The organism is Flexivirga sp., assembly GCF_051955415.1.
Lineage (GTDB): Bacteria > Actinomycetota > Actinomycetes > Actinomycetales > Dermatophilaceae > Flexivirga.
In genome coordinates this window covers 1-113810 of record NZ_JBQCGS010000102.1, presented here as the reverse complement: position 1 = coordinate 113810, position 113810 = coordinate 1, and the positions used below count along the sequence as shown (strand labels likewise).

103 protein-coding genes and 1 tRNA gene (1 of these 104 running past the window's edge) are annotated in these 113810 nt (G+C 68.8%); 43 read left to right on the top strand and 61 right to left on the bottom strand.

The features are described from left to right. Both ACTHL4_RS16610 and menE read right to left on the bottom strand, forming a co-directional pair. Nucleotides 1–805, bottom strand: the 5' portion of a protein-coding gene (locus ACTHL4_RS16610) for a 1,4-dihydroxy-2-naphthoate polyprenyltransferase (RefSeq protein WP_440283874.1). 71 nt of this gene lie to the left of the window's left edge; only the first 805 of its 876 coding nucleotides appear in the window; the start codon lies at nt 803–805; its stop codon lies off the left edge, out of view. A 36-nt stretch (nt 806–841) separates the two neighbouring features. Beyond that, nucleotides 842–1996 carry an o-succinylbenzoate--CoA ligase gene (gene menE / locus ACTHL4_RS16605; RefSeq protein WP_440283873.1) on the bottom strand — a complete coding sequence of 385 codons (1155 nt, stop codon included), beginning with the start codon at nt 1994–1996 and terminating at the stop codon, nt 842–844. A 101-nt stretch (nt 1997–2097) separates the two neighbouring features. Between menE and ACTHL4_RS16600 the strand changes: the two genes are divergently transcribed. After that, on the top strand, nt 2098–2841 hold the full coding sequence (locus tag ACTHL4_RS16600) for an SDR family NAD(P)-dependent oxidoreductase (RefSeq protein WP_440283872.1): 744 nt from the start codon (nt 2098–2100) through the stop codon (nt 2839–2841). A gap of 177 nt (nt 2842–3018) precedes the next feature. Next, on the top strand, nt 3019–3798 hold the full coding sequence (locus ACTHL4_RS16595) for an inositol monophosphatase family protein (RefSeq protein WP_440283871.1): 780 nt from the start codon (nt 3019–3021) through the stop codon (nt 3796–3798). Nucleotides 3799–3809: 11 nt separating this feature from the next. On the opposite strand, the gene ACTHL4_RS16590 is transcribed toward ACTHL4_RS16595, so the two are convergent. Further along, a complete protein-coding gene (locus ACTHL4_RS16590) occupies nt 3810–4247 on the bottom strand; it encodes a cytidine deaminase (RefSeq protein WP_440283870.1) in 438 nt (145 codons plus the stop codon). A 203-nt stretch (nt 4248–4450) separates the two neighbouring features. Continuing rightward, nucleotides 4451–5449 carry an o-succinylbenzoate synthase gene (locus tag ACTHL4_RS16585; protein WP_440283869.1) on the bottom strand — a complete coding sequence of 333 codons (999 nt, stop codon included), beginning with the start codon at nt 5447–5449 and terminating at the stop codon, nt 4451–4453. A 31-nt stretch (nt 5450–5480) separates the two neighbouring features. On the opposite strand from ACTHL4_RS16585, the gene ACTHL4_RS16580 reads away from it, so the two are divergent. Next, nucleotides 5481–6419, top strand: a complete 939-nt coding sequence (locus ACTHL4_RS16580; protein ID WP_440283868.1) for a 1,4-dihydroxy-2-naphthoyl-CoA synthase — start codon at nt 5481–5483, stop codon at nt 6417–6419. A gap of 165 nt (nt 6420–6584) precedes the next feature. Here ACTHL4_RS16580 and ACTHL4_RS16575 read toward each other — a convergent pair whose 3' ends face one another. Then, a complete protein-coding gene (locus ACTHL4_RS16575) occupies nt 6585–7097 on the bottom strand; it encodes a MarR family winged helix-turn-helix transcriptional regulator (protein ID WP_440283867.1) in 513 nt (170 codons plus the stop codon). An 84-nt stretch (nt 7098–7181) separates the two neighbouring features. Between ACTHL4_RS16575 and ACTHL4_RS16570 the strand changes: the two genes are divergently transcribed. The 7 genes from ACTHL4_RS16570 (at nt 7182) to ACTHL4_RS16540 (ending at nt 13751) form a co-directional block, all read left to right on the top strand. Beyond that, nucleotides 7182–9110 (top strand): ABC transporter ATP-binding protein, encoded by a 1929-nt coding sequence (locus tag ACTHL4_RS16570; protein WP_440283866.1) that lies wholly within the window; start codon nt 7182–7184, stop codon nt 9108–9110. A gap of 37 nt (nt 9111–9147) precedes the next feature. Beyond that, complete coding sequence (locus ACTHL4_RS16565; RefSeq protein ID WP_440283865.1) at nt 9148–9867, top strand: hypothetical protein; 720 nt, start codon at nt 9148–9150, stop codon at nt 9865–9867. Then, nucleotides 9864–10544, top strand: a complete 681-nt coding sequence (locus ACTHL4_RS16560) for a hypothetical protein (RefSeq protein WP_440283864.1) — start codon at nt 9864–9866, stop codon at nt 10542–10544. The genes ACTHL4_RS16565 and ACTHL4_RS16560 overlap by 4 nt, the downstream gene beginning before the upstream one ends. Before the next feature lie 19 nt (nt 10545–10563). Next, nucleotides 10564–11199, top strand: coding sequence for an HAD family hydrolase (locus tag ACTHL4_RS16555; RefSeq protein ID WP_440283863.1), 636 nt, complete (start codon nt 10564–10566; stop codon nt 11197–11199). 131 nt (nt 11200–11330) lie between these two features. Continuing rightward, nucleotides 11331–11714, top strand: coding sequence for a cold-shock protein (locus ACTHL4_RS16550; RefSeq protein WP_440283862.1), 384 nt, complete (start codon nt 11331–11333; stop codon nt 11712–11714). A gap of 3 nt (nt 11715–11717) precedes the next feature. Beyond that, a complete protein-coding gene (locus ACTHL4_RS16545) occupies nt 11718–12497 on the top strand; it encodes a DUF3027 domain-containing protein (protein ID WP_440283861.1) in 780 nt (259 codons plus the stop codon). Between the two features lie 288 nt (nt 12498–12785). After that, nucleotides 12786–13751 carry a hypothetical protein gene (locus ACTHL4_RS16540; protein WP_440283860.1) on the top strand — a complete coding sequence of 322 codons (966 nt, stop codon included), beginning with the start codon at nt 12786–12788 and terminating at the stop codon, nt 13749–13751. A 361-nt stretch (nt 13752–14112) separates the two neighbouring features. On the opposite strand, the gene zwf is transcribed toward ACTHL4_RS16540, so the two are convergent. Next, nucleotides 14113–15552 (bottom strand): glucose-6-phosphate dehydrogenase, encoded by a 1440-nt coding sequence (zwf, locus tag ACTHL4_RS16535; protein ID WP_440283859.1) that lies wholly within the window; start codon nt 15550–15552, stop codon nt 14113–14115. Between the two features lie 48 nt (nt 15553–15600). Next, nucleotides 15601–15855 carry a DUF2530 domain-containing protein gene (locus tag ACTHL4_RS16530; protein ID WP_440283858.1) on the bottom strand — a complete coding sequence of 85 codons (255 nt, stop codon included), beginning with the start codon at nt 15853–15855 and terminating at the stop codon, nt 15601–15603. A gap of 65 nt (nt 15856–15920) precedes the next feature. On the opposite strand from ACTHL4_RS16530, the gene ACTHL4_RS16525 reads away from it, so the two are divergent. The 3 genes from ACTHL4_RS16525 to ACTHL4_RS16515 all read left to right on the top strand — a co-directional run bounded on the left by ACTHL4_RS16525 (nt 15921) and on the right by ACTHL4_RS16515 (nt 19497). Beyond that, on the top strand, nt 15921–17387 hold the full coding sequence (locus ACTHL4_RS16525; protein WP_440283857.1) for an NCS2 family permease: 1467 nt from the start codon (nt 15921–15923) through the stop codon (nt 17385–17387). 141 nt (nt 17388–17528) lie between these two features. Next, a complete protein-coding gene (locus ACTHL4_RS16520) occupies nt 17529–18851 on the top strand; it encodes a sensor histidine kinase (RefSeq protein ID WP_440283856.1) in 1323 nt (440 codons plus the stop codon). A gap of 4 nt (nt 18852–18855) precedes the next feature. After that, a complete protein-coding gene (locus ACTHL4_RS16515) occupies nt 18856–19497 on the top strand; it encodes a response regulator (RefSeq protein ID WP_440283855.1) in 642 nt (213 codons plus the stop codon). 29 nt (nt 19498–19526) lie between these two features. On the opposite strand, the gene ACTHL4_RS16510 is transcribed toward ACTHL4_RS16515, so the two are convergent. Together ACTHL4_RS16510 and ACTHL4_RS16505 are read right to left on the bottom strand one after the other, a co-directional pair. After that, nucleotides 19527–21173, bottom strand: a complete 1647-nt coding sequence (locus ACTHL4_RS16510) for a DNA repair helicase XPB (protein ID WP_440283854.1) — start codon at nt 21171–21173, stop codon at nt 19527–19529. Nucleotides 21174–21278: 105 nt separating this feature from the next. Further along, nucleotides 21279–21851, bottom strand: coding sequence for a TetR/AcrR family transcriptional regulator (locus ACTHL4_RS16505; RefSeq protein WP_440283853.1), 573 nt, complete (start codon nt 21849–21851; stop codon nt 21279–21281). A 119-nt stretch (nt 21852–21970) separates the two neighbouring features. Between ACTHL4_RS16505 and ACTHL4_RS16500 the strand changes: the two genes are divergently transcribed. From ACTHL4_RS16500 to betT, 3 genes are read left to right on the top strand one after another with little or no spacing between them, the layout of a single operon-like run. Then, a complete protein-coding gene (locus tag ACTHL4_RS16500) occupies nt 21971–23458 on the top strand; it encodes an aldehyde dehydrogenase family protein (RefSeq protein WP_440283904.1) in 1488 nt (495 codons plus the stop codon). Nucleotides 23459–23475: 17 nt separating this feature from the next. Beyond that, nucleotides 23476–25218 (top strand): choline dehydrogenase, encoded by a 1743-nt coding sequence (gene betA, locus ACTHL4_RS16495; RefSeq protein WP_440283852.1) that lies wholly within the window; start codon nt 23476–23478, stop codon nt 25216–25218. Further along, the gene (gene betT / locus ACTHL4_RS16490; RefSeq protein ID WP_440283851.1) at nt 25215–27269 is read left to right on the top strand and encodes a choline BCCT transporter BetT; all 2055 of its coding nucleotides are present in this window, start codon (nt 25215–25217) and stop codon (nt 27267–27269) included. Before betA ends, betT begins: the two co-directional genes overlap by 4 nt. A 615-nt stretch (nt 27270–27884) precedes the next feature. On the opposite strand, the gene ACTHL4_RS16485 is transcribed toward betT, so the two are convergent. From ACTHL4_RS16485 to ACTHL4_RS16475, 3 genes are all read right to left on the bottom strand, one after another. Beyond that, the gene (locus tag ACTHL4_RS16485) at nt 27885–28424 is read right to left on the bottom strand and encodes a YbaK/EbsC family protein (protein WP_440283850.1); all 540 of its coding nucleotides are present in this window, start codon (nt 28422–28424) and stop codon (nt 27885–27887) included. A 43-nt stretch (nt 28425–28467) separates the two neighbouring features. Further along, nucleotides 28468–29004: a putative immunity protein gene (locus tag ACTHL4_RS16480; protein WP_440283849.1), complete on the bottom strand. Its 537-nt coding sequence runs from the start codon at nt 29002–29004 to the stop codon at nt 28468–28470. A 125-nt stretch (nt 29005–29129) separates the two neighbouring features. Continuing rightward, nucleotides 29130–30689 (bottom strand): M20/M25/M40 family metallo-hydrolase, encoded by a 1560-nt coding sequence (locus ACTHL4_RS16475; protein WP_440283848.1) that lies wholly within the window; start codon nt 30687–30689, stop codon nt 29130–29132. 218 nt (nt 30690–30907) lie between these two features. Between ACTHL4_RS16475 and ACTHL4_RS16470 the strand changes: the two genes are divergently transcribed. Together ACTHL4_RS16470 and ACTHL4_RS16465 are read left to right on the top strand one after the other, a co-directional pair. Continuing rightward, the gene (locus ACTHL4_RS16470) at nt 30908–31837 is read left to right on the top strand and encodes a hydroxymethylglutaryl-CoA lyase (RefSeq protein WP_440283847.1); all 930 of its coding nucleotides are present in this window, start codon (nt 30908–30910) and stop codon (nt 31835–31837) included. Nucleotides 31838–31940: 103 nt separating this feature from the next. Continuing rightward, nucleotides 31941–33887, top strand: a complete 1947-nt coding sequence (locus ACTHL4_RS16465; protein WP_440283846.1) for a M13 family metallopeptidase — start codon at nt 31941–31943, stop codon at nt 33885–33887. 177 nt (nt 33888–34064) lie between these two features. Here the strand turns inward: ACTHL4_RS16465 and ACTHL4_RS16460 are convergent, their stop codons facing one another. Next, nucleotides 34065–36128 carry a putative Ig domain-containing protein gene (locus tag ACTHL4_RS16460; protein ID WP_440283845.1) on the bottom strand — a complete coding sequence of 688 codons (2064 nt, stop codon included), beginning with the start codon at nt 36126–36128 and terminating at the stop codon, nt 34065–34067. Between the two features lie 154 nt (nt 36129–36282). Here ACTHL4_RS16460 and ACTHL4_RS16455 point away from each other — a divergent pair, with 154 nt between their 5' ends. Continuing rightward, nucleotides 36283–37116: a TrmB family transcriptional regulator gene (locus tag ACTHL4_RS16455; protein WP_440283844.1), complete on the top strand. Its 834-nt coding sequence runs from the start codon at nt 36283–36285 to the stop codon at nt 37114–37116. A gap of 127 nt (nt 37117–37243) precedes the next feature. Here the strand turns inward: ACTHL4_RS16455 and ACTHL4_RS16450 are convergent, their stop codons facing one another. After that, complete coding sequence (locus ACTHL4_RS16450; RefSeq protein ID WP_440283843.1) at nt 37244–39445, bottom strand: helicase-associated domain-containing protein; 2202 nt, start codon at nt 39443–39445, stop codon at nt 37244–37246. A gap of 157 nt (nt 39446–39602) precedes the next feature. Between ACTHL4_RS16450 and ACTHL4_RS16445 the strand changes: the two genes are divergently transcribed. Both ACTHL4_RS16445 and ACTHL4_RS16440 read left to right on the top strand, forming a co-directional pair. Then, nucleotides 39603–41240, top strand: coding sequence for an AMP-binding protein (locus ACTHL4_RS16445; RefSeq protein WP_440283842.1), 1638 nt, complete (start codon nt 39603–39605; stop codon nt 41238–41240). Further along, nucleotides 41233–42162: an aldose 1-epimerase family protein gene (locus ACTHL4_RS16440; protein ID WP_440283841.1), complete on the top strand. Its 930-nt coding sequence runs from the start codon at nt 41233–41235 to the stop codon at nt 42160–42162. Before ACTHL4_RS16445 ends, ACTHL4_RS16440 begins: the two co-directional genes overlap by 8 nt. A 181-nt stretch (nt 42163–42343) precedes the next feature. Here ACTHL4_RS16440 and menD read toward each other — a convergent pair whose 3' ends face one another. The 6 genes from menD to ACTHL4_RS16410 form a co-directional block, all read right to left on the bottom strand. Beyond that, nucleotides 42344–44110 (bottom strand): 2-succinyl-5-enolpyruvyl-6-hydroxy-3-cyclohexene-1-carboxylic-acid synthase, encoded by a 1767-nt coding sequence (menD, locus tag ACTHL4_RS16435; protein ID WP_440283840.1) that lies wholly within the window; start codon nt 44108–44110, stop codon nt 42344–42346. Between the two features lie 43 nt (nt 44111–44153). Further along, complete coding sequence (locus ACTHL4_RS16430) at nt 44154–45500, bottom strand: MFS transporter (protein ID WP_440283839.1); 1347 nt, start codon at nt 45498–45500, stop codon at nt 44154–44156. A 46-nt stretch (nt 45501–45546) separates the two neighbouring features. Beyond that, the gene (gene treZ / locus ACTHL4_RS16425) at nt 45547–47253 is read right to left on the bottom strand and encodes a malto-oligosyltrehalose trehalohydrolase (RefSeq protein WP_440283838.1); all 1707 of its coding nucleotides are present in this window, start codon (nt 47251–47253) and stop codon (nt 45547–45549) included. Then, nucleotides 47250–49661 carry a malto-oligosyltrehalose synthase gene (gene treY, locus ACTHL4_RS16420; RefSeq protein WP_440283837.1) on the bottom strand — a complete coding sequence of 804 codons (2412 nt, stop codon included), beginning with the start codon at nt 49659–49661 and terminating at the stop codon, nt 47250–47252. The genes treZ and treY overlap by 4 nt, the downstream gene beginning before the upstream one ends. Nucleotides 49662–49764: 103 nt before the next feature. Next, entirely contained in the window at nt 49765–50367 is a 603-nt protein-coding gene (locus tag ACTHL4_RS16415) for an NAD(P)H-dependent oxidoreductase (RefSeq protein ID WP_440283903.1), read from the bottom strand. Nucleotides 50368–50418: 51 nt separating this feature from the next. Beyond that, nucleotides 50419–50550, bottom strand: coding sequence for a hypothetical protein (locus ACTHL4_RS16410; RefSeq protein WP_440283836.1), 132 nt, complete (start codon nt 50548–50550; stop codon nt 50419–50421). Between the two features lie 83 nt (nt 50551–50633). On the opposite strand from ACTHL4_RS16410, the gene ACTHL4_RS16405 reads away from it, so the two are divergent. Further along, on the top strand, nt 50634–50987 hold the full coding sequence (locus ACTHL4_RS16405; protein WP_440283835.1) for a winged helix-turn-helix transcriptional regulator: 354 nt from the start codon (nt 50634–50636) through the stop codon (nt 50985–50987). A gap of 3 nt (nt 50988–50990) precedes the next feature. On the opposite strand, the gene ACTHL4_RS16400 is transcribed toward ACTHL4_RS16405, so the two are convergent. The 3 genes from ACTHL4_RS16400 to ACTHL4_RS16390 all read right to left on the bottom strand — a co-directional run bounded on the left by ACTHL4_RS16400 (nt 50991) and on the right by ACTHL4_RS16390 (nt 53537). Continuing rightward, nucleotides 50991–52016, bottom strand: a complete 1026-nt coding sequence (locus ACTHL4_RS16400; protein WP_440283834.1) for a GNAT family N-acetyltransferase — start codon at nt 52014–52016, stop codon at nt 50991–50993. Continuing rightward, entirely contained in the window at nt 52013–52426 is a 414-nt protein-coding gene (locus tag ACTHL4_RS16395) for a VOC family protein (RefSeq protein WP_440283833.1), read from the bottom strand. The genes ACTHL4_RS16400 and ACTHL4_RS16395 overlap by 4 nt, the downstream gene beginning before the upstream one ends. Nucleotides 52427–52520: 94 nt before the next feature. Further along, nucleotides 52521–53537, bottom strand: a complete 1017-nt coding sequence (locus tag ACTHL4_RS16390) for a CapA family protein (RefSeq protein ID WP_440283832.1) — start codon at nt 53535–53537, stop codon at nt 52521–52523. 377 nt (nt 53538–53914) lie between these two features. Between ACTHL4_RS16390 and ACTHL4_RS16385 the strand changes: the two genes are divergently transcribed. Then, nucleotides 53915–54334 (top strand): hypothetical protein, encoded by a 420-nt coding sequence (locus tag ACTHL4_RS16385; protein WP_440283831.1) that lies wholly within the window; start codon nt 53915–53917, stop codon nt 54332–54334. 162 nt (nt 54335–54496) lie between these two features. On the opposite strand, the gene katG is transcribed toward ACTHL4_RS16385, so the two are convergent. Next, nucleotides 54497–56707, bottom strand: coding sequence for a catalase/peroxidase HPI (gene katG, locus ACTHL4_RS16380; RefSeq protein WP_440283830.1), 2211 nt, complete (start codon nt 56705–56707; stop codon nt 54497–54499). A 24-nt stretch (nt 56708–56731) separates the two neighbouring features. Then, nucleotides 56732–57169 (bottom strand): Fur family transcriptional regulator, encoded by a 438-nt coding sequence (locus tag ACTHL4_RS16375; RefSeq protein ID WP_440283829.1) that lies wholly within the window; start codon nt 57167–57169, stop codon nt 56732–56734. Between the two features lie 184 nt (nt 57170–57353). On the opposite strand from ACTHL4_RS16375, the gene ACTHL4_RS16370 reads away from it, so the two are divergent. The 3 genes from ACTHL4_RS16370 to ACTHL4_RS16360 are packed head-to-tail and all read left to right on the top strand — an operon-like array spanning nt 57354 to nt 61386. After that, nucleotides 57354–59933 carry an FtsX-like permease family protein gene (locus ACTHL4_RS16370; protein ID WP_440283828.1) on the top strand — a complete coding sequence of 860 codons (2580 nt, stop codon included), beginning with the start codon at nt 57354–57356 and terminating at the stop codon, nt 59931–59933. Nucleotides 59934–59938: 5 nt separating this feature from the next. Beyond that, a complete protein-coding gene (locus ACTHL4_RS16365) occupies nt 59939–60793 on the top strand; it encodes an ABC transporter ATP-binding protein (RefSeq protein ID WP_440283827.1) in 855 nt (284 codons plus the stop codon). Continuing rightward, complete coding sequence (locus tag ACTHL4_RS16360; RefSeq protein ID WP_440283826.1) at nt 60790–61386, top strand: ATP-binding cassette domain-containing protein; 597 nt, start codon at nt 60790–60792, stop codon at nt 61384–61386. The genes ACTHL4_RS16365 and ACTHL4_RS16360 overlap by 4 nt, the downstream gene beginning before the upstream one ends. A gap of 44 nt (nt 61387–61430) precedes the next feature. Here ACTHL4_RS16360 and ACTHL4_RS16355 read toward each other — a convergent pair whose 3' ends face one another. Then, complete coding sequence (locus tag ACTHL4_RS16355; protein WP_440283825.1) at nt 61431–63035, bottom strand: diacylglycerol kinase family protein; 1605 nt, start codon at nt 63033–63035, stop codon at nt 61431–61433. Between the two features lie 58 nt (nt 63036–63093). Here ACTHL4_RS16355 and ACTHL4_RS16350 point away from each other — a divergent pair, with 58 nt between their 5' ends. Next, nucleotides 63094–63777, top strand: a complete 684-nt coding sequence (locus tag ACTHL4_RS16350) for a Pr6Pr family membrane protein (RefSeq protein WP_440283824.1) — start codon at nt 63094–63096, stop codon at nt 63775–63777. 22 nt (nt 63778–63799) lie between these two features. Here ACTHL4_RS16350 and ACTHL4_RS16345 read toward each other — a convergent pair whose 3' ends face one another. Further along, nucleotides 63800–64276, bottom strand: a complete 477-nt coding sequence (locus ACTHL4_RS16345; RefSeq protein ID WP_440283823.1) for a hypothetical protein — start codon at nt 64274–64276, stop codon at nt 63800–63802. A 153-nt stretch (nt 64277–64429) separates the two neighbouring features. On the opposite strand from ACTHL4_RS16345, the gene ACTHL4_RS16340 reads away from it, so the two are divergent. Together ACTHL4_RS16340 and ACTHL4_RS16335 are read left to right on the top strand one after the other, a co-directional pair. Then, nucleotides 64430–64804, top strand: coding sequence for a VOC family protein (locus tag ACTHL4_RS16340; protein WP_440283822.1), 375 nt, complete (start codon nt 64430–64432; stop codon nt 64802–64804). 124 nt (nt 64805–64928) lie between these two features. After that, nucleotides 64929–65102 carry a CsbD family protein gene (locus ACTHL4_RS16335; RefSeq protein WP_440283821.1) on the top strand — a complete coding sequence of 58 codons (174 nt, stop codon included), beginning with the start codon at nt 64929–64931 and terminating at the stop codon, nt 65100–65102. Between the two features lie 66 nt (nt 65103–65168). On the opposite strand, the gene ACTHL4_RS16330 is transcribed toward ACTHL4_RS16335, so the two are convergent. Further along, nucleotides 65169–65241 (bottom strand) — tRNA-Lys (locus ACTHL4_RS16330). Between the two features lie 207 nt (nt 65242–65448). On the opposite strand from ACTHL4_RS16330, the gene ACTHL4_RS16325 reads away from it, so the two are divergent. From ACTHL4_RS16325 to ACTHL4_RS16315, 3 genes are all read left to right on the top strand, one after another. After that, nucleotides 65449–66621: an alpha/beta hydrolase gene (locus ACTHL4_RS16325; protein WP_440283820.1), complete on the top strand. Its 1173-nt coding sequence runs from the start codon at nt 65449–65451 to the stop codon at nt 66619–66621. Between the two features lie 51 nt (nt 66622–66672). After that, nucleotides 66673–69225, top strand: a complete 2553-nt coding sequence (locus tag ACTHL4_RS16320; RefSeq protein ID WP_440283819.1) for a DEAD/DEAH box helicase — start codon at nt 66673–66675, stop codon at nt 69223–69225. 61 nt (nt 69226–69286) lie between these two features. Next, nucleotides 69287–69931 (top strand): hypothetical protein, encoded by a 645-nt coding sequence (locus ACTHL4_RS16315; protein ID WP_440283818.1) that lies wholly within the window; start codon nt 69287–69289, stop codon nt 69929–69931. 157 nt (nt 69932–70088) lie between these two features. Here ACTHL4_RS16315 and ACTHL4_RS16310 read toward each other — a convergent pair whose 3' ends face one another. The 21 genes from ACTHL4_RS16310 to ACTHL4_RS16210 form a co-directional block, all read right to left on the bottom strand. Continuing rightward, the gene (locus tag ACTHL4_RS16310) at nt 70089–70385 is read right to left on the bottom strand and encodes a hypothetical protein (protein ID WP_440283817.1); all 297 of its coding nucleotides are present in this window, start codon (nt 70383–70385) and stop codon (nt 70089–70091) included. Nucleotides 70386–70531: 146 nt separating this feature from the next. Next, the gene (gene pstB / locus ACTHL4_RS16305; protein WP_440283816.1) at nt 70532–71308 is read right to left on the bottom strand and encodes a phosphate ABC transporter ATP-binding protein PstB; all 777 of its coding nucleotides are present in this window, start codon (nt 71306–71308) and stop codon (nt 70532–70534) included. Nucleotides 71309–71345: 37 nt separating this feature from the next. Further along, a complete protein-coding gene (gene pstA / locus ACTHL4_RS16300; protein WP_440283815.1) occupies nt 71346–72275 on the bottom strand; it encodes a phosphate ABC transporter permease PstA in 930 nt (309 codons plus the stop codon). After that, a complete protein-coding gene (gene pstC, locus ACTHL4_RS16295; RefSeq protein ID WP_440283814.1) occupies nt 72272–73279 on the bottom strand; it encodes a phosphate ABC transporter permease subunit PstC in 1008 nt (335 codons plus the stop codon). The genes pstA and pstC overlap by 4 nt, the downstream gene beginning before the upstream one ends. A 121-nt stretch (nt 73280–73400) precedes the next feature. Next, a complete protein-coding gene (gene pstS, locus ACTHL4_RS16290; RefSeq protein ID WP_440283813.1) occupies nt 73401–74528 on the bottom strand; it encodes a phosphate ABC transporter substrate-binding protein PstS in 1128 nt (375 codons plus the stop codon). A gap of 164 nt (nt 74529–74692) precedes the next feature. Next, nucleotides 74693–75646 carry an NUDIX hydrolase gene (locus tag ACTHL4_RS16285; RefSeq protein WP_440283812.1) on the bottom strand — a complete coding sequence of 318 codons (954 nt, stop codon included), beginning with the start codon at nt 75644–75646 and terminating at the stop codon, nt 74693–74695. Continuing rightward, entirely contained in the window at nt 75643–77922 is a 2280-nt protein-coding gene (locus ACTHL4_RS16280; RefSeq protein WP_440283811.1) for an RNA degradosome polyphosphate kinase, read from the bottom strand. Before ACTHL4_RS16280 ends, ACTHL4_RS16285 begins: the two co-directional genes overlap by 4 nt. 326 nt (nt 77923–78248) lie before the next feature. Beyond that, nucleotides 78249–79088: a mycothiol synthase gene (mshD, locus tag ACTHL4_RS16275; protein WP_440283810.1), complete on the bottom strand. Its 840-nt coding sequence runs from the start codon at nt 79086–79088 to the stop codon at nt 78249–78251. Continuing rightward, nucleotides 79085–80008, bottom strand: a complete 924-nt coding sequence (locus tag ACTHL4_RS16270) for a glycosyltransferase family 87 protein (RefSeq protein ID WP_440283809.1) — start codon at nt 80006–80008, stop codon at nt 79085–79087. The genes mshD and ACTHL4_RS16270 overlap by 4 nt, the downstream gene beginning before the upstream one ends. Next, nucleotides 80005–81246, bottom strand: a complete 1242-nt coding sequence (locus ACTHL4_RS16265) for a glycosyltransferase family 87 protein (RefSeq protein ID WP_440283808.1) — start codon at nt 81244–81246, stop codon at nt 80005–80007. Before ACTHL4_RS16265 ends, ACTHL4_RS16270 begins: the two co-directional genes overlap by 4 nt. A gap of 61 nt (nt 81247–81307) precedes the next feature. After that, a complete protein-coding gene (locus tag ACTHL4_RS16260; RefSeq protein ID WP_440283807.1) occupies nt 81308–82753 on the bottom strand; it encodes a hypothetical protein in 1446 nt (481 codons plus the stop codon). Next, a complete protein-coding gene (locus ACTHL4_RS16255; protein ID WP_440283806.1) occupies nt 82740–83654 on the bottom strand; it encodes a type II secretion system F family protein in 915 nt (304 codons plus the stop codon). The genes ACTHL4_RS16260 and ACTHL4_RS16255 overlap by 14 nt, the downstream gene beginning before the upstream one ends. Before the next feature lies 1 nt (nt 83655). Then, on the bottom strand, nt 83656–85617 hold the full coding sequence (locus ACTHL4_RS16250; RefSeq protein WP_440283805.1) for a type II secretion system F family protein: 1962 nt from the start codon (nt 85615–85617) through the stop codon (nt 83656–83658). Next, the gene (locus ACTHL4_RS16245; protein WP_440283902.1) at nt 85614–86936 is read right to left on the bottom strand and encodes a CpaF family protein; all 1323 of its coding nucleotides are present in this window, start codon (nt 86934–86936) and stop codon (nt 85614–85616) included. Before ACTHL4_RS16245 ends, ACTHL4_RS16250 begins: the two co-directional genes overlap by 4 nt. 47 nt (nt 86937–86983) lie before the next feature. Continuing rightward, complete coding sequence (locus tag ACTHL4_RS16240; RefSeq protein ID WP_440283804.1) at nt 86984–88150, bottom strand: AAA family ATPase; 1167 nt, start codon at nt 88148–88150, stop codon at nt 86984–86986. Next, the gene (cpaB, locus tag ACTHL4_RS16235; protein ID WP_440283803.1) at nt 88147–88971 is read right to left on the bottom strand and encodes a Flp pilus assembly protein CpaB; all 825 of its coding nucleotides are present in this window, start codon (nt 88969–88971) and stop codon (nt 88147–88149) included. The genes ACTHL4_RS16240 and cpaB overlap by 4 nt, the downstream gene beginning before the upstream one ends. An 18-nt stretch (nt 88972–88989) precedes the next feature. Further along, nucleotides 88990–90222 carry a pilus assembly protein TadG-related protein gene (locus ACTHL4_RS16230; RefSeq protein WP_440283802.1) on the bottom strand — a complete coding sequence of 411 codons (1233 nt, stop codon included), beginning with the start codon at nt 90220–90222 and terminating at the stop codon, nt 88990–88992. Further along, entirely contained in the window at nt 90210–90632 is a 423-nt protein-coding gene (locus tag ACTHL4_RS16225; RefSeq protein WP_440283801.1) for a TadE/TadG family type IV pilus assembly protein, read from the bottom strand. The genes ACTHL4_RS16230 and ACTHL4_RS16225 overlap by 13 nt, the downstream gene beginning before the upstream one ends. A gap of 86 nt (nt 90633–90718) precedes the next feature. Continuing rightward, entirely contained in the window at nt 90719–90907 is a 189-nt protein-coding gene (locus tag ACTHL4_RS16220; protein ID WP_440283800.1) for a Flp family type IVb pilin, read from the bottom strand. A 77-nt stretch (nt 90908–90984) separates the two neighbouring features. Beyond that, nucleotides 90985–91173: a Flp family type IVb pilin gene (locus ACTHL4_RS16215; protein WP_440283799.1), complete on the bottom strand. Its 189-nt coding sequence runs from the start codon at nt 91171–91173 to the stop codon at nt 90985–90987. Between the two features lie 581 nt (nt 91174–91754). After that, nucleotides 91755–92459 (bottom strand): response regulator transcription factor, encoded by a 705-nt coding sequence (locus ACTHL4_RS16210; protein ID WP_440283798.1) that lies wholly within the window; start codon nt 92457–92459, stop codon nt 91755–91757. Nucleotides 92460–92546: 87 nt separating this feature from the next. On the opposite strand from ACTHL4_RS16210, the gene ACTHL4_RS16205 reads away from it, so the two are divergent. Both ACTHL4_RS16205 and ACTHL4_RS16200 read left to right on the top strand, forming a co-directional pair. Beyond that, the gene (locus tag ACTHL4_RS16205; RefSeq protein ID WP_440283797.1) at nt 92547–92786 is read left to right on the top strand and encodes a MoaD/ThiS family protein; all 240 of its coding nucleotides are present in this window, start codon (nt 92547–92549) and stop codon (nt 92784–92786) included. A gap of 16 nt (nt 92787–92802) precedes the next feature. Next, nucleotides 92803–93585: a hypothetical protein gene (locus ACTHL4_RS16200; protein WP_440283796.1), complete on the top strand. Its 783-nt coding sequence runs from the start codon at nt 92803–92805 to the stop codon at nt 93583–93585. A 15-nt stretch (nt 93586–93600) separates the two neighbouring features. On the opposite strand, the gene ACTHL4_RS16195 is transcribed toward ACTHL4_RS16200, so the two are convergent. The 7 genes from ACTHL4_RS16195 to ACTHL4_RS16165 all read right to left on the bottom strand — a co-directional run bounded on the left by ACTHL4_RS16195 (nt 93601) and on the right by ACTHL4_RS16165 (nt 101227). Beyond that, nucleotides 93601–94806 (bottom strand): alpha/beta hydrolase, encoded by a 1206-nt coding sequence (locus ACTHL4_RS16195; RefSeq protein WP_440283795.1) that lies wholly within the window; start codon nt 94804–94806, stop codon nt 93601–93603. A 26-nt stretch (nt 94807–94832) separates the two neighbouring features. Beyond that, nucleotides 94833–96095 (bottom strand): alpha/beta hydrolase, encoded by a 1263-nt coding sequence (locus tag ACTHL4_RS16190; protein ID WP_440283794.1) that lies wholly within the window; start codon nt 96093–96095, stop codon nt 94833–94835. Between the two features lie 123 nt (nt 96096–96218). Then, nucleotides 96219–97739, bottom strand: coding sequence for a DUF6020 family protein (locus tag ACTHL4_RS16185; protein ID WP_440283793.1), 1521 nt, complete (start codon nt 97737–97739; stop codon nt 96219–96221). After that, complete coding sequence (locus ACTHL4_RS16180) at nt 97736–98137, bottom strand: DUF2304 domain-containing protein (protein WP_440283792.1); 402 nt, start codon at nt 98135–98137, stop codon at nt 97736–97738. The genes ACTHL4_RS16185 and ACTHL4_RS16180 overlap by 4 nt, the downstream gene beginning before the upstream one ends. Continuing rightward, nucleotides 98134–98907, bottom strand: a complete 774-nt coding sequence (locus ACTHL4_RS16175) for a glycosyltransferase family 2 protein (protein WP_440283791.1) — start codon at nt 98905–98907, stop codon at nt 98134–98136. The genes ACTHL4_RS16180 and ACTHL4_RS16175 overlap by 4 nt, the downstream gene beginning before the upstream one ends. After that, the gene (locus tag ACTHL4_RS16170) at nt 98898–99911 is read right to left on the bottom strand and encodes a glycosyltransferase family 2 protein (RefSeq protein WP_440283790.1); all 1014 of its coding nucleotides are present in this window, start codon (nt 99909–99911) and stop codon (nt 98898–98900) included. Before ACTHL4_RS16170 ends, ACTHL4_RS16175 begins: the two co-directional genes overlap by 10 nt. Next, on the bottom strand, nt 99908–101227 hold the full coding sequence (locus tag ACTHL4_RS16165) for a lipopolysaccharide biosynthesis protein (RefSeq protein ID WP_440283789.1): 1320 nt from the start codon (nt 101225–101227) through the stop codon (nt 99908–99910). The genes ACTHL4_RS16170 and ACTHL4_RS16165 overlap by 4 nt, the downstream gene beginning before the upstream one ends. An 89-nt stretch (nt 101228–101316) precedes the next feature. On the opposite strand from ACTHL4_RS16165, the gene ACTHL4_RS16160 reads away from it, so the two are divergent. Then, entirely contained in the window at nt 101317–102387 is a 1071-nt protein-coding gene (locus ACTHL4_RS16160) for an alpha/beta hydrolase (RefSeq protein WP_440283901.1), read from the top strand. 32 nt (nt 102388–102419) lie between these two features. Here ACTHL4_RS16160 and ACTHL4_RS16155 read toward each other — a convergent pair whose 3' ends face one another. Continuing rightward, the gene (locus ACTHL4_RS16155; RefSeq protein WP_440283788.1) at nt 102420–103037 is read right to left on the bottom strand and encodes a methyltransferase domain-containing protein; all 618 of its coding nucleotides are present in this window, start codon (nt 103035–103037) and stop codon (nt 102420–102422) included. A 189-nt stretch (nt 103038–103226) separates the two neighbouring features. Here ACTHL4_RS16155 and ACTHL4_RS16150 point away from each other — a divergent pair, with 189 nt between their 5' ends. Then, on the top strand, nt 103227–104141 hold the full coding sequence (locus tag ACTHL4_RS16150) for a hypothetical protein (protein WP_440283787.1): 915 nt from the start codon (nt 103227–103229) through the stop codon (nt 104139–104141). A 70-nt stretch (nt 104142–104211) separates the two neighbouring features. Here ACTHL4_RS16150 and ACTHL4_RS16145 read toward each other — a convergent pair whose 3' ends face one another. The 4 genes from ACTHL4_RS16145 to ACTHL4_RS16130 all read right to left on the bottom strand — a co-directional run bounded on the left by ACTHL4_RS16145 (nt 104212) and on the right by ACTHL4_RS16130 (nt 108273). Further along, nucleotides 104212–105597, bottom strand: a complete 1386-nt coding sequence (locus ACTHL4_RS16145) for a sensor histidine kinase (protein ID WP_440283786.1) — start codon at nt 105595–105597, stop codon at nt 104212–104214. Continuing rightward, complete coding sequence (locus ACTHL4_RS16140) at nt 105587–106264, bottom strand: response regulator transcription factor (RefSeq protein WP_440283785.1); 678 nt, start codon at nt 106262–106264, stop codon at nt 105587–105589. The genes ACTHL4_RS16145 and ACTHL4_RS16140 overlap by 11 nt, the downstream gene beginning before the upstream one ends. Before the next feature lie 123 nt (nt 106265–106387). Then, nucleotides 106388–106921 carry an FABP family protein gene (locus tag ACTHL4_RS16135; RefSeq protein WP_440283784.1) on the bottom strand — a complete coding sequence of 178 codons (534 nt, stop codon included), beginning with the start codon at nt 106919–106921 and terminating at the stop codon, nt 106388–106390. Nucleotides 106922–107106: 185 nt separating this feature from the next. After that, a complete protein-coding gene (locus tag ACTHL4_RS16130) occupies nt 107107–108273 on the bottom strand; it encodes an LCP family protein (RefSeq protein WP_440283783.1) in 1167 nt (388 codons plus the stop codon). 64 nt (nt 108274–108337) lie between these two features. Between ACTHL4_RS16130 and ygfZ the strand changes: the two genes are divergently transcribed. From ygfZ to ACTHL4_RS16095, 7 genes are all read left to right on the top strand, one after another. Further along, on the top strand, nt 108338–109384 hold the full coding sequence (ygfZ, locus tag ACTHL4_RS16125) for a CAF17-like 4Fe-4S cluster assembly/insertion protein YgfZ (RefSeq protein WP_440283782.1): 1047 nt from the start codon (nt 108338–108340) through the stop codon (nt 109382–109384). A 189-nt stretch (nt 109385–109573) separates the two neighbouring features. Then, nucleotides 109574–109918 carry a helix-turn-helix domain-containing protein gene (locus tag ACTHL4_RS16120; RefSeq protein WP_440283781.1) on the top strand — a complete coding sequence of 115 codons (345 nt, stop codon included), beginning with the start codon at nt 109574–109576 and terminating at the stop codon, nt 109916–109918. A gap of 72 nt (nt 109919–109990) precedes the next feature. After that, entirely contained in the window at nt 109991–110767 is a 777-nt protein-coding gene (locus ACTHL4_RS16115; RefSeq protein ID WP_440283780.1) for a hypothetical protein, read from the top strand. 126 nt (nt 110768–110893) lie between these two features. Further along, complete coding sequence (locus ACTHL4_RS16110) at nt 110894–111865, top strand: asparaginase (protein WP_440283779.1); 972 nt, start codon at nt 110894–110896, stop codon at nt 111863–111865. A gap of 40 nt (nt 111866–111905) precedes the next feature. Then, complete coding sequence (locus ACTHL4_RS16105; protein WP_440283778.1) at nt 111906–112232, top strand: DUF2516 family protein; 327 nt, start codon at nt 111906–111908, stop codon at nt 112230–112232. 34 nt (nt 112233–112266) lie between these two features. Continuing rightward, a complete protein-coding gene (manA, locus tag ACTHL4_RS16100; RefSeq protein WP_440283777.1) occupies nt 112267–113424 on the top strand; it encodes a mannose-6-phosphate isomerase, class I in 1158 nt (385 codons plus the stop codon). Nucleotides 113425–113588: 164 nt separating this feature from the next. Next, a partial coding sequence (locus tag ACTHL4_RS16095) for a peptidase inhibitor family I36 protein (protein ID WP_440283776.1) occupies nt 113589–113810 on the top strand: 222 nt, incomplete at its 3' end.

The following is a 113810-nucleotide window of genomic DNA, read 5'->3' as shown; positions in this document are numbered from 1 at the left end:
GCGGCGGGATCAGGTCGCGACCGGTGGCGCCCTGGTTGACCGTGCGCACCGACCGTGCCGACAGTGCGAGGCCGATCAGCGCGATGATCGCCCACGGGTGCTGCACGGCCGAGACCACGACCGCGACCAGCGCGACCGCGAACATCCCGGTGAACAGCTTGCGGGTGGCGGCGTCACCGATCCGGACCGCCAGGGTGCGCTTGCCGGACACGGTGTCGCCGGGTATGTCGCGCAGGTTGTTGACCACCAGGATCGCGCAGGCGATCGCACCGATCCCGACGGCGGCGGCGACGGCACTCAGATCGACCGATCCGGCCTGGGTGTACGTGGTGCCGAGCGTCGCGACCAGCCCGAAGAAGACGAAGACGAAGACCTCGCCGAGTCCCATGTAGCCGTACGGGTGTTCGCCGCCGGTGTATTTCCAGGCCGCCACGATCGCGAGCGCTCCGGCGACCAGCAGCCACCAGGTGCCGGACAGCGCCACGAGCGCCAGACCGCACACCGCAGCTGCGGCGAAGCAGGCGAACGCGGCCGACTTGACGCTGGCGGGGGTCGCCAGGCCCTGTCCGACCAGCCGCACCGGGCCGACCCGGGCGTCGTCGGTGCCCCGGATGCCATCGGAGTAGTCGTTGGCGAAGTTAACGCCGATCTGCAGCAACAGCGACACCAGCAGGGCGAGCAGCGCGTGTGCCGGGTTGCCGTCACCCAGCGCGTAGGCGGCACCCGTGCCGGCCGCGACCGGTGCGACGGCGACGGGAAGCGTGCGAGGGCGGGATCCGGCGATCCATTCGTTGAGCGTGGCCATGGGCGTGCGTGATGACTTTCGGGTGAGGGGCGGCCGTCAGTCGGCCTGCTGATGAGCAGTCAGAGTCTGCCATCCGGGCGCCGCGGCCAGCGCCGTGCGGTCCGGCTTGCCCGGCCCGCGCAACGGGATCTCGTCGACCAGCAGCAGCCGCTTGGGCAGCGCATACGACGGCAGGTGCTCGCGCAGGTGATCGCGGATCTCCTGCAGGGACAACGGCGTCCGAGCTCGTATGGCGAGACCGACGGCTTGCCCCCAGTCGTCGTCGGGCAGGCCGAGCGCGACCGCCTCCAGGACATCGGGGTGGGTTGAGGCGGCAGTTTCCACGATGCGTGGTGCGACCTTGACCCCGCCGGTGTTGATCAGGTCGTCGATGCGCCCGATGACCTGGAGTGTGCCCTCGCGCCATACGCCCAGATCGTCGGTGCGGAACGTGCGGGTGCCGTCTGCCAGATGCCCGAACGTCGTGGCGGTCAGGTCCGGTCGCCCCAGGTAACCCGCGGCGATGGTGGTGCCGCACAGCGTGATCCGGCCGTCGTCGGCCAGCTCGACGGTGGTGCCGCTGAGTGGAACGCCGCAGTAGACGCAGCCGCCGGAGGTCTCGCTGGAGCCGTAGGTGGTCAGCACCGTGGCGCCGAGACGCGCAGCGTCGTCGAGCAGGGCCGGGTCGGACGCGGCGCCGCCGAGCAGGATGCCGTCGAACGCGGCGACCGCCGATCGCGCTGCATCGCCACCGTCCAGCAGGCGGCGCAACTGGGTGGGGACGAGGGCGGTGTAACGGCGGTCATGGGCGAGTCGGGTTGCCGCGGCGACGAACTCGGCGACCCCGAAGTACTCCATCGTCACCGGCGTGGTGCCGGCCCGCACACTGCGGATCAGCACCTGGGTGCCGGCGATGTGTTGCGCCGGCATCGGCAGCAGCCACTGCCCGGGACCGCCGAGGCGTTCGTGGGTGGCGTCGGCGCTCGCGGTCAACGCCTGCCGGGTGAGCATCGCGGCCTTGGGAGTGCCTGTCGAGCCGGAGGTGCTGACCACCAGGGCGAGATCGTCCGGCAGCGCGGCGGAGACGTCGAGGCCGGGGACGCGACCCGCGGCATACGGCGCCAGGGCCGGACCGCTGCCGTCGAGCGCTGCGGCGAGGGCGGTGCGGTAGGCGGTGAGGTCACCGACGGCGAACGGTTGCAGATCCGGCACCCGCCCAGCGTAGGTCCCCGGACCACCGCTCTCTCGTGAGCGTCGGACGTCGCGGTGACCGGCCGCGCCGCCGCGTGAGCCGTCGACGAAGGAGAAGTGCGATGACCCGTCCGATCGCAGTCGTGACCGGAGCCAGCAGCGGCATCGGCCGCGCGACCGCGCGCACATTGGCGACCGAGGGCTTCGAGGTCGTCTGCGCCGCGCGCCGCACCGACCGGATCGAAGCGCTCGCGGCCGAGATCGACGGTCGCGCGGTCACCTGTGACGTGACGAAGTCCGAGGACGTCGCGGCACTCGCCGAGGCGGCGGGCGAGCGGATCGCGGTGCTGGTGGCCAACGCCGGCGGCGCGCTCGGGACCGATCACATCGCGGACGCCGACTTCGAGGACTGGCGGATCATGTTCGATACCAACGTGATCGGCTCCGCCGCGACGATCCAGGCCTGCCTGCCGGCCCTGTGCGCCGGGCGCGGCGTGATCGTCACCGTCGGCTCCACCGCGGGGCTGGTGTCTTATGAGGGCGCCGCCGGCTACTGCGGTGCCAAGGCCGCCGAACACGCGATGATGATGTCGTTGCGGCTGGAACTGGTCGAGCAACCGGTGCGGGTCTGCGAGGTCCTGCCCGGCCTGGTCGAGTCCGACGAGTTCTCCCTGGTCCGTTTCCGCGGCGACACCGACAAGGCTGCCAAGGTGTATGCCGGAGTGCGCAATCCCTTGACCCAGGAAGACGTGGCGAGCTGCATCGCCTTCGCCGCGACCTGCCCCGAACACGTGAACATCGACCAGCTGGTCGTCCGCCCACGCGTGCAGGCCGCAGCACACAAGCTGCTCCGCGAGGACGCCTGACTCCGCGCGATCATGCCTGCCCCCCGTCCCGCGGCGGAGAAGTCGATACTGTCGTGACTTTCTCGCCTGAAATGGCCGTTTGAGGCGCGTGGGTGGCGACTGTCGTTACTTTCTCGCCGCGCCACGACACGGGGCCTGCGTGACCGGTGGGTTCGTCGGCCCGGCATAGTGGAGCACGTGCAGACTGACGAGGTCCTGACCCTGCTGCAAGACGTCGCCGCGACGGTGATCGAGCCCCGCTTCCGGGCTCTCGCCGACGCCGAGGTGATGGAGAAGAAGCCCGGCGACCTGGTCACGGTGGCCGACCGGGAGGCCGAGGTGGAGATCACCAAGGCGCTGCGCGCGGCATACCCCGACGCGCTGATGGTGGGGGAGGAAGCTGTCTCCGCCGACGCCAGCGCACTGAGCGCCGCCGCTGACGCGGACCACTGGTTCACGATCGACCCGGTCGACGGCACCCGCAACTTCGTGCACGGTTCGCAGGACTACGCGGTGATGGTGGCCGAGCTGCGTGGCCGCGCCGTCGTCCGCAGCTGGATCTGGCAGCCCGAGCACCGGCTGGCGTATGTCGCCGAACGCGGTGCCGGCGCCTGGTGCGGCGCCCGGCGGCTGGAGGTGCCGTCCCGCGACGGGCAGAACCCGCGCGGCCGCACGTCACGCCGGTCACTGGTCGGCACTGCGCTCGCGGATCTCGCACCATTGGAGCTGACCTGGGCGAGCTGCGGCATCGATTACCCCAAGCTCGCCGAAAATGCCTGTGATTACGTGCTTTACAACTCCGTGATGCCCTGGGACCACGCCCCTGGTTCGCTGCTGGTCGCCGAGGCCGGGGGTGTGACGACGTATGACGACGGGGCGCCATACGATCCGACCAGCACCCGGTCGCCCCTGATCGCCGCCGGCACTGAGGACATCGCCGTGGCGGTGCAGACCGCCCTGAACGGCTCCACGGTCTGATCGTTCGGCCTTCAGCCGAGCCAGCCGGCGTCGACCTCGTCGGGGAAGACGGTCATCCAGTAGTCGGGCAGCACGTCCTTCAGGGCCTTCCAGACGATCTCGCTCGCATCGGTCCGGTCAGCGACCGCGACCAGAACGTCCGAGCCGTGGACGGCGAGCCGCTCGCGGCATACACCGCACGGGCTGAGCACGATGGTGCGGCCGCCGGACTGCCGGTGCAGGCAAACGGACGCGACGACCGGCTGCCCGAGCCGGAACGCCGCGCAGTAGGGCTCGATCTCATGGCAGACCTCCACCGACGGGTTGACCGCGTCGGGTGCGGTGCCGGTGAGGATCGTGCCGTCGGCGAGCAGCAATGCCGCGGCGCCCCGGTCCTCGCCGCCGGGGAAGCGGGTGTCGATCAGGGCCTTGCAGGCGGCGGCGGTCGCGTCCAGCAGCTGTGGGTCCACGCGGCCAGCGTAGGCAACTGGTGTCGCGTCCGCCGCTGAATTATCCTGCGGATGTCACACCGCTCATATACCTGCACGCTGATCGAGTAGCGGCCGAGGTACGAGCGTCGTCCTGAGTAGCCCGGAGCTTGCGGAGGGCCTATCGAAGGGGACGCGTATCGAGATCAAGTGCCTTGGCGTGGTCTCGATACGCTCGTGCCTCGCTACCCGACCGACGCGAGGTGGCGGTGACAGGCGGTCACGCGGTCGCGCCACCACTGCTGCCGGCCGTCCGGCGCGCGGTGTCGTTCCAGCAGGTCGGAGTCCGGCGCGGGTCGTCGTACGGCGAGTGAACCGTCTTGCGGGACAAGGGAATTGCGCACCACGTCGCCGGCCATCAGTTCCAGCGTGCCGAGCCCACACGCGTGCGGCAGCTCCGGCAGGGCGGCGGCCAGCGCGACGCCGGCGGCGATGCCCACCGAGGAGTCGATCGCGCTCGACACCACCGTCGGCAGCCCGGCATCCGTGGCGATCCGCAGCGCGGCGGCGACACCACCGAGCGGCGCCACCTTCACCACCGCCACGTCCGCCGCGCCCAGCCGGGCCACCCGCAGTGGGTCCTCGGCCTTGCGGATCGACTCGTCGGCGGCGATGCGCACGTCGATGCCGTTGCGCGCCAGCAACTTCCGCAGGTCGACGAGTTCCTCCACGGTGGCACACGGCTGCTCGACATACTCCAGTCCGTATGGCGCGAGCGCCGCGATCGCCGACCCCGCATCATCCACCGACCAGCCGCCGTTGGCGTCCACCCGCACGAACGCGCCGGCCCCCATGACATCGCGGGCCGCCGCCACGCGGGACACGTCATCGGAGAGCGACTGACCGGACTCGGCGACCTTCACCTTGGCGGTGCGGCAGCCGTCATACCGGGCCAGCACGTCGGCCACCTCGGATGCCTCGACCGCCGGCACGGTCGCGTTGACCGGCACCGAGGAGCGCACTGCCACCGGCCACGATCCCCAGGCCGCGTCGATGGCGGCGCCGAGCCAGCGGGCGGCCTCCGGGGCGGCATACTCCTGGAAGGGCGAGAACTCGCCCCACCCGGAAGGGCCTGAGAACAGGGCGATCTCGCGATGCATGACGCCGCGGAAGCGCACCTGCATCGGGATGCTGACGACGTGCATGGTGGCGAGGAGCTCGTCCAGCGGCGGTGTGGCGGTCACGGCGTACGACGGTAGTCATACCCTTGACCGGGTGAGTGAGCAGAGCCAGGTCAGCGAGATCTTCGACGAGAGTGCGTGGCAGCCGGTCGAGGGCTTCGACTTCACCGACATCACCTACCACCGGTGCGTGCGACCCGGCCCGGAGCAGGGCACGGTGCGGATCGCGTTCGACCGTCCCGAGGTGCGCAACGCGTTCCGGCCGCACACCGTCGACGAGCTCTACCGGGCGCTCGATCACGCGCGGATGACGCCGGACGTCGGTGTCGTGCTGCTCACCGGCAACGGCCCGAGCGCCAAGGACGGCGGCTGGGCGTTCTGCTCCGGCGGCGATCAGCGCATCCGTGGCCGGTCGGGCTATCAGTATGCCGAGGGCGAGACCGCCGACACCGTCGACGCCGCCCGCGTCAAGGCGCAGGGCGGCCGGTTGCACATCCTGGAGGTGCAGCGGCTGATCCGCACCATGCCGAAGGTCGTCGTCGCCGTGGTGAACGGCTGGGCGGCCGGCGGCGGGCACAGCCTGCACGTGGTGTGCGACCTGACGATCGCCAGCCGCGAACACGCCCGCTTCAAGCAGACCGACGCCGACGTCGGGTCGTTCGACGCCGGCTACGGCTCGGCATACCTGGCGAAGATGGTGGGGCAGAAGAACGCCCGCGAGATCTTCTTCCTGGGCCGCACCTATGACGCCGAGACCATGCAGCGGATGGGCGCGGTCAACATCGTGGCCGACCACGCGTCGCTGGAGGACGAGGCGCTGCAGGTGGCGGCCGAGATCAACGGCAAGAGTCCGACGGCGCAACGGATGCTGAAGTTCGCGTTCAACCTGACCGACGACGGGCTGATGGGGCAGCAGGTATTCGCCGGCGAGGCGACCCGGCTGGCGTACATGACCGACGAGGCCGTCGAGGGTCGTGACTCGTTCCTGGAGAAACGCGACCCCGACTGGTCGCCGTTCCCCTGGTATTTCTGAGTTCTTCCGGTCGCGCTACTTCGCGGAAGAGCGCGAGTGGGGGCTCTTCTCCTCCACCTGGCGCACAGGTCGCGTCCCCTGACCGAGAGGAGTACCGACCGACCGACAGGAGTACGGATTTCGCTCGATTCCGTACTCCTCTCGGTCACGGGGTACTCCGCTCGGTCATGAGGGCGGGCGGTGGTGGGGGGCCAAGGCGGCGCCGAGGAGGGCGGCCAGCTCCGCGCGCTGTGACTCGCTGAGGTGTCCGAAGAACTTGTCGCCCTGCGCCGCCCGCACGCGTGCGATCCGCCGGCGCAGCGAACGGCCCTCGTCGGTCAGCGCGATCGTCACCGCGCGCCGGTCCGTGGGATCGGGGGACCGGCGCACCAGTCCGCGCTGCTCCAGGTGATCCACCACCTCCGTCGCCGACCGCGGCGCGATGTCCAGCCGGGCGGCGACGTCGCTCAGGCGCGGCGGCTGCGCGCCATACCGCTCGATCACCCCCAGCGCGCGGGACTGGCTGGGCGTCAGCCCGAAGGGTTCGAGCTCGCTGCGGGTCGCCCTGCGCAGCGCGCGCGCCGTGTGCATCACCAGCTGTGACAGCGACTGCTGTGTCGGGTCCGAGGCATCGGGACGCGGCTGGCCCCGCTGCGCTCCTCCACCCGCTACTCGCCCCGCGTGGTGTGAACTCTGCATCCGGGAATTGTATGGCGATCTTCGCGGTTACAGCAATGTGAGGTAACCTCACCAATAGCTTCGACCGAAAGGCAGGTGCTGCCTGTGACAGCCACCACCACACTTCCCGGTTCGCCGGGCGTCCGCCCGCGCAGTGGCGCGCCAGACGGTCACGAGTCCGGCCACGGCCGCGGCGGACCCCGCCGCAAGAGTGCCGCCGACGTCGCCCAACTCGAGCAACATCCCGTCCCCCTGCGCCGGATCGCGGCGCTGTTCCGGCCGCACCGGCGCCCGCTCGCGATCGTCAGCGCCATCATCGTGCTCAGCTCGCTCATCGGTCTGGTCACTCCGTTCCTGACCAAGCGCCTCATCGATGACGCCATCCCGCACCAGAACGTCCGGTTGCTGCTGATGCTGGTGGGCGGCATGCTCGCCATCACCGTCACCACGCAGGCCCTCGGCGTCGTCCAGACCTGGTTGTCGACGAAGATCGGCCAACAGGTCATGCACGGCCTGCGGACCGACCTGTTCGCCCACCTGCAGCGGCTACCGCTCGGCTTCTTCACCCGCACCCGCGGTGGCGAGGTGCAGTCCCGGCTGACCAACGACGTCAACGCCATGCAGGGCGTCGTCACCAACTCCGCGACCTCGGTCGCCACCAACATCACCACCGCCGTCGGCACCGCGGCCGCCATGGTCGTGCTGTCCTGGCGGCTCTCGCTGCTCAGCCTGCTGGTGCTGCCGCCCGCGATCTGGCTGACCCGCCGCGTCGCTCGGCTGCGCCGCACCATCCAGTCCCGCGCGCAGCGGGCGCTCGCCGACATGCAGACCCAGATCGAGGAGTCGCTGTCGATCAGCGGCGTGCTGCTCGCCAAGACCGTCGGTTCCGGACCCGCCCTCTCCCAACGCTTCCGCGAAACCTCGCGCGAACTCACCGAACTCGAGCTCCAATCGCAGATGGCCGGCCGCTGGCGGATGGGCACCATGGCGATCGTGTTCTCCGCCATACCCGCGCTGATCTACCTCGCGGCAGGGCTGCCGGCAACCGGCGGCGGTATGACGATCGGCACGCTCGTCGCGTTCACGGCGCTGCAGTCCGCGCTCTTCCGGCCGATGCTCGGCGTGCTCAACGTCGGCGCCGAGGTCGTCACGTCGATGGCCCTGTTCAGCCGGGTCTTCGAATTCCTCGACGCGCCCGTCACCATCGACGACCCCGAAAAGCCCACAGCCGTCGACCCCGTCACCGCGCGCGGCGAGGTCACCCTGACCGACGTCACGTTCCGGTATGACGGGGCCGACCGCGACGCACTTCACCACATCGAGCTGGAGCTGCCCGCCGGCAAACAGGTCGCCCTGGTCGGTGCGACCGGCTCGGGCAAGTCGACCCTCGCCGGGCTCGTCTCCCGACTGCACGATCCGAGCAGCGGCACAGTCGCGATCGACGGCGTCGACCTGCGGGACATGACTCTGCAGAACGTCTCGGACCTGGTCGGCGTCGTCTCCCAGCAGAGCTACCTGCTGCACACCACCATCCGGGAGAACCTGCGCTACGCGCGGCCGGACGCGACCGACGAGCAGATCGAGGCCGCCGCCCGCGCCGCCCAGGTGCATGACCTCATCGAGGCGTTGCCCGACGGTTACGACACCCTGGTCGGCGCTCGCGGGCACCGCTTCTCCGGTGGAGAGCAGCAGCGGATCGCACTGGCCCGCACCATCCTGCGCGATCCGGCCGTGCTGGTGCTCGACGAGGCGACCAGTGCCCTGGACAACACCACCGAACGCGCCGTACAACTCGCGCTGGACGAGGTGAGCCGGGGCCGGACGACACTGACCATCGCGCACCGACTGTCGACGGTCCAGGGCGCCGACCTGATCGTCGTCCTCGACGGCGGACGCATCGCCGAGCGCGGCACCCACGAGGAGCTCCTCGCCCGCGGCGGCCGATACGCCGGCCTGTGGAACGCGCAGGCCGCGGGCTCCGTCGGTGCTGAGGCGGCCGACCGGGTGGACGCGGCCGACGGCCACATGGTCTGATCACCGCACCGTCACCGCAGTCGCTCGGAGTCCCGTCATGAATCTGCCCGCTCGCCGCGGCATAGCCCTGACCGTCATCGGTCCGATCCTGATGCTGATCTTCGCTCCGGCAGCGCTCGGGATCGGGGTCTGGCGTGGAGTCGTAGCCTCCGACGCTCGGCTCGACGCATACCCGTGGGTGAGAGGCGCGCAGTCGATCTGGGTGGACGACACTGCCGCTAGGTCGATCCTGGTGTCCGACGACACGATGGAAGACATCTCGTGGGTGGACTGTGTCGTGAGCGGCCCCTCCGGCGAGGCGGATCTTGATGTCAGTGTCGACGGAGGGCCTATCGCGAGTTCGTACGTCGAGTTCGGGGTGTTCCACCCGGACACACCCGGAAGCTACGAACTCGACTGCGCGAACGAGCAGGTCAAGGTCGTCCCGACCACAGCGGTGGACGACGCCGACGAAGCCTTCGGGCTGCGATTTCTGGTCGGCCTCGTCGCAGCCGTCGTGTTGTTCCTCATCGGCGGGACGTTGCTGATCGTCGGCATCGTCAAGCTGGTTCGTTCGTCCCAGGAGCGGCAGCGGGCGCTGCTCGCCCGGGCAGGGTATGGCTACGGCCCGTACCAGGGGCCGTACCAGGGGCCGTACCAGGGGCCAACGTACGGTGTCCCGCCGTTGGCGCCATACCAGAATGGTCGCCGGGAGCAGCTGCCCGCAATGGGGGACCCGAAGGATCCCTTCGCCCCGCCGACGGAGAGGACGCCATGAACGTGCCGAAGCGCAGAGGTCTCGCGCTGACCATCATCGGCGCGGTGCTGATGCTCGTGATCGCGCCCACCGCAGCCGGCATCGGCATCTGGAAGGGCGTCTCGCGTGGCATGAGCGTCGTGAGCGACACGCGCTGGGTCGCGCCCGGCGGCACCGTGCAGGTGACCGGTGCCGAGGACCAGACGATCCTGGTCGAGGGTCGCTACGACTCGACGTCACCACTGCCGACCTGCCGGGTCACCGGCCCGGACGGCCGACCGATCAACGTCGACCAGGGCAACGCGCGGTTGTCGATGGACTGGGGCGGCACGGCATACACCCGGGCGGGCACCTTCCACAGCTCCGGCACCGGTGACTACACGATCGACTGCACCGGGCTGCGCACCAAGGTGCTCACCTCCCAGGTCGCCAACGACGTCGCCCGGCGGGTGCTCGTGCCGCTCGGCATCGGTCTCGGCATCGGGGTGATCGCGTTCCTGGCCGGGGTGGTGCTGCTCGTGGTCGGCATCGTCAAGCTGGTCCGGTCCGGTCAGGAGCGGGCCCACGCGCGGGCCGCAGCGGCCGGCTGGCCGGGTCAGCACGGGCCGGGAGCCCCGCCGTACGGCCCGCCGCCGGGGTATGGCGCGCCGCAGCCGCCATACCGTCCGGACGACCCCGAGGACCCCTACCGGCGCTGACCGGCCTATCGTTCCCGACGTGTATGACGCTGGGCGCCTCGTCGTCGGATTCGACCTCGACATGACACTGGTGGACTCCCGCCAGGGGATCGTCGACTGCATGCAACGCGTGCTGGAGGCGCGCGGCGTCACCGCGACCGAGGACGAGCTGTGGCCGCTGATCGGCGCACCGCTGCTGGACAACCTGGCGCTGTTCCTGCCCGACGACCAGGTGCACGGCGCGGCCGCGGACTACCGGGCGGCATACCTGCTGCACGCGATCGAAGTGACCGTGCTGCTGCCAGGGGCGCGCGACCTGGTCGACGCCATCCACGAGGCCGGGGGCACCGTGCTGGTGGTGAGCGCCAAGAACCCGACCGCGGTCCAGGCGGTGCTGGAGCACGTCGGCATCGTCCCGGACGTGGTCGTCGGTAACCTCTTCGCCCACGACAAGGCGGGCCCGCTGCGCGAGCACGGGGCCACGGCATACGTCGGCGACCATCGCGGTGACATGCAGGCCGCGCGGGCGGCGGGCGTGCGTGGGATCGGTGTCGCGACGGGGCCGATCGACCCCGACGGGCTGCGGGAAGCCGGCGCCGACATCGTCGTCGACGAGCTGGCCGAACTCATCCCGCGACTGGACGAGCTGAGCGCCGGCGCGACCGCCGCGCACTGACCTGGTCCACGGGCCAAACGATTCGATCGAATCGGCGCCGACGGGTTAATCTTGCGCCGCAAGCATCGCGTGACGCATGCGTCGCCGGCGCTTCCCGACCAGCAACCCCGCAACAATCAAGTAGGTGTCACGTGCCTTCCGGCAAGGTCAAGTTCTTCGACTCGGACAAGGGCTTCGGGTTCGTCTCCGGCGACGACGGGCAGGACGTCTTCCTGCCGGCCAGTGCGCTGCCGGCCGGTGTGACGTCGGTCAAGAGCGGCACCCGCATCGACTATTCGGTCGCGGAGGGTCGTCGTGGTGCACAAGCGCTGAGCGTGACCCTGCGTGACGCGTCCCCGTCGCTCGCGGCCCGGCATCGCAAGCCGGCCGACGACATGGCCGTCATCGTCGAAGATCTCATCAAGTTGCTGGACGACCTGGGCAACGGCCTGCGCCGCGGCCGCTACCCCGACAAGCGCCACGCCGACAAGGTCGTCACCGTGCTGCGCGCCGTCGCCGACGATCTCGAGGCCTGAGCGATGCCGACCGACAAGCCGACCAAGAAGGCGACCAGCAAGAAGGACGCCAAGCCCAAGGCCGACAAGGTGCTGCTGGCGGCGACCGACCTCGCCCACCAGGCGGCCGTCGACATCGCCGAACCGGGCACGGTCGGTGAGCACGTCGGAGCCGTCATGCTCGGTGACCGGCTGGCCATGCACTACTTCGAATGCACGTCGCCGGGCTATGTCGGGTGGCATTGGGCGATCTCGGTGGCCCGGGCGCCGCGGCAGAAGTACGCGACCGTGTGCGAGACCAACCTGCTGCCGACCGATGCCGCCGTGTTGTCCCCGGATTGGGTCCCGTATGTCGAGCGCCTCGCACCCGGCGACATCGGCGCCGGCGACGAACGGCCCTATGTCGAGGACGACCCCTACCTCGAGCCCGGCTTCGAGGCCACCGGCGAGGAGGACGTCGACCAGGTCGGCCTCTTCGAGCTCGGTCTCGGCCGCCCGCGGGTGCTGTCCGCCGAGGGCCGGGACGCCGCGGCGCAGCGATGGTACGACGGCGACGGTGGGCCGCACTCCGACGTCGCACAGCAGGCCAAGGCGCACTGCTCCACCTGCGGTTTCTTCGTGCCGATGCCGGGTGCGCTGCGTCAGGTCTTCGGCGTCTGCGCCGGCGAGTGGTCCCCGTCCGACGGCAAGGTCGTGTCGCTGGACCATGGGTGCGGCGCACACAGCGAGACGCATGCCCCGGCGACCGCGCCGGAGACGGTTGACGCCCCGGTCCTCGACGAGTTGGCGCTCGACTTCTCCTGAGCTGAGGGCCTTTCCGGATTCCGGCTTCCGGCTTCCGGCTTCCGGCAACCCTGGGAGTATGCCGATCGCGTGGAATAGGCCGCGCTTGGCATTGCGGCGATTCCGGCGTCTCTGGGAGTATGCCGATCGCGTGGAATGGGCCGCGCTTGGCATGGTGGCGATTCCGGCACTGCGAGTATGCCGATCGCGTGACCGGCAGCCGCGCGCGATCGGCATAATCGCCGCTGCGTCTCCCGGTTGTCCACAGGCCCGCTGCAGACATTCCCTGCAGGGGCCAGGATCGTGCGGATGACAGAGCAGTCCACTGTGGCCAAGCACCTCGTGGTCGGTCGGCCCAAGCTGTATGGCGCCGACCGGCGTCCCATCGCCCGCGATCTCGCCGCCGAGCATGACGGCGTCGTCCACCGCCTCATCCTCGCCCAGCACGGGATCGACCGGCATAGCATCCGGACCGAGATCGACGCCGGCCGGTGGTTCCGGGCGGGCCGTCACACGGTGGCGATCGGATCACCCGAGTTGAGCGCCATCGCGAAGCGGTGGCAGGCGGTCTGGGAGAGCGGTTCCGGTGCTCGGCTGGACGGCTCGAGCTCCTTGGTTGCCGGCGGTATGACAGGGTTCACTCCGCCCGTGATCGACGTGTCGCTCCCCGCACGCAACCGGCACCACGTCGTGGAAGGGGTGCGACTCCACCGGCCGCAGCATCCCTCCGCGGTAGTCGGTGCCGGCATACCTCGGGTGTCGACCGAAGTCGGAACGCTGCACGCCGCCGCGTGGGCCGTCAGCGACCGGCAGGCCGCGCTGTTGATCTGTCTGCCTGTGCAGCAGCGCATGACGACGGCCGCACGGCTCGGCCTGGCCTGGCGCGGAGTGACCCGGTCGCCGCGCCGTGCCTTCCTCGACGCGGTGATCGCCGATGTGACCGACGGCGCGCACTCCTTGGGCGAACTCGACTTCACCCGGATGGCGCGCGAGGTCGGTTTGCCCGCTCCGACGCGTCAAGCGGTGCACACCGGTCCGAACGGACGGGTCTACCTCGACGTGCGCTGGGACGAGGTCGGTCTCGTGGTCGAGATCGACGGCGGTCATCACGCGCTGGCGCTCCACCCCATCGACGATGCGCTCCGGCAGAACGAGCGAGTACTGGCAGGTGACAAGATGCTCCGCATCCCGGTCATCGGCCTACGGCTGACACCGAGGGAGTTCCTCATCCAGGTGCGTCGGTTGTATGACGCCCTCTTTGCCGCCCGCAGCTGATCGACCGATCCCAGGGTTATGCCGATCGCGTGGAATCAACCGCGCTTGGCATACTGCGGAATTCGGCCGATCCCAGGGCTATGCCGATCGCGTGGAATCAACCGCGCTTGGCATGCTGCGGAATGCGACCGATCCCAGGGATATGCCGATCGCGTCGAATCAACCGCGCTTGGCATGCGGAGGAATTCGACCGATCTCAGAGTTATGCCGATCGCGTGGAATCAACCGCGCTTGGCATACTGCGGAATTCGACCGATCCCGGGAGTATGCCGATCGCGGGGTATCAACCGCGATCGGCATACTGCTGCGCGATTCAACCGCGATCGGCATACCCGGAACCGACCGGAGTGCGGCAGACGAATCAGCCCTTCTCGCGCCACTTGCGCTCGAACGGCAGCCGCCACGCGTTCGGCGCGATGAGCTGGTGGATCTGGTTCGGACCCCACGACCCCGGGGCGTAGGGACGCACCGGCGGCGGATTGTCCAGCAACGGCTGGCTGATCTCCCACAGGCGCTCGATGCCATCGGCCGTCGTGAAGAGGGTGTGGTCGCCGCGGACGGCGTCGTAGATGAGCCGCTCATAGGCCTCCAGCACGGACCCGGACCAGTCGGTGTCCTGCACCGCGAACTGCATGGAGACCTTGTCCATCCGGAAGCCGGGGCCCGGCCGCTTCCCGTAGAACGACAAGGACACGCGGGCTTCGTCGGCGAGGTCGAAGGTCAGGTGGTCCGGTCCCTGCTGGCCGACGCCGGACCCGGACGGGAACATCGACTTCGGCGGCTCCTTGAACGCGATGGAGATGATCCGCTGCCCCTCGGCGAGCTTCTTGCCGGTGCGCAGGTAGAACGGCACGCCGGCCCAGCGCCAGTTGTCGATGCGGCATTTCAGCGCCACGAAAGTCTCGGTCTCCGACTCCGGGTCGACACCCTGCTCGTCCCGGTAGCCCTGGTACTGGCCGCGGACCACTTCGGTCGGCTCCAGTTGCACCATGGAGCGGAAGACCTTGTTCTTCTCCTCGGTGATGGACACCGGATCCAGGGAGGTGGGCGGCTCCATCGCGGTGAACGCCAGCACCTGGAACAGGTGGGTCACCACCATGTCGCGGTAGGCACCGGTGCCTTCGTAGAACGCTGCGCGGCCCTCCAGGCCCAATGCCTCGGGCACGTCGATCTGGACGTGGTCGATGAAGTTGCGGTGCCAGATCGGCTCGAAGAGCCCGTTGGCGAAACGGAACGCCAGGATGTTGAGCGCGGCCTCCTTGCCGAGGAAGTGGTCGATGCGGTAGATCTGCGACTCGTCGAACACCTCGTGCACTGCGGCGTTCAGCTTGACCGCGCTGGCCAGGTCGGTGCCGAACGGCTTCTCCATGATCACCCGGGACCCCTCGACCAGACCGGCGGCCTCGAGGGTCTTGATGACGTCGAGCGCGGCCTTGGGCGGCACGCTCAGGTAGTGCAGGTGCTGGATCGGCGGCGCCATGTCCTTCTCCGCCTCGGTGACGCAATTACGCAGTGCCGCAGGCCCTTCGGAGCCGGGCACGTAGTGCAGCCGCCGGGCGAAGGCGTTCCACACCTTCGGCTCCACCGGGTGCTTGCTGAACTCGTGGACCGCCTTCTTGGCGAACTCGATGAACTCCTCGCGGGACATCCCCTCCAGCGAGGTGCCGATCACCCGGAGGTCGGCGAGCAGATGGGTGTCGAAAAGGTGGAACAACCCGGGAAGCAGCTTGCGCCGGGACAGGTCACCGGTCGCACCGAAGAGGACGAATGTGGTCGAATCCTGCATGGCGTCTGGCGTCATACCCCCAACCTTCCACCTTGAGCCGTCGTGGCGGAAGCCGGGTGAGGATTACGCCGCGCTGGCGTTGCCCCGGCCGCGCTTGAGGTAGGCCCAGCCCAGCGCACCCAGCGCCGCGCCGGCGACGCAGGTCCACGGCCACCAGCCGCGGCCGTTGTCGTGCAGCGCCGGTATGACGAGGGTCGCCACCAGCGCGACGACCCACATCGCGACGCCGATCTCCACGACGCGCAGCACATCGACCTTCACCGGCAGCAGGTCGTCGGCGGACAACGCAGCGGCTTCCTCGGACGCGGAATCGTTCACGCACGCAAGCCTAGGGCACCCCACCGCTCGGCCGGACCGACCGCATTGGCCCTACCCTTCTGCCCATGAGCTCACCCGCCCTCGCGCCGAACGCGTTGGACCGCTTCTTCAAGATCACCGAGCGTGGCTCGACGCTCAGCCGGGAGATCCGTGGTGGTCTCGTCACCTTCTTCGCGATGGCCTACATCATCGTGCTCAACCCGCTGATCATCGGCACCGTCCGGGACGACGGCGGCCATGGGCAGGTGCTGGGTGGCGGCACGGACCCGCACTTCGCCAAGATCGCCGCCGCGACCTCGCTGGTCGCGGGCGTCATGACGATCCTGATGGGAACGATCGCCAACTACCCGATGGCGATCGCAACGGGCCTGGGGCTCAACGCTTTCGTGACCTTCTCGATCGCCGCGCTGCCGGACATGACGTGGGCCGACGCGATGGGGCTGGTCGTCCTCGAGGGCATCGTGATGCTGGTGCTGGTGCTGTCCGGCTTCCGCGTCGCGGCGTTCAAGGCGTTGCCGCCGCCGATGAAGACCGCCATCAGCGTCGGCATCGGCCTGTTCATCACCTTCGTGGCGTTCTTCGACTCCGGCTTCATCCGGGCCGGCGCCGGCACCCCGGTGCAGCTGGGTGTCAACGGTCAGCTGAACGGCTGGCCGTTGCTGGTCTTCTGCATCGGGTTGATCGCGGTGATCGCGTTGTACGTGCGAAAGGTCAAGGGCGCCATACTGATTGCGATCCTGGGGACCACAGTGCTGGCGGTCATCGTGCAGGCGATCTGGCAGCCCGGCGCCAACCCGGACGGCAAGAACCCGACCGGCTGGGGGCTCAACGTGCCCAAGCTGCCGACCGACTGGATCGCCACCCCGGACTTCAGCCTGGTCGGTCATTTCAGCCTCTTCGGCTCCTTCACCAAGATCAGCGTCATCACCGCGTTGCTGCTGATCTTCTCGCTGGTGCTGGCCGACTTCTTCGACACCATGGGCACGATGGTGGCGATCGGCAGCAAGGGCGACCTGCTGGACGAGACCGGGACGCCGGCCGACGCACAGAAGATCCTGGTCGTCGACTCCGTCGCCGCCGCGGCCGGCGGTATGGCGTCGGTGAGTTCCAACACCGGTTACATCGAGTCGTCCGCGGGTGTCAGCGAGGGCGCCCGCACCGGCCTGGCTGCTGTGGTCACCGGCGTGCTCTTCCTGTTGGCGACGTTCCTGTCGCCGGTGGTCGAGGTCGTGCCGTACGAGGCGGCCACGCCGGCGCTGGTGCTGGTCGGCTTCCTGATGATGCAGCAGGTCGGCGGGATCGACTGGCACGACTGGGACATCGCCATCCCGGCATTCCTCACCATCGTGCTGATGCCGTTCTCCTACTCGATCACCGTCGGCATCGGCGCCGGGTGCATCGCCTTCGTCGTGGTGAAGCTGGCACGCGGCCGGGTGCGGCAGGTGCCGCCGCTGATGTGGCTGATCGCCGGGCTCTTCGTCATCTACTTCGCCATCGCACCGGTGCAGGACGTTCTCGACCGGATCTTCTGATCCCTCTGCTGCGGCTCCTCGCGAGGCGTGCGATCAGCTGATCGTGGTCACGACCCTCCACCTGCGGGTCGGGTTAGCCCGACAGAGAACTGACCGGTTCACGGGATCGGCAGCAGGACGCGCGATTCCTAGCCTCGAGACATGGCATATTCACTGGTGATGAGTGGCGACGCGCAGCCCGGGTCCGGACCGATCGGCAGTCTCGGCGGCCGGCGGCGGGGAGTCGTCGACCGCACGCTGCGCAGCACGCTCTACCTGCTGGTCGCGTGGCCCTTCCATCTGGCCATCTTCCTGGTCGACATCGTCCTGCTCTCGACGGCGCTGTCGGTGGTGCTGGCGCCGGTGGCGGTCCCGTTGGCGATCGTCTGCGCATCCGGGGCGGCCGCGCTGGAGCGCCGACTGCTCAACACCCTGGTCGACGCCGACGCGCCATCGACCCCGCGCGCGCCGGCGATGCGGCCCCTGGCCCGAGCGCCACGGGAGCGGTGGATCGACTACATCGGCCGGATCCTGGCCAGCCCGCGGACCTGGCTGGAGATCGTGTGGACGCAGGTGGCATGGCTGGTCTCGACCGTCACCTGGACGCTGACGATCGGCTGGTGGTCGGTCGCCATCGGCGCGACGGCCTGGCCGGCCTACGGCTGGTCGATCCACGGCCGGAGCGGCAACCAGGATCTGGCGGACCTGATCGGTCTGCATTCGTATGCCGCTGCCGCCGCGACGTATGTCGTCGTCGGTCTGTTCTTCTTCGCGACCCTGCCGTTGTTGATGATCGGGCTCGCTCGAGGTCAAGGGTTGCTGTCCACTGCGCTGCTCAGCCGGGCGCAGCAGGAGGCCAAGATCGCCGAGCTGACCCAGTCGCGGGACGCGGCGAGGGTCGCTGAGTCGGCGCAGCTGTCCCGCCTGGAGCGCGACATCCACGACGGACCGCAGCAGCGTCTGGTCCGGCTGAAGATGGATCTGGCGCGGATGGAGCGGCAGGTCGGCGAGGACAGCCACGCGATCCTGGGTCTGCGGGCCGCCATCGCGTCGACCCAGGAGACCCTCGACGAGTTGCGTGCGCTCTCCAAGGGCATCGCGCCGCCGGTGCTGGCCGACCGTGGCCTGGTCGCCGCGGTGCGTGAAGCAGCCGGGCGTGCCACGATCCCGGTCACGGTGGATGCCGAGTTGCGCGAGGTGATCCTGCCGCCGCACCTGGAGCAGGCGGCATACTTCGTGGTGTCGGAGGCACTGACCAATGTGGCCAAGCACAGCGCCGCGCGGTCGGGACTGGTTTCCATGCAAGTCAACGGAATCGAGCTGATGGTGTCGGTCACCGATGACGGTCAGGGTGGCGCGCACCTCTCCAAGGGCAGCGGGCTGCTCGGCCTGCAGAACCGCGTGCGATCGGTCGGTGGCACGCTGGCGGTCGAGTCACCGGTCGGCGGACCGACCACGGTGCTGGCGGTGCTTCCTCTAACCTGACCACATGCGCATCGTGGTGGCCGACGACTCGACGCTGCTACGAGAGGGAGTCCAGCTCATCCTCGGCGACGCCGGACACCAGGTGGTGGCCGGCGTCGGCGACGGAACGGCGCTGATCGAGGCAGCGCTGCGCGAGCGACCCGACCTGATCATCACCGATGTGCGGATGCCACCGAGCGGCACGGACGAAGGGCTTCGGGCGGCGGTGCGGATCAGGGCGGAGTGGCCAAACGCGCCCATCTTGGTGCTGTCGCAGTATGTCGTCGAGGCGTATGCCGACGAGTTGCTCGCCGCCGGCACCGGATCCATCGGATATCTGCTCAAGGACCGGGTGGGTGACATCGACGAGTTCCTCGCCGCGGTCGAATCGGTCGCCGGTGGCGGCACTGTCCTCGACCCACAGGTCATCGCGCAGTTGATGACCAGGCGCCGGGATCCGTTGGCAACATTGACACCTCGTGAGCGGGAGGTGCTGTCGCTGATGGCGCAGGGCCTGTCCAACGCCGCGATCGCCGGACGGCTGGTCGTGACGTCCGGAGCGGTCGAGAAGCACACCCAGCGCATCTTCGCCAAGCTGCAACTGTCCCCGGAGGACACCGCCGGTCACCGCCGGGTGCTCGCGGTGCTGGCGTTCCTGCGCGACTGACACTGGCGTCGGTCGAGTGCCGGACACCTTCAGTCGGCGGCGGGTATGTCGTCCGCGTCGACGATCCGGTAGGCGTAACCCTGCTCGGCGAGGAAGCGCTGCCGGTGTGCGGCGAACTCGGCGTCGACGGTGTCCCGGGTGACCACGGTGTAGAAGTGCGCGGTCCGGCCGTCGCCCTTGGGGCGTAGCACCCGGCCGAGCCGTTGCGCCTCCTCCTGACGCGAGCCGAACGTGCCGGAGACCTGGATCGCCACGCTCGCCTCGGGCAGGTCGATCGAGAAGTTGGCGACCTTGCTGACCACCAGCTTGTTGATCTCACCGTCCCGGAACTGCTGGAAGAGCTTCTGTCGCTGCGCGACCCGCGTCTCGCCGGTGATCAGGTCGGCGCCGAGACGCGCGGCGAGCGACTCCAGTTGGTCCAGGTACTGCCCGATGACGAGCGTCGGCTGGCCGTCGTGCTGCCGGACCAGCTCCTGCACCACCGACTCCTTCACCGGTGCGCAGGACGCGAAGCGGTAGCGGTCGTCGGGTTCGGTTGTCGCGTACGCCATGCGGTCACTGTCCGACAGCGTCACCCGGACCTCGACGCAGTCCGCGGGGGCGATGTACCCCTGTGTCTCGATGTCCTTCCACGGGGCGTCATACCGCTTGGGGCCGATGAGGGAGAAGACATCGGACTCGCGGCCGTCCTCGCGCACCAGCGTCGCGGTGAGCCCGAGCCGGCGGCGCGCCTGCAGGTCGGCGGTCATCCGGAAGATCGGCGCCGGGAGCAGGTGCACCTCGTCATACAGGATGAGGCCCCAGTCGCGCGCGTCCAGCAGTTCCAGGTGCGGGAAGACGCCCTTCCGCTTGTGCGTCAGCACCTGGTAGGTCGCGATGGTGACCGGGCGGATCTCCTTGCGGGCACCGGAGTATTCGCCGATCTCGTCCTCGGTCAGCGAGGTGCGCGCCAGCAGTTCGTCGCGCCACTGCCGCGCGGAGACAGTGTTGGTGACCAGGATCAGCGTGGTCGCCTTGGCCTGCGCCATCGCGCCGGCGCCGACGAGTGTCTTGCCGGCGCCGCAGGGGAGTACGACGACGCCGGAGCCGCCGTGCCAGAAGCCGTCGACGGCCTGCTGCTGGTAGGGCCGCAGTGACCAGCCGTCCTCGGTCAGGTCGATGCGGTGCGCTTCGCCGTCGACATACCCGGCGTCGTCCTCGGCCGGCCAGCCCACCTTGATCAGCTGCTGCTTGATGGCGCCGCGCTCGGAGGGATGCACCAGCACGCTGGAGTCGTCGAGGCGGTCGCCGACCATCGGCGCGATCTTCTTGTGTCGCAGCACCTCGGCCAGCACCGCGGTGTCGGTCGTCGTGAGGACGAGGCGGCCCTCATCGTCCTTGCGCAACAGCAGCCGCCCGTAGCGGTCCATCGTCTCGGCGATGTCGATCAGCAGCGGATTGGGCACCGGGTAACGGCTGTAGCGGATCAGCGCGTCGACGACCTGCTCGGCGTCGTGCCCGGCGGCGCGGGCGTTCCACAGCCCGAGTGGCGTGACCCGGTAGGTGTGCATGTGCTCAGGTGCGCGCTCCAGCTCCGCGAACGGTGCGATCGCTCGCCGGGCTTCGGTCGCCAGAGGATGATCGACCTCCAGCAGCACGGTCTTGTCGCTCTGGACGATCAGCGGTCCGTCGGTCACGCGGGTGTTCCCTTCGAGAAGTTGCCGATTAACCGTAACGACCGGAGCCGGCCAGTTCTTCCGCCACTGCGGCGCTCTCGCCTCGCGCGCACCCCGTCCGCGTGGTCAGAGGGCGGTCGGGTAGCCGGCGAGCAACGCCCTCGCGCACGCCTCGCCCTCGTCGATCGCGACGTGATACTCCTCGCGCAGCATGGTGGCCATCGTGCCGGTGTAGGCGATGAACAGCGCACTCGCCAGCGATCGTGCCCGGCGTCCGGCGATCGGGCGGGAGTGCTCCAGCAGCCGGTCGCGCAGCAACTGGGTCTCCTCGGCGAGCACCGCGGTCAACCGTTCGCTCGGGTGCGGTATGGCGGCAGCCGCGCCGCTGAACGCGCACCAGCGCTCGGTCAGGTGGTCGCGCTGGTAGACCCGCAGGGCCGGCCAGAGTGCGAGCAGTCGCTGCGCATCGGTGGTCGCGCGGGAGATCTGCTCGTCCCACACCCGGGTCCACACCTGCAGGCGTCGCTGCAGTGCCGCGGTGACCAGCCCTTCCTTGTTGCCGAAGTGCGAGTAGAGGCTCGGCGGTGAGGCGCCGGCCCGCCGCAGGATCACGTCGACCGGTGTGGAGACGGAACCATCCATGAAGAGGACCTCGTCGGCCGCATCCAGCAGCCGATCGCGCACGGGAGCTGTTCTCACCCCGCGAGTATAACGCTCGTTATGATATAACGGTCGTTATCGAGTCGCCGGGTGGCTGCACGACCGGGTCGCGCGACGAGACCACGCAGCCAGAACCATGGAGGACACCTGTGCCGAGCATGTTCATCGACGGACAGTGGTGCGACGCCGCATCGGGTCGCGAACGCCAGATCATCTGCCCCGCCGATGGATCCGTCGTGGCGACAGTGCCCGAGGGTGACGCGGCGGACGCGGCACGTGCCGTGCGGGCCGCCCGGCAGGCCTTCGACCGCGGCGAGTGGACCGGCACCGGCTCGACCGATCGTGCTCGTCTGCTCTTCCGGCTGGCCGACCGGCTGGAGCAGCAGAAGGACCAGGTCGCCCGGCTCGAATCGCTCGACACCGGCAAACGGCTGGTGGAGTCTCGCATCGACATGGACGACATCGTCGCTGTGTTCCGGCACTTCGCCTCGCTCGCCCAGGCGCAGGCCGGCCGCGTCGTCGACACGGGCATGGCCGATGTGTCCAGCCGGGTGATCACCGAGCCGGTCGGGGTGTGCGCGCTGATCACGCCGTGGAACTATCCGCTGCTGCAGACGGCCTGGAAGGTGGCGCCCGCGCTGGCGGCCGGCAACACCTTCGTGCTCAAGCCGAGCGAGCTGACCCCTCAGACTGCGGCCTGGCTGATGGGCGCGCTGGCTGACCTCGGCCTGCCGGCCGGGGTGGCCAACCTGGTGCTCGGCAGCGGCGCCACGGTCGGGGCGGAGCTGACCACGTCGCCGCTGGTCGACCTGGTGTCCTTCACCGGCGGCGTCGAGACCGGACGGACGATCATGGCGGCCGCGGCCGGCACGGTGAAGCGCGTGGCCCTCGAACTCGGCGGCAAGAACCCCAATGTCGTCTTCGCCGACGCCGATCTGCCCGCCGCGATCGACAACGCGGTGACTGCCGTCTTCCTCGACTCCGGACAGGTCTGCTCGGCGGGCGCCCGGCTGGTGGTGGAGGAGGAGATCCACGACCAGGTCGTCGAGGAGATCGTCCGTCGTGCCCGGCACATTCGGCTCGGCGGGCCGTTCGACGAGAATGCCGAGACCGGCCCGCTGATCAGCGAGGACCACCTGCGCAAGGTGGCGTCATACGTCGAGACCGCCGTGCAGCAGGGCGCCCGGCTACGCTGCGGGGGCGTGCGCGCCGGCGGCGAGCTCGCGCACGGCTCCTACTACCTGCCGACCGTGCTGGACGACTGCACCAGCGCGATGGACTGCGTGCACGACGAGTCCTTCGGCCCGGTGCTCACCGTCGAGACCTTCTCGGGTGACACCCGCGACGAGGCCGAGGACGCTGCCGCCCGCATCGCCAACGACACCGTCTACGGCCTGGCCGGTGCGGTCTGGACCGACGACGCCGGACGCGCGGAGCGTATGGCGCGCCGCTTGCGTCACGGCACGGTGTGGATCAACGACTACCACCCCTACGTGCCGCAGGCCGAGTGGGGCGGCATGAAGCAGTCGGGCATCGGCCGGGAGCTCGGCATCGCCGGCCTGGCCGAATACCAGGAGACCAAACACATCTGGCACAACACCCGGCCCGCCCCGGCCGGCTGGTTCGCCATACCCGAGGACGACTGAACGCAGAGGAAGACGAGATGAAACAGAGTTATGACTACGTCATCGTCGGCGGTGGATCCGCCGGCTCCGCGCTGGCGAACCGGCTCAGCGCCGATGCATCGACCTCGGTGCTGGTGCTGGAAGCAGGACGTTCGGACTTCGCCCTCGATCCGCTGATCCACATGCCGGCCGCGCTGATGTTCCCGGCGGGAAACCCGCTCTACGACTGGGCCTACGAGACCGAGCCGGAGCCGTTCATGAACGGTCGGCGGGTCGCCCACGCGCGCGGCAAGGTGCTCGGTGGCTCCAGCTCGATCAACGGGATGATCTTCCAGCGCGGCAACCCGGGCGACTACGACAAGTGGGCCACCTTCGACGGGATGGAGCAGTGGGACTACGCGCACTGCCTGCCCTACTTCAAGCGCATGGAGTCCTGTATGGCGGGGGCGGACACCTGGCGCGGCGGCTCCGGCCCGCTGCGGATGGAGCGCGGCCCGGCCAGCAGCCCGCTCTTCCAGGCGTTCTTCGAGGCGACCCAGCAGGCGGGATATCCGCGCACCGACGACGTGAACGGTTACCGCCAGGAAGGCTTCGCACCGTTCGACCGCAACGTGTTCCACGGCAGCCGGCAGAGTGCATCCCGGTCTTACCTGTGGCCCGTCCGCGGCCGCACCAATCTCGACATCGCCACGCTCGCGACGGTCACCGGGCTGCGTTGGGAGGGCGATCGCGTCACCGGTGTCGACTTCCTGCGCGCCGGACGTCGGCGCCATACGGTGCAGGCCGGCGAGGTCATCCTGTGCGGTGGTGCGTTCAACTCGCCGCAGCTGTTGCAGTTGGCCGGGGTCGGTGATCCCGAGACGCTGCGCGCGGCGGGCGTGACGCCGCGGATCGAGCTGCCGGGCGTGGGCGAGAACCTGCAGGACCACCTCGAGGTCTATCTGCAGCACAGCTGCCTGCAACCGGTGTCGATCGCACCGTGGCTGAAGAAGTGGAAGGCGCCATACATCGGGGCCCAGTGGCTGCTGTTCAACCGCGGCGTCGGCGCGACCAACCACTTCGAGGGAGGCGGCTTCATCCGCACCAACGACCAGGTCGCCTACCCGAACCTGATGTTCCACTTCCTGCCAATCGCAGTGCGGTATGACGGCACCGCCGCCGAGGGCGGTCACGGCTACCAGGTGCACGTCGGACCGATGAACTCCGACGTGCGCGGCCACGTGCGCATCAAGGACGCCGACCCGCGGCACAAGCCGGCCATCCGGTTCAACTACCTGTCGACCGAGCGGGACCGGCGCGAGTGGGTCGAGGTGATCCGTGCCGCCCGGCACATCCTCGATCAGCCGGCCTTCGCCACCTTCGACGGTGGCGAGATCTCGCCCGGACCGTCGGTGCAGACCGACCAGGAGATCATCGACTGGGTGGCCAAGGATGCGGAAACCGCCCTGCATCCGTCGTGTTCGGCGAAGATGGGCACCGACGAGATGGCGGTGGTGGACCCGGCGTCGATGCGGGTGCACGGCACCGAGGGGCTGCGCGTCGTCGACGCATCGGTCTTCCCGACCATCACCAACGGCAACATCTTCGCGCCGGTGATGATGGTCGCCGAGAAGGCCGCCGACCTGATCGCCGGCAACACCCCGCTGGCCGCTGAGCACGCACCGGTCTACCGCGCCGGCGCGGGCATGCCGATCCACCCGCAGGGTGATCCGCGCAACGACGCCTGGGACGCGCCATCGACGGTGCCGAGCGCCGAGCAGGCCATGGGGGTGGGCCAGTGAGCATCACCGAAACCTCGTCCGAACCAGCGGCACAGGAGCCGACGCCCGAGAAGCAGGGCGCGCAGCCGACCACCAAGTGGACCGTGCTGATCGTCACCGGCGTCTTCATCGCCGGGGTCGCCGGCTGGGCGATGCTGGACACCGACTCCGCCGCCACGGCGCTCGGTGATGCCGTGAGCGCCATCGCCGGCGGCTTCGGCTGGTTCTACATCGCGCTGGCCACCGCCGTGCTGGTCTTCGTGGTGTATGTCGGACTGCGTTACCCCAGAGTGCGATTGGGCAAGGACACCGATCGTCCGGAGTTCTCGACGTTCTCGTGGGCGTGCATGCTCTTCGCCGCCGGCATCGGCACCGACGTGATGTTCTTCGCGGTGGCCGAGCCCGCCACGCAGTACCTGCATCCGCCGCAGGGCAAGGGCGGCACGCTGGACGCCGCGCGTGAGTCGACCGTGTGGACGCTGTTCCACTACGGCATCACCGGCTGGGCGATGTACACGATGATGGGCATCGCGCTGGGCTACTTCGCACACCGCAAGGGTTTGCCGCTCGCGGTCCGCTCCGCGCTCTATCCGGTGCTGGGCAAGCGGATTCGCGGTCGCTGGGGCGACGCGGTAGATATCGCCACCGTGCTGGGCACGATCTTCGGGGTGGCGACCTCGCTGGGCATCGGGGTGGTGATGCTCAATGTCGGCCTCGACGTGCTCTTCGGCATCGACCAGGGCCTGCCGGCGCAGATCGGGCTGGTGGCGCTGGCGGTGATCATGGCCACCGTCTCGGCAATCTCGGGCGTGGACAAGGGGATTCGCTTCCTGTCCCAGCTGAACGTGCTGCTGGCCATCGGCCTCGCCCTCTGGGTGCTGGTCACCGGCAGCACCGGTTTCCTGCTGCGCGCGCTGGTCATGAACGTCGGCGACTTCGTGTCGATGTTCCCGGGTATGACGATGGACACGATGGCCTACGACCACCCCAGCGACTGGATGAGCGCGTGGACGTTGTTCTTCTGGGCCTGGTGGATCGCGTGGGCGTCCTTCGTCGGGATGTTCCTCGCCCGGATCTCCAAGGGCCGCACCATCGGTCAGTTCGTCTTCGGGACGCTGACGATCCCCTTCCTCTACATCATCATGTGGGTGTCGATCTTCGGCAACAGCGCCGTCAAACGGATCCGCGACGGGGACACGACGTTCGGCCAGCACGCGGTCGATTCACCGGAGCAGGGCTTCTTCGATTTGCTGCAGCACTACCCGCTGCCGCTGTTCCTGGTCGGTCTGGCGACGTTCGTCGGCCTGCTGTTCTACGTCACCAGTGCCGATTCGGGTGCGCTGGTGATGGCCAACCTGTCCTCCGATCTGCCCGACTCCGAGGTGGACGCGCGGCCGTGGCTGCGGATCCTGTGGGCGGCCGCGACCGGAGTGCTGACCGTGGCGATGCTGATGGTGGGCGGCATACCGGCGCTGCAGAACGCCACCATCATCATGGGATTGCCCTTCGCGGTGGTGATGATCCTGGTGATGCTCGGTCTGCACCGAGCACTGGAGGCCGAACGCTTGCAGGCGAGCGCGTTCCGAACATCGTTGCCCGCCACCGCGATCGGCGGACCGGAGCTACGGCGCGCAAGCGGCTGGCGGAGCCGGCTGAGCCGATCCCTCGGCGCGGTGAGCATCCGGCAGGCGGCGCGCCGGATGGACACCGTGGTCCTACCCGCGTTGCGTGAGGTGGCCGAGGAGTTGAGTGAGCGAGGCGTGGAGGCACGCATCGTCACCGAGGACGACGTGCGTGCACCGATCGTCCGGGCGGTGGCGTTGGAGGTGCCTGGCAGCGAGGCCGGCGCATCCTTCACCTACTCGGTGCGCATCCGCCGCGCGAAGGCCCCGTCCTACGGGTCCCGGATGATCGAGGCGGACGACACGACGGCATCGCTGGAGGTGGTGTTGCCCGGCGGCGGCACGTACGACGTGCTGGACTACTCGGCCGACCGGATCGGCCACGACGTGTTGGACCACTACCAGTGGTGGGCGTCGTCGCAGGCCGCCGTGGCCGACGCGCTGGCCTGATCGGTCCGGCTCCCCGTGCCGTTTCCGCCGGAGACGACTACCTCGAGAGGTCAATGGATGTCGCGAGTTTCGTCTCTCGCGACATCCGTTGACCTCTCACCGGCGACGAGCATCGCTCTCGCTCGGAGGTCATCCAATACGCGCTGCGCACGCACTTCGGTGAGTCGGTCTACGTGCCGTCCGACGCGGAGCGTCGTGCCCTTGTCGAGGACCTCGACGAGTTCGACCAGCACCCCGGCGCGCGACGCGAGTGGGACGACGTCCGTCGTGAGCTGTGGCCGAACAAGTGACTGTTGTCCTCGGCGAGCTCGCGGTCGAGGATCTGCGGCGTGCCCGGGACCACTACGCGCGGATCGATCCCGCGTTGAGCCAGAACTTCGCCGACGCGTCCGACACCGTGATCTCTCGCATCGGGGCCTTTCCGCACGGCGCGCCACCAGTCGAGGGGTTCCCCGGCCTGCGGCGGGCTCGAATGCAGCGATTCCCGTACCGCGTTTCTACAGTGACACGCCCGATCAGGATCCCGTCATCCTCGTCGTCCGTGCTGCCCAGCTCCCGCGACACCGGCCGACAGCTCGATGACTAACGGCGGTGGGGACGAGCAGCGGCCGCCCCTCAGCCCGCGAAGGTGCCGACCTCGGCGGCGGGAAGCGCAGTCAGCTCACCGGGTGGGACCAGGCACTTGCTGCGGCGCAGACCGGAGCCGATGACGACCGATGCCGGAGCGTTCGCGACCCGCTCGTCGACCAGCACCGGCCAGTCAGCGGACAACCCGATGGGGGTGATCCCGCCATACTCCATGCCACTCAGCTGCACTGCGTCGTCCATGGGCGCGAAGGAGCACTTGCGCACGTCGAGGAATTTGCGCACCGCCTTGTTCACGTCGGCGCGCGTGGTGGCGAGTATGACGACGGCGGCATACCGGGTGATCTCGCCGCGACGCCCGGCGACGACGACACAGTTGGCCGACAGCTCCGGCGCGGATCGGTAGCGCTCGCAGAATGCCGCGGTGTCCGCGAGTTCGGCGTCGATCTCGGCGACCTCGAGACCCGGCACGGCCTCGACCTGTGCGGCGACCGGATCGCCGAGCAGGTCGAGGCGCTCCGCTGCGGGATGCCAGGTGAGGGTGCCGCGTCCGTCGAATGCGTCAGACATGCCGCCACGATAATGACGACGGACGGCCGCACACGACCGGCGGTCAGTCGGTGTGCAGCGCCGCCTGGATCGTGCGGATGTTCGAGCCGAGCACACCGGTGGCCAGCAGTCCCGCACCGAGTGGGCCGGCCGGGTCCGTCCCGAGTCGGGGGAGCTGTTGCAGTGCCGACCTGGCGGCGGCGTCCAGGTGCCCGATCTGCCACTGGATCTCGTCGGTCGTGCCCGTCGACTCGTCGGCAGCCGCCAGGCCGGCGGCTTTGGCGGCGTATGCCGCGGCGCCGAGCGCGTGAGCACCCATGTGCGCGACGCCGGACGCCTGCGCTGCAGCGCGAGCGGCGGCAACCGCTGCCGGGTCGTGCACGGCACTCGCCGCACGTCCGGCCACGAATCGACGCTTGATCTCGCCGGCGGCGTCGAGTTCACCGCGGGCGAACGCGCGCGCCCGGGCGATGGCGTCGCGGGGCCGGCCGTCCGTCGGCGCCTCGTCCTCGAAGATCGCCAGCACACGTTCGGCACAGTCCGCCGCCCACGCCGCGACGACACGGCGATCGGCTTCGCTCAGTGACTGCGGGGAGGGCATGCCATCACCTTCGCACGGCGTCGTGTCGGGCCGATAGCCCGAGGCACGCTCGCCGCGAGAGGTGAGTAGTTGTCGCTTCGGCGTGTGCAGAACGACCACCACTCACCTCTCGACGACCGACGAGCTCAGGCGCGGAACTGGTTGAACACCCGATACATGAAGTCGGTGCCCTTGTTGAGTGCGTCGACGTAGATGCGCTCATCGTTGCCGTGCATGGCGATGAGCTGGTCGTTGTCGATGACGTAGGGATAGACGCCGTAGCCGGGGATGTTGTGCTCGCGCCACGGCCCGAGGCTCGTGCCCGCTTCGAAGAGTGCGGGCGCGAACGTCGCCTTCGGGTAGGTCTGCGCCGACGCCTTCGAAATGGCTTGGTACAGCGGCGTATCGAGGTCGGCTGGCGGAGTCGCCCAGGTCTTGTCGAGCTGGTCGAGGTAGTCGGCCTCGGACACACCGTCGGGCGTAGCCAGCTTCACGGTGATGCCGCGGTGCTTCATCTTGTGCCGCACCGTCGCGAGGAATTCGCGCGGCTTCTCGCCGCCGGGTATGCCGCGGCAGTTGACGCGCACGTGCGCCTCCGACGGGATCACGTTCTCCTTGTAGCCCGCGTCCTCGATCACGTATGCCGCCGTGGTGTGCAGCAGCGCGTGGTGCAGGTAGGGGTAGTCCGATCCCTTCACCACCAGTGCGGCGGTTCGTTCCAGCTGATGCTGGTTGCGCGCGCGCAGCATCATCCGGATGGCGCGTTCCCACCGCCGGTCGTGCGTGGCATCGGCCAACGCCGAGAAGTATTCGCGGGTCACGGCGGTCAGGTGGACCGGCGCGTCATACTCCCCGAGCTCGGCGACGGCACGGGACAGACCCACGATCGCGGAGTCGGGCATCGGCTTCGACGAATGGGTGGCGGTGCCGTCGGCATACAGGTCGAGGTTGAAGTAGACCTTGTCCTGGCGGGTGACGGTGATCAGCATCGGTGTCGTCTTGTCGGACTGCGCGATGAACCAGCCGCCCTCGGTGAGCACCATGCCGCAGTCGAGCTTGTCCCAGTGGTTCTTCGCCAGCCAGGACGAGCCGTAGTCGCCGGCCTCCTCGTCGCAGTCGGTGAGCACGATGATGTCGCGCTCGAACTTGCCGCCCTCGCCCAGATGACGCAACAGTGCGCTGATGGTGGCGGAGTTGGTGCCCTTCATGTCCAGGGCGCCGCGGCCCCAGATCTGACCGTCCTTGACCACGCCGGCGAAGGGGTCGACCGACCAGTGGTCCTTCTCCACCGGCACGACGTCGGAGTGTCCGAGCAGCAGGACCGGCGCGGCGGAGGTGGTGCCCTTGATCCGGGCCAGCAGGTGGACGTTGTCCGGCTGAGGTGTCGGGATGATCTCCGAGGAGACGCCGGCGGCGTCCCACAGGCCCTTGACCATCTCGGCATACGGCCTCGTCTTGCCGCCGTTGCCGAAGTTCTGCGTGTCGAAGCTGATCATCTTCTGCAACAGGGTCAACGGGTCGTCGCCTGCCGTGGCGGCAGTCTTGTTGCGTATCGGCGCCGCCGCTGCGCTCTGGTCGCTGCCGAGCAGCGTCTCACCGGAGGCGGCGCCCACGGCGATCACCGCGGCGATGCCGCCGGCGCGGGCGAGGAATCCGCGGCGGTTGAGCGTCCGTCCGCGTGGTGTTCGGTCGAGGTCGTCAGTCACGTTCGGCTCCTTGCTCCAGGAAAAGATGTGGTGCAGATCACTCTTCGCATCGCTCGTGACCTGCCGGGTCAAGGCCGGTTCAAGTTCGGTCAGTGGTCGCGTCGGTGAGGCGAGCGGTTGCTCCGGCACGACGAACGACCTGGACCGGTCCGCGGAGTGGACGGGCCGGGCCGAGCCCGGCATACGTGTGCCAGCTCACACAGTGCGATCATGGGCCCATGGACTTGCCACAGGTGGTGTCGATGCCGACCATCCCCGACTCGATCACGATCTACGAAGTAGGCGCTCGCGACGGTCTGCAGAACGAGAAGACCGTGGTGCCCACCGAGGTGAAGGCGCAGTTCGTTCGCCGACTGCTCGACGCCGGGCTGCAGACCGTCGAGCTCACGTCGTTCGTGCCGCCGTCGTGGATTCCGCAGCTGGCCGACGCGACCGAGCTGATGGAACGACTGGGCGACCTCGGCAAGGGTGCCCAGCGACCGGTGCTGGTGCCGAACGAGCGCGGCCTGGACAACGCGCTCGCAGCGGGCGTCGGTGCGGTCGCGGTCTTCGGGTCCGCGACCGAGACCTTCGCTCGCAAAAACCTCAACCGGTCCGTCGACGAGTCGCTGCGGATGTTCGCGCCGGTCGTGGCGCGCGCCCAGGACGCAGATCTGTGGGTGCGCGGCTACGTCTCGATGTGCTTCGGAGACCCGTGGGAGGGCCCGGTGCCGGTCGAACAGGTGGTGGACGTATGCCGCAGGCTGATGGACCTCGGGTGCGACCAACTGAGCCTGGGCGACACCATCGGCGTCGGCACTCCGGGTCATGTCATCGCACTGCTGGATGCGTTGCAGGCCAAGGGGATCGGCACTGACCGCATCGGCGTCCACTTCCACGACACCTACGGGCAGGCGCTGTCGAACACCGCGACCGCGCTCGGTCACGGCGTGCGCGTCGTCGACGCCTCCACCGGTGGCCTCGGCGGCTGCCCCTACGCCAAGTCGGCGACCGGCAACCTGGCCACCGAGGACCTGGTGTGGATGTGCCGAGGTCTGGGCATCGAGACCGGTGTCGACCTGGACAAGCTGGTCGCAACATCGGTCTGGATGGCTGAACAACTGGGCCGTCCGTCGCCGTCGCGAGTGGTGAAGGCGCTGGCGGGTTGAGCGGTCCGGACGACACACGGCGCGACGGCGCGTAGGTTGACCATCAGTCCGACGTATCAGTCAGACGTCCGCGCGGGCGCAAACAGCAATGAGGAGTTCACCCATGAAGTCTGGTCTCATCACCGACAACTTCGATCACTCGGTGCGGCCGCAGGACGACCTGTTCGGGCACGTCAACGGCACCTGGCTCGACAAGACCGAGATCCCGTCCGACCGCGGCCGGTACGGCACGTTCGACCGGCTCCGGGAGAGCGCGGAGGAGGCGGTCCACGCGCTGATCGAGGAAGCGGCCGAGTCCGACTCCCAGCCCGGCACCCCGCGCCGGCAGGTCGGTGACCTCTTCGCATCGTTCATGGACGTCGAGCGCATCGAGAAGGCAGGCGTCAGCGCCCTCGCCGACGATCTGGCCATCATCGACGCCGTGGCGTCGACGTCGGACCTGCTGCGGGCGTGCGGGCAACTCAGCCGCCGCGGTGTCGACACCTTCATCGGCTTCTATTCCATTGCCGATGCGAAGGATTCGGCGCACAACATCCTCTACGTCATGCAGGCCGGCATCGGTCTACCCGACGAGTCCTACTATCGCGAGGACGAGCACGCGGAGGTGCGAGAGCAGTACGTCGCGCACATCGGCCGGCTGCTCGGGCTCGCGGGACTGGACGGCGGACAGGCCGACACGATCATGGCGCTGGAGACCCGCCTGGCCAAGGCACACTGGGACCGGGTGGCGGCGCGCGACGCGGTGAAGACCTACAACAAGCTCTCCCGTGCCGAGCTGGAGAAGCTCACCCCGGGCCTGGACTGGGACGCCTGGCTGGACGGCGTCGGGGGAGAGGCGCGGATCCTTGACCCGGTCAACGTCGAACAGCCTTCGTTCCTCACCGGATTCGCTGAAGCGCTGGCCGAGGAGCCGTTGGATTCCTGGAAGTCCTGGCTCATCTGGCGGCTGGTGTCGGACCGGGCGCCATACCTGCACGAGGCGATGGTGGACGAGCGGTTCGACTTCGCCGGGCGCACGCTGTCCGGCATACCCGAGAACCGTGAGCGCTGGAAGCGCGGTGTCTCTCTGGTCGAGTCGCTGATCGGCGAGGCCGCCGGTCAGCTGTATGTCGAGCGACACTTCCCGCCGCACGCGAAGGCGCGGATGGAGAAGCTGGTCGCCAACCTCGTCGAGGCCTATCGCCGCGACTTCGAGACGCTGTCCTGGATGAGCGAGACGACACGCGCGAAGGCGCTGGAGAAGCTGGCGAAGTTCACGCCGAAGATCGGTTACCCGCAGGAGTGGAAAGACTACTCCGACATCGAGATCCGCGCGGACGACCTGATCGGCAACATCGCGGCAGCCACCGCGTGGGAGGTGGACCGGATGCTGCGCCGGGTCGGTGATGAGGTCGACTCGAACGAGTGGTTCATGACCCCGCAGACGGTCAACGCCTACTACATGCCGGTGATGAACGAGATCGTCTTCCCGGCCGCCATCCTGCAGCCGCCCTTCTTCGACGTCGAGGCGGAGGACGCGGTCAACTACGGCGGCATCGGCGGTGTGATCGGTCACGAGATCGGGCACGGCTTCGACGACCAGGGATCGCGGTACGACGGCGACGGCAACCTCGTGGACTGGTGGACCGACGACGACCGCAAGCGTTTCGATGCGTTGTCGCAGAAGCTGATCGAGCAGTTCAACGACCTCGAGGGCCGCGACGCGCCGGGCAACAAGATCAACGGCGCCCTCACCATCGGCGAGAACATCGGCGACCTGGGCGGCCTGACGATCGGATACAAGGCGTTGCAGATCGCCCAGGAGACCCAGGAGTCGCCCGAGCTGGACGGTTTCACCCCGGAGCAGCGCTTCTTCATCGGCTGGGCGCAGGTGTGGTGCGGAAAGGCGCGTGAGGCCGAGGCCAAGCGGCTGCTCACCATCGACCCGCACTCGCCGGCGGACGCGCGCGCGAACGTCGCACGCAACCTGCGCGAATTCGCCGCAGCCTTCGACGTTTCGGAGTCCGACGGGATGCACCTCGACGAGGAGGAGCAGGTGCGCATCTTCTGACCCGCTTCCGGCGTGCATTGGTCGCGACTTTCGCGGGTGAGGTGGCTGGTGGTGGTGATCCGGTGTGCAGTGGTCGCGACTTTCGCGGGTGAGGTGCCCGGTATCAGTACCTGATGACGAGTCCGGCCCGGTCGGCAGAACGCCGACCGGGCCGAATCGTATTTCAGGACAACGACGTCACGACAGGTTCGTCGTCACGTCGTCCAGCACGAAGGAGGTCTGCAGCGAGGCGTCCTCCGTGCCGGTGAAGGTGAGCTGCACGGTCTGGCCGGCGTATGCCGACAGGTCGATCGTGTGCTTGGTGTAGCCGCTCGCGGCGTTCGCATTCGAGTAGGTCGCCAGCGTCGTCGAACCGGCCTTCACCTGCAGCGTGTCGTACGGCGTCGAACCGTACTCGTCGGTGTCGACGTGCAGATAGAAGGACAGCTGGGCGTGACAACCGGACGGGACCGCGATGCTCTGCGACAGCGTGTCGGTGTGCGACTGGCCGTAGCCGTCGAGCCAGGCGTCATACGAGCCGGCGTGGGTGGGCTCGTAGGAGCCCCACTGCCCGATGATCTGGTTGTTGCTCTCGCTCCAGCTGGCCGCCCCCGATTCGAAGCCGGAGTTCTTGACCAGCTGACCGGAGCACGAGCCGCCGCTGGTGCCGGTGATCGTCCAGGTGAACGTCGTGCTCCCCGTCTTGCCTGCCGAGTCCTTCGCCGTGGCGGTGACCGTGTAGGTGCCCGTCGCCGTCGGCGTGCCGGAGATCAGGCCGGAGCCGTTGATCGACAGGCCGGTCGGCAGACCGCTCGCGCTCCAACTGTATGGCGCAGTGCCACCGCTGGCGGCCAGCTGCAGCGACGCCGCAGTGTTGACCGGGCTGCTCTTACTGCCCGGGTTGGTGACGGACACACCGGAGGTGGTGCCGGCACCGAAGCCGGCCACGCCGTTCGGCGTGCCGTTGCCGGTGGGGCCGTCCCAGCCGACGCCGGCGTTGCACAGCACGGTGCCGCAGCTGCCGTTGTTGCCGCTGGTGACGTCGTTGAAGTCGCCGGTGTGCGAGTAGGACAGGTCGTTGCCGTAGGTGGAGTTGCCCGCGGCACCCGCCAGCGCGGCGGTCGCGGCCAGCAGCGGGGAGGCGAGGCTCGTGCCGCCATACACGCTCCAGCCGCTGCCGCCATAGGTCTGGTAGACCGCCAGGCCGGTGGCCGGGTCGGCGTCCATCGACACGTCGGCCTCCGCGCGCTTGCTGCACGCGGTGTTGACCCCGCTCTGGAAGGACGGCTTCGCCACGTAGGACGAGCATCCGGAGCCAGTGCCCTCGGAAGAGCTTGTCTTCCACACGGATTCGCTCCAGCCGCGGCTGGTGTTGCTGTTCCGGGACAGGGAGGTGCCGCCGACGGCGGTCACGTATGCCGAGGTGGCCGGGTATTCCGCACCGTAGTCGCTGTCGCCCGCGCTGGCCGTGATGAAGACGCCGGGGTGCTTGAAGTACGAGGTGTCGGCGCTGGTGATGCTGCTGTCCTCGCTGCCGCCGTAGCTGTTCGAGACGTACTTGGCGCCTTGGTTGACGGCCTGGTTCACCGCTGCACCGAGGTCGTTCATGCTCGCGGAGTTCGCCTCGACCAGCAGGATGTGGCACGCCGGGCAGGCGGCGCTGACCGCGTCGAGGTCGAGCGAGATCTCCCCGGCCCAACCGCTGTCGGCCGTGGGGAAGCTGTTCGTGGAGCCGCTCTGGCTCATCTTGGTGAAGCAGCCGTTCGCCGTGGTGCAGGACGGCAGGCCGTACTGCTGCCGGTAGGCGGCCAGGTCCGACTCGGCGTTGGGGTCGTCATACGCGTCGACGATGGCCACGGTGGTGCCGGCGCCGGCGGCCGGCAGGTGGTATGCCGACTGGATGTCGCTCGGCCCGTATCCGGACGGTGTCGCGTTGGGTGTCACGGCGTGCGGAACGATCCGGTTCGGCTCCGCCGGGTTGGTCTGTTTCATGGCGAAACAAGTGGCCCATCCCTTGGCAACCCGTTGGGAACACACGTGTTCCGACTTCACCGAGGCCTTGATCGGTGTGCCGGTCATGGTGGGGCTCGGCGTCGCCGCCTTGGTGGAGCGAGCGTGCGCAACGTGCCGCGCGGCCGTCCCGTGATCCGGGTGAGCGTAGGCCGTGCCGCCGGTCATCGCCAGCGGTAGTGCCGCGGCGATCCCGAACAGTGCGACCCCGGCGGCTTTCCTCCGCGGGCGCCGCAGCGTGGATGACGACATCTGGTGTCCTTTCAGGTAACATTCAGATTGTCACCACTGGTTGGTGGTGGCAACCGGGGAACTTACTCCGGAGCATCGCCAGCGCGGGGTCAAGGAACAGCAATGGTCTGTCAAGAGTTTGGTCAAAGCTGCGATCGGCCCGAGGATGGTCTCCATGTCAGCCGACCTTGACGACATCTGCCGCGTGCTGCGGGATCTCGGACTCACGTCATACGAAGCGAAGGCGTATGCCGTTCTGGTGCAACGCAATTCGTCCACAGCGGTGGAGCTCGCGCGCGGCGCGCGCATCCCGCGGCAGCGGATCTACGACGTCGTCGACGGGTTGGTCCAGCGAGGCCTGGCGCGACCGCTGAGCGGGGAGGTGGTGTCGTTCGCCGCCACCGACCCCCGGATCGCCATCTCCGGGCTGGTGGCCGAGCACCGCCAGCGCTTCAGCTCGCTCGCGCTCAACGCGGACAACGTGTCCGAGGAGCTGTCCGGGTTGTGGCACAGCGGTCAGCAGGAACAGACCCCGCTGGCGTTCGTCGAGTTCTTGCGTGACCCGGCGAGTCTCGGGGCACGCTTCCTGGAGCTGCAGAGCCGCGCGACCACGTCGATGCTGCTGTTCACCCGTCAGCCGTACGTCGTGGACAACAATGGTCCCGGCCTCGACGCGACCCGGCGGATCGCCGAGTCCGGCGGTGACGTGCGGTGTTGCTACGAGCGTGAGGTGCTCGACTCCGCCGCATCTGTGGAGACGCTCAAGCAGTTCGTCGAGGCGGGGGAGCAGGGCCGCATCGTCGAGAAGATCCCGATGAAACTGTGCCTGGTCAACGGAACTCACGCGCTCTTCTCGCTGACCGACCCGGTGGCCGGTGGCCTGACGGCGACCAATGTGCTGGTCGAACACCCCGATCTCGCAACCTCGCTGACCTATGCGTTCGAGGCGATGTGGGCCACCGGACGACCCGTGCTCGACGTGGCCCGGGAGGCCGGCTACGACGTCTAGCCACCCCACGCTGGTCGAGTGCCGGGGGAGCGGGTGTATCGAGACCAAGTGCACCGGAACGTGGTCTCGATACGGCTCGCCCTTGGGGGCTCGCCTACTCGACCGAGGTCGCTCCTCCGCACCGCTCCTATGCCGGTGCGACGCCGGTGATCCGGTGGATGGAGAAGGTGCGTGGCTCGCGGCCTGCGCCGACCAGGCCGGTGACCCGTCCGCCGTCCGCGCGCTGCGGGCGGAAGAGCGTGCGGTGCAAGATGCCGCCGGGGTCGGAGTAGCCGATCCACACCTCGGTCCCGTCGGCCGCGGCGTCCTGCAGCATGGCCAGTGTCACGGTCGGATCGGTCGACGGGATGCGCGGCCCGGAGCCGTTCGACGACCTGCCGGCGGCTGTCTCCTCGCCTCGGCGGACGTGGGCGATGACGTCGTCGATCAGGTCGTCCGAGACGGCGTCGAGCCGTGGCGGTTCACTCACCCGGGGCGTCGCCGCACGGGCGCGGCTGCCGCCGACGTGCACGACCTGCCCGTCCTGACCTTCGGCGACCGGCGAATAACCGTGCTGGCGCAGCATTTCCAGCACAGTGGCCGGATGTGCGGGTGAGACCACCACCGATGGTGCGATTTTGCGCAGCTGGAGGGCGGAGAGGTTGCGATCGCTGGTCATCGCGTCGAGCATCGCCGTGTCGTCGTTACGCAGATAGCAACTCGCGGTACCGACCCGCGTCTGACCGTGCCGGCGTGCCACGTCCGAGATGAGGTATTCCAGCGGCTGCGGCAACGGCGTGGGACTGGCGACCCTCAGCTGTTCGACCAGGTCGGTCGCGGACCGGCCGGCATCCAGCGCCCGCCGGATGCTCTTGTCGGTGAAACGGTAGACGGTTGCGCCGCCTCGGGATTCGACATCGGCAGCCACCTGCATGAGTGCCTGCAGCTCCTCGGTCAACGGGCCGGGTGCGACCGCCGTCAGGTCCGCCTGCAGCAGCAGGTGATCGACCTGCGCCGGCATGGCGGCACTCATCGCGGCTGCCGCGTCCTCTCCCGCCAGCAGAGCGCGGCCCGGTGTCGACAGCACCCCACGGCCGGTGACCCCGAGCCAGGCGGCCTCTCGCAGCACGTCCGCGGCGCGCGTCGGGGCGCCCTCGGGCAGTCGCAACGGGCGCTGCCAGTGCAGCATGGCATCGACGTATTCCGTTGGCACCGCGACGGATCGGTCGACGCCGGCGAGGATGGAGAGCACATCGTGCCGGCGACTGCGCATCACCGGCCAACCGACCTCGGCGCTGAGCACGTTGATCGTCCCCTGGTCGGTCGACGTGCTGGCGAGCGAGGGGGCGCGGGTCGTGCGCAGCCACGCGGTGGCCAGCACCTCCCACCGCGAGGCGGTGTCGCTGTCGGCCCAGTCGTCATACGCGGTGGTCGGCAGCCAGCAGGGCTCGAAGTCGCCGTTGCTGGCCACGAGCCGGGCGGCATACGCCAGCTCGATGACGAAGGCGGCGAGCGGTAGATCGGCGTCGAGCGCGGTCGCGGCGGCGCGATGATCGCGCACGCTCAGCCCTCCGGACCGCAGCACCCGGGGCGCAGCGTCCTCCCATGAACGCAGCAATGTCTCCACCCGCCAGAGCAGTTCGAGCGCCGCACCCGCCGCAGCGGCGTCGACGTCGTGGGCGAGCAACCGCTGCGTCGGGGGTGACGGCGGCGTGATGCCGTCCTGGTAGAGGCGTCCGTCGCGCAGTGCCAGCCCGGTCTCCCGCGGGATGACACCGCCGTCGTCGGTGCGGACCACCAGTCCCGCGGACACCAGCTCCTCCAGCACACCGGTGGCCGACGGCCCGTCGAAGCCGGCCCGCGGATGCCGCCACAGCAGCCGGTCGATCGCTGCTCGCGCGCCATCGCTGAGCTGTGCGTATGCCGCCGGCGCCGCCTGGCTGAGGTCCGGGACGCCGAGCTCACGGGCCGGTGGCCCGAGTCGCGCCGGGCTGCTCAGGACCTCGCCGACCGCACGGGCCGGGCGATAACCCTCCGGGCTGCGCCACAGCAGCGCCTGGTCCCACAGCGCGCGACATGCCGCCTGCACCGTGCGTTTACTGGCGCCCAGCAGCGCGGGCGCCGCGTCGGCCCCCGCTACCAGGACCGCTTCGAGCACCCGGAGCCGGTCGGCGGGCAACAGGTCGAGGGCACGCTGCACGCTGCCGCGGGTTGCTGCGCGAGCGGCCAGCGACGTCACGTCACCCGGTGCCGGCCGGGTCAGGTCCGGCCGCGCGGCCAGCAGCGCATGCAACTGCGCGTCACTGCGCGCGCGCATGTCGTCGGCGAAGCTGCGGGCGGATCTCGGCACCGCCCAAGGATAGGCGTTCGACGGATGCGGCATCGTGATGCGCCGAGCGCCGGCCGGATGACGACGGTGGTCGCACGCCTGCGGCAACGCCCTGCCGCGGCCCGGTCGACTGACCTACTGTGAGAGGCAACACGTCGCCAGCCCGCAGGAGGTCCTGATGTCCGTCAGCAGCCACCCGTCATACGCCAGTGGCACCTCGCACGCGCCGCTGCTCGGTGACACGATCGGCGACAACCTGCGCCGGACCGCAGCCCGATTCGGGGACCGGGACGCCATGGTGGACATGCCGAGTGGCCGGCGGTGGACCTACATCGAGTTCGACGAGGCAGTCGACGAAGTGGCCCGTGGCCTGTTGGCGGCCGGCATCGACAAGGGGGACCGGGTCGGCATCTGGTCGCCCAACTGCCCCGAGTGGACGCTCGTGCAATACGCCACTGCCCGCGTCGGCGCCATCATGGTGTGCGTCAACCCGGCGTACCGATCGCACGAGTTGGCCTATGTGGTCAAACAATCCGGCATGCGCATGATCGTCAGCGCGCAGTCGCACAAGACGTCCGACTACCGGTCGATGCTGGAGGAGGTGCGCGGCGAGTGCCGCGACCTGCAGGACGTCGTCTACATCGGCGACCCGTCGTGGGACGTGCTGGTGGCCGGTGCGGCACGGGTGACGGCCGACGAGCTGACCCGGCGGTCGGAAGGGCTGTCGGCCGACAACCCGATCAACATCCAATACACCTCCGGCACCACCGGATTCCCGAAGGGTGCGACGCTCTCGCACCACAACATCCTCAACAACGGCTACTTCGTCGGTGAACTGGTCGACTACACCGAGCAGGACCGCATCTGCCTGCCGGTGCCCTTCTACCACTGCTTCGGGATGGTGATGGGCAACCTCGCGGCGACCTCGCACGGTGCCTGCATGGTCATCCCGGCGCCGTCGTTCGAGGCCGGCGCGACGCTGAAAGCCGTTGAGGCAGAACGCTGCACGTCGTTGTATGGCGTCCCGACGATGTTCATCGCCGAGCTGTCGCTGATCGACCAGGGTGAGCAGAGCTTCGACCTGAGCACGCTGCGCACCGGCATCATGGCGGGCTCGCCGTGTCCGGTGGAGGTGATGAAGCGCGTCATCGCGGAGATGAACATGAGCGAGGTCGCGATCTGTTACGGCATGACCGAGACCTCGCCGGTCTCGACGATGACCCGCACCGACGACACCCTGGCGCGCCGCACCGAGACGACGGGCCGGGTCATGCCGCACCTCGAGGTCAAGATCGTCGACCCGGCAACGGGGTTGACGGTGCCTCGTGGCGCCACCGGCGAGCTGTGCACCCGCGGCTACAGCGTGATGCTCGGCTATTGGGAGCAGCCCGACAAGACCGCCGAGGCGATCGACGGCGCGCGCTGGATGCACACCGGTGACCTCGCCACGATGGACGACGACGGCTACGTCAATGTCGTCGGCCGCATCAAGGACCTGGTCATCCGCGGCGGGGAGAACATCTACCCGCGCGAGGTCGAGGAGTTCCTCTACACACACCCGCAGATCGCCGACGTGCAGGTGATCGGGGTGCCGGACGAGAAGTACGGCGAGGAGTTGATGGCCTGGATCATTATGCGCTCCGGCGAGCGACCGCTGACCGCGGACGCCGTGCGCGACTTCTGCGAGGGCCGCCTGGCGCACTACAAGGTGCCGCGCTACGTGCATGTCACCGATGAGTTCCCGATGACCGTCACCGGCAAGATCCGCAAGGTCGAGATGCGCGAGGCCGCCCGTAAGATTCTTGCCGATGACTGAACAACAGAGCATTCCGCCGTCCGGCGAGCAGTGGGAGATCCGGCACGGTGCGCAGCGGCTCACCGTCGTGAGCGTCGGTGGCGGCATACGCTCGTATGACGCCGGCGACCGGCCGGTGCTGCACGGCTATCCGCTGAACGCCAGGGCCGACGCCGGCCGCGGGCAACTGCTGATGCCGTGGCCCAACCGCATCGCGGACGGCACCTACACGTTCGACGGCAAGGACCAGCAGCTGCCACTGACCGAGCCCACGCGGCACAACGCAATGCACGGCCTCGTCCGCTGGGAGCAGTGGTCGCTGATCGACGCGACGGATTCGGCTCTCACCGTGGGTTTCCGGCTGATGCCCAGCCCGGGCTGGGACACGATCCTCGACCTGCGGGTCCGCTACGAGCTGAGCGACGACGGGCTCACCGTGACGCCGAGCGCCACCAACGTCGGGTCGGTCCGCGCACCGTTCGGGTTCGGGGCGCATCCCTACCTGACCGTCGGTGAGGACGAGGTCGACGAGTTGACCCTGTCGGTCCCGGCGACCGACTACCTCACGGTCGACGACCAGTTGCTGCCCACCGGCACCCGACCGGTCGAGGGCACCGACTACGACTTCCGCCGTCCCCGTCCCATCGGGCAGACCGTGCTCGACACCGCATTCACCGGCTTGGCGGCCGGCGACGACGGCCGGTGGCGGGTCACTCTCAGCACGGCCGCACGCAGCACGACGATGTGGGCGCAGGCCGACACCTTCGGTTACACCCAGGTGTTCACCGGCGACACGCTGCCGGGGGCCCGGGCCCGGCACACCGGCGTGGCCGTGGAGCCGATGAGCTGCCCGGCGGGTGCCTTCGCCACCGGTGAGGCGCTCGTCGTGCTGGAGCCCGGCGCCGGTTGGTCCGGCCAGTGGGGCATCGCGCACCAGGGCTGACGCCGCTGACGCCGCCCGCCACTCCACCGAGCGCACACCACTCTCCACCGAGCACACACCGCACTCCACCGAGCACACACCGCACTCCACCGAGCGGACACCTTACGACCGAGCGGACACGAAAATTGCGGCCTGGGAGGCCGATTGTTGTGTCCGCTCGGTGCGTTGTGTGTCCGCTCGATCAGTCGGCGGGCTGCGGGGCCAGCGCACCGGCAGCGGCCGCGGCCAGCTCGGCGCGCAGCTCTCGCTGCCCGTCGCGGGAGATCCTGACCTCGCACACCCGGATGCCCTTGCGCGGGTTGGCGATCCGTTCGGCCAGCACGTCGGGGTCGCCGACATACTCGTGCTCGATGCCGTGCGCGGCGCACAGCTCGCTGATGTTGGTGTCGGTGGGTGTGGCGAAGATCCGCTCGAACGGCCGGGACAGCTCGGTCCGGCCCGGTTCGAGGGTGCCGAAGATGCCGCCGCCGTTGTCGTTCATCACCACGATCGTCAGGTCCGGGCGCGGTTCGTGGGGCCCGATCAGCAGCGCATTGGTGTCGTGCAGGAAGGTCAGGTCCCCGACGAGCGCGACCGCCGGGTGCGGCGCTCGGGACAGCGCGAAGCCGATGGCGGAGGAGATGACGCCGTCGATGCCGGCCAGGCCGCGATTGCCGACGGCCATCACGCCATGGGTGATCTCCCGGGGGTCGCGCGCCAGGTCGACGTCGCGTGCGGTGTTGGAGGATCCGACATACATCCCGGCCTCCGCGGGCAGGTTGTGCACCACGGTGCGGGCGACGGCCGGACCGCTCGGCCAGCTCGCTTCGATCAGCGGCACGGCGGCGGCAGCCACGACCTGTCCGGCGGTGCGCCATTGGGACGCCCAGGCACGGTCGACGCAGGAGGCGACCGCCTGGTGACTGCGCTCGATGTCGTCCCATTCGTGCACGCGCCGGACGACGTGCCCGGGGTCGGCCCACGAGGTCAGCGGCGTGACCGCCTCGACGGTGATCGCCGGGTTCTGCAACAGTCGCGCCACGTCGCGGTCGAGGGTCACCCGGCCGCCGATGAGCACCCGCTCGGGCAGATGCTCGTCGACCCACTCGTGGGCCCGTAGCAGCAGCGGGCCGTTCGGCGTCACCCGGCCACGGCGGTAGGCCCCGAACGGCTCGGCCATGATCGGCCAACCGGCCGCGTCCGCGAGCTCGGCGAGCTCCGACGACTGATGCGTGGCGGGCAGGTCGCCCAGCAGCACCAGCGTGCGCGGCACGGGGGCGATGCCGGAGCCGGTGACGGCGCCACGCCCGTGCGAGTCGGGCCGGCGCAGGCTCAGCCACGCCTCACCGTGGGGACGGCCGGCCAGGCTCTCGGGCCAGTCGCTGTCGGTGTCCGTGTCGTCGAGCGCGTCCGGGACCAACGGCTCCCGCAATGGAACGTTGAGGTGCACCGGACCGGGGTCGCCGGAGGGGTAGCCGCGGGACTCGGCGACTGCACGCCCGATCACCGACCGCCAGATGGCCTGCTGCCCCGCGCGCCGCTCCGGGGTGCCGAACTCGTGGAACCAGCGGGTCGACCCGCCGAAGATCTTGACCTGGTCGGTGGTCTGGTTGGCGCCGGTGCCGCGCAGTTCCTGCGGTCGGTCGGCGGTCAGCAGGATCATCGGGACATAGCCGTGCGCCGCCTCCAGGACCGCCGGGTGGAGGTTGGCGACGGCGGTGCCGCTGGTCGTGATGACCGGCACCGGCATCCGGGAGGCCTTGGCCAGGCCGAGAGCGAGGTATGCCGCGGACCTCTCGTCGACCCGCACGTGCAGCCGCACGCGCCCGGCGCGCTCGGCGGCTTCGGCGGCATACGCCAGCGGTGCCGAACGTGAACCGGGAGCCAGCACGACCTCGCGCACGCCCTGGCGGATGAGTTCGTCGAGCAGCACTGTTGCGATCGCAGCGGAAGGATTCACGCTCGCCATCCTCCCAGCCCGCGAGCTGAGGCGCGCGGGGGTGGTGCGCCGGTCAGCCGGCGGTGACCAGCACCTCCTCCTGCGGCGGCTTCCTGTCGCGGGCGAGCACGTCGGCCGGCACCTCCCGCTGCAGGAACGCCTCGGCCGCGCGGACCGCCGGGTGCAGGCCGGCGGTCGCCAGCACCACGATCGCGGCGATGACCAGCCACCCCGGGCCGTGCCAGCTCAGCGCCAGGAAGGTGTATGCCGCAGGCGCCCACCGCCCGCCCAGGGTGGCGAACACCTCCTGAACGCCGCCGTATTCGCCGCGGCGGCGCGGGTCCATCAGCTCCGCCTGGAACGCCCAGCTGCTGGCGGAGATGGCCAGCTCGGCCCCGGTGACCGTGACGTGGCCGAGCCAGACGAGGGTGACGGTGAGCAGACCGGAGGTGCTGTGCGTGACCATCGTGATCAGACAGGACAGCACGAAGAACGCTCCGGAGAAGCGTACGGCCTTCAGCGCATCGGCCAGGGTGTGCACGCCACGGGTGGTGTAGGCCGGCAGGAAGATGCACATCACCGTGTTGGTGCCGAAGAGCCAGGCCAGCAACCAGTGCGGGGAGTCGGTCGCTTCGACCAGCCAGAGCGGGATGACGACGTTGAGCAACACCTGGTTGGTCCACATCGTCCCACCGAAGAAGCTGACCGCCATCCAGCCGACGTTGTGCAGCGGTCCCTTGCCGGGGATCTTCTCCGGTGCGGTCCTGCGGTCGCGGGCGGCTGCCCGGTCGTCGTGTGATGCCCGCGGCAGGCGGGCGATCCAGTAGGCGTTGAGCAGGCCGATCGCCAGGGTGACCAACGGCATCCAGCGCAGCACCGTGAGGTTGTCGAAGGCGAGGGCGACACCGCCGATGATCGCTCCGAGGGTGAAGCCGACGTTGAGCGCGGAGTACATGTAGGCCTGGGTGCGGATACGCTCCTGCTCCGGCATCACGTCGAGGATGTAGGCGTTGCGCCCGGCGCCCGCGGCGTTCTCGATGATCTCGAAGAGGATCACCATCAGCAGGTATGCCGAGAAGCCGCTCATGAACGGCCACAGCCCGAACATCAGCGCGGCCAGCAAGGCGCCGGCCGACCACATGCGTTTGGGCCCGAGGACGTCGACCAGCCGGCCCGCGGGGTAGGCGACCAGGAAGGACACGACGCCGGCCACGGTCAGTCCCAGCCCCACCTGCGCCGCCGACAGCCCGACGACCTGGGTGAAGAAGACGGCGCTGCCGGTCAGGAACGTGCCCTCGCCGGTCGCGAAGAGCAGGGACTGCAGCGACAGCCGGCGCGACAGCGGGGTCGGCGGGATCAGCTGACCGAGTCCGGAACGAGCACGGGTGAAGGCGGTTTTCGGCACGGTGCAGTCGACCACGACGCACCGACAACCGTCACACGATTTTCCGGCCGGCGGGTCGCTGTCAGGTCCGCAGGACCGCCACCGAGTCCGGTCCGACGCTGACCGGCTCCGCACCCCCGCCGGTGACCACGCCGAAGCCGAGGACGACCTCGCCGGGCATCGCGGTGTCGTAGGAGCCGAAATTGGCCAGCACGACGTGGCCGCCGCGATGCACCCGAAGTGTGGCGCCGTTGCGATGCACCTCGACGGCGCCGGTGAGGATCTCGGGGGAGACCCGGCGCAGGCGCAGCAGGGCGGCATACCACTCCAGCAGTCGTGCGTGGTCGCCCTCGGTGATCTCGGACCAGTCGAGCGTTGAGTCGCGGAACGTCGAAACCGCTTGCGGGTCAGGCACGTCCGCCGACCAGCCGTGCTCGGCGAACTCCCGGCGCCGGCCCTCCGAGACCGCCTGGGCGAGTTCGCGCTCCTGGTGGTCGGTGAAGTACTGCCAGGGTGTCGACGCCCCCCACTCCTCACCCATGAAGAGCATCGGTGTGTAGGGCGAGGTCAGCAGGACGGCTGCGGCGGCGGCCAGTCGACCCGGCCCGACGAGTTGCGAAAGGCGCTCTCCGGTGGCGCGATTGCCCACTTGGTCGTGGGTCTGCAACGATGCGACGAAGCGCCACGGCGGGGTGCGGGTCGGGTCCACCGGCCGGCCGTGGTGTCGGCCGCGGAAGCTGGACCAGGTGCCGTCGTGGAAGAACGGCGTGCGCAGGACCTTCTCGAGTGCCGAGGGATCCGCGAAATCCGAGTAATAGCCCTGCGTTTCGCCGGTGAACACCACATGCAGGGCGTGATGTATGTCGTCCGACCACTGCCCGGTCAGACCCAGTCCGGCACCGTGGTCGTCCCGGGGGGCGACCGTGCGGGGGTCGTTGCGGTCGGACTCCGCGATCAGCGTGAGCGGCCGTCCGAGCTGTGCCGACAGCTCGTCGGTGCGCCGCGCGAGCTCCTCGAGGAAGTGCTCGGCACGGCCGTCGTGCAACTCGTGCACCGCGTCCAGGCGCAGACCGTCGAAGTGGAAGTCACGCAACCACATCAGCGCGTTGTCGATGAAGTAGTCACGCACCTCGTCGCTGTCGCGACCGTCCAGGTTGATCGCGGTGCCCCACGGCGTGGAGTAGTGGTCGGTGAAGTAGGGGCCGAACTCCGGCAGGTAGTTGCCGCTCGGTCCGAGGTGGTTGTAGACCACGTCCAGCAGCACGCCGAGACCGCGCTGGTGGCACGCGTCGACGAACCGCTGACACGCGGCTGCGCCGCCATACGCCTCGTGCACGGCGTACGGCGCAACACCGTCGTACCCCCAGCCGCGATCGCCGGGGAACGCGGCGACCGGCATGACCTCGACCAACGAAACGCCCAGCGCCGCAAAGTGATCGAGCTTCTCGACGGCGGCGTCGAAGGTGCCCTCGGCCGTGAAGGTGCCGATGTGCAGCTCATAGACGACCGCGCCGTCCAACGCTCGCCCGCGCCATTCGGAGTCCTGCCAGTCGTGCGCGTCCAGATCGACCACCGCGGACCGGCCGTGCGGCCCGTCGGGCTGCGCCAACGACCTCGGGTCGGGCCGTTCGGGACCACCGTCGAGTCGGAAGGCGTAGCGCCGGCCCGGTGTCGCCACCGCCGCCAGCCGCCACCACTGGCCGTCACGCCGCATCGGCAACCGCCGGTCGCCGAGCGCGAGCTCGACCGTGTCATGGGCGTTCGGTGCCCACACCGCGAACTCGTTCATGACTGCCGCTCCAGCAGCGCGACGGGCCAGGTGGCGAGCACCTCGGCGACACGGTGCCGTCCGTCGCTGGTGAACGTCGCCCCCGAGATGTGGTCGTGCCAGCCACCGGCTGGCAGATCGACGGTCGCATCCGCCCACCCACCGGATCGCTCCTGGCGCGCCGGCGCGCGGGTCGCCAGTGTCACGAACGTCTCGCGCCCGTTGCGCCCGATGGGGCCGGTCAGCCGGCTCGGCTGCACCGATCTGCTGAAGCCGAGCAGGTGCTCGGAACTCGAAACCACCGGGCGGTATGTCGATTCGGCACCGAACGAGCGGGGGTGGTCGCGCCGGATGTGCAGTGCCGTGGTGACGACGTGGAGCTTGTCGGCATCCAGGCCGGTGCCGTCGTCTGCGGTCAGCAGCTCGGCACGGTGCTCGAAATCGACGGGACGCCGGTTGTCCGGATCGACCAGTGACAGGTCGACCAGCTCGGTGCCCTGGTAGGTGTCGGGAACACCGGGCACGGTCAGCTGGAGCAGCTTGGCGCCCAGCACGATCGCCCGCACGGCAAAGGTGTTCGCGCGCACCGCAGCGTCCATCGCCTCCCGCGCCGGCCCGTCCTGGTCGGTGAGCCGGCGGGCGAAGTCGATGACGCGGTGCTCGTAGCCCTCGTCGACGTCCAGCCACGACGTCTTCAGGGATGCCTCCCGCAGCGCCTTCTGCAGGTAGCCGGTGAGCCGCTCGTCCGACAGCTCGCCGGCGCCGATCAGGGTCTGCCAGACGAAATGCGCCGTGCGCCCGTCCACGCGGGCCTGCTTCGCTGCCGTGCGGGTCGCAGCCGAGATCGCCTGCCACGCCTCAGGATCCCCGCCGAGCGCCAGCAACCTGGCGCGCACGTCCTCGCTGCGTTTGGTGTCGTGCGTGGACAACGTGGTCATGGTGGCCGATCGAGCGCCGCGCTGCTTCTTCGCCCAGTCGTGCAGCTCGTCCGCCGACGAGCCGGCCACCCGGCTCGGGTCGCTGCCGACCTCGTTCATGGCGATGAACTCGCCCCAGCGGTAGAAGGTGGTGTCCTCGATGCTCTTGGCCATCACCGGCCCCCACGTCTGCTGCAACCGCACGCCGAAATCAACGGCTGCAGGACGCGTGTCGGTGAGCAGTGCCAGTGGCAGCAACGCGGCCAGCTCGTCCTGCAGGTCCGGGCGTGCATGCAGGGCGCGGTCGTGTGCGGCGTGCAGATCCTCCCGTTGCGCCTGCGTCGGCTTGCGTCCCGGGCGCACGTAGACGCGGTAGACGTCACTGGCGACGAGCAGTTCGACCACGGCGGCCTGTAGGGCGTCGGCGGCCAGGTCCGGCAGCGCCTCGCGGGCACGCCGCGTCAGCCGCTCCACCTCCGGCTGCAGCGAGCGAGCGATCACCTGCCGCTTGGCGACCTCGACCGCGTGCCCGTAGTCCGGGTCGCCGCCCGTGGCAGCCCAAGTCGCTGCCAACGTGGAAGCACTCTCCGGGTCGGCGAGCGCGGACTGTATGACGCGCAGCGCGTCATACCCGGTGGTGCCCGAGCACTTCCAGCTGCGCGGCAGCGTCTCGTCGGGTTCCAGGATCTTCTCCACCCAGATCGGCGTGCCCTTGACCGCCTTGTCGGTGAGCCGCTGCAGGTAACCGACCGGGTCGGCAAGGCCGTCGGGGTGATCGATCCGGAAACCGTCGATCAGGCCGTCGTGGTTGAGCTCCAGCAGCAACGCGTGCGAGGCGTCGAACACCGCCGGATCCTCCACGCGTATGGCGATGAGCGTGTCGACCTCGAAGAAGCGGCGGTAGTTGAGCACGCTGTCCTTCGCACGCCAGTGCGCGAGCCGATAGTGCTGGCGCCACAGCAGATCCGCGACATCGTCGGTGCTGTCGGTGCCGAGCGCGAGAGGCCACGCGTGCTCGTAGTAGCGCAGCACCGGCTCGGCACCGGACCGGTCCAGGGTGATCTCGCCGGCCGCGAGAACTTCGTCCAGCGGCTTGCCGAGCACGGGCAGGCCGATGCGACCGCCGCCGGCCTTCCAGTCGACGTCGAACCAGTCGGAGGTGCTCGCGTCCCGGCCGTCCCGCAACAGCTGCCACAGCTGGGCGTTCTGCGACTCCGGGGCGGGGATGGCCATGTGGTTGGGGACCACGTCGACCACGACGCCCAGGCCGCGGCTGTGCGCCGCCGTGACCAGCTCCTCGAAGCCGGACCGGCCACCGAGTTCTTCGCTGATCCGGGAGTGGTCGACGACGTCATACCCGTGCATCGAGCCGGGCACCGCCTGCAGGATGGGCGAGAGGTAGAGGTGGGAGATGCCCAGCGCGGCGAGGTAGTCCAGCTGCGCCGCTGCATCGGTGAAGGTGAAGCCTTCGTGCAGTTGCAGTCGATAGGTGCTGGTGACGTCACGAGCCATGGCCCCATCATGCCTGTGCGCCTCGTTGGCCGAGGAGCGAGGGACGAGCCCTTCGAGACGCCCGCTCGTTCCTCACGGGCTCCTCAGGGACCACGTCTCGAGGTCAGCGAACGTCAAGACGCGCGATCGTCCCGCAGATGGATCGACAGGTCCGTGCGACCGGAGGCGTGCTGCTCACGCAAGCGACGGTCGCAGTCATAGTCCTCGAGCATCCGGCGGTACGGGATGGGCTCCTCCCGGTCCAGCGACGCGATCCTCGCCCGCACCTGCCCCCCGTGCGTCCTCGATGCCCGGCCAATCGGGGGTGTCGATGCCGAGCAGGGCGAGGGGATTCCAGCGCAGCGATGCCGGTGTACCAGAGGATGCCGTGGGTGATCGGGAACAGCAGGTCGTGGATGTTGCCGTTGAGACCGCGCTCACCGAAGGCGGAGGCTCGGTCACCGGTCGTGGTGATGACGAGCCCGCGTTTTCCGGCGAAGGCGCCGTCGCCGTCCTTGCGCGAATTGCCCGCGGCGTCGTGCAGTCCGTAGGCGAAGCCCTGGGTGAAGACCCGGTCGAACCATCCCTTCATCACCGCCGGCATGCCGGCCCACCACAGTGGAAAAATCAGGACGATCAGGTCGGCGTCCTGCAGGAGTCGCTGGTGGTGCCCGACGAGCGGGTCGAGAGTGCCCTCGCACCGCGCATCGACCGCATGATCACCCACCGGGCGGTCGAACTCGGTGATGCCGTAGTCCGCCGGGCGAACCACTGCATCCTAGTGCAGCTCATTGAGATCCAGCAGATCCACGGTGTACCCGTGGGCGCGTAGCTCTGCGTCCGCGGTGCGGGCCAGGTCGTCGGTCAACGATTGTGCGGACGGCGCCGCGGAGATGAGTAGTGCTCGCATACAAAAAACGCTACGTGCATGGTGCCACTTTGGATAGTACGGTCTTTGATGTCACTAATGGGCAACGAGGGAACGGAGCCGGGATGCGGGATGCAGTGCGTCGGGCCCTGGCAATCTGCCCGGTCGAGGTGGGAGTCGCGGTCGCCGGCGGCGACTGGAAGCTGACGACCGTCTACCGGCTCCGCAACGGCCCGTTGCGCTTCGGCGAGTTGCAACGGCAGGTGGGTCCGGTCTCCGCCAAGACGCTCACGCGGCAACTGCGTGCGCTTGAGACCGATGGCGTCGTCATACGCACGGTGTATGCCGAGGTGCCGCCGCGCGTCACCTACGAGCTCACCGAGGCCGGTATGGCGCTCGCCGAGATCGCCGACCTGATCGGCGCGTGGGGCACGAAGTATGTCGGCGACCCGGGCGAGCCCGAACAGCTCTCGGGCTGAACGCTACTCGGCGGGCGCGCGGGTCAGCACGTGCGCACAGGTGCTGGCGATGCGCTGGTAGCCGAGTTTCTCGTAGAGGCGAAGGGCACCGGTCGCATTGGCAGCATCGACGCCGAGCCCAGCTGCGTCCATGCCGGATTCGCCGAAACGGCGCATGGATTCGGCCAGTAGCGCCGCGGCCACGCCTCGTCCGCGATGGCTGCGCAGCACACCCAGTTGGTCCGTGTAGCCCTCGCTGTAGCCCTGTGGCTCCCAGTCCTGCTCCCACGCGTAGTTCATCGCTGCGCCGATGACCCGGCCGGTGTCTTCGTCGATCGCCAGCACGGTCCACGCAGGACGGAATCCGTGTGAGTCGATGCCTTCCTGCCACATCTGGGCGGTCACGGTGGTGTGACCCCAGTGCTCACGGAACGCCTCGTCCATCACCTGGTGGACCTCGTCATTGCGCGCGAGGTCCCAATCGACCAGCCGCACACCGTCGAGCACAGGCATGTCGACAGGGCCGTCGAGCCGGCGGGACATCTCGAAGAAGTAGCGATCCGTGAGCAATTGGTGTCGCGCTGCCAGATCGCGCACATCCGCCTGCTCCGTCGGCGCGAAAAGTCGCAACGCCAGAGGACCGTAGCCCGGGCGGCGTGACGCGTCGTCCCAGGCGAGGCCGTGCGCGAGCTCCCACTGCAGGACCGCTGTGCCGATGCCTTCGCCGCGCCGGTCGGGTCGGACTGCTCCGACGAGGCGACCGATACGGCGTTCGGTGATGGCCCGGTTGCAGCCGGACCACGCAGTGGCGACGATGCGGCCATCGGCGTCGTGTCCGACGAGCGTGTCCGCCTCCGGGACGGAGCGTGGCGAGTCCCAGAATTCTTCGAGGTCGGCCAGTGAGGTTCGTTCGGGATTGGCGTCATACGTCTCGCACTCGGTGTAGAACTCGGCGATGGCGGGCAGATCCTCACGGCCGAACGGCTGCCATGAGATGCCCGGCAGTTCGTCGAGTCGCTGACGGGCCGCAGTTTCCGAGGGAAGCTTCATGCGTTGTCGTGCTTGAGGATTCGCGCTGCCTCATCCGAGGTCAGCAACACGACGTTGCCGTCCGGATCGTCGACCATCGCGGCATACGGACCCTGGGTACGTCGCGGCGCCATCCGGCCGTGGTGGCCGGCGGCGGTGAGCTTGGCCCACATCGCGTCGACGACGGCATCGTCACCCGCGAAGAACTCCAGCAGTTGCTGATAGCCGCCGTCCGGCCGGCTCCAGGTCGGGTCGTTGGAGCCGGCGAAGCCTTCGACGAGGATGAGGCTGACCCCGCTGGGCATTCGCAGGGCTGAGACGGGTCGGTCCTGGCGTGGATCCGGCATCGCCAGGCCGAGCGTGCGGTAGAACTCGACCGATCTCGCGACATCGCGCACCTCGAGCACGACCATGCTCAGTTGCATCTCCATCTGCCCAGTCTGGGTGAATGCGGTCGATCTCGACACCGAATTTCCCGGTCCGGACACACGCCCCCACCGTCATTCGGCAAGAAAGACCTCGACCTCAGGGCAGTGGCGTTGCGCCGCACCTGTCGCCACCGGCCCGCAGCGCCGAGTTGGTGCGCTGCCACGACGCCGGGTCCGACGCCCGTGTCACCGGTCGGATGACGTACCCATGCGCGCGGTCCACCCGGGTCGGCCGGAACTTCTCGGTCGTGGTGACCTTCCCCGAGGCATCACGCCGGAAGGTCACCAGCGCGATGACGCCGTCCTGTGCCGCCTCGGTCGACCTCCGGCCGCCATACGCGACGATGCCGGCGGCCTGGTCGGACAGGGCGTTGCCGAGGCTGTAATTGACCAGCCGGCCATCGATCCGCTCACACGGCTGCACCACGTGCGGGTGGTTACCGATGATGTAATCGACCGTGCCGGAGGAGAGCAGTTCCGTTGCGAGACGGCGTTGTTCGGCAGTCGGCCGTGGGTCTTGCTCCTCTCCCCAATGCATCGAGACGAGCACCAGATCGGCGCCGTGCGCTCGCGCTGACCGGGCGTCGGCCTCGATGCCGCGGGCGCCGACCACGTCATACAGGTTGCGGGCGGCCCACGGCGCGCCGACGGGCACGTGCCGGATGTTCCCGACCGTGTTGTCCAGGGTGTAGCTGTAGGACAGCTGCGCGATGGTGAAGCCCTTCGCCCGGTAGATGGCCGGCTGGCCGGGGTGTGCGGCGTCGGCGCCGGGTCCCGCGGCCTGCAGCCCCGCCCGATGCAGGATCTCCCGGGTGGCGCCCACGCCGGCGAGCTGCTGGTCGAAGGAGTGGTTGTTCGCCGTGCTGCAGCCGTCGAAGCCCGCCCCGCGCAGCGCCGTCGCGAACGCCGTCGGCGCCCCCATGACCAAGCCGTGACTGAGGTTGGCGCCGGTCGCGCCCAGCGGTGTTTCCAGCTGGCAGATCGCCACATCGGCCGCCCGGATCGTCGGGGCGAGCTGGGCGAACATCGGGTCGAAATCCCACGTCGTCCCGCGCCTGGCCGCGGCGAGCACCGCCGCGTGCGGGATCTCGTCACCCGATACGGCGATCGTCACCGTGCCGGGTTCGTGGCGCGCGGATGGCGTCGTGGCGTCATTCGTCCGCGCCGACGAGGGCGACCGGGTACCGACTGCGGGCGAGCTGTATGACGCACCGGGCGACCGCGGGACCGCGCTGCTCGATGCCCTGGACGCGGGCATCGACGTGCCAGCGGAGGCGGGGGCCGCGGCCGAGTCACCGGTGGACGACCGGGCGCCGGTGGAGCAGGCGGCGAGCGTGAGCACCGTCAGGGCCACCAGAGTCGTCCGACGGGCGGGTTGGAAACGGCGGGACGACATGGGGCGAGAGCGTAACCGACACCGGCGCTTCAACTGCGGTAGCTTCCCGTACGTACTCACCAGTAAGTTCGACCCCTTCGTCAGGAGCGGAACCCATGGGAAAGTTCGATTCGCCGGTCAAAGCAGCCCCGGGCTCGGACCTCAACGCCAAGCAGGAGGGCCTGCTGTGGGCGGTCGTCACGGTGCTGGCCTTCGTCGTGTTGCTCTTCCTCGACTTCATCTTCCAGCCGGACACCTCCTCGCTGCCGGGCCCGACCTGGCTCACCGGTCCGATCATCGGCTTCGTGATCGGGATCATCGCTGCACTGGTGGTCAAGCCGCGCAGCTGGCAGGTGCAATCCTGGATCGTGCCCGGCGTCGTGCTGGTCCTGGTCATCCTGTGCGAGCTCTTCCAGGGCGACGCGCAGTGGGTCGGCCAGGCGCTCGCCACGTTCTTCGTCGGCTTCGGCGGTGGCGTGCTCTTCTTCCGGGCCGCCGAGAAGCAGCACGAGTTCGACCTCGCCCGGCAGGGCTGAATCGCTGCGACCCCACCGCCCCTGGTCACCGACAGGACCACCTCTGCATCGAGGGGACCAGCAACTCGGCCGATTTGCTGGTCCCCTCGATCGTGTGCTGGTCCTGTCGGTCAGCGGGGCTGTGCCGCTCGATCAGGCCGAGCGAGCACTCTCACCGTGCGGTCAGGCGCGGGCGGCGCGCTCCACGTCGAAGCGGTCGTTGTCCATGACCTTCGCCCAGGCAGCGACGAACTCGTGCACGAACTTCTCCGCGGCGTCGTCGGAGGCGTAGACCTCGGCCACCGCACGCAGTTCGGAGTTGGCGCTGAACGCCAGGTCCGCACGCGTGCCGGTCCAGGTCTGACCCTGCGGCCCGGTGCCGACGTAGGTGCCCGGCCGGTCGCCCGGCTTCCAGTCGGCGGTGATGTCGAGCAGGTTGACGAAGAAGTCGTTCGTCAGCTGGCCCTCACGGTCGGTGAAGACGCCGGCCTTGTTGTTGCCGGTGTTGGCGCCGAGGACGCGCAGTCCACCGATCAGGACGGTCGTCTCGGGGACCGAGAGGTTGAGCAGGTTCGCCCGGTCCACCAGGTGGAACTCGAACGGCGCCTTCGGCTCGCTCTCGACGAAGTTGCGGAACGCGTCGATCTTCGGCTCCAGGTAGCCGATCTGCTCGACGTCGGTCTGCTCCTGGGTCGCGTCGCCGCGGCCCGGAGTGAACGGCACCTGCACGTCATACCCGGCGGCCTTGGCCGCCTGCTCGACGCCGAGGTTGCCGGCCAGCACGATCGCGTCCGCAACCGAAACGCCTGTCGCCGCAGCGATCTGCTCCAGCTTGGCGACGACCGGACCGGTGACGCCCGGGTCGTTGACCGCCCAGCCCTTCTGCGGCTCCAGCCGCAGCCGGCCACCGTTGGCGCCACCGCGCTTGTCGGAGTTGCGGTAGCAGCCGGCGGCCGCCCAGGCGGTCTTCACCAGCTCCGAGACCGAGAAACCGGCCTCGGCGATCTGCTGGGTGGCCGCGGCGATCGCCTCGGCGCTCGGCGCCTCGGTCGCGGGGATCGGATCCTGCCAAAGGAGTTCCTCGGTCGGTGCCTCGGCGCCGCGGTAACGCGTCGCCGGGCCCATGTCGCGGTGGGTCAGCTTGAACCACGCGCGGGCGTAGGCGTCGGCGAAGGCGTCCGGGTCGTCCAGGAAGCGCTTGGAGATCTTGCCGTACTCCGGGTCGAAGCGCAGCGCCAGGTCGGTGGTCAGCATGCGCGGCTCACGCTTACCGTCACCCTGCGACTCCGGCACCATGTCGGCGCCACCGCCGTTGACGGGCCGCCACTGGTTGGCGCCGGACTCGGACTGGAAGAGCTCCCACTCGTAGCCGTAGAGGATGTGGAAGAACTCGTTGTCCCAGCGGGTGGGGTGGTAGGTCCAGGTGACCTCCAGGCCCGAGCCGATCGCGTCGATGCCCTTACCGCTCTTGTATGACGACTTCCAGCCCAGGCCGTTCTGCTCGTACGGCGCGGCCTCCGGCTCCGGACCGACCTGCTCGGCGTTGCCCGCACCGTGCGTCTTGCCGAAGGTGTGGCCGCCCGCGATCAGGGCGACGGTCTCCTCGTCGTTCATCGCCATACGGGCGAACGTCTCGCGAATGTCCTTGGCGGCGGCCAGCGGGTCGGGGTGACCACCCGGACCCTCGGGGTTGACGTAGATCAAGCCCATCTGCGTTGCGGCCAAAGGATTTTCGAGGTCTCGCTCGCCGGAGTAGCGGTGGTTGTCGCCGAGCCACTCGGTCTCGGCGCCCCAGTAGATGTCGTCGTCCGGCTCCCACGCGTCGACGCGGCCGCCGGCGAAGCCGAAGGTCTTGAAGCCCATGTCCTCCATGGCGGCGTTGCCGGCCAGGACCATCAGGTCGGCCCACGACAGCGACTTGCCGTACTTCTTCTTGACCGGCCACAGCACGCGGCGGGCGCGGTCCAGCAGGACGTTGTCCGGCCAGGAGCTCAGCGGCGCGAAGCGCTGCTGTCCGGTGCCGGCGCCGCCGCGGCCGTCCTGCACGCGGTAGGTGCCTGCGGAGTGCCACGCCATCCGGACGATCAGCGGACCGTAGTGCCCGAAGTCGGCCGGCCACCACTCCTGCGAGGTCTTCAGCGTGCCGATGATGTCGGCCTTGACCTCGGCCAGGTCGAGCGCCTCGAACGCCTCGGCGTAGTCGAAGTCCTCGCCCAGCGGGTTGGCGACCGCGGGGTTCTTGGCCAGGATCTTCAGGTTGAGGCGCTGCGGCCACCACTGCTGGTTGCTGTCGCCCTGCGCCGGCTGCACGAGTTCGTGCATGACCGGGCACTTGCCGCCGCCGGCGTCGCTGTCGTTGATCTCAGCGAGTGGCTGCTCTTCTGTGGTGCTCATGGCGTCCTTTCGTAGCGGCGAGCGTCAGGCCCGCTTGGGTGAAACTTCTTGGGAGGCAACGCAGTCGGGGCAGTAGCCCCAGTAGATGACCTCGGCTTCGTCGATGGCGAAGCCGTGATCGTCCGAAGCGTGCAGGCACGGCGCGGCACCGACGGCGCACTCGACGTCGACGACGGTGCCGCAACTCCGGCAGACCAGATGATGGTGATTGTCGTTGCGCCGCAGCTCGTAGAGCGCGGGGGAACCGGAGGGCCGGATCCGGCGCACGAGGCCGGTCTCGGTGAACGTGTTGAGACAGTCGAAGATGGCCTGCCGTGACACGCTCGGCAGCACGTCGTGCACCGTCTCGGCCAACAGCGCCGAGTCCGCGTGCGGATGATCGTGCACCGACTCCAGCACCGCGAGCCGCGGCCGTGTCACCCGCAACCCGGCAGCGCGAAGGGCGGTCTCGAAGTCGGGCATGGCGCCAGTCTCGTGCATTGTTTGGACTGGGTCAAGTCTTTGTGCCGATAACGATTCGGTGTCGGATTGATCTGCTATGCGTACGGCGCCTGCGGCCGGATCGGTAGCGTGCGGACAGGTGGGGGGAGCCGCTCGAGCGGACATCTGCAAGTGGGGGGCGAGGCGATCCGATGGGTCCAACGGCATGAATCGGCTGGCCGCGATCGCCCGCCGGCACCGTTTCGGGCAGACGGTGCTCTTCGCACTCACGGTGTGCCTGCTGGTCGGCACCGCTGCCGTCGACCCGCTGCTGACCCGGTCGTTCAGCCATGCGGTGGTCAGCTTCCACGCCCGCGCCGAGGGTGACCTGGGCGGTCAGGTGCTCATCACGGCCAACTCGCTGAGCACGCAGTCGCCGCAGACGGCCGCCGAGCTGACGTCCATCCCACGCCTGGAGAAGCTGCTCGATCCACGGGTGCGACCGGTCGTCGGATCGCCGGTCGTGTCGACATACGGCAACGAGTTCTGGCACGAGACGCTGCTGCCGATCACCGTGCAATCCACCGTGGGGCAGTGCCGCCACGTCGCGCTGGTGCAGGGACGGTGCCCGACCGCCGAGGGCGAGGTGTTGATGTCGCAACCGACCTTCCACCGCGCGTTGACCGGCCTGCACCTCGGCTCGGTGGTGACTCTCGGGCCCACGCAGGCGCCGACCAGGCTACGCATCGTCGGGGTCTACACGCTGCCGCGGGCAGACCGGTTCTGGCGCGGTGTGGACATCGCGCGTTTCAGCCCTGACTCCAAGGACTCCGTCGCGACGCTCCTGGCGACGCCCCGGACGGTCGAACAATCCGTCCCCGTCACGGCGTCCGTGAGCTACCCGGTGCTCGCGTCCCGACTGACGCCCGCATCGCTCGCGAGCGCGGCCGCCGGTGCACGGGCGATGGAGAAGCGCGGCGACGTCAACGTCTTCGAGAGTCTCAACCAGGTCTATGACGCGACCCGGCAGGACGTGCAGCAGGTGCGCCGGATCCTGCCCTTCCTGCTCGTGCAACTCGGGGTCGTCCTGCTGATCCTGCTGGTGCAGGTGACCAGCTTCTTCGCGACGGTGCGTCGCGGGGAGGCAGCTGTGCTGAAGATGCGCGGCAACGGGACAGCCGGCGTGGTCCGGTTGGGAGCAGCCGAGTTCCTCCCGGCCGCGGTCGCCGGAGCCGTGGGCGGTCTCGGACTGGCGTATGTCGTCGACGGCTTCGTGCGGCACTGGTGGCTGCCGGGAAGCGTTGCTGCCCGGTGGAGTTGGTCCTCGCTGCTGGTGGCTGCAGGTATGGCGGTGCTGATCGGCGCCGTGTGGCTGGTGTGCTGGTGGCTGACCGCACGCGCGTCGATCAGTGCGTTGTTGCGGGCTCGGCCACCGCGCCGTCGTGGGGTTCGCCTCTCGACGCCGGCCGCCGTGCTCGGTGCGGTGTGCCTGGTGGGTGTCGTGCTCACCGCGACGCACAGTCTCACCGGTGCGCCGGTGCAGATCACGCCGGTCCTGCTGGCGGGGCTCGTCGCGATCGTGGTCGGTGCACTGCTGGCGCCGGCCGCGACCTGGCTCGTGCGCCGCCTGTTGACGCGGCGACGCTCCGCTGCGGCACTGGCGGTCGCGCAACTGGGCCGCCGCGCCGGTGTGGTGACGGCGGTGACGACGCTGATCATCACCTCGGCGCTGCTGACGCTGAGCGTGAGCGTCTTCGTGCGGGGCGCCGACAACCGGGCCGCCCGCACTGCCGCCGATCTGGGGGCGACGTCGCTGGTGCACGTGAGCACCGGGCCCGGCAGCGCGAGCGGGCAGGACCTGATCGACGCGGTCACGTCCCTCGACCCGCAGCACCGCGAGTTCGCGCCCGCGGTGATGATCAACGCCTCGACACCGATGAGCAACGCGATCCTCGGGGTCATCCCGTCCGCCATGCAGCACGTCGGCAGCCGCACCGGACTGCAGCAACAGGTGCCGTGGTCCGCGCTGGGCACCGGCACAGCGGACGGCCGACCGGCAGCACTGATCGCCACCTGGACCACCGAGACCACCGTCGGTGCAACGGTTTCCGCTCCCACCATGGCCGACGTGGACGGAGACTTCACCGTGGTGGGCGCGGCGCCATACATCCCGGGTGTCGGCGCGCGCACGATCGTCGTCGACCTCAAGACGATGCTGGCGGCCGGCGACCGGCAGGACAACGTCTCCTTCCAGGTCTTCGCCGCGACACAGGACCCACACCGTCTGGCGCAGCTCGAGGCGGCGGTGCGGAAGGCGGGCTTCGCCTCGATCCAGGTGCAGACCACCGAACAGGTGCGTGCCGGGTATGACGCCACCGCGACCGCTTGGGCGATGAACCTGAGCATCGTGGTGTCGGTGCTCGCGGTCCTCGCGGCGCTGACCAGCGTGGTGCTCGTGGCGGTGGCCTCGCGGACCGACCGTCGCCGGGACCTGCGGGCGTTGCGGACCGGCGGAGTGCCACGTGCCGTGCTGCGCCGGGCAACGGTGGGGGAGTTCGTCATGCTGACCCTCACCGGTGGCCTGATCGGAGCGGCGACGGCACCCCTCGCCTCCCGGCTGACCGGACCGACCATGCTGTGGTGGTCGACGCCGCCCGAACAGCCCGTCACCAGAACGGGTTTCCAATGGCCGTTCGGCGCGGCCGCGGCAGCCGCGCTCGTCGTGCTGTTGGTCGTCGTCGGCGCGGCCTTCGGCAGCCGCCTGGCCCGATCGGCGGAGGCCGCGGAGAGGGGACGACTGGGATGACTGGGATGACGCCCGGGGACACACCACCGATCGTCACCGTCGAGGGCCTGGTGCAGATCTACAGCATCGAGGGACAGGACGTCGCCGCCCTCTCCGGCGTCATCCTGACTGTGCAGCGGGGCGAGATCGTCGCACTCGTCGGGCCTTCCGGCGCCGGCAAGTCGACCCTGCTCAACGTGCTCGCCGGCCTGATGTCACCGAGTGCCGGGCGAGTGCGGCTGGCCGGGCACGAGTTGAGCGCCAAGAACGCCGCCGTCCTCGACCGGGCGCGTGGCAGCGACTTCGCCGTCCTGCTGCAGGACGTGACCCGCAACCTGTTGCCCTATCTGTCCGTCCGGCAGAACGTCGAGCTCGGCTGGCCGAAGTCGGTGCGGGCCGGCATCGACATCGACGGCATCCTGGACATCGTCGACATCGCGCCGGACCTGAGACCTCAACCGGTGCGGGCGATCTCGGGCGCCGCACGCCAGCTGACCGCGATCGCCGCGACGCTCGCGACCAACCCGTCGGTGCTGCTCGCCGACGAACCCACCAGCAGCCTGGCCGGCGCCGAGGTGCGCGCGGTCACCGACGCGATCCTGCGCGCCAACCGTGAACTCGGCACCACGGTCATCGCGGTCACGCACGATCTCGATGTCGCTACCGCGTTGGACGCGCGGATCATCACCATCCGGGACGGGCGGATCCGCATGGACGCGCGGGCCGGCAACACCCTGGTGTCGATCCGGGAGGACGGCAGCCTGCCGCTGCCGGACGACGTCCTCGGGCAGTTCCCGGCCGGCACGCAGGTGACCGTCCGCCCCGGGGAGGACGCCGACACATTCGTCGTACGACGTGCGGGAGGTGACGACCACAGATGATCCATGTGGAGCGGGTGACCGCCGAAACAGCGGACGGGACGGTCATTTTCGACGACCTGGAGCTGCTGGTCGGTGATGGTGAAGTGGTTGTCGTGACCGGGCACGCCGGTAGCGGGAAGTCGGCGTTGGTCGATGTATGCCGCGGCGTCCTGCGGCCGGTGTCCGGAACGGTCGTGGTCGAGCCGGCCGACGGGTGCGCGGTGATCACCCAGGACTACGACCTGTCCGAGTCGCTGACCGTCGTCGAGAACATCGTGCTGCCGCTCATCGCTCGCGGGATGGACCACTCAGCGGCCGCTCAGCGTGCGGCCGAGGCGTTGCAACGCCTCGGGGTCGGGGCGATCGGCGACCACCTGATCGACGAGATCTCCGGCGGCCAGCGTCAACGGGTCGCCGTGGCACGGGCCCTCGCGGATGAGCCGTCGGTCGTCCTGGCCGACGAGCCGACGTCGGCGTTGGACGCCGAGAACCGGGTGCTCGTGCTGGCCGAGCTGCACCGCGTGGCTGCGGCCGGCGCGTCCGTGCTGATCACCACCAACGACACGCAGCTGGCGCAGAGGGGTGACATCGCGTTCGCGCTCGACCCGCACTGACGGTCAGGCGCACACGGGCCGCGGCTCAACGCCGCCCGGCCGGGTCAGAACGCACCGTCGTGGCGGTAGACCGTGAGGGCACGACGGTCCACCCGCAGATCGAGCACATCGGCCTCCTCGCCGAGTTCGCCGTCCCGCGCGATACGCACCGGTCCGCCGCGCACGATCTCGATCTGCAACGACGGTGCATGAATCTCGTGGTAGCGCTTGTGCCGGCCCAACTGCCCGGTGAGCAGGGACACGAGGATGGTGAGGGTCGCTCCCAGACTGGACGCGTCGAGCATCCGCAGATCGATCAGTCCGTCGTCGAGGCGTTCCCGGAAACTGGGCGCGAAGCCGTGCGGCTCGTATTCGCTGTTGCCGAGGAAGAGCAGGTCGACGCGGACGGTGCGGTCGTCGACGCGCACCGTGATCGGCCGGGAGCGCACCAACGTGCGCAGTCCGGCATACAGTGCCGCCAGCGGTTTGCCGATGCGCTGCTCGTTGCGTTCCCGGATGGCGACGAAATCGGTGTAGACACCGATGCTCGCGGTGTTCAGGAAGAGCCGGTCGTTCAGGTAGGCGAGATCGACCTTCGCCGCGGTGCCGCGCTTGACCGCCGTGATCGCGTCACGCAGCGGGTAGGACCAGGCGTCCTTCGCGAAGTGGTTGAATGTGCCGGCCGGGAAGACGGCCAGCGGGACCTGCTCCTGCCGGGCCGCCTGCGCCGCTGCGCGCACCGTGCCGTCGCCACCGGCGACCCCGAGAACCGCTGCGCGCGCGGCGGATTCGCGCATCACCCGATCGATGTCGCTGTCCTCGGTGAGTTTCACGACCTCGAGATCGGGAAGTTCCTCGCGGACCTTGTCCAGCACGCGCTCACCCTCGCCGCTGTGCGACGCCGGATTGACGACCAGCACGACACCGTCGCCGGTCGGTCGCTCGGTGAGCTGCAGGAGATCGGGGCGTTGTACGGCGGAGGGCGGCTCGGCCGGTGGCACCAGCCGTGCGCCGACCTGCGCGACAGTCGTGCCGAGCAGCCAGCCGGCCGCCACGTCGGACGGGTAGTGCGCACCGGTGGAGATCCGGGAGAGCCCGACCAGGCCGGCCAGTGCTCGCAACGGCAAGGACAGCACCGGCAACTCCAGGCCGACGGCGGTGGCGAATGCGGCCGCGCTCGCGGCGTGTCCGCTGGGGAAACTGGCCGAGGACGGCAGCTTGCGCGACAGGCGCACGAGCGGCACCGACGCCAACGACGGGCGCGCCCGGCGATTGGTCCGCTTGGCGAGCTGATTCGCGATCAGGCTGGTCGCCGCGATGGAGACGACGCCGCGGACCGCGGCCCGCTTGGCGCGCCGATCACGGCTCAGGCCGAGCGCGCCGGCGACGCCGAGCCACAGCACCGAATGGTCGGCGACGTCGGTGAGCCTCGGCAACGCCTTGTCCAGTGCGGGACTGCGCGTTGCGGCGATGCCCTCGAAGATCGACACGTCGATCTGATCGATGTCCTGCATGAGGCGCTTGACGCGGTCGGGCACGAGGCGGGTGCGGTGGTTGGCGAGCGGCATGACGCCATACTCCCGCACCACCCGGGTGATAGGACGCAGGCGCAGCTCCCGCGGGTGGTCCGGGTCGACGCGCAGCCGATCAGGGGCGTCGTGCCGATGCAACGCAATTTCGCTCGCGTCACACTCGCCACGGCCCGTGCCGGCCTCTACGGTGAATGGTGTGACAGCACAGGAGCTGGTGCACGACCCGGCCGAGCGTGTCAACGGCGCGCCGGCGCTGGTGCGCGGCCATGCCGCCCTCCGGTTGGCGGTTGCCGCACTGATCGCTTTCACCGTCGTGGTTCAACTGGCCGAGGCGCTCACCCGCGAGGACCAGCGTGCGACCGTCGGGAATTTCTTCAGCTACTTCACGATCCAGTCCAACATCATCGTCGCGGTGGTGCTGGCGGTGTCGGGCGTCATACAACTGCGGCGGCCGGTCGGTCGTCGGTTGGACCTGGTGCGTGGGGCGGCGACGGTGTACATCTCGATCACCGGCGTCGTCTATGCGCTGTTGCTCAGCAATATCGACGTCAACACGCCGTTGCCGTGGGCGAACGTGGTGCTGCACTACGTCGTGCCGGTCGCGATGGTCGTCGACTGGCTGCTCGATCTGCCGGAGCGGGTCATCGAGTTCCGGACGGCGGTGGTGTGGTTGGCCTATCCGTTGATCTACCTGGCCTACACGTTGCTGCGTGGTCCGGCGGTCGACTGGTACCCGTATCCGTTCCTGGACCCGGGTCCGCACGGCTACGGCTACGTCGCGGTGATGAGTCTGTGCGTGGCGGTCGCGGCGGCGGCGTTCGTGGCCGTCGTCGCCGGCGCCACCCGGCTGCCGGGCCGGATGATCCGCCCGCGGGGCTGACCCGGGCCCGGCATCCGGCGGGTTACCGCACCCCGCCGGTGCAGGCGTTGAAGACGGAGTTGGACTGCGGGTCGAACTTCCCGTCGATCGGGAACCACCACTCGACCCTGGTGTATGCCGCAGGGCCGTGCTGGGAGCAGTGGCCCAACCGGAACGCCCGGACCGCCGCGGTCGTCGGGCGGCATTCGGCGATGGGGCCGTTCGCCGGCGGCCGGCACGCGGTGGCGGTGCCCTTCGCGACCTTGCCGCCCCACGACGTCCAGTGCACCGTGGTGATGTAGCTGGTCGGATCGCCGCCGAAATCAACGACTTTCGGACGGCTGGCACCCAGTCCGCGGGTGAAGTGATGGGCGGTGCCCAGCACCGGCGGCGACGCGAGATGCGCGATGCCGGTGGCGCTGCGCGTGCTGGCCAGGGCCGAAGGACCCCAGGCGGTGACGGCGCCGGCGATGCAGACGGCGGTGAGGGCGGTTGCGATGGTGTATCCCCGAGTGTTCATGTCGGGAGGACTCCTGGGAAGCGGGCACGGTTGGCCCGGTGAGGTCACAAATCGATTGCGTTCGTGCAGCGGACACGACCTGACCGGAAGCACGCCTAGCGTCGCAGTCCTGCTCGTCAACGCCGAGCAGCACCACGACAGAGGAGACCACGCATGCAGTTGGCAGCCACCCGTATCGTCACCGACGACGTCGACGCACTCGTCGCGTTCTACGAAGAGGTCACCGGGCTGACGGTCACCCGGCTGCACCCGTTGTTCGCCGAGCTACGCACCGAGACGGGCGTGCTGGCGATCTCCAGCACGCAGACGGTCCCGCTGCTGGGCGACGGTGTGGCCGAAGCCGGCGCCAACCGCACCGTCGTACTGGACTTCCGTGTCGACGACGTCGACGCGACCTACTTGCGACTCCGGTCGTTGCTGGACACCTTCGTCAAGGAGCCGACGGTGATGCCCTGGGGCAACAAGTCGCTGCTCTTCCGCGACCCCGACGGCAACCTGGTCAACTTCTTCACGCCCCAAGTCGTCTGAGTGTGCTCGGAGAGGAGCTGTCGCACCGGTCCGCGTATTCCGTGTTCGCACCACGGACGTGTGAGGACGCAGCAACAGGGGTAACCCCGTATGACGTCGCAACCGCAACCACAGGGAGGTCCACATGGGACTGTTCGACAAGGCCACGAACAAGGCCGAGGAAGCAACCGGCAAGGGTAAGGAAGCCGCCGGCGACGCGACCAACGACGACTCCACCAAGATGGAGGGCAAGGTCGATCAGGCCAAGGCGGAGGGCAAGGACAAGCTCGAGGACGTCAAGGACAAGTTCGACAACTGACTCGTCCGACGCACCGCCTGCCGGCGCCTCACTGCGGTGGGGCGCCGGAGGTGTGTCCGGTGCCGGTGGGCCCTGTGGGGCTCGAACCCACAACCTACGGATTAAAAGTCCGCAGCTCTACCAATTGAGCTAAAGGCCCCTGCGTGTGTGCGCGTGCCAGCGTAGTCCGCGGCACGGCCAGCGTCACATCGACCCGAGCCGGTGAGTCGCAGAGGCCGCCCGCGTGCTGTCCGTCGGGTACGCGCCCGGGTGCGGCCTGTCGGTGCGCCGGGGCAGAATCAACGGCATCGGGGGATCGGCGCAGCGGGCGCCGATCGGGGTTGCTCACATTCGGGGGAATGACGCAATGGCGCCGAACGGCACTGGCACGGTGATCGTGACGTGGCTGCTGGCGGCTGCCGCATTCGTCGGTGTGGTGGTGCTGTGGCCGCGCCTGGCCGCACGGCACTGGCGGGCCTGGGCCGGCCGGGTCGTGCTGCAGGCGACAGCCACCACCTTGGCGCTGGTTGCCGTCGCAGCGACCCTCAACGCCGAGAACGGCTGGTACGCCGACTGGTCCGACCTGCGCAACGACCTGGCCGGCACCGCGTCACCGCACAGCGCCTCCAGGACGTATGGCGCCGACCCGGTGCAGGCAGCGCCGGCGCCCGCGGCGGCCCGGGCCGACCGTGCCGCGCGGCACGCCTACCACCGGCACCGGTCCCGCTGGGAGTCACGACTGCGTCACCGACCTCGCGATCGTGGCCAATACCTGCGGGTGTCCATGCCGGGTCCGACCGGACGGCCCGTCGCACTGGAGGTATGGCTGCCGGCGGCATACAACGACCCGGCGCAGGCCGGCCGTACCTTCCCGGTGGTCGAGGCGTTCCACGGCATACCCGGCACGCCCGACGATTTCCACCGGCCGGTGCGCATCGGCCGCATCATCAGCCGGCTGGTCGAGGAGCATCAGCTGGCGCCGACGATGGTGGTCGCGGCGCCATACACCCCGCACGGGCTCGACACCGAATGTGTCGACGGCCCCGGCCTGCCGATGCTCAGCTGGCTGACCCGCGACGTCCCGCAGTGGGTGATCCGGCATCTGCGCGCGCGTCCTGACCGCGATTCGTGGGCGACGCTCGGCTTCAGCGCCGGTGGCTACTGCGCGGCGCTGACCGCGATGCGCCGGCCACAACAGTTCGGCGCCACCGTCCTGCTCGGCGGTTACTTCAAACCCGCCTTCGGGCGATGGCAGCCCTTCGGCGACACGACACCGGCCGGCTACGATCTGCTGCGCCTGGAGCGCACCGATCCGCCGCCGATCGCTGCCTGGGTGCAGGTGGCGCTGCAGGACCCGATGTCAGGCCGGGGCAGTGAGCAGTTCGCGACCATGGCACGACCGCCGATGTCCGTCACCGCGGTCGTATGGCGCCGCGTCGGGCACCGGATGAGCGTCTGGATCAGCGCCATGCCCATGGCTTTGGAGTGGCTGGGCCGGACGCGCGCCGGCTTCCGTCCAACGCCCACTGTCGCGCCCTGAGCGGGCCGGGCGGGCCGACGCCGGCGGCCCACCTGGGAGGATGGACGGACCATGAATCTCTACGATCGCCTGCCCGACGCCGACGACCCGGACGAAACCTACGCACGATTCGTGGACTGGGCGGGGGAGGGCGGCCTGTCGCTCTATCCGCACCAGGAGGAGGCGATCATCGAGCTGCTCGGCGGGGCCAACGTCATCCTGGCCACGCCGACCGGCTCCGGGAAGTCGATGGTGGCGACAGCCGCGGAGTTCGCCGCGCTGGCCGGTGACCGGGTCAGCTTCTACACGGCGCCGATCAAGGCGCTGGTGTCGGAGAAGTTCTTCGCGCTGTGCGAGACGTTCGGCGCGGACAACGTCGGCATGCTCACCGGGGACGCCTCGGTCAATGCCGACGCGCCGATCATCTGCTGCACCGCCGAGGTGCTGGCCAACATCGCGCTGCGGGAGGGGCGCACCGCCGACGTCGGCATGGTCATCATGGACGAATTCCACTTCTACTCCGAGCCCGAACGAGGCTGGGCGTGGCAAGTGCCGCTGCTCGAGCTGCCACAGGCCCAGTTCCTCCTGATGTCAGCGACATTGGGCGATGTGACGATCTTCGAGGAGGAGCTGACCAGGCGCACCGGACGCCCCACCGCGACCGTCGCCCAGGCGGAGCGACCGGTGCCGCTGGCCTTCAAGTGGGCGATGACGCCGCTGCACGAGACGATCGAGGAACTGCTCTACGCCAAGGAGGCCCCGGCGTATGTCGTGCACTTCACCCAGGCGGCGGCCCTCGAACAGGCCCAGGCGCTGATGAGCATCAACATGCTCAGCAAGGTCGAGAAGGACCGGATCGCCGAGATCATCGCCGGCTTCCGCTTCTCGGCGGGCTTCGGTAAGACGCTGAATCGCCTGGTGCGCCACGGGATCGGTGTGCACCACGCGGGCATGCTGCCCAAATACCGGCGGCTGGTGGAGACTCTCGCGCAGGACGGGCTGCTGAAGATCATCTGCGGCACCGACACGCTCGGGGTCGGCATCAACGTGCCGATCCGCACCGTCATCTTCACCGGGTTGACCAAGTTCGACGGCACCCGGCAACGGCTGCTCAAGGCCCGCGAATTCCACCAGATCGCCGGCCGGGCCGGCCGCGCCGGTTTCGACACCAGCGGCACGGTGGTGGTCCAGGCACCGGAACATCAGATCGAGAACGCCCGGGCGATCGCCAAGGCCGGCGACGACCCCAAGAAGCTGCGCAAGGTGCAGCGCAAGAAGCCGCCGGAGGGCTTCGTCAACTACACCGAAGAGACCTTCGACAAGCTGGTCCACGCCGACCCCGAGCCGCTGCAGTCTCGGATGCGCATCACGCATTCGATGCTGCTCAATCTCGTTGCCCGGGAAGGCGATCCGTATGCCGCGGTGCGTGACCTGGTGCGTGACAATCACGAGGATCCGCGGCGGCGCCGGCGGCTGGCCAAGCGGGCGATCACCCTCACCAGGGAGCTGCTGACGGCCGGAGTCATCGAGCGACTGCCGCAGCCGTCGCCGGACGGGCGGGGCGTGCAGCTGGTGACCGACCTGCAGGAGGGTTTCGCGCTCAACCAGCCGCTGGCGCCCTTCGCGCTCGCGGCGCTGGACGTCCTGCCCGACGCCGACGACCCGGCCACCGACCAGCTCACCCATGCGCTCGACGTGGTCTCGGTGATCGAGTCGATCCTGGAGGATCCGCGGCCGATCCTGCTCGGCCAGCGGCGCAAGGCCCGCGGCGAGGCGGTCGCGCAGATGAAGGCCGACGGCATCGAGTACGACGAGCGCATGGAGCTGCTGGAGGACGTGACCTGGCCGCAGCCACTCGCCGAGCTGCTGGACGCGGCGTTCGAGACCTATCGGGCCGCTCAACCGTGGGTGGGGGAGCAGGCGTTGTCGCCCAAGTCCGTGGTGCGTGAGATGTACGAGAACGCCTGGAGCTTCGGCGATCTGGTGCGCTACTACGAGATCGCCCGGTCCGAGGGCATCGTGCTGCGCTACCTCACCGACGCCTATCGCACGTTGCGGCAGACGGTGCCCGACAGCGCCAAGACCGACGAGCTGTCCGACCTCATCGAGTGGCTCGGCGAGGTGATCCGGCAGACCGACTCCAGTCTCCTGGACGAGTGGGAGGAGCTGGTCAATCCGGCGCTGCACGAGGAGCGTGCGTCGGCGCTGGTGCACACGCCCCGGTCGATCACCACCGGGAAGGCCTTCGCCATACAGATCCGGCGCGGCATGTTCCACCGTGTCGAGCTGGCGGCCCGCCGGGAGGTCGTCGGGCTCGCCGCACTCGAACGCGCCGTCGCGGCGTCGACCGAGCCCCCGACCGAGATCGTGATGGACGAATCCGCTTGGCACGACGACCTTTCGGCATACTTCGCCGAACACGAGGAGATGCTGACCGACGCCGACGCGCGCGGACCGGCATACCTGCGCATCGAGCGCGGCAAGGACAAGTGGGAAGTGCGACAGGTGATCCACGATCCGGCCGGTGATGGTGACTGGGGCATCGACGCCGAGGTCCCGCTCGCCGCCAGCGACTCCGCCGGCCAGGCCGTCATCGTCGTTTTGGGCCTGAACAGGTTGGACTGAGCCTTCCGGCGTCGTCGCCCGCGTCGTTTACGGTGGACGGTGATGACCGAGAGAACTCTTCATGGCTGACGGGGACGAGCCGCGCAGACCCAGGCGCCCGGCGATGTTCAGTCCCGGCGCGCTGGACGCACAGGGCTCCAGCGGCGTCGATCCCGCGGAGGTCTCCGAGATCGCGCACGAGACCGCCGCGGTGCTGGTCGGCAGGGGACGTGCTGCCGACGATCCGGAGATGACCGGGCGGCTGGTGCGGCTGGTCGACGAGCTCGGTATGGCGACCGTTGCCGAACTGTGGGCCGGACGCCCGGCGGTCAGCCTGCCGGGTGCGCTGTGGCGGCTCTACGCCATCCACGAGTCGGTGCGTCGCGACTCCGTCGGCGCCGCCGCCGACTACGAACTCGGCCGGCACCGCGCGGACGTGCAGCACGTGATCGCCGGTGCGGCGGAGCCGCCGTCACCGGACGGCCTGCGTGCGCTGGTGGACGCCATACTCACCGGTGTCTTCGACGGCGACCTGGCGGTGGCGCTCGAGCGGGCCGCGGCGTTCTGCCGGATCATCTCGGTCGGGCGGGCGCATCGCGCCGACGAGCACGACGGGTATGACGAGCGGTCGGCCAGCGAGGCGACTCGCAGCGCGGCGGCGCTGCTGGACACCGCCAAGGACCTGGAGCGCTGCGCGGCGGCGTGGCGACGCGGTGATCTCGACTGAGGTGGGTGCGCCGGACCGGGAGCGCCTCACGGCGCACGGCCGCTCGTAGCGGCTAATTTTGGGACCCGGGGCTGCCGCGGTCCGGCGCACCATGAAGCCTAACGGCGTCCGGGACGCAGTTGTTCCATGCCCCGCGGGATCACTTCGGCGAAACGGCTCAGCGGTGGTCGGTCGCGCCGAGCATGACCTTGCCCTGGCCGGCACACGCTGCACGGTGCTCGCGGGCCTCCTGGCGGGCCTTGTCCCGCGACCGGCGGGCGCGGCCGGTCCAGTCGCAGCTCGTGCAGTAGCCGAACGCGAAGTTGCCGTCCTCCTTGGTGAGGTCGTCCTCCAGCGGCACCAGCTCGGTCGTGGACTGGTGACCGTGCGAGTCGCTGACCTGCAGAGTGTTGCCCTTGCGGCCGCGAAAGAGCGGCCGACGGCTCTCCTTGCCCTTCCCCACGGGGTAGTTCATGCCGGACCAAGCCGAATCGGGCGAAAGGAGCCCGGTCACCGACCGAGAGGAGCACCGAACGACCGAGGGGAGTACCGATCCAGGTCGGATCCGTACTCCCCTCGGTCAGGGGATACTCCTCTCGGTCAGCGGAGCGCCGGGCTACCTCACCCGAAACGGCCGGAGATGTAGTCCTCGGTGGCCTTCTTGGCCGGGTTGTTGAAGATCTGCTGCGTGTCGTCCATCTCGATCAGGTTGCCCGGCTTGCCGGTGGCCTCGAGATTGAAGAACGCCGTCCGGTCCGACACACGCGCCGCCTGCTGCATGTTGTGCGTGACGATGACGATGGTGAACTGCTCCTTCAACTGCGTCATCAGATCCTCGATGGCCAGCGTGGAGATCGGGTCGAGCGCCGAGCACGGCTCATCCATCAGCAGCACCTGCGGCTCCACCGCGATCGCCCGGGCGATGCACAGCCGCTGCTGCTGACCGCCGGACAACCCGGCCCCGGGCTTGTTCAGCCGGTCCTTGACCTCGTTCCACAGGTTCGCCCCGACCAGCGACTCCTCGACCTTCTGGTCCAGCAGCTTCTTGTTCTTCACCCCGTTGAGCCGCAGGCCGGCGATCACGTTGTCGCGGATCGACATGGTGGGGAAGGGGTTCGGCCGCTGGAACACCATGCCGACCGTGCGGCGGACCGCGACCGGGTCGACCGAGGCGGCATACAGGTCCTCGTCGTCGAGCATGACCGTGCCCTCGACGCGGCCACCCGGGGTGACCTCGTGCATACGGTTCAGCGTCCGCAAGAAGGTGGACTTCCCGCAGCCGGACGGTCCGATGAAGGCGGTGACCGAGCGTGGTTCGACGGTCATCGTGACGCCTTCGACCGCCTTGAAGTCGCCGTAGTAGACGCTGAGGTCCTTGACGTCGATGCGCTTGCCCATGAAGTGACTTTCCTTGTTCCGGGGGCCGCGGAGCGGCTCAGCCCTTGACCTTGGTGAAGTGGCCGATGACCCGACCGATCACGTTGATGACCAGCACGAGCAGGATCAAGGTGCAGGCGGCACCCCAGACCCGGTCGGCGCTCACCTGGTCGCCGGCCATGTTCGGCAGGTTGGTGTTGATCAGTGTCGGCAGCGCCGCGATGTTGCCGGAGAAGAGGTTCTGGTTCAGGAACTGCGAGTACTGCGCCAGGATCAGCAATGGCGCGGTCTCGCCCGCGACCCGCGCGAAGCCCAGCAGCGAGCCGGTCACGATCCCGGAGAACGACGTCGGCAGCACCACACGCACGATCGTCTTCCACTTCGGCACACCCAGTGCGTATGACGCCTCACGCAGCTCGTTCGGGACCAGCTTGAGCATCTCCTCGGTGGAGCGGCAGACGACCGGCACCATCAGCAGCACCAGCGCCAGCGACGAGCAGAAACCGTTGAGCTGCCACCCGAAGAAGGTCACCCAGATGGCGTAGATGAACAGACCGGCCACGATCGACGGCACACCCGACAGGATGTCGACCATGAAGCTGATCGTCCGGGCGATCGCGCCCCTGCCGTACTCGACCAGGTAGATCGCGGTCATGACGGCGATCGGTATGGCGATCACCGACGTGCCGAGAGCGATCAGCAGCGTGCCGATGATCGCATGACGTGCGCCGCGGACGTTGTGGTCGAAGCCTGGTGCACCGACGCCCGACTGGTCCTTCTGCCACCACGTGACGTCCAGCATGGTGCTCAGCCCGCGCGACAGCACCGTCCACAGGATCCAGGCCAGCGGGACGAGGGCGACCAGGAACGCAGCCCAGATGACGACCGTGGCGAGGTTGTTCTTGACGGCCCGGAGGCCGGACTTGCTCGGCCCGAGGCCACTGAGCGGCGCCTCGGACCGGGCGATCTCCTTGGTGTCCATGCTCATTCGGTGAATGCACTCCTACGCTCGATGACCACTCGCGCCAACGCGTTGACCACGAAGGTCAGCACGAACAGCACCAGGCCGGCGGCGACATACGCTCCGGTGCCGATGCCCGGGGTGAATTCCGCGGCACCGCCCGCGATCTTGGAGGCGAACGTGTCGCCGCCATTGAACAGCGACCACGTCCACTTCGTGCCGTTGGGCAGCGACGAGAGGATGTAGAGGACGGCGACGGTCTCGCCGAGCGCCCGGCCGAGCCCCAGCATGGTGGCGCTGATGATGCCGGTCTTGCCGAACGGCAGCACCGCCGTGCGGATCATCTCCCACTTGGTGGCACCCAGCGCCAGCGCGGCCTCCCGGTGCGCGACCGGAGCCTGGGCGAACACCTCGCGGGTCAGCGCCGTCACGATCGGCAGGACCATGATGGCCAGCACGATGCCCGCCAGGAAGATCGTCGTACCGCCGCCGATGCCGGGCACTTTGCCGAAGAGCGGGAACCAGCCGAAGGTGTCGGAGATCCAGTTCTGCAGGTGCTCGTACTTCGGGGCCACGATGAAATAGCCCCACAGGCCGTAGACGATGGACGGCACGGCGGCCAGCAGGTCGATGAGCGCCGCAGCGGCCCCGGCCAGCCACCGGGGGGCGTAGTGGGTGAGGAAGAGGGCGATCGCGACCGAGAACGGCACGGCGATGGCCAGCGCCACGACGGAGGTGGCCACAGTCGTCCACAGCATCTGCACGATGCCGAACTTCGCCGCCGAGACCTCCCACTGACGAGTGGTGAGGAAGTTGACCTTGTCCTCGCCGATCGCCGGAACCGCCTGGAAGAGCAGGAAGATCGCGACCAGCACCACGAGGGCGATGACCAGCACGCCGCTGCCGGTCGCGGCGCCGCCGAAGATCCGATCGCCGCGCCGGCCGGTGCCTGCTCCGTCACCGCGCAGCGGTGGACGCCCCTCGGGGTCGGGCAACTCGTCGGCGAGCGAGGCGCCGGTCGATGCAGTCATGCGGTCTCCGTGAACGTCGCGGCGCGCTGCGCGCCGCGGGGATGATGCGGTATGGCGGGGAGGTCGACGCGCGCCGGCGGGGGCGCCGTTCGCCGACACCCCCGCAAGCTTGTCACGAGGCTCAGCTGATCGAATCGATCGACTCCACGACCTTGGACCGGATCGGCGCCGGCAGCGGAGCCGCCCCGACTCCGGTCAGCTGCTGCTGGAACTCCGGGGAGGCCATGTAGCCCAGGAACGACTTGACGTTCTTGGCGGTGGTCGGGTCGGCGTACTTGGAGCAGACGACCTCATACGTCACCAGGATGATCGGGTAGGCACCCTCTGCCTTGGTCTTGTAGTCGATCTTCAGCGACAGGTCCTTGCCGGTGCCGACGATCGTGGCGGCTTCGACCGCCTTGCCCGCGGAGTCCGCAGTCAGCGCGACACCGTCCACGGTGGCCATGTCCAGCTTGTTCTGGATGGCGTAACCCCACTCGACATACCCGATGCCGCCGTCGGTGGCCTTCACGGCGCTGGCGACGCCGGCGGTCTTGGCCTTGCCCTGGCCGACCGAGCCCTTCCACGACTTGTCGTGCTTGTGCGGCCAGTCCGCCGGGTCGACGGTGTTCAGGTAGTTGGTGAAGTTGTCGGTGGTGCCGGAGGAGTCAGAGCGGAAGAACACCGAGATCTTCGTGGCGGGCAGGGTCACGCCCTTGTTGGCTGCCTTGATGGCCGGGTCGTTCCAGGTGGTGATCTTGCCGGCGAAGATCTTGGCGATCAGCTGCGGGGTGAGGTTCAGCTTGCCGACGCCCTTGAGGTTGTAGGAGACGGCGATGGGTCCGGTCACCATCGGGATGTCCAGCGCGGTTGAGTTGCACGCCTTGGCGGCCTTGGCCGGCTCACCCTTGTCGGGGTTGAGTGCCGAGTCGGAGCCGGCGAAATCGACCTGCTTGGCGATGAACTTGGTGATGCCCGCCCCCGAGCCGGTGCCGTTGTAGGTGATCTTCGCGCCGTTGCACTTGCTCTGGTAGCTCGAGATCGCCTGGGTGATGGCGTTCTGCTGGGCGGTGGATCCTTCCGCGGAGAGGCTGCCGGAGAAGCAGGTGGTGTCGCTGGAGGCGACCGCGGCCCCGCTGCCGCCCGCCGCATTGCCCTGCGGGGCGTTCGAGCTGCTGGAGTCGGAGTTGGAGGCGCTGCCGCAGGCCGTGAGCGCGAGGGCTGCTGCGACTGCGAGGCCGGAAAACTGGCCGATGCGCGTGATCTTCAAGAGAACTGCCTTCCCACAAAGAAACTGGATGGATCGGCCACGTCGGCCGGTCAAGCGTGACGGTAGGGAAGCCGGGTGACCGGTTACCACCCCGGTGGTGAACGCCGGGTGAACGAGTCACGACGCGTTGATGAGGGTCCGGCGCAGCGCGGGCGAGCAGCAGGTCAGGCGGGCGTATGCCGCTCGACGCTGAGCACTCGGGCGTCGGTGCCGGAGCCGACCAGCTGGCACACCAGCGCCTCGCCCTTGGCCATGCCGTCGTCGGCCGCGACCGCGAGGATCTCGTGCACCTCGCTGTCCGGCGCGGTGGCGTCCCGCAGCCGGCCGAGCACCGTGGGCAGCACCGGCCGGTGCGTGCACAGCGCCGAGGGTTCGGCGCGTTCCAGCAGCCGCTCGATGTTGCGGGCGGCCCGGGTCGGGTCCTTGGCGAAGATCTCCTCGGACAATCCGGGTTTGGTGCGCAGCCGGATGCCTGCCGCGGCGGCATACGGCTGGACGGTGGTGAAGCATCGTGCGGAGGGCGAGGTGATCACCCGCTCGATCCCGTATGCCGCCAGCACCGGCACCAGGGCTTGGGCCTGTTCGCGGCCGCCGCGGTCCAGCGGCCGCAACGGGTCCTCCCGGTCCCACTGCTTGCGGGCCACGGAGTCGGCGTGCCGGACCACGACCAGCGGCCAGGTCTGCAGGGTGCCGGCACGGTCGGCCTCGACCACGGCCTGCAGCTGCAGCGCGTCGCGCACGTAGCTGAAGCGGGTCTGGGCCTGCGCCGGGGTGAGCCACGCGACCTCGTCGATCTCGTTCTCGAGGTCGCCGCTGCCGCTGATCACCTCTGCTGCCCAGTAGCGGATCTCCTTGAGCTTCCCGCGCTGCATCGAGTAGACGGAGCGGGGCAGTGGTATGCCGAGACGCGGCCGAAACCCGGTCTCCTCCAACACTTCTCGCGCAGCAGCGGCCGCCCATGTCTCGCCGGGGTCGAGCTTGCCCTTGGCCCAGGACCAGTCGTCGTACTTCGGCCGATGCACGAGGGCGACCTGCAGCTGGTCGCCTTCGCGGCGCCACAGGACCGCGCCCGCCGCGGGGACGGTGCCGGATCGCAGCGCGGCGGTGCGCGCCGTCACCGGCGGCGGGCCTTGCGCTTGCGCTTGGCGTAGGTGGCAACCAGGTCGGACTGCAGGTCGCGCAACGGTGTGCCGTCGGGGGCGAGGTTGTGCCGCTCCCAGCGGGCGTCGCCGTGCAGGTGCCAGGACGAGGTCTCGTCCGACATACCCTCGTCGAGCAGCGCGGCCAGGGTCGCAATGTGTTTGGGATCGGTGATGCGCACCAGCGCCTCCACCCGGCGGTCCAGGTTGCGATGCATCATGTCGGCGCTGCCGATGTAGACGATGTCCTCCTCAGGCCCGTCCGCGCCGTCGATGACGAAACGGAAGACCCGCGAGTGCTCCAGGAAGCGGCCCAGGATGGAGCGAACCCGGATGTTCTCGGACAGGCCGGGGACACCCGGTCGCAGCGAGCAGATGCCGCGGACCCAGATGTCGACGTCGGCGCCGGCCATCGAGGCGCGGTAGCAGGCGTCGATGATCTCCTCGTCGACCAGGGAGTTGACCTTGATCTGCACCCGGGCGGTCTTGCCCTCGCGGGCGGCGTCGGTGACCCGGTGGATCTTCTCCAGCAGTCCGGTGCGCACGGACCGGGGCGCGACGAGCAGTCGCTTGAACTTGCTGCGCGGCGCCATACCCGACAGCTGGTTGAACAGCCGGGAGAGATCCTCGCCCACCTCGCGGTCGCAGGTCAGCAGACCCAGATCTTCATAGAGGCGGGCGGTTTTGGGGTTGTAGTTGCCGGTGCCGACGTGCGCGTAGCGCTTCATCTCACCGTTTTCCTCGCGGACCACCAAGCACAGTTTGGCGTGGGTCTTGAGGCCGACCATGCCGTAGACGACGTGCACCCCGGCGCGCTCGAGCTTGCGCGCCCAGGTGATGTTGTTCTCCTCGTCGAAGCGGGCCTTGATCTCGACCACGGCGAGCACCTGCTTGCCGGACTCGGCGGCGTCGATCAACGAGTCGATGATCGGGGAGTCACCGCTGGTGCGGTAGAGGGTCTGCTTGATCGCCAGCACGTGCGGGTCGTTCGCGGCCTGCTCGATGAAGGCCACCACGGACGTGGAGAACGAGTCGTAGGGGTGGTGCAGGAGTATGTCGCCCGCGCGCACCGCCGCCATGACGTCGGACTGGGCGGAGCGTTCGACGGGGGCCAGGTCGGGGTGCGGCTTGGCCAGGAACGGCGGCCAGCGCAACTCCGAACGGTCAAGGTCGGCAATGATGTTCAGCCCGCGCAGGTCCAGCGGCTCGGGCAGCCGGTAGACCTCGTCGTCACGCACGTTCAGCTCACGGACCAGCAGGTCCATGACGTGGTCGTCCATGTCGTCGGCGACCTCGAGCCGCACCGGCGGGCCGAAGCGGCGCCGGGTGAGCTCCTTTTCCAGTGCGGTCAGCAGGTTTTCGGCGTCGTCCTCCTCGACCTCGAGGTCCTCGTTGCGGGTGACCCGGAAGGTGAAGTGCTCGCGGACCTCCATGCCGGGGAAGAGGTATTGCAGGTGTTCGGCCATGACGTCCTCGATCGCCACGAACCGGGCGTCATACAGCTCGTCCTCGTCCTCGGCGGCCGGCAGGGCCATCAGCCGCGGCAGCAACGGCGGCACCTTGACGCGGGCGAAGTGCTCGCGGCCGGTCTTGGGGTTGATGAGCACGACGGCCAGGTTGAGCGACAACCCGGAGATGTAGGGGAATGGGTGGGCCGGGTCGACGGCCAGCGGGGTCAGCACCGGGTAGATGCGGTTGCGGAACAGCTTGTTGAGGTGGGCCCGGTCGTCCTCGGTCCACTCGCCCGGGCGGACGATCCGGATGCCGACGTCGCCCAGTGCGGGGCGGATGTGCTGCTGGAACATCTTGGCGTGCACCTGCATCAGCTCGTGCGCGGCCTTGCTGATCTCGTCGAGCACTTCGCGCGGCTCCAGGCCGGAGGCGGAGCGCACGGCGAGACCGGTGGCGATGCGGCGTTTGAGGCCGGCGACGCGCACCATGAAGAATTCGTCCAGGTTGCTGGCGAAGATCGCCAGGAAGCGGGTGCGTTCCAGCAGCGGCACCAGCGGGTCGGCGGCCAGCTGCAGCACGCGCTCGTTGAACTGCAGCCAGGAGATCTCACGGTCCAGGAAACGATCGGCCGGCAGCTCCTGGTCGACGGTGGCGTCGAGTTCAGGGGCGACGCGGATGAACCGTCCGTTGTCGCCGCGGGCCCGCTGGGCAGCGCGAGTCTGCAGGCGCACCAGCGAGGCGTCGCTGGCCGTGGTCTGGGTCGCCGGATCCTCGGTTGCGCTGGTCGTCGGCTCCGAATTCATGCGCTTATCTTCCCACGCAACGCAGGTCGAGTGCCGGGGGAGCGCAGCACGCGGGTCGAGTGCCGGGGGAGCGCAGCGGAGGAGGTGTATCGAGACCAGTGCTCAATCACGCTGGTCGAGTGCCGCGAGCAACGAGAGGTGTACCCCGCGGTGGCCGAGGAGCGAGGAACGAGCGGGGGCGCTGGTCGAGTGCCGCGAGGGACGAGCGGTGTATCGAGACCAAGCCCCGCGGGTCGAGTGCCGCGAGGGACGAGCGGTGGCGCTGGTCGAGTGCCGCGAGGAACGAGCGGTGTATCGAGACCAAGCCCCGCGGCTCAAGCCTCGCGTCAGCGCGTCACGGCATACATGACATCCACGCCGGTCCGCTCGAAGCCCAACCGCATGTATGTCGCCACTGCCGCGGCGTTGTCCCCTTCGACATACAGGTCGATGTGCCGGACGCCGCGATCCTGCAGATGCGCCAGCCCGAGGGCGGTGACGACCCGGCCGAGCCCATGCCCCTGATGCCCGGGATCGACCGCGACGACATACACCTCGCCGTTCTGCGGGGCGTCTGGCGCGATCTTCGTCCAGTGTGAGGCTGCAAGCTCACCGGTCGCGTCGTCGAAGATGAGTATCAGTCCGGCCGGATCCCACCAGGGCTCGGCCATGCGCTCGTCGAGGTCCTGTCGTGTCATGCGGCCCTGCTCGGGGTGGTAATCGAACGCGCGCCGGTTGAGGCCGAGCCACGCGTCCTCGTCGCCCGTCCGGAAGATCCGTGCGGTGAATCCCGCTGGCACGTGTGGCGATCCGATGGGCGGGTCAGTCTCGGCAGGTCGGGCCATCTGCCACAGGCTTCGCACGACAGTCATACCTGTGGAGGCCGCGAGCGCCTGGGCGGCCGGCAGATCACCGTGCGCCCAGAAGCGCGCATGCGGCCGCTGGGCGAGCACGTCGTGCACGACGCGGCCACCGAGTCCGGCACGGCGATGTTCCGGATCGACGACCAGTTCCACGGCGCCGTCGTCGGCGACATACGCGCCCGCGGTCACGACTCCGTCGATGCGCACCACGTGCTGTGGCTCGGTGTGCCGCAACGCCAGTCGCGTCTGCTCGGAGAAGGGTTCGACCCCGTCGTACGACGTGGCGCGTTCCGCGATGGCCAGGAGTTCCGCTGCAGCAGTCACTCCGTCATCGTGCCGCATGTCTGGTCCGGCCGCTCTCGGTGGAGATCAACACGATCGACGCGGTTGGGTCCGTACATCCGCGGCAGTGCCAGCAGCACGGCGCAGGCTGCTAGACCGAACACGTGCGTCGCGACGACCATGGCGACCGGAAGAGTCCATTGCCGGTTCTTGAGCGCGCCCCACACGACGAGGATCAGCGCGATTGGAAGGCGCAACGTCAATGGCGGCATGACAGAAGAACCGAGGCTGCCACTGGTCTGACCGCTGTAGGCGCTGAGGAAGTGCAACCAGTCCGCCCATAGGCGCGGCGAGATACCGACACTCACGAGCACGACGGCAGCCGTCACCAGAGACGAGATTGCGAGGTGGCGCCAATCACGCCGCACGAGGAACCACACCGGACCAACGCAGGGCGTGAGCTTGGTCAGAGCAACGAATGCCCAACCGCCTGGGTGTTGAAAGCCCAGGACGACGACCACCGCGAAGATGAGGAAAACGTTTCCGGCCATGACTTCGTTGAGTCCAGCAATGCCAAGGGGAATTGCGAGGTTCCGTGGTAGGGGCCTCACCAGCCAAACGAGAGCACCCAGAAGTACTAGAGAGTAGACGGTTGCGAACACTGGCCAGGGTAGTTGCACGAGTGGCCACATCAGCTGAGCGAAGGCCGGACTGTAGAGGTAAGCATCCGGGACATTGGGCGCTGCCGCGTAGAGACCATCGCGCCACGCCATCCAGTAGGCATGCGAGTCGAACCCATACCGGAACGCCACAACTACCGCCGACGCTTGCAGAACCGCAGCGATCGCGATGATCCAGGGCAGGTCGCGGCGAAGGCTGGGGCGTACATCGATCGGGAGGCCACTGGTCGAGATCGATCGATGCGCAACGGCGCTGCGGAACGGCCTTTGCAACCATTTCATGTATTGCCTTGCTCGTTCGGTGAAAAGCACGGCGGGCCGAAAGTTCGCTGTCTCGCATCAGTCGGATCGTGCAGCGCTCTAACCGGCCTGCGCGAGTGGAGGACCATCAAGCGGACCATCAGGCAGAGGGGTACCAGCGCTGCCCATTGAGCGGAGAGCAAGGACATCGGCCACGGCGTCGAGCGCAGGAGGGAGAGGACCGGCCCTAGCCAGACAGCGATGAAGCCGGCTGCCACGGCCACGCGAACGCCCGGTGTGCGTTCGTTGACGACCACAGCCGCGATGGCCGGCAAGGCGATCACCAAGTCGTACACCATCGCGTGCGGAGCGGCCAGGAGTGTGACGCACGCGCCGGTGGAGAGGGCCACCCACTGCGTAGGTCGACGGCGGACCAGCCAGAGCGCCCAGGCGACGAGAAGCAAGATGCCGGCCGCCAACCCGATGTCGGCAACGGCGGGCGCCGCCGCCGCTGGCATAAGCGATATGAGAAGGCCTTCGAGCGAAACCGCTTTGTACGCTTGCCCAAGAGTGACGTAATCAGCGTACGTCGACGAGAAGATCGTGTGGATCCACGAGACCCACATGTCAGAACCGAGGAAGAACGACGACGGCAGCACGATGAAAGCGACTCCAGCAACAGTTCCGACGATGACTCGCACGCCCGCATAGACAAGCGCTAGCACGACTGCAGCCAGCATCAGCTGTGGCTTGGCGATGACGCCGAGGGAAAGCACAGCGCCGGCCAGTAACTCGTGGTGTGCATGAAGTAGCCGCACAGCCGACACACCCGCCAGCAGCACGAGCCAGGAGTCCTGGCCGCTGCCCACAAGTTCGAGCACGGGCTGCGTCGCGACGGCGATGAGCACGACACACCAATACGGTCCCCACCGCTCATTCCAGTAAGGGCGCAGTAGGACGGCGACGAGGGCCAACCCGGCGATGGAGATGGCCGTCCAGAGCAGCGCGGCGACCGTGTAGGACAGCGCACCGAAGGGAGCGAACGCCACTGCGATCGGCGGAGGAGAGACGAACCAGGACAGGTCCGTTGCGCCGTGTGACCGCTGAAGCGCAGACTGCACGACGGGGTCGTAGAGGTTGGCTGTGTGCCCATCGACCACCATGGCCCCAGCAGTCCAGCGAGCGCGAAAGTCAGGTAGCAGATGGCTCGGTCGACCGATGACTTGGACCGCCCAAGTCAGCGTGAACAGGACCAGCACCAGCATCGGATAGACACGCACACGTTCGCGCGTCAGGAATGCGTCGAGACGCCTGACGAGGCCTCGCCCTTGAGAGGGCATGTCAGTTCCGACCTGTGCGCGGTGGCGTCGGTGGCTCGAAGATCAACAGGCCGTCGACGGCTGCGACCTGTTTGCAACCGGCAGATCGGACTTCTGCGGCCAACTTGTTGTCGACAACGATCAGGTCGACACGCGGTGAGGTCGGAATCGCCCCGTGGTCGACAAAGGCCAGGTACTGGCGTTGCACCTCGTGCGGAAAGGCATCGATGGGATTGCCCGCCCAGATCCGAATTCCCGCCTGCGCAAACGTTTCTTCGGCTGGGTCGACCGCGAGGACTGTGCCGCCTGCGGCCAGCTGCCGAACCGTCGCAACAGCACCTGAGCCCCTGGCAGTGAGTCCCGGTCCACGGGTCACCATCTGCCAGCCGACGCCAACGAGTGCTATGGCCACCGCCGTCACCAAGGGAATGATCGCAAAGGGTCGCCGCTGGGCCAGACGCGCTCTTGATCGGCCACGCGCCGCGAGCGGGAGAAGAAGGAGAAGTAGCCAAATGCTGTTGCGAGCCGCTAGGAGCGTCGCCGTCCCCATACCGACGATGGCGACGATCTCCCAGAGCCTCGGACGACTACGTGCCCACATCGCGATCAGCACCATCGCCGCGAGCAACATCAGAAGATCCAACGGATTGTGAATGCGTGGCCGCGCCCACAATCCGACATGCTGTCGTGCTGCTTCATTTCCCAGAACGGCTTGGTAATAGGAGAACGTGTGCCATCCCGCGCTCGTCGCAAGCAGGACTCCTGCTAACGATGCTGCGCCGACGAAAGCTCGGCGACGGAGAGGGCCGTCGCAGCAGATCAGGTGAACCGACAAGAGCGCGCAACCGACCAGCACGCCGCCATGCAAATTGCCCCAGACCGTGACCAGAGGAACGGCAAGCCACAGTCGACGGGACGGTCGGTCTGCGTTTTGCAGCAGTAACACAATCAACGCCGCATAGGGCAGCAGGCTCAGTGACGGCATCCGCGCGATCGCGAGAGTGGAAGCGCCGCCGACGGTGACAAGCAGAAGTGCGGTGCTCGCACGTGCTTCTCGCTGACCGCTCTGATGGGGCGCCAACAGCACACCCAATGCAGTCGCCACGAGCGCCAGGTGCAAGACAATCAAGGCAGCCGGACCCATCGAATGCACCACGGACAGCAGCACCTCGCCGAATGCCATCGGGCTTGTCCACCCGTCCGTCGGCGCGGCTGCAAATGGAATCGAACGCGGGATGCCGTCTCCAGCTCGGATGCGATCGCCGATGGCCACACTCCAGAGCAGGTCGGCTCCCTGAGCCACCACCGCAGACAGAAGAACGACGATCCCGGACAGGACGAACCACGACACACCTGGAAGATGCCAGCCGGTGGCGGCCCGCCTAGACTCGTCTTCCGCCGGACCGTTGAGTGATTGCAGAGGAGCCGCCGAATCCTCCAGGCTCGCAGTCGCTTCAGTGGCCGGCATGTGAAAACATCTCGGCGATCCGGATGCCACCAGGTCCGACGACCACCACGATGAGCGCGGGGAACAGACACAGGATCAACGGGAACAGGATTTTCACGGTGACCTTTTGGGCCTGAGCTTCAGCTCGCTGACGACGCGCCAACCGCATGGCGGTGGTCTGCTCTCGCAACACGGACGCGAGCGGGATGCCCAGCTTGTCGGCCTGAGCAATCGCGGTCACGAAGCTCTTGACCTCGGCCAGATTGACTCGTTCGCCCAGTCCGCGGAAGGCTTCGCTGCGAGAAGTACCGATCTGAATCTCGGCGGTCATCCGGGCCAGTTCACCCGCGATCGGTCCCTGCACATTGCGCGACACTTCCTGAAGGGCGGCGTCGAATCCCTGCCCCGCCTCCACACAGATGGTCAACATGTCAAGCATTTCGGCCAGGCCACGCATTACCTGCTCCTGCCGACGTAACGCCACGTTGTAGAGCAGCAAATCGGGCAGGAAGAACAGGAGCGCACCGAGTAGCAGACCAAAGGAGACGCCCTGGATCGTGAGTCCGTCGCCCAGCAACAATCCCAGCGCCCCACCGGCGATCGTGCACAGACCCTTGGCTCCCAACAAGCGCTCCACAGTCCATGACACCGGGTGTCCGGCTCGATCCAGGTTTCGGGCTAGGCGCACGGTGACCGAGGACGGCGTGATCCTGCCGGTGAGATGGGCGGTCAACTCAAGCATCCGGTCGACCAGATTGTCCGTCTCCGAGCCCGCTTTACCAGCCGGCGCCGAGGGCGCACCGGCGACGAGTGCCAGCGACTTCGCCACAGTCTGCGCGTCGTCCGACGAGCGCAGCAGCAGGAGAATTGCGAGCGCTATCGCAAGCGCGATGAGTCCGGCTCCGGCATACACGACAGTCATCTCATACCTCGATCTGCACGGTCTTGCGCATCCATATCGTCCCGATAACCATCAGCACGCAGGTGCCGATGAGCATCACGACTCCGATGCCGGTCGTCCACAACAATTTGATGTAGTCGTAGTTCACGAATGTCATGTAGAGAAAGAGACAGATCGGTAGTGCGATGAGGATCGCCGCCGAGAGGCGTCCCTCGGCCGACAGCGCCGCCACCTGACCGCGCAGCGCCTCCCGCTCCCGCAGTGTGTGCGCCGTGGTGTCGAGCGTCTCTGCGAGGTTGCCACCGACCTGCCGCTGGATCCGGATCGCCATCACTGCCATGTGCAGCGATTCGGTGCCCATCCGCGTCGAGACGTCGTCGAGTGCGTCGGAGAGATCGGACCCGATTTGGACCTGAGCCAGTGCACGGGAGAGCTCCTTCGCGGCGGGTTCGGCCGCATCGCGGCTGACTGCCTCCAGTGCTTGGGGTAGGCCGAAACCACTGCGCAAGCTGGTGGCGACGAGGGTGAGCACTTGGGGAAGTTGCTTCTCGAAGGCGGCGGTTCGGCGAGACGCCTTGAACCGCAAAATACCCACTGGCAACGCGAAGCCCACGACGGTGCCGATGATGATGCCGACCGGCGCGGCACCGCCGAGTAGAAGCGCGCCGACAATCGCGAGAACCAGGATTGCCACCACCCGAAGTAGGAGCCACTCGCCAGCGCGAAGAGGAAGGTCTGCGCGCTGGAGCAATTGAATGGTTCGCTCGGCCGAGCCACGCTTGCTCATGAACCGCTCGCTGATCCCGACGACGGTCTCACGCAGCGCGGACGGTCCTCGCTCGTGCACTTGTTTGCCCTGGTGCGAAGCGGCCTCGAGATAGGACTGGATGGTCGCGATCCGCCGCTCGCGTTGTGAGTGACGCGACGGCGTCACGAGCACGTAGGTGAGAACGAAGAGCCCCAGCGCGAGCAGAACCCCACCGATCCAGAGCGACCACGATGTCCCTCTCGTGTGGCCGGCCACCGACGCGGGCGCTGAGGTGGGTGCCGCATGGGCGGCTGCCGAGGGCGAAGCGCTGCTGCGCGGAAGTGATCCGAAGTTCATCTGCTGGCTAACTGCAAAGGGTCGTCCCGCCGTGGTGCCGCTGATGGTGAGTCGGTGGCTACCCGACAGCCTTGCCGAAGGCTGAAGCGTGAACTGCGCTTGCGAGTTGAGAGCCCGGGCCGACGACCGGAACGCAGCTGCGACGCCCGTGGTGTCATCGGCGAGAACGTCGGAGCCACCTCCTGCCACCGCAAATTGAGCAAGCGCGCGTTCTGCGTCCTTGTCGCGGTTCTTGAAGCGAACGACGTCCACCCGGATGCCCTGTGCTTTGAGCGCGGCCGCGTCGGCCGCCAGATCTTTCGCGGGTTGCTTGCTCTCGGTGTCGGCTCCGTCACTGAGCAGCACGATGCTGCGGTCCCCTCCTGCGCCCAACAACCGGGTTGCATCCTGCACCGCGGCATACAGTGCCGTGTTGCCGCCGGAGCGCAACCCCTCCACCGCCTTCTGCACGGCACCGCGGTCGGTGGTGGGCTGTAGGACGACGTCGGGCGCCGACGCGAAGCGCAGCACTCCGACCTGCACGTCGGAAGGCAATTCCCTCAGGTAAACGGCCGTTGCCTGACGAACGGTTTGCATGCCGCTGCTGCCCATTGAGCCGCTGGTGTCGATCACCAACAGGGCCGTGCGCTGCAGATGAGTCGTGTTCTGAACTGTGATGGGCACGGCCTTGCCGTCGACCGTAGCCGCCACCGATCGACGGTCCGGCTGCACGACTTGTGACGCCCGGAAAGTGAGCACTCCCTGGTAGAAGTCCTGGACAGATTTGAAGTCACCGATCGTCACGGTCGGATTGGTGTCGGCACGGGCCGGCACGACCCACCCGACGGTCGCCGCCGCGGCGAGCAGTGAGACCAAGACAAGCCGTAAGTGGCGCTTCACGACGCCACCGGCGAGAAGAACATGATCGGCACCTCGATGCCGTGATCGGACAAGTCCTCGACCAGCTTCGGGCGAATCCCGGTCGGCACGAGCCGTCCACGGAACCGGCCATGTTCGTCCCGGCCGGCGGAGTAATCGAAGGTGAAAAGATCCTGAAGGGTAATGATGCCGGACTCCATGCCGACCACCTCGGTGATCGCCACGATCCGTCGGCTGCCGTCCTTGAGCCGGGTCTGCTGCACGATGAGATTCACCGCACTGGAGACCTGCTCCCTGATGGCCCGCACCGGCAGATCGACTCCGGCCATCAGCACCATCGTCTCCATGCGGGAGAGCGAGTCGCGTGGGCTGTTGGCGTGCACTGTCGTCAGCGACCCGTCGTGACCGGTGTTCATCGCCTGCAACATGTCGAGTGCCGCCCCATCGCGTACCTCGCCCACGATGATGCGGTCCGGCCGCATACGTAGCGAGTTGCGCACCAGCTCCCGGATCGCGATCTGGCCGCGTCCTTCGATGTTGGGTGGCCTGGCTTCCATCCGCAGCACGTGGTCTTGATGCAGCTGGAGCTCGGCGGCGTCTTCGATGGTGACGATCCGCTCGTCCTCGGGCACGAACCCACTGAGAACGTTGAGTGTGGTGGTCTTGCCGGAGCCGGTGCCGCCGGAGATGACGATGTTGCGTCGGCCGAGGACACACATGCGAAGGAAGTCACGCACGGTCTCGGTCATGGTGCCGAAGCCGATCAGGTCGCTGTCGGTGAAAGGATCCGCAGCGAACTTACGGATGGTCAGTATTGCTCCGTCCAGAGCGATGGGCGCCACGACGGCGTTGACGCGGGAGCCGTCCATGAGCCGTGCGTCGACCATCGGACTGGACTCGTCGACCCGTCGGCCGACCCGGGCGACGATCTTGTCGATGGTGCGCCGCAGGTGGGCGTCGTCGCTGAAGCTCGCGTCCGTCGCATGGATCTTGCCCTCGCGTTCCACGAAGATGTCGGACGGTCCGTTGACCATGATCTCGGTGATGTCGGGGTCACGCAGGTATGGCTCCAAGGGGCCGTGCCCGAGAATGTCGTCGGAGATCTCCTGGGCGATCCGGGTGCGATCGGCGTGCGACAGTGGTGTCTGTTCGGCGTCGATGACGGTCTGCAGAGTTGACCGCACCTGCACCGCAAGCTCGGCCTCCGGCAGATTGGGGTCGTAGAGCCTCGGCCCGAGTTGATCCACGAGCGCCTGGTGGACGCGGTCCTTGACCGGGGCGAAGGCATCCCGCGCCCGACGGTGCTTCGCGCCTGCGACGGGCGCCGGGCCAGGCGGCATACCACTTTGTGCTTGTCGCGCCAGGTCCATCCGGGCAGCCAGATTGGTCACTTGTTCCTCCTCAACCGGTGGATGCGCCGTCCGCCCGCGCGAGTGGCTTCCTCGCCGAAGTGGGGCCGCACCTTGTGATCGACGAACTCCCGCAACGCTGCCGCGAACGGATCCTTCATGTCGTCCACCGCGAGCACGACCCCGCGGTTGGCGCCGGCGGGCACGCTCAGGGCGTTGGGCAGTCCCAGGCTGACCGGGTACTGCAGCGCCGTCTCGACATCCTTCGCCGAGAGACCGACCTTCAGGTCCGCCCGGTTGAGCACCAGCAGCCGGTTCTGTTGCGGAGCGCCAAGCACATCGAGCGTGTTGATCGCGAGCCGAAGATTCTTGATCGCCGGTATGTCGAGAGTCGACACGAGCACGAGCAGATCGCTCAGGTCGAAGGCACCCAGCACATGCTCTGGCATCGAAGGCGGCATATCGAGCACGATGTAGTCATACTGTGTGCGCGCGATGCGGATGAGCTCACTCACCAGGTCGGCCGGCACCCGGTCGGCATCAGCCGGATCATGTGGCGCCACCAGCACATCCATGCCGGTCGGCTCGTGGCTTTCGACCACCGAGCGCAGGCCTTGAGCATCCAGATGACCGGTCATGGCGACGAGATCCATGATCGAAGTCGTGGGCGGCAGCTGCAGACAGATGCCGACATCACCGAACATCAGGTCCAGATCGACCAGTAATGTCTTGGCGCCCGAGGTCGCCAGATAGGCGGCCGCATTCACCGCAATGGTCGTCTTGCCCACGCCGCCCTTCGCGGAAAACACCGTGACGACGTGCCCGGCGAAGCCCTGCTCGGACGCGGCAGCCCCGAGTTGCGCACTGAGTGACTCACTGCGCCGGACCGCCTCGGCGAGGGCGCCCTGGTCGTCGGCCTGAACCACGTCGCGCACGCCGCTGCGCAGGGCCTGGGCCAGGACAGCCACCTCGAGTCGGTGTCGCAGGAGCACGACGCCGGCACCCGGACTGTCGACCCGAAGTTGCTCGGCCAGTTCGTAGGCGCTCTCGGCCGGGACCTCCGGGCCGATGACGACCAGGTGGTGACCGTTGGCGCTGATCTCACGCGGGACGGCCGCAGCATGGGCGACCACCGTGACGTCATCGCCCAGCGCCATCCCATACGTGTTGAGGGCCCCGCGAGCCGGGTTCCACAGGACGGTCATCTCGCACCACCCATCACCGATTTGCCACCGAAGACGTTGCCGTCGTCGGCCTCACCACTGGGACTGACCTTCGTGCCCGATCCGAGCAGGCCGGCATACAGGATGTAGTCGTTGGCTGCGTGCACCAGGCGGACCGAGTCGGTCGGGTCCACCGCGACGGTCACCAGATAGGAGGCGTCGGTGCTGGCCGTGCCGGCTGTGCCGCTGCTGTCTTTGCCGTCGGCGGATGACTGCTCGGGGCTCGGCTTTTGCAGTGGTTTGCTGCCGAAGGCGATCACTTCGACATCCGCCAGCACCACGTGGGTGCCCTTCAGATCAAGTTGATTGAACGCCTTTGCCTGGTCGCTGACACCCAGTTCTTTGAGGCCATGAGTCGCGTAGATGGCGATGTGCGATCCCGGAGTGATGAACTCGCCGACCCGCTGTGGGTCGGTCAGCTGCACCGAGATAGCGACCTTGCCAGCTGGTACGCCGATGGCTTTCTGATTCACCGGGCTGGTGCCGAAGCGGGCGGCCATCACGAACTCACCGGGCTGGATGTCGGTGGTCGCAACAAGCGCATGGTTGCTCGCATTGACTGCACTGAGCACACCGGCTGGTCGCCCACTCTGCGCCACTTTCGTCACTGCGATGAGGCCGTCGTTCTGTGCCTGCTCCAGCGAGGTGCCGGCTGGGATGAGTTTCTTGACGACGAATGCCGTCACCGGATTCTGTGATTCGACTGCGCGGGCGTCGGCGCCATGGACGTAGCTGAAGACGAGCCCGAAGCCGACGACGGCCAAGACGAGCGCGAGGGTGACTGCGATGATCCTGCGTTTCATGGGTGCGCGCTTTCTGTATCAGCCGGCGGGAACGACGACGTGGTTGCCGAGGTCGGTGCCCGAGGGATCAATGGTGCCGTTGGCCACGGGTTGTAAGGAGGTGGTGAACCACCCCCAGAAGTAGGTCGTCGAGCCGTTGCACTTGCCCGTGCAGACTGAGGCCGGCTCCTTGTAGACGGAGGTACTTTTCGCGGGATTGACGGCCGGGATGTTGTCCCAACCGGCGAGGTAGAACGAGGCGATCCCAGCGATGTGATACTGGCCATTCGACCCGGACCCGCTGAAGTTGTCGAAGATCGGGATCGACACAACCTTGCCGAGATAGGTCTGCAGGACATCCGGGCAACCGTTCTTCGGCACCGACGCCCCGGTGTCGCTGGAGATCCAGCCATTGGACGAGATCGTGACAACACAACTGGAACCCGGTGTGATGTAGGCGAATCCACCGTTCGGCAAACCACCGCTGGAAGAGTCGGAGCATCTGTTGACGTCGTCGGCATGGGAATAGATGCCAACGGTGTAGGACTGCACGTTGGTCGGCACGGCGGGAGACGGTGTGCTGAGGCTCGGCCCCGGTGTATAGGGCGGCGCCGGCGCGTATTTCGTTCCGGAAGAGGTTGCACGATTCCAATCGCACATGCCCATGGTGAGAGGGAAGGTGAGGCCGGTGCTGCCCGCTGGGCCCCAGGCAGCGCGGGAGCACGTACGTGAGGTTGACCCGTTACCCGCGCCGCTCAGCAGCTGTGCGAAGTGAAACGGCAGCACGCTGGTGCCGTCCTTCATGAGTGTCTGGGTCGTGACCTCGACATACGACACCTTGGTCGGATCGACGGTGAGCGGCCAGGGCTCACATGTCGTCAGGTTCGCTGCGGCGGCCGTCGTCGGGTCGTTTGAGCAAGGCGGCAAGGTCGTCGTACCCGTGTAGTTCGCGACACACGTCCGGCTGTCGGTGAGGATGCTCATCGACTGGTCGCTGGCATTGGCGTTGTTCCGCGCCAACGCCCGAAGCGAATCAGTCACACTGCAGGGCCGGGATGGCGACGGCTGTGCGCACGCCGCTGCCAATGCGAGAGACGTGGCGTCTGCGCCGTTCTGCAGCTCAGCCCGGTTGTAGGTGATGTTGCCCAAGTCGATGGTGAGCGCGAGCAGCCCGACGGCCACGAACATCACCAGCGTCGCAGTGAGCACTGCGATCGCGCCGCGTTCGTCGTTCGCTCGGCGGCCGGCGAGTAGTCGAGTCAGCCGCCGCATTGCATCGTCGCTTTCCCGGAAAGGGTGGTCGGCAGGGTGTTGCTCGCTCCGGGGATGAGACTTAGGGCCGGTCCAAGGAGGACCCACTCGAACTTGGGTTTTGTTACTGTGACGCTGACGGACGACGGAGTGGGTCCGGGCGTCGCCGAGCACGGGCTCGTGATGGTCACGGCCAATGTGGAATCGCCTCCGGCGGCTCTGGCGCGCGTTGTCGTATTGCCAGCTGTGCTGAAGTACATCGCAGATCGCGCGCCCTCTCGGGCGGCGTTGGTCAACATGACCTCGGTGTAGAAGGCGCGGCCGAAGTCGACCATGCCACCGACGAGCAACAGGAAAAGCGGCAGCACCAGCGCGAATTCGACGAGTGACGCGCCCCGCTCACGGCGTGCGACGGGCTTGCGAGCTCGCATGATGCCTCCCCTGGAGATCAAGGATGTGCACTCGCACATCAATGGCTCGGCCGCTCCCGACCGAACATGCGTCGCAGATTCGCGACTCAGAATGCGCTTGGGAATCCGGTGAACAGCCCACGCACCGCAGTGCCGAAGAACTGGACGGCGGAGAAGGCGACAAGCGCGATGAGAGCGATCAGAAAGGCGTATTCGGCCATTGTCGCCCCCGATTCGTTGCGGGACACGCGCTGTCGTGAAAGGTGCTCGCGCAGCACCCCCAGTATCTCCATCATGCTGATCTCCTTAATTTGCCGTCCCGTGCCGGGGCCGGCTCACGCATGGAGCCGACCCCGGAAGTAGGTGACAACGGTCAGAGATCGCTGCCGAGACTGTTGAACAGCGCCGCGATGTTGCTACCCAGCGTGGCAGCCGCAACGGCCACCACAACGGCGATGAGCGCAACGATCAGGCCGTACTCCACCATGGTGGCGCCGCGGTCCTTCTTGCCCTCGACGGCGGCGAGGAGGCGGGACTGGAGGGTGACGAGTGCTTTGGACATGGGGTATCTCCTTCCGGGTGGGCATTCTTCGATGCCCCCGGGGCATGGGTGATGAAGGAAAGGTGAATCTGAGAGACGAAGAGTCCGCCTGTGACGGGCCCCATTGGGAACTTGATCCGGTCAGGAGTGATGCATGACGACGTGAGCTAGTTGCGTATCCCTGGAACTGAACTGTGATCGGTGGATCAAGTGCTCTGAAGGTAGACCCTCCGGTAAAGGCTCGTCTAGTAGTTCGCAAATTTTTCTTCAAGACTTGGTAAAGAAGCAGAGTGTTGCAAGATGCCCCTGTGGTTCGCTCCGCTATCGACCACCGGGCTTGCGGCCCGTCTCCAGCTCGGCCGGCGCATGTCCTGGTCAGTGGGTCTGCCTGTTCGCCACGTTGCGCGGCCCGCGTCGGACGGCATCATGCGCAAGCATCGTGCGTCGTCATACGACGCGATATGGGCACCGCGCTGTCGAATTGCGTTGCAGCTGGCGGGAACTCAGCGTGCGGTCACCGGCCGAGCGTCATGAGTGAGGGGTATCGACAGCGAATCATGCTGTGCCGCAACGGATTCAGCGGCATTGGGACCGCGCCCAGATCAATCGACCAATGACTCCTCCGGCTGCCGCGCGCCGGAGGATCCGACGAAGCGGTAGCCGACGTTACGGATCGTCCCGATCAGCGACTCGTGTTCCGGGCCGAGCTTCGCGCGCAGCCGTCGTACGTGCACGTCGACGGTGCGGGTGCCGCCGAAATAGTCGTAACCCCAGACCTCTTGGAGCAATTGCGCCCGGGTGAAGACCCGCCCCGGATGTGCCGCCAGATGCTTCAGCAGCTCGAACTCCTTATAGGTCAGGTCGAGCGCCGCACCGTGGATCTTGGCGGTATACGACTCCTCGTCGATGACCAATCCGCCGGCCGTGATGCGCGTCGGACCCTCGTCCTCGTCCTCGGTGACCCGGCTGATCGCGAAGCGCAGCCGTGCATCGATCTCCGCGGGCCCCGCGCTGTCCAGCACGACATCGTCGACCTGCCATTCCCCGGTCAAGGCCGCCAGGCCACCCTCGGTGAAGATCGCGATCAGCGGCACAGACAGGCCGCTCGTGCGCAACACCCGGCTCAGACCGCGCGCTCCGGCCAGGTCACGGCGCGCGTCGAGCAGCACGAGATCGCACTCGGGCGGCTCGACCAATGCCTGCGGTTCCGGCGACAGGATGCGCACGCGGTGGCTCAGCAGCCCCAGTGCCGGTAGCACCTCGACACTTGCGCCGGGCGCATCGGTCAGCAGCAACAGGCGGGCCATACCTTGCAAGAATACTGTCCAGCAGGTCGCGGAACCCCGGTTCGGACGCCGCGGTGACCAGCGACACACGCTGATCTGGAGGAACGCATGCATGAAGTGACGGTGCGCTACTGGGCCGCGGCGCAAGCGGCCGCGGGCACCCACGAGGAGCGGCTCGCCGCCGCGGACCTGGCGGAGTTGCGCGACGTGGCACTGCGCGCGCACCCCGGCCTGGCGTCGGTGCTGCGGGTCGCGTCCTTCCTGCTGGACGGGCGCCGCGTCGATGGCGTCGCCGAACTGCCCGCCGGGTCGGTTGTCGAGGTGCTGCCGCCATTCGCCGGTGGGTGATGGGAGGATGCCGGTCGTGCCGGAAGCCAGCCTGACCGAATCACCCACCTCCCGCCTCGCCACGAGTTCGCTCGCGCTGACGGGCGGTGTGGTGACGGCCGCCCTGGTGATCCTCGGCGCGTATGCCGGCAGCGACGTCTCGGCATACGCCGCACTCGCCGCTGGACTGGCCCTCTCCTGGGGCTGGCCCTTGCTGCTCGGGCTGCCCCGGCCGACGGGCATCAGCCTGGTGCTCGCCGTGGCGAGCGTCGGTATGGCGGGAGTCGTGGTCTTCTCCGGTGAGGAAGACGGGATGCAGGCGCTGTGCGTGGTGCTCGCCGTCGGCCTGGTCCTGGCCTTCCTGCACCAGCTGGTCCGCACCGACGGACGCGCCGGGCTCACCGCCTCGCTCGCCGGGTGCTCCTTCGGCCTGGTGCTGCTCGCCAGCGGCATGTTCGCCGCGGGTGCCGCGCCGTACGACCAGGGCGACGCCGCCGTCGCCGTGGCGCTGTCCGCCTCCGCGCTGGGCCTGCTGGTCGAAGCCATCGTGCCGGCCAGGCACGCGCTGGAGTGGTCGCTGCCGGCCAGCGTGCTCCTCGGTGTGCTCGCCGGTCTGGTCATCGGCCTCGTCGACGGGAACCTGTCGCTGAACGTCCTGTTGCTCACCGGTCTGCTCGCCGGATTCGTCGGTGTCGCGGTGCGACGCGTGTTGCGGGTGCTCGACACGGACGACCCGGCCGGCCGGCTCACCTACGGCATCGCCGCAGTGCTCAGCACCGGTGTGCTGGCGTATGCCGCCCAGTGGCTGATCAACCGGTAGGAGGCCCGAGCCGGCTCAGTGGTGCGAACCCGAGCTGAACGCGGGAAGCGTGGAACCCAGCCAGCTCAGGGCGCGGGGAAGGATCGCCATGTAGACCGCGACGCGGTGTCCGACGTCCTGCTGGGTGAAGGCGGTGACCGACAGTGGCGCCCGCGCGGAGCGGACGAACTGCTGGCTCTGCGGTCCGGAGGTCGGGTCGGAGGTGGCGACCTGGATCCACACGTCAGACGCCGGGGGTGTGCGGGCGATCGACCTCTGCAGTTCGTAGCGGGCCGGGGTGTGGCCCGGTGCGAACGGGTGCCAGTTGGTGAACTCCGGGCGGAAGTAGCCGCCCATCACAATGTCTGCGGCGTAGCGGTGCGGATGCAGCAGTCCGGTGACGGCTGCGCACCAACCGCCCGCGCTGTATCCCATCGTCGCCCAGGCCTTCGGCGTGGCGCGTACGCGCAGGTGACTGATCGTCCACTGCGGCACGTCCTTGGTCAGCCAGGTCTCCATCGGTATGCCGCCGCCGTCGACGCATTCGGTGTCCAGGCCGTTCGGCGCATAGTCGGGCATCACCACGACGGCCTGTCCCATGTCCCGCTTGCTCATCACCGAGGCCAGCACGTCGTCCAGCTGGTCCACCCGGTGCCAGTCGCGCGGCCCGCCCGGTATGCCGTGGAAGGCCTCGATCACCGGATAGGTCCGCTTTGCCTGCCGTGGATCGGTGTATGACGGCGGCAACCAGATCACCACCCGGCCCGCGCGAAACCCGGTGCCCGCAGTGCCGCCGAGACCCGGGACGTGCACGATCACGAACTGGCCCTTCGGTCCCGGGTGCGGCCGCAGGGACAGGCTCGCCTGCGTGGCGTCGCGCAGCGCGGCATACTTCGCGTCGGCCGCCCGGTCCAGATCCTGCCCGGCGCGACCGGAGCCGTTCGCCGCGACCGCGTGCGGAGCCGCGCCGGCGTGTGACTGTTGCCCCTGGGCCGGAGAGGCGCCGGACAGCTGACGGAACAGGTCCGGCCAGGTGGTGTAGAAGTCGTACTGACGGTTCAGCATCGCCGCCACGGCCAGCACGCTGGTCAGCACGACGAGCAGCTGGCTCAATGCCCGCACTGCGACGCCGCCCGGGCCCGCCGGCTGCGCCAGACGTCGCCACAGCGCCACCACCGCGGCGACGACACCGGCGGCCACTGCGCACAGTGCCAGGACGACCAGCGCGGACGTGGGTCCCACCGGACCTCAGTCCCCGTGTCGGGTGGTCATCCGCGCACGCCTCCGAGCGCCCGGCCGTCGGCCGCTGCCTGCAACGGGCCGGAGCCGTGCGTGGCCGGCTGATCGGCCGGTCCCGGCCGCCCGGAGATGCGGTCGGACAGCCAGCCGAGCGCGCGGGGCAGTTCGCGGTCCCAGGTGCGGAAGTTGTGGCCGCCGCTGGACTCGATCAGCGCGGTGACGTGCATCGGCGGTTTCACCAGGTGCAGGAACCGCATCGTGTCCGGGTAGCCGTCGCTGCGCGTCTCGGCCTTGCTGATGGTCACGAACAGCGAGGCCGATGGCGCCGGGCGATGCGCCAGGAGCCACTCCAGGTCGTTGTGGTGCCGCACGGCGAGTGACTTGCCCCACAGGTCGCCGGTGGTGACATCGGAGCGCGCGTAGTAGTAGCCCGACAGCGACACACCGCCGGCGAAGACGTTGGGGTGATGCATCGCCAGCTTGGCGGCGCAGTAGCCGCCGGTGGAGTCACCGACGACACCCCAGTCCGTCGGCAGCACCCGCAGGCCGTGTGCCACTGCGCTGGGCAGTTCGTGGGCGAGGAAGGTCTCGGCCTGCGGGCCACCGGGCACGTCCGTGCACTCGGTGTCCCGCGGCGGGGCCACGGTGGAGGAGAACATCACATAGACCATCGGCTGTGCGCGGTGTGCCCGGACCAGATTCAGCGCCAGGCCGGGGTAGTCCATCCGCGACACCAGGTTCAGCGCCGACCCCGGGTAGCCGGTCATCACCTCGACCGCGGGGAAGCGGCGGTGTGCACCAGCGGCGGTGAAGTACTGCGGCGGAAGGTAGACATAGGCGGGGATGCTCAGGCCGGAGCCGTGGCCGCTGATCGTGACCTGGACGACCTTCCCGCGTGTCGTCCACTGGGATGGGGTCGACCACGTCGTCGGACCGAGGACCTGCATGCTCCCGGTCGCCGGGCCGAGCGGGTGCTGCGCCGAGGTCGTGGCCCGATGGTGCGTGACGCCGCCGGTGGTGGAGACCGGTGCCCCGTAGACCGACATCTTGGGCGGGGGAGCCGACGATCCCAGCAGATCGCCCCAGGACGTGTAGAACTGGCCGTAGTTGTTCGCCACCGCCGCGACCAGCGCGACGGTCGCCAGCTGTCCGCTCAGCAGCAGTCCGAACCGTGCTCCGCCCCGCACGACCGAGGGGCCGCGCACTCGTGACCACAGCAGCACGGTGGCCACCGGGATGCCGACGGCCAGACAGGCCAGGACCACCAACAAGGGTGTGCCGAGAAGCGACACGGCCGCCCCCTTCCGAATGCGCCTGCTGGACAAGCTATTTCAAGGATTACCCGGTGCCGCTGAAGCGACGCTGAAGGTTCCTGAGAGTGGTCTCAGCCGACGACAGGCGCCGCGCGCTCGCCGTCAGCGTTCGGTGGCAGGGGCTCGGTCCCGTAAGCCCCGGAAGGACTGGGGGACAGGACCGAGCGGTCTGGAGGTTTGCCGGCCGGTGGGCCGGTGGGGCCGCCGCACCGACGCCAGCCTGGCGGCGACCAACGGCACCAGCAGCATGCCCAGGAAGAGCTGCACCACGGTGTACCGGTACAACTGCGCGGGATTGGCGAGTATGACGGTGAGCTGATTGGCCACGATCGGTGTGGCCGCGAGCAGGATCATCCGCCACTTGTTGCGGAAGGCCGCGATGAGCACCGCCAGATAGGCAAGGTAGGTCCACCCGGCTGCGCGCGCGAACAACACCTGCAGCCAGGGGTTGGTGGCCACCGCGCTGCGGGCGGCGGTGGCGGCGTGATACGCGGTCCAACTGGCAGGAGCGGGCTTGAGTTGCTGGACCAGCGCCTCGGGCAGGTGCTTCTTGTGCGCCATCGCGACGGCCCGGGACTTCCTGGGAAGGACGCTGAACTGCGGCGTCGGATCGACCCGCCACGCCACGGACGCCCGGCACAGGTGGCCCTCGAGGAGGTTGACCGGGTCGTGGGTGAGCAGATGGAACCACAGTGCGGCGAGCTGGTGCCGGTGCGCGTCGGCCGCGGTCATGTTGAAGTGGTGCCGGAACAGCGGATCCGAGTAGAGGCAGTCATTGCTGGCGGCCCAGTGCGACAACGGCGCCGCCGCCTTCATCGCGGCCAGGCCGGCCGGGGTGAACGCGCCGGGGTCCTTGCTGTAGACGTAGGCGATGTCGCCGTAGAAGACGCCATACGCCTCACCGGAACTGACCGGTCGGATGCCTGCGGCGGGATAGACGACAGCACCGGCGAATTCGAAGATCGCGAGGGCTGCGACCGCAGCGGCGGCGACCTTGAGCCGGTCGCGTGCCAGAACGATCAGCAGGACGAGGGCGACGATCGCGACCACGACGAAGCCGTTGTTGCGGAACAGCGCGATCGCGGTCAGCTCCACCGCGAGCGCCGCCGCGGTGCGCCAGGTCAGCGCGCGCTGCTGGCTGCGGCGTCGGTCGATGATCTGCAGCACAGTCGCGGTCAGCAGCAGATTGGCGGCCGCGAACGGCACGTCCTTCCACAGCATGTCGACGAACGAGCCGAAGGTCGGCACGAGCACGATGAGCAGGGCCGGCAGCGCGGCCCATCGGGCGCGCACTCCCAACCGGTGCACCCGGGTCGTGACGAGGGCGAGCAGGGCGGCATACACCACGGTCTGCACGAGGGTGACGAGCCAGACGCTGCCGGTCAGCTGGATCGAGGCGCCGATGATCGCGTCGTAGAGCACCGAGTGGTTGGCGATCCATGGGCCGACGGTGACGTGATGCATGTAGGTGATGGAGTCGGCGCTGACCTGCACCGGGAAGTTCGTCGCCCACCAGCCCAGCAGCGCCAGCTGGGTCCACAGGTAGACCACCGCACCCAACCGCCGGGTCGGGCCCCATTGCCGGATGCGCAGCGAATGTGCTTGGGAGAGCGCCGGTGTCACTGGTGAAGGCCTCGCTCCAGGCGATGCTCGACGGTGAGCGCGGTCAGCGCGTCCAGGTCGCGGCGTTGCCGCTCGACCTCCAGTCGCAGGATCGCGACCTCCTCGGCGAGGGTGCGGGACTTGTAGGACTGGGTGCTGGCCTCGACGGACAACTGGACGCAGATCAGCATCATCGCCACGCCGGCCGCGAGGAACAGCAGGTTCGGACCCTGCTGGACGCCGACGATGTCGGCGAACCAGTCCAGGATCGGGGGGAACACCCCGACCAGCAAGGTGACCAGGGCCGCCAGGACCCAGATCAGCGTGTACTTCTCCTTCAGCCAGCCCTGCCGGATCAGGGCGTACATCCCGGCGATCGTCGCCAGGGCGACGACGATGGCGAACGTCTGGAAGATCATGGGTGCTCCTCGGTCACTGGCATCCTCGTGCGGTACTTCAGCTGAGCGGGTATGACGAACGCGGGCATCAGCCGCAGCAACTGCAGCGAGGCCTTGAGGGACGACTGACTGGCCACGCCGCCCTGTCGGGGACGCATCCGGACCGGCACCTGTCGCACGGTCAGGTGCTGACGGGTGGCGATCAGCAGCGCCTCGACGGTGTCGCCCAGATACTCGGCCGGATAGTGAGCTGCGAACAACGCCAACGCCGCCGGGCCGAACGCCCGGAAGCCGGAGGTGGTGTCGGTCAGCGTCGTGCCGGCCCGGTGCGACAGGGACCGCGCCAGCACCCGCATGACCGCGCGACGTGCCGGATCCGCCTCGTAGTCGTCGTCCGCGGCGGCGAATCGTGCACCGATCACCAGATCCGCCGTGGCCAGGGCGGCGAGCAGCTTGCGTGCCTCCCGGGGATCGTGCTGGCCGTCCCCGTCGATCTGCAGCGCAGCGTCGTACCCGTGCCGGACGGCATAGCGGAAACCCGCCCGCAACGCTCCGCCGACGCCGAGGTTGAACGGCAGGGTGGCGACCTGCACACCGGCCGCCATCGCGACCGGTCGGGTCTCGTCGGCCGATCCGTCGTCGACGACCAGGATGTCGGCGGTGGGCAGTGCCTGCACCACTTCGCGCAGCACGGTGCGGATCGTCGCTTCCTCGTTGAAGCAGGGGATGATCACCAGGATCCGCTGGGACGCGTCGAACACCGGGGCGCGCTCCTCACCGGTCACAGCCATGGCAGCACCGCCTTCCCGTACCAGGCCGAGCCGGAGTTGAGCAGCCGCAGTCCGGGGATCGGATCCACGTTGCCTGCGTCGAACCGGGTGGCCAGGTGCCGCAGCACCTGTCGGTCCGTCCGGCGGCGCTGGGTCTGCACGTCACGGTGGCGGCGCCATACCTGACCGGCGTGGCGTAGCAACCAGCCATAACCGCTGGCCTTCGCCGGCAGCCAGCCCTGCGCGGTGGCCACGGCCAGCATGGCGACCTCCTGGGCGAGCAGGGCCGGCGCGAGGAGCGCCAGGCTGCGACCGCTGTAGGTGGTCAGCACGGTGAGCAGCCGGTTGCGTTCCAGCAAGTAGGTCTTGGTCGGATTGCGGTGGAACTCGTAGTGGTGCAACGCGATCGCGTCCGGCACGTAGACGACCGACCGTCCGCGCTGCCAGCAACGCAGCGAGAGTTCGACGTCCTCGTGGTAGGCGAAGTAGGCCTCGTCGAATCCGCCCAGCTCGTCCCAGAAGTCGTGTCGCACCGCGCAGCAGGCGCCGCTCGCGCTGCTCACCGGACCGGGCGCCGCGTACTCGGCGGCCGGTCGGCCGTGGCCGCCTGCCCAGGCCAGCCCCAGATAGTGCACCGGGTTGCCGGCACTGTTCATGACGGCCGGATCGTCGGCCAGTCGCACGCTGGCGGTGGCGATGCCGACGCTGGGGTCCGCCAGCGGCTCGACGAGGCGGCCGAGCGTGTCCGCACCCATGGTGGCGTCGCAGTTGAACAGCACGACCACCTCTGCCCCGGTGCCGGCGGCGCCGAGGTTGCACCCGCCGGCGAAACCGAGGTTGGTCCCCGGCCGCAGCACGGTGACACCCGGCAGTTCGCGCACCCCGTCGAGCTGCGCCGGATCGGCGCCGTTGTCGACGAGGACCACTTCGACGTCGACGCCCCGGGACGCCAATACCGACGAGACGGATTCGTGCAGGAGCGGCTCGTCGCCGTACGCGACCATGACGACGCCGACGGTGATCATGCGCTCACCTCCGAGAGCTGGGCCGCGGCGGCCGCGCCGGTATGACGCACCAGTGCCGCGAGTTGTATGACGAGGGCGACCACCGAACCGGCCAGGTAGGACAGCTCGAGTCGCAGGAACAGGCCGCCGGGAAGCAGCAGCATCAGGGCCAGCACCGCCACCGCGGCGGTCCAGCCGAACGCCGACGCCGCCGGTGAACCGACCGCGATCACCGCGGCCCCAACGACCATCGCGAGGATCGCGGCGGCGGTGCCCGCGGCCATCAGGACCAGGTCGGTGCGGCCCAGCCGGAAGCCGTCGCCGTAGACCAGCCGGACCAGCTGCGGTCCGGCGACGGCCATCAGCAGGGTGAAGGCACCCATCGCGACGGTGACGAGTGTCAGCAGGGAGCGCAGTTGCCGGGCCAGGCGTGCTCGGTCACCGTCGGCGACGGTGTGTGCCAGACCGGGCAACAGCGCCGCCTGGACCGCCGCGAAGAGGAAGAGCGGCAGCCGGGCGAGCATCAGCCCGCCCAGGTAATGCCCTGCGGCGCCGGAGGATCCGGGCGCGACCTTGGCGATCAGCGGCGCAACATTGACCAGCACCTGCATCATCAGGCCGCCGAGCACCATCCAGCCGAGGATCCGCAGCTGAGCGGTCAGGGCGGGATCCTCAACGGTTGTGGTCGGCGCGACCGGGCGGCGGTGCCCGCCGCGCAGGCCGGTGAGAGTGAACAGCACCGAGATCACCAGGGCTGCCGCGAGCCCGAGCGAGAACCCGCCGACGGCACCGGCCAGCACGGCGGCGGTGAGTCCGGCGGCCACCCGCACCATGCCCTCGATGCCGAGCTGGGCGCCATACATGCCGTAACGGTTGTGACCGGCGAACACTCCGCGCATCAGGTATGCCGCCCACATGCCGACCGCGGCGAGCAGCAGCGCCACGAACGTCGCGCCGGATCCGTCGAAGAGCGTGTCGGTGATGGTCGTCCGGAACGCCACGGCGACCGCCAGCAGGACCAGCAGTGCGACCGCCGCCGCTGCCACCAGGGCGCGGACCACGCGGCGCTCCTGGACCGGATCGGCCCGGTGCGCGGCGACCGCGCGGCCGATGGCCTGCTCGAACGGTAGGAACACTCCGGGGCCGCCGGTGTAGACCAGGACCCACAGCGCCGACAGGGCGGCGAAGTCGGCGGGGGACAGCTGCCGTGCACCGAACGCGAGGAAGAGGTAGGAGCTGGCGCCGAACACTGCCAGGCCGAGCCCGACCGGCACGGTGCCGGCCGGCATCAGCAGGAGGCGTTGCTGGAACACCGTGGCGGGAGATGTGTGCGGCATGGCGGCGGTAGCCTCGCACGGCCCACCTGAGAAACGGCTAAGAACGCCAACTGGTCTTCACCGGGCCGGTCGCTTAGCGTGCCCACGTGATGAGCCTGACCGGTGCGACGTTCCAGGCGACGATCGCGATCGCCGTTGTCGTCGCTGTCGTTGCCACGCTGCTGCTGTGGTCCAGGATCCACGGTCCGGGCTGGTCGCGCACACTGCAGCGGCTGGGGATGCTGCTGCTGTGCCAGCTGCTCGCGGTCGGCCTCGCCGGCACCTGGGTCAACAACAGTTTCGGGCTCTACGCCTCCTGGGACGATCTGCTGGGAACGACCCCGCAGGGTCAGCTGGCGATGGTCGGGCCGCCGCCGCAGCGGGCCAGGTTCACCAAGGCGAGCTGGGGCATGGAGAGCGCCTTCTTCCGAGGACCCCACTCCCGGCTCGCCTCGCAGGTCTACGTCTGGCTGCCGCCGCAGTACCGGCAGCCGGCCTATCGGCACACGGCCTTCCCGGTGATCATGCTGTTGCACGGGGTTCCCGGCGAACCGGAGTCGTACATGACGGGCGGCGGGATGCCGGGCCGGGTCGCGTCGGCCATCGCCTCCGGGCGGCTGCACCCGGTGATCCTGGTCGTGCCGAGCGTGGACCCCGGTGGCGTGGACACCGACTGCTCCAACACCCCGCAGTCACGGGTCGCCACCTGGTTGGCTCAGGACGTGCCGACGCTCATCAAGCGTCACTTCCGGGTCGAGACGTCGCCGCGGGCATGGGCACTGGCAGGGTTGTCCACCGGCGGACTGTGCTCGCTCAAACTGCCGATGCAGTATCCGGGCGTCTTCGGGATCGGCGCGGGCATGAGCCCGGACCCCGTGGTCGGCGACCCGTCGGTCCTGAGCGACACCGCGTTGCGGATCGCCAACAGCCCCGTGCATCTTGCCGCCGGGCGGCCCGACGTGCGGCTGTGGGCCGGCACGGGTGCCATGGACCGCAACAGCCTGCCGTCGAACCTCAGCAGACTGCGTGCCGCGATCCGGCCGCCGACGACCCTCGCACCGGCGGTGATCATCCTCGGGGGCGGACACAACCCGAACACCTGGGGCCGCCTGGAGCCGCCGATGTTCGACTGGATCAACTCCGTGCAGTTGCCGCCCGCCGTGCTGAAGCACCGGCGCTGAGGCCCGCCCGACGATCCGTCAGGGGTGGGCGGTCACCCGGCATACCGGGCGAGCAGCACGAATTCGTTGTAGGGGAAGAGCCGCCCGGCCGCTCGTGGCAGCGGGAAGGAGTAGCTGCGCTCCACGTCCAGGCCGAGCCGGTCCGCATGCTCCCGCAGACCCGCGGTGTCCACGAAGCGCACGTGCGTGTCGTCGGTGCGGAAGCCGGCCTCCTGCGGGGTGATGAACAGCACCCGCCCGCCCGGCCGCAGGTAGGGCAGGTACGCGCGCACCAGATCGTCGGCGACGTCGGTCCCCAGGTGCTCGAGCACGTGCGCCAGCAGCAGCGTGTCGTAGCGCCCTTCCACCGCGTCCGGGCAGTGCGCGAATTCCGTGGTGGTGTATGCCGTCAGGCCGCGTCGCCGGGCCGTGTCGATCGACTCGGCGTTGTGGTCCACACCGACACCGCCGCCCAGATTGACCAGGTTCCGGCCGATACCGCAGCCGACGTCGAGCACGTCGCCGAGTTGCAGCCGGCGCAGGTTCCATCGATAGGGACGCTGGACGTCCAGCCACCGCTTCCAGGGCGCCGTCTCGAGCCGGGACAGCCGCTCGGCGTAGGACCGTCCTGCCGTTCGAGAGCCTGTGCCGTCTTCGAGGTGCTGCGCCATGGGAAGCCTCCGGATGCTGGTGCGCGAGGGCGAACGCGTCGGCCCTCCTGACCGGTGCAGCGTGCCAGCCGTATCCTGGGACGCCGCTGAGAAGGCTCTCAGAGCGGTTCAGTGAGTTCACAGTGCGCGCACGGCACGGTCGGACAGTGCCCGGTCGCTCGACCGGGCGGACGAACGGAGCTGGCGACGATGCATGCGACTTTCCGGCCCCTGCGCACCGCAGGTGTGGCGAGTGCCACGGCGATCCTGGTGGCGGCATTCGTCGCACCGGCCGCGGCCGCACCGCCGACGCCCGGCAATGCGACCCAGTACTCCGCGGGTCCCTGGACGCTCACCGGCTGGCATCCGGTGCCCGCCGGCGGGGCGGACCAAGGCGTCGCGACCGTGACCAACCGCGGCCGGAACCGCGTGGTCCTGCGCGGCGGCGCGGACGTGTCGGCGCGGCTGCGTGCCGCCGGCTGGTGGCACATTGGCGACCCCGGCAGTGCGCACGGCTATCTGGTGGATGCCTATCAGGCTCGCTCGGCCGCCAACGCCAAGCTGTATGGCGTCACCGCCCCCGACGGGCACCGGACCTGGTGGGTGCACCGGCTCGCCGCGGGGGAGAAGATCAACAACTCGTTCGCCGCGGTCGCGCCCTCCGGCCGGTGGTTCGTCTCGGGCGAATGGGGCCGGATGCGACGGTTGTTGGTCTTCCCGATGGCCGGCGCGAACCGGCTCGCCCGTCGCGGTCACGACCTGCCGTTGGCAGCGACCATCCGGTTGACCCGGCCGGTGCGGGACGTGCAGGGCTGCTCCTTCGCTTCATCGACGCAACTGGTCTGCTCCACCAACGACCCGCACCACGATCTGTTCCGAACACCCCAGCAACTGCTGTCGATCCGGCTCTCCGGCCCGGTGTCGGGCCGCGCCCAGGTGGGGCGCCCGACCGAACTCGGTCCGCTGCCGCAGCTGACCGGGTGTGGGGCGGCCGAGACGGAGGGGATCGACATACACGGTGGGCGCATGCTGGTGGTCGCACATGAACCGGCATCCTGCGGAGGCCGGGCAGAGGTGTTCACCTACCGGCTGAAGTCGACGGTCCGTCAGGTCGTGTCCTCCTGAGCCGTCCGGTTCCGCCGACGGTCGCGGACAAGACGGTCGACCGCATGACGTCCGGTCCTGCCGCGACCGGTCAGTCGGCGGCGGGCATCGTCACCGTGAACCGGGCACCCGGGTGGTTGTCGCTGACCGTGACCGTGCCGTCGTGCGCGCCGACCGCCTCGTGGACGATGGCCAGGCCGAGACCGGCGCCGCCGGCGTCCCGCGAGCGTGCCTCGTCCAACCGGGTGAAGCGTTCGAAGATCCGGTCCCGGTCCGCCGGCGCGATGCCGGGCCCGTCGTCGGCCACCTCGAGGATGACGGCACCGGTCCGGGTGGTCAGCGCGACCCGCACCACGGCGGCGGCGTGGCGAGTCGCGTTGTCCAGCAGGTTGCGCACGACACTGGTCAGCGCCGACGGGTCGCCGAGTACTTGACCGGCCGACACCCCGGTGACGTCGACCGACGGGCCGCGGTGCCGGACGGCGCGGGCCTGGTCGAGCACGATGTCGTCCAGGTCCACCACCTGGCGGTGCGGTGCGGGATGCGCATCCAGGCGAGCCAACGCGAGCAGGTCGTCGACCAGCCGGGACAGCCGGTCGATGTCGCCGAGCAGGCCGGGGAGCGCGGCGGCCAGGTCGCCCTGGTGGTCGGCGCTGCGGCCGGTGACCTCCAGCTGGGTCCGCAGGGTCGCGATCGGGCTGCGCAGCTCGTGCGCGGCGTCGGCGACGAACCGGTGTTGCTGCGCCGACGCGGTCTCGATGCGGGCCAGCAGTTCGTTGAATGTCGCTGTCAGCCGGGCTAATTCGTCCTCGGCGGCCGGCGGACGCAACCTGCGGCTCAGGTCCGTGCCTGGTATGTCGGCAGCTTGCCGCCGCACGGCGTCGACCGGGCGCAGGGCGCGTCCGACCAGCAGCCACCCGATGAGCGTCAGGATGGCCACCAGGATGGGCAGCCCGACCGCGAGCGCGCTGAGCAGTTCGGTCGTGCTGCTGTCGACCGGTTCGGTCGGCAACGCCGCGTAGACGGTCACCGGGCCGCTGCGGGTGTCGGCGGTGGTGGCCGCGACGCGGTAGTCGGTGCCGGGGTGTCCGGCGGGTTGCTGCGTCCGGACCACCGTGTCGTCGCTGCCGGTCAGGGTGAACATGCGCTTGCGGTAACCCAGGTCGCCGGAGCCGGCCAGCACCCGGCCGTCGGCGGCGACGACCTGCACCGTGGGTGCGCCGTCGTCCGGGTCCGGTAGCCGGCGGGGCAGTTCGCTGTGCGCCGCTTGGTCGGCGATCGTCGACGACTGCTGGGCGATGCTGTTGTCCAGGTTGGCCATCAGGGAGCTGTGCAGGCGCCATACCAGCAGACCACCGGCGGCGATCATGCCGACCGCGATCACCACGGCGGCGGCTGCCGTCAGCCGGGCGCGCAACGATCGCCGACCCCACCAGGAGGACGGCGTGTCGTGTGCAGCGGTGGGCTCAGCCGCCATCGCTGAGCAGCCGGTAGCCGACGCCGCGGACCGTCTGGATGCTGGCCCGGCCGAACGGTGCGTCGATCTTCTTGCGCAGGTAGCCGATGTAGACCTCCACGATGTTCGGGTCGCCCTCGTAGAACTCGTCCCAGACGTTGGCGAGCATGTCGCTCTTGGAGACGACCTGGTCGTGGCGGCGCAGCAGGAACTCCAGCAGCGCGAACTCGCGAGGTGTCAGCGAGATCTCCTGCTCGCCGCGGGCGCACCGTCGGGTCGCCGGATCCAGCACCAGGTCACCCGCCGACAGGATCACCGGGCGGGCCGGGGCGCCGCGCCGGATGAGCGCGCGCAGGTGCGCCAGCAGCACGACATACGAGAAGGGTTTGGTCAGGTAGTCGTCGGCGCCCAGGTCCAGCGCGTCGGCCTCGTCGTACTCGCCGTCCTTGGCGGTCAGCATCAGCACCGGCGTCCACAGTTGTTCGGCGCGCAGCCGCTTGACCACGTCGTACCCGTTGACCTTGGGCAGCATGATGTCGAGCACGATGACGTCGTACGCCTGCTCGGTCGCCTTCCACAGGCCCTCCGCGCCGTCCGGCGCGGTGTCCACGGTGAAGCCGTCGGCGGTCAGGCCGGCGGCGATCGCCTGCGCCAGTCGGTGTTCGTCCTCGACGATCAGGACTCGCATGCCCCACCGCCTCCCTCTCGTTCGTCCGCTCAGGACACCACACAGTGTGGGCGCCGAGTGCTGAGGCGAAGCTGAGTGTTCCTGAGCCGGCTCTCAGGAGCGCTCAGGAGCACTCAGTGACCCTCAGGGTCGCTCCGGTGCCGTGGCGTCGTCGTCCGGCGCGGCCGCGCGGGTCAACTGCGCGGAGGCGTAGGACTGCAGCGGCTGGCCGAGCGCCGCCATGTCCGTGGCCCACATCAGCCCGCCCTGCACGTAGCCGTAGAGCCGGTGCGCCGCGGAGTATTCGCGGGCATCCGGGCTACGCAGCACGCCGTCGGTGCGGAGTTCGGCCTTGGCGGGTTCGGTGCGTCCGTAGTAGAGCTCGGTGACCCCGGTCGGGTGCGACAGCAGCAACTCCACCTCGGCCTCCGGCAGCGGGCGCCAGAAGCCCAGCTCCGTCTCGAACGGGTCGCCGCGGTTGCCGTCGTCGTCGATCACCCAGCTGCGGGTCTCCCAGCGCAGGAACGGTCGGCCGTCATGGGTGCAGCTGATCTCCTGGGCGAAGTTGACCGTCGGCAAACCGGGGTAGCCGGCGACGCCCGTGCCCTCCCACCGTCCGAGGAGCCAGGCCAGCGGCGCGAGGTCAGGGTGCATGGAGGTGTCGAGTTCGATGGGCACGGCTCGATCGTAGCGACGCGAGCGCGTGCATAACCGGCAACGGTTGCTGGTTAGGGGTGGCTTTCGGTGGTGTGCGCGTGTGTAACCGGCAACGGTCTCTGGTTGGTGCCCCGTGCCCGCGGATGACGGGCCGCGGGCCGGGCGAGCCGACCCGCGGCCAGCCACCGGATCGCGACGAGTCGCGGCTATCGGATGCTGTTCTTGCCGTAGGTGTAGTCGGCCATCTTGTCGTGGTAGAGCGCCTGCCCCAGCTTCTTCATCTGCGGCATGTTCACCACGTCGATGGAGCCGGCCACCGGATCGTTGGCGAATCCGGTGAACGGCGCCGTGTAATACGTGATGTCGCCCGAGCGCAGGTTGCGCAGGCTGAGCGCGAGACTGCGTATGTCGCCCGCGGAGGTGTCGGCGTCGACCTGGGTGTATTTGGTGAGGTCCTTGACGGTGTTGGTCAGCTTCACCGGGTTGAGCAGCGTGCCGGCCGACAGCGTCTTGTGGACGACGGCGCTGATCCAGGCCTGCTGATCGCGGCCGCGGTCGATGTCGCCCTCCTTGAGCTGGTGGCGCTCGCGGACGAAGCCCAGGGCCTGCTCGCCGTTCATCGTGTTGTAGCCCTGATGGAAGGTGCCGTAACCCGGCTCGGTGAAGGGCTGCGCGACATACACGTTGACGCCGCCCAGGTCGTCGGTCAGGTCGGCGAAACCCTTGAAGTCGATGATCGCGTAGCGGTCGATGACCACGCCGCCGAGCAGTTGCGAGATCGTCTGGGCCAGCAGCGCCGGCCCGCCGTAGGCGAAGGCGGCGTTGATCTTGTTCTTGCCGTGTCCCGGGATGGACACGTAGAGGTCACGGGGGAAGTGGATGACCTGCACCGACTTCTCGCCCTTGCTGATGTGCACCAATTGGATGACGTCCGAGCGCGCCCCCGACCGGACGTCCTGCACGCTGCCGGAGCGGGTGTCGCTGCCCAGCAGCAGGATGTTCTGCGAATTGCCCGCGTCCGCAGCGGGTTTCACCGTCGAGCTGGGCAGCGCGGCGCCGTGGGTGATGTTGGAACTGAGCACGTGGTTGAGGTACATCGCGAAACCGACGAACGCCAGCACGATGATCAGGACCATCGACAGCAGGGTGAGCAGGGTGACCTTCAGCCAGCCGGCCTTCTTCTTCGGCCGGCGGCGCCTCGTGCGGGATCCTGCGTAGCCGGCCGCGCCCGTGCCGGCATCGTCACCGCCGTCGGCGGTCGCATCCCCGGGCGCCGTGTCGGTCGTGGTGCCGTTCGTGCTCTCCGGCTCCTCCAGGGACGAACTCTCGTCACGGGCCCCGCCGGGCAGGTCGTCTCGGTGGTCGCCAGTCATGGGGGGAGTCTAAGGTCGCCCCGGCGCGCCACGGCGCCGAAACCCCGCGACGTACCCTGGAACGGTGACGACGGCATCCGTGGAGAGTCCCCTGCTCAGCCGCTCCGGCGCGGTCCCCGCCGACGGTCTCGACGCCGGGGTGGCCGCACATTACGGCGACCCGCTGCGCGAGCAACGCCTGCTCGAGCAGGGGCTGGCCGTGGTCGACCTGTCGCACCGGGGAGTCGTCACGGTCACCGGCCCCGACCGGCTCAGCTGGCTGCACTCGATGACGACCCAGTCCTTGACGGGCCTGGCGCCATACACGTCGGCGGAGTCGCTGGTGCTCAGCCCGCACGGGCACATCGAGCACGACCTGCACATCGTCGACGACGGCGAGACCACCTGGATCACCGTCGAGCCGGGCACCGCGCCGGCCCTGGTCGAGTGGCTCAACTCGATGCGCTTCATGCTGCGGGTCGAGGTCGACGACGTCTCCGACCGGTATGCCGTGCTCGGTGAGCCGATCGGCAACGAGTCGCTGCCGGCCGAACGCGAGGCGCGCGGTGTCATCGCGTGGCGGGATCCGTGGCCGGCGATGGGCGCCGACTCGGCGTCATACAGCTCGGCGGACCCGCACCCGGCGGCCGGACGCGCCTGGCGCGAGTTGATCGTGCCGCGTGAGCACCTCGTGGAGGAGGTCGGCGACCGGCAGCTGGCCGGCATCTGGGCCGCCGAGGCCGAACGCGTCAGCGCGTGGCGGCCCCGGCTCGGCAAGGAGACCGATCACCGCACCATCGCGCACGAGCTCGACTGGTTGCGCACCGCCGTGCACCTGCACAAGGGCTGCTACCGCGGCCAGGAGACGATCGCGCGTGTGCACAACCTCGGCAGACCGCCGCGTCGCCTGGTGTTCCTGCACCTCGACGGATCGGGTCACGTGCTGCCCGACGAAGGCGCGGAGCTGGCCAAGCTCCCCGGCGAGCGCGCGGTCGGCCGCATCACCTCGGTCGCCCGGCACGCCGACGACGGCCCGATCGCGCTGGCGGTCGTCAAGCGCAACACCCCCGTCGACATCCAGCTGTATGCCGGTGAGATCGCCGCCGCCCAGACGGAGATCGTGGCGCCGTAGCTGACCCGTCGGTCCGCGCGCGACGAGCGACGAGCGACGTACACAACCGGCAACGGTCGCTGGTTTGGTACGGGAATCGGCCCGAAACACGTGCACAACCGGCAACGGTCGCTGGTTCGTCCACCGTGTGACTCGACTCACGCTTGCCCCAGCTTGCAAACCGCTAACTGAAGTTAGCATACTGGACACATGAGTCCGAACCCGGTGAGCGATCTGGGCAGCTACCTCAAGGAGCAGCGCCAGCAGGCACAGCTGTCCCTGCGGCAGGTCGCCGACCGCGCCGGCATCTCCAATCCCTACCTGTCGCAGATCGAGCGTGGCCTCAAGCGGCCGAGCGCCGAGATCCTGCAGGCGATCGCGAAGGGTCTGGCCATCTCGGCCGAGCAGCTCTACGTGCACGCCGGCATCCTGGACGCCCTCCCTGAGGGGGACGCCCCGGTCGACACGCGCCAGGTGATCAAGAACGACCCGCGGCTGACCGACAAGCAGCGCAAGGCGCTGATCGACGTCTACGACTCGTATGTCGGCGACTGACGCGGCACCGACACACCGCACCGTCGCGGCCCACAGCAGCCGCGACCACGAATCCCCGAGAGAAAGGCAGCGATGATGCCCAGCAAGAGCACCTTCGAGTCCCCGTTCTACGCCCTCATCGGCGCGGCGGACGCCGCCGTCGAGAACGTCCGCAACTCGTTCGACACCGCGACCGAGGCCGCGCTGTCGCTGCGCGACGAGCTCACCCCGGAGAACGTCCAGGAGCGGATCCGCAACACGATGAACGACGTTCGCGACCAGATCATTGCCTTGCCGTCGCTGGCGACCGAGCGCTACGAGCTCATGGCCGGCACCGTCGAGCGGGCCTACGACGACTTCGCGCAGAGCTACCTCGACTACGCGCAGCGTGGTGCGGAGGTGAGCCGCGGCGCCACCGAGCAGGGTCGCGCCGTGGTGGCCTCGGCCCGGGAGACCGCGTCGGAGACCGGCGACGGCGCCGTGGTGCGCGTCCTCGGCGCCCGCAAGGAAGCCGCCAAGGGCGTTGAGCGGCTGGCCGGCCTGGTCGGCCGCAACGCCGGCGCCGTCGAGGCCGAGGCCCAGACCGTCGTGCGCAGCACCGCCGCCAAGCAGGGCGCCACCCAGCGCCCGAGCCGCAGCGCGGTCGCCGGCAAGGCGGGCAGTCGCAAGGCCGCCGCCCGGCCGGCCGCGTCGAAGACTCCGGCGAAGAAGGCCAGTGCCAAGAAGGCGACTGCCAAGAAGTCGACCGCCAAGAAGTCGACCGCCAAGAAGTCGACCGCCAAGAAGACCGCTCCGGCCGCGCCGACCCTGCCCGTCGAGGCCAAGGTCGAGGCAAAGGTCGAGGCCACCCGGGACAACAGCCAGGCCTGAGGGAGGCTCGCGTCATCCGGTGACGCCGTCGCCGAAGGACCCCACCGCACCGCGTCGTGCGTGGGGTCCTTCCCGTTCCTCGACCCGCCGGGCGGGCGGTCGCCATACGCCTCTATCGTCGGCGACGTGGCTTCCTCTCTCAGCGCCCTGTCCGGCGCCCCGGTCCTGGCCCACGTCGACCGCGGCGGATTCATCGAGTCGGTGCACCGTGGCGTGGCGGTGATCACCACGCCGGACGGTGGCGTCGATCTGGAGGTCGGCGACGCCTCGGCACCGTGCTTTCCGCGCTCATCCAACAAGCCGATGCAGACCCTGGCGATGTTGCGCAGCGGCCTGCAACTGGACGACCCCCGGCTCGTCGCACTGGCCAGCGCCAGCCACTCCGGCGAGGAGTTCCACCTCGCGGGAGTGCGCACCATCCTGACTGGCGCCGGCCTCGGCGAGACCGATCTGCAGAACACCCCGGACCTGCCCTATGACGAGCAGGCGCGCAACGACTGGTTGCGGGAGGGCCACGGCCCCACCTCGATCACCCAGAACTGCTCGGGCAAGCACGCCGGCATGCTGGCCACCTGCATCGCGAACGGCTGGGACATCACGACCTACCGCGACCCGCAGCACCCGCTGCAGCAGGCGATGGCCGACACGATCGGCGACCTCGCGCACGAACAGATCGCAGCGGTCGCGACCGACGGGTGCGGTGCCCCGGTGATGGCGATCTCCCTGATCGGGCTGGCGCGCGCGTTCGGCGCGATCGCCGCCGCCCGCCCGGACACCCACGAGGCGACGGTGCGCGACGCCATCCGCTCGCACCCGGAGTACCTCGGCGGCACCCGCCGCGACGTGACCGCGCTCATCCAGGGCGTCGACGGCCTGATCGCCAAGGACGGCGCCGAGGCGGTGTATGCCGTGGGACTCTCCGACGGCCGCGGTCTGGCGGTCAAGATCGCCGACGGCGGCCAGCGGGCCAGGCCGGTCGTCATGGCCGAGCTGCTGCGTCGGGCCGGCGTGACCGGTCCGGCGGTCGACCAGCTGGGTACGGCGGAAGTGCTCGGACACGGCGAGCCGGTCGGGGCGATCACTGCCGTCATACCGTGAAGGCACAGGCGCCGGACAGCGGGCGGGTTAGGCTTTCGGCATGGGAAGTCTGATCCACCTGCAGGAGACGGTCGCGCTCGTGCTCGGCGTCGTGCTCTTCGCGATGCAGCTGTTCGCGCTCGTCGACTGCATCCGCCAGCGCGCCGACGCCTTCACCGCCGCCGGCAAGCTGAGCAAGCCCGCCTGGTTGGCGATCACCGCCGTGGCGTGCATGATCGGTTTCCTGTTCATCCTCTCGCCGATCAGCATCTTCGAGATCGCGGCCGTCGTGGCCGCTGGCGTCTATCTGGCCGACGTGCGACCTGCGTTGTTGCAGGTGACCGGTCGCGCCCGCGACAACAACAACGGCCCCTACGGCCGGTGGTGACCGGGCCTCGACCGTGCTGGAGGAGCAACCGCCGATGGTGACGGCACCGTCACGGGCGCTGGGCAAACTGCGGCCGCAGATCAAGGGCTACGCCTGGGGGTCGCGGACCGTGCTCGCCGAGCTCACCGGCCGGCCCTCGCCCACGGAGCATCCCGAGGCCGAGCTGTGGATGGGCGCGCACGAGGCCGCCCCGTCCGGCATCGCCGACACCACGCTGGACCGGTTGGTCGCCCGCGACCCGGTCGCCGCCCTCGGTGCCCGCGTCGCGGCCCGCTTCGAGGGCCGCTTCCCGTTCCTGCTCAAGATCCTCGCACCGGAAACGCCGCTGTCCATCCAGGTCCACCCGAACGCCGAGCAGGCGCTCGCGGCGGTGGCCGGCACGTATGTCGACCGGTGGCCCAAGCCCGAGGCTCTCGTCGCGGTCACCGACTTCGAGATCTTCGCCGGGCTGCGTTCGTATGACGACATCCGCCGCGTCGTCGGCTCGTTGGACGTGCCCCGGCTGTCCGCCATGTTGGCCGCCGTGGCGAGCGGACCGGAGCCGGTGACCAGCCTGCTGGTCGCCCTGCTGCGGGCACCGGTCGACGAGCAGCGCGCCCTGGTCGCCGAGATCGTCGCGGCGTGCGGCAAACGGCTGAGCGGGCCGGACAGCGTGGCGTTCGAGGCGGTGCTGCGGGCCGCCCGGCAGTTCCCCGGGGACGTCGGACCTGCGGTCCTGTTGCTGATGGTGCACCGGGTGCTCCAGCCCGGCGACTACATCTTCGTGCCCGCCGGGGTGCTGCACGCCTACGTGCGGGGCACCTGCGTGGAGCTGCTGGCCAACTCCGACAACATCGTCCGCGCCGGCCTGACCCCCAAACCGGTCAACATCGACGAGTTGCTGCGCATCGTCGACACCGACCGCGAGATGGTGCCCGAGCATCCGACGCCGGGCCGGGTCCATTCCTTCCCCGTCGAGGTGCCGCACTTCCAGCTGCACGTGGTCGAGCCGGGGGAGCAAAGCATCCAACTGCCCGGTGCCGACCGACCGCGGATCGCGCTCGCGCTGCACGAGGCGGTCACCATCCGGTGCGGCGATACCACACTGGAACTTGCGGCGGGGGAGTCGTGTTTCGTCGGTGCGTGCGAGAGCGCCGCGACCGTGTCCGGCCGCGGCACGGTCTACCTCGCGACCTCCGGGATGCCCAACTAGTTCGTGGGTCCCCGCTGCGATGCGGGTGCTTGCGCTGCGGCCGGCCGGACCGCGCGCTGCGAACCGTCCGCAGCGGTTTCGCAGAGGACGTGCGCACAGTGATCGGTGTTCCGTTCACACGCCACGTCAGGGAGATGGTCACGATGGTCAACACACGTTCTCGGATGAACCGCACCGCAGCTCTGGTCGGTGTCTCGACCATGGTCGCGGGCGCGGCCTTCACGATGGCGATGCCGGCAGCGCATGCGGCGACGGCGCGCAATGGGGTGTGCGAGTCCGGCGAGTTCTGTTTGTACTACAACTCGAACGAGGCGGGTTCGGTCTCGGACTTCAACACCTCGATCTCGGATTATGGTGCGACGCAGCCGGGTTGTTATGAGTTCAAG

What these genes read in the sequence shown, in the direction of transcription:
- pstC (WP_440283814.1), bottom strand. Translation starts at nt 73,279, where the DNA reads ATGACTGCATCGACCGGCGCCTCGCTCGCCGACGAGTTGCCCGACCCC.
- betA (WP_440283852.1), top strand. Translation starts at nt 23,476, where the DNA reads ATGAAACAGAGTTATGACTACGTCATCGTCGGCGGTGGATCCGCCGGC.
- ACTHL4_RS16375 (WP_440283829.1), bottom strand. Translation starts at nt 57,169, where the DNA reads ATGCCCGACTTCGAGACCGCCCTTCGCGCTGCCGGGTTGCGGGTGACA.
- ACTHL4_RS16230 (WP_440283802.1), bottom strand. Translation starts at nt 90,222, where the DNA reads ATGCGGCGGCTGACTCGACTACTCGCCGGCCGCCGAGCGAACGACGAA.
- ACTHL4_RS16540 (WP_440283860.1), top strand. Translation starts at nt 12,786, where the DNA reads ATGACAGAGCAGTCCACTGTGGCCAAGCACCTCGTGGTCGGTCGGCCC.
- ACTHL4_RS16360 (WP_440283826.1), top strand. Translation starts at nt 60,790, where the DNA reads ATGATCCATGTGGAGCGGGTGACCGCCGAAACAGCGGACGGGACGGTC.
- ACTHL4_RS16560 (WP_440283864.1), top strand. Translation starts at nt 9,864, where the DNA reads ATGAACGTGCCGAAGCGCAGAGGTCTCGCGCTGACCATCATCGGCGCG.
- ACTHL4_RS16370 (WP_440283828.1), top strand. Translation starts at nt 57,354, where the DNA reads ATGAATCGGCTGGCCGCGATCGCCCGCCGGCACCGTTTCGGGCAGACG.
- manA (WP_440283777.1), top strand. Translation starts at nt 112,267, where the DNA reads ATGGTGACGGCACCGTCACGGGCGCTGGGCAAACTGCGGCCGCAGATC.
- ACTHL4_RS16335 (WP_440283821.1), top strand. Translation starts at nt 64,929, where the DNA reads ATGGGACTGTTCGACAAGGCCACGAACAAGGCCGAGGAAGCAACCGGC.
- ACTHL4_RS16280 (WP_440283811.1), bottom strand. Translation starts at nt 77,922, where the DNA reads ATGAATTCGGAGCCGACGACCAGCGCAACCGAGGATCCGGCGACCCAG.
- ACTHL4_RS16470 (WP_440283847.1), top strand. Translation starts at nt 30,908, where the DNA reads ATGGACTTGCCACAGGTGGTGTCGATGCCGACCATCCCCGACTCGATC.
- ACTHL4_RS16315 (WP_440283818.1), top strand. Translation starts at nt 69,287, where the DNA reads ATGGCTGACGGGGACGAGCCGCGCAGACCCAGGCGCCCGGCGATGTTC.
- ACTHL4_RS16105 (WP_440283778.1), top strand. Translation starts at nt 111,906, where the DNA reads ATGGGAAGTCTGATCCACCTGCAGGAGACGGTCGCGCTCGTGCTCGGC.
- ACTHL4_RS16400 (WP_440283834.1), bottom strand. Translation starts at nt 52,016, where the DNA reads ATGAAGCTTCCCTCGGAAACTGCGGCCCGTCAGCGACTCGACGAACTG.
- ACTHL4_RS16145 (WP_440283786.1), bottom strand. Translation starts at nt 105,597, where the DNA reads ATGGCGGCTGAGCCCACCGCTGCACACGACACGCCGTCCTCCTGGTGG.
- ACTHL4_RS16160 (WP_440283901.1), top strand. Translation starts at nt 101,317, where the DNA reads ATGAGCCTGACCGGTGCGACGTTCCAGGCGACGATCGCGATCGCCGTT.
- ACTHL4_RS16575 (WP_440283867.1), bottom strand. Translation starts at nt 7,097, where the DNA reads ATGCAGAGTTCACACCACGCGGGGCGAGTAGCGGGTGGAGGAGCGCAG.
- ACTHL4_RS16140 (WP_440283785.1), bottom strand. Translation starts at nt 106,264, where the DNA reads ATGCGAGTCCTGATCGTCGAGGACGAACACCGACTGGCGCAGGCGATC.
- ACTHL4_RS16120 (WP_440283781.1), top strand. Translation starts at nt 109,574, where the DNA reads ATGAGTCCGAACCCGGTGAGCGATCTGGGCAGCTACCTCAAGGAGCAG.
- ACTHL4_RS16320 (WP_440283819.1), top strand. Translation starts at nt 66,673, where the DNA reads ATGAATCTCTACGATCGCCTGCCCGACGCCGACGACCCGGACGAAACC.
- treY (WP_440283837.1), bottom strand. Translation starts at nt 49,661, where the DNA reads ATGGCTCGTGACGTCACCAGCACCTATCGACTGCAACTGCACGAAGGC.
- ACTHL4_RS16325 (WP_440283820.1), top strand. Translation starts at nt 65,449, where the DNA reads ATGGCGCCGAACGGCACTGGCACGGTGATCGTGACGTGGCTGCTGGCG.
- ACTHL4_RS16255 (WP_440283806.1), bottom strand. Translation starts at nt 83,654, where the DNA reads ATGACTGTCGTGTATGCCGGAGCCGGACTCATCGCGCTTGCGATAGCG.
- ACTHL4_RS16245 (WP_440283902.1), bottom strand. Translation starts at nt 86,936, where the DNA reads ATGCCGCCTGGCCCGGCGCCCGTCGCAGGCGCGAAGCACCGTCGGGCG.
- ACTHL4_RS16170 (WP_440283790.1), bottom strand. Translation starts at nt 99,911, where the DNA reads ATGATCACCGTCGGCGTCGTCATGGTCGCGTACGGCGACGAGCCGCTC.
- ACTHL4_RS16215 (WP_440283799.1), bottom strand. Translation starts at nt 91,173, where the DNA reads ATGTCCAAAGCACTCGTCACCCTCCAGTCCCGCCTCCTCGCCGCCGTC.
- ACTHL4_RS16345 (WP_440283823.1), bottom strand. Translation starts at nt 64,276, where the DNA reads ATGAACACTCGGGGATACACCATCGCAACCGCCCTCACCGCCGTCTGC.
- ACTHL4_RS16410 (WP_440283836.1), bottom strand. Translation starts at nt 50,550, where the DNA reads ATGCGAGCACTACTCATCTCCGCGGCGCCGTCCGCACAATCGTTGACC.
- ACTHL4_RS16260 (WP_440283807.1), bottom strand. Translation starts at nt 82,753, where the DNA reads ATGCCGGCCACTGAAGCGACTGCGAGCCTGGAGGATTCGGCGGCTCCT.
- ACTHL4_RS16465 (WP_440283846.1), top strand. Translation starts at nt 31,941, where the DNA reads ATGAAGTCTGGTCTCATCACCGACAACTTCGATCACTCGGTGCGGCCG.
- ACTHL4_RS16175 (WP_440283791.1), bottom strand. Translation starts at nt 98,907, where the DNA reads ATGGCTGTGACCGGTGAGGAGCGCGCCCCGGTGTTCGACGCGTCCCAG.
- ACTHL4_RS16500 (WP_440283904.1), top strand. Translation starts at nt 21,971, where the DNA reads ATGTTCATCGACGGACAGTGGTGCGACGCCGCATCGGGTCGCGAACGC.
- ACTHL4_RS16405 (WP_440283835.1), top strand. Translation starts at nt 50,634, where the DNA reads ATGCGGGATGCAGTGCGTCGGGCCCTGGCAATCTGCCCGGTCGAGGTG.
- ACTHL4_RS16225 (WP_440283801.1), bottom strand. Translation starts at nt 90,632, where the DNA reads ATGCGAGCTCGCAAGCCCGTCGCACGCCGTGAGCGGGGCGCGTCACTC.
- ACTHL4_RS16445 (WP_440283842.1), top strand. Translation starts at nt 39,603, where the DNA reads ATGTCCGTCAGCAGCCACCCGTCATACGCCAGTGGCACCTCGCACGCG.
- ACTHL4_RS16565 (WP_440283865.1), top strand. Translation starts at nt 9,148, where the DNA reads ATGAATCTGCCCGCTCGCCGCGGCATAGCCCTGACCGTCATCGGTCCG.
- ACTHL4_RS16180 (WP_440283792.1), bottom strand. Translation starts at nt 98,137, where the DNA reads ATGATCTTCCAGACGTTCGCCATCGTCGTCGCCCTGGCGACGATCGCC.
- ACTHL4_RS16480 (WP_440283849.1), bottom strand. Translation starts at nt 29,004, where the DNA reads ATGCCCTCCCCGCAGTCACTGAGCGAAGCCGATCGCCGTGTCGTCGCG.
- ACTHL4_RS16130 (WP_440283783.1), bottom strand. Translation starts at nt 108,273, where the DNA reads ATGACTGGCGACCACCGAGACGACCTGCCCGGCGGGGCCCGTGACGAG.
- ACTHL4_RS16365 (WP_440283827.1), top strand. Translation starts at nt 59,939, where the DNA reads ATGACGCCCGGGGACACACCACCGATCGTCACCGTCGAGGGCCTGGTG.
- ACTHL4_RS16440 (WP_440283841.1), top strand. Translation starts at nt 41,233, where the DNA reads ATGACTGAACAACAGAGCATTCCGCCGTCCGGCGAGCAGTGGGAGATC.
- ACTHL4_RS16520 (WP_440283856.1), top strand. Translation starts at nt 17,529, where the DNA reads ATGGCATATTCACTGGTGATGAGTGGCGACGCGCAGCCCGGGTCCGGA.
- zwf (WP_440283859.1), bottom strand. Translation starts at nt 15,552, where the DNA reads ATGACGCCAGACGCCATGCAGGATTCGACCACATTCGTCCTCTTCGGT.
- ACTHL4_RS16220 (WP_440283800.1), bottom strand. Translation starts at nt 90,907, where the DNA reads ATGATGGAGATACTGGGGGTGCTGCGCGAGCACCTTTCACGACAGCGC.
- ACTHL4_RS16240 (WP_440283804.1), bottom strand. Translation starts at nt 88,150, where the DNA reads ATGACCGTCCTGTGGAACCCGGCTCGCGGGGCCCTCAACACGTATGGG.
- ACTHL4_RS16385 (WP_440283831.1), top strand. Translation starts at nt 53,915, where the DNA reads ATGGGAAAGTTCGATTCGCCGGTCAAAGCAGCCCCGGGCTCGGACCTC.
- treZ (WP_440283838.1), bottom strand. Translation starts at nt 47,253, where the DNA reads ATGAACGAGTTCGCGGTGTGGGCACCGAACGCCCATGACACGGTCGAG.
- cpaB (WP_440283803.1), bottom strand. Translation starts at nt 88,971, where the DNA reads ATGAAACGCAGGATCATCGCAGTCACCCTCGCGCTCGTCTTGGCCGTC.
- ACTHL4_RS16165 (WP_440283789.1), bottom strand. Translation starts at nt 101,227, where the DNA reads ATGCCGCACACATCTCCCGCCACGGTGTTCCAGCAACGCCTCCTGCTG.
- pstA (WP_440283815.1), bottom strand. Translation starts at nt 72,275, where the DNA reads ATGAGCATGGACACCAAGGAGATCGCCCGGTCCGAGGCGCCGCTCAGT.
- ACTHL4_RS16115 (WP_440283780.1), top strand. Translation starts at nt 109,991, where the DNA reads ATGATGCCCAGCAAGAGCACCTTCGAGTCCCCGTTCTACGCCCTCATC.
- ACTHL4_RS16460 (WP_440283845.1), bottom strand. Translation starts at nt 36,128, where the DNA reads ATGTCGTCATCCACGCTGCGGCGCCCGCGGAGGAAAGCCGCCGGGGTC.
- ACTHL4_RS16515 (WP_440283855.1), top strand. Translation starts at nt 18,856, where the DNA reads ATGCGCATCGTGGTGGCCGACGACTCGACGCTGCTACGAGAGGGAGTC.
- menD (WP_440283840.1), bottom strand. Translation starts at nt 44,110, where the DNA reads ATGGCGAGCGTGAATCCTTCCGCTGCGATCGCAACAGTGCTGCTCGAC.
- ACTHL4_RS16545 (WP_440283861.1), top strand. Translation starts at nt 11,718, where the DNA reads ATGCCGACCGACAAGCCGACCAAGAAGGCGACCAGCAAGAAGGACGCC.
- pstB (WP_440283816.1), bottom strand. Translation starts at nt 71,308, where the DNA reads ATGGGCAAGCGCATCGACGTCAAGGACCTCAGCGTCTACTACGGCGAC.
- ACTHL4_RS16395 (WP_440283833.1), bottom strand. Translation starts at nt 52,426, where the DNA reads ATGGAGATGCAACTGAGCATGGTCGTGCTCGAGGTGCGCGATGTCGCG.
- ACTHL4_RS16600 (WP_440283872.1), top strand. Translation starts at nt 2,098, where the DNA reads ATGACCCGTCCGATCGCAGTCGTGACCGGAGCCAGCAGCGGCATCGGC.
- ACTHL4_RS16485 (WP_440283850.1), bottom strand. Translation starts at nt 28,424, where the DNA reads ATGTCTGACGCATTCGACGGACGCGGCACCCTCACCTGGCATCCCGCA.
- ACTHL4_RS16205 (WP_440283797.1), top strand. Translation starts at nt 92,547, where the DNA reads ATGCATGAAGTGACGGTGCGCTACTGGGCCGCGGCGCAAGCGGCCGCG.
- ACTHL4_RS16455 (WP_440283844.1), top strand. Translation starts at nt 36,283, where the DNA reads ATGTCAGCCGACCTTGACGACATCTGCCGCGTGCTGCGGGATCTCGGA.
- ACTHL4_RS16525 (WP_440283857.1), top strand. Translation starts at nt 15,921, where the DNA reads ATGAGCTCACCCGCCCTCGCGCCGAACGCGTTGGACCGCTTCTTCAAG.
- ACTHL4_RS16270 (WP_440283809.1), bottom strand. Translation starts at nt 80,008, where the DNA reads ATGAAATGGTTGCAAAGGCCGTTCCGCAGCGCCGTTGCGCATCGATCG.
- ACTHL4_RS16310 (WP_440283817.1), bottom strand. Translation starts at nt 70,385, where the DNA reads ATGAACTACCCCGTGGGGAAGGGCAAGGAGAGCCGTCGGCCGCTCTTT.
- katG (WP_440283830.1), bottom strand. Translation starts at nt 56,707, where the DNA reads ATGAGCACCACAGAAGAGCAGCCACTCGCTGAGATCAACGACAGCGAC.
- ACTHL4_RS16210 (WP_440283798.1), bottom strand. Translation starts at nt 92,459, where the DNA reads ATGGCCCGCCTGTTGCTGCTGACCGATGCGCCCGGCGCAAGTGTCGAG.
- ACTHL4_RS16155 (WP_440283788.1), bottom strand. Translation starts at nt 103,037, where the DNA reads ATGGCGCAGCACCTCGAAGACGGCACAGGCTCTCGAACGGCAGGACGG.
- ACTHL4_RS16340 (WP_440283822.1), top strand. Translation starts at nt 64,430, where the DNA reads ATGCAGTTGGCAGCCACCCGTATCGTCACCGACGACGTCGACGCACTC.
- ACTHL4_RS16150 (WP_440283787.1), top strand. Translation starts at nt 103,227, where the DNA reads ATGCATGCGACTTTCCGGCCCCTGCGCACCGCAGGTGTGGCGAGTGCC.